General features: G+C 53.3%; 96 protein-coding genes and 2 tRNA genes (2 of these 98 running past the window's edge). 43 read left to right on the top strand and 55 right to left on the bottom strand.

Translation table 11 applies throughout. The annotated features are described in order from the left end of the window. Positions 1 to 543: the 3' portion of an HlyD family secretion protein gene (locus E1N14_RS06165; RefSeq protein ID WP_025009476.1), read on the top strand. The gene continues 522 nt to the left of window position 1, outside the view; the window shows 543 of its 1,065 coding nt (coding positions 523-1,065); its start codon lies off the left edge, out of view; it ends in the stop codon at positions 541 to 543. After that, positions 533 to 1,528 (top strand): DUF2955 domain-containing protein, encoded by a 996-nt coding sequence (locus E1N14_RS06160; RefSeq protein WP_062794003.1) that lies wholly within the window; start codon positions 533 to 535, stop codon positions 1,526 to 1,528. Before E1N14_RS06165 ends, E1N14_RS06160 begins: the two co-directional genes overlap by 11 nt. Positions 1,529 to 1,616: 88 nt before the next feature. On the opposite strand, the gene E1N14_RS06155 is transcribed toward E1N14_RS06160, so the two are convergent. The 6 genes from E1N14_RS06155 to E1N14_RS06130 all read right to left on the bottom strand — a co-directional run bounded on the left by E1N14_RS06155 (position 1,617) and on the right by E1N14_RS06130 (position 6,009). Then, positions 1,617 to 2,807 carry a multidrug effflux MFS transporter gene (locus E1N14_RS06155; RefSeq protein ID WP_025009477.1) on the bottom strand — a complete coding sequence of 397 codons (1,191 nt, stop codon included), beginning with the start codon at positions 2,805 to 2,807 and terminating at the stop codon, positions 1,617 to 1,619. Between the two features lie 219 nt (positions 2,808 to 3,026). Then, the gene (locus tag E1N14_RS06150; RefSeq protein ID WP_025009478.1) at positions 3,027 to 3,518 is read right to left on the bottom strand and encodes a P-loop nucleotide/nucleoside kinase family protein; all 492 of its coding nucleotides are present in this window, start codon (positions 3,516 to 3,518) and stop codon (positions 3,027 to 3,029) included. Then, positions 3,515 to 4,057 carry a dihydrofolate reductase family protein gene (locus E1N14_RS06145; RefSeq protein WP_025009479.1) on the bottom strand — a complete coding sequence of 181 codons (543 nt, stop codon included), beginning with the start codon at positions 4,055 to 4,057 and terminating at the stop codon, positions 3,515 to 3,517. Before E1N14_RS06145 ends, E1N14_RS06150 begins: the two co-directional genes overlap by 4 nt. 323 nt (positions 4,058 to 4,380) lie before the next feature. Continuing rightward, positions 4,381 to 4,716 (bottom strand): thioredoxin family protein, encoded by a 336-nt coding sequence (locus tag E1N14_RS06140; RefSeq protein WP_062793986.1) that lies wholly within the window; start codon positions 4,714 to 4,716, stop codon positions 4,381 to 4,383. A gap of 164 nt (positions 4,717 to 4,880) precedes the next feature. Continuing rightward, positions 4,881 to 5,456, bottom strand: a complete 576-nt coding sequence (locus E1N14_RS06135) for a YceI family protein (RefSeq protein ID WP_025009480.1) — start codon at positions 5,454 to 5,456, stop codon at positions 4,881 to 4,883. A 4-nt stretch (positions 5,457 to 5,460) separates the two neighbouring features. Next, the gene (locus E1N14_RS06130) at positions 5,461 to 6,009 is read right to left on the bottom strand and encodes a cytochrome b (protein WP_025009481.1); all 549 of its coding nucleotides are present in this window, start codon (positions 6,007 to 6,009) and stop codon (positions 5,461 to 5,463) included. Between the two features lie 376 nt (positions 6,010 to 6,385). Between E1N14_RS06130 and E1N14_RS06125 the strand changes: the two genes are divergently transcribed. From E1N14_RS06125 to E1N14_RS22145, 3 genes are all read left to right on the top strand, one after another. Beyond that, a tRNA-Phe gene (locus E1N14_RS06125) sits at positions 6,386 to 6,461 on the top strand. Between the two features lie 7 nt (positions 6,462 to 6,468). Continuing rightward, positions 6,469 to 6,544, top strand: a tRNA-Thr gene (locus E1N14_RS06120). A gap of 259 nt (positions 6,545 to 6,803) precedes the next feature. Beyond that, positions 6,804 to 6,929: a hypothetical protein gene (locus E1N14_RS22145; RefSeq protein WP_255265334.1), complete on the top strand. Its 126-nt coding sequence runs from the start codon at positions 6,804 to 6,806 to the stop codon at positions 6,927 to 6,929. 61 nt (positions 6,930 to 6,990) lie between these two features. On the opposite strand, the gene E1N14_RS06115 is transcribed toward E1N14_RS22145, so the two are convergent. From E1N14_RS06115 to E1N14_RS06090, 6 genes are all read right to left on the bottom strand, one after another. Continuing rightward, positions 6,991 to 8,307, bottom strand: a complete 1,317-nt coding sequence (locus tag E1N14_RS06115; RefSeq protein ID WP_025009482.1) for a sugar MFS transporter — start codon at positions 8,305 to 8,307, stop codon at positions 6,991 to 6,993. A 218-nt stretch (positions 8,308 to 8,525) separates the two neighbouring features. After that, positions 8,526 to 9,671 (bottom strand): transmembrane glucosamine N-acetyltransferase NagX, encoded by a 1,146-nt coding sequence (nagX, locus tag E1N14_RS06110; RefSeq protein ID WP_062793987.1) that lies wholly within the window; start codon positions 9,669 to 9,671, stop codon positions 8,526 to 8,528. A 91-nt stretch (positions 9,672 to 9,762) separates the two neighbouring features. Continuing rightward, positions 9,763 to 10,908, bottom strand: a complete 1,146-nt coding sequence (nagA, locus tag E1N14_RS06105; RefSeq protein WP_025009483.1) for an N-acetylglucosamine-6-phosphate deacetylase — start codon at positions 10,906 to 10,908, stop codon at positions 9,763 to 9,765. 49 nt (positions 10,909 to 10,957) lie between these two features. Then, the gene (gene nagB-II / locus E1N14_RS06100; RefSeq protein WP_025009484.1) at positions 10,958 to 11,956 is read right to left on the bottom strand and encodes a glucosamine-6-phosphate deaminase NagB-II; all 999 of its coding nucleotides are present in this window, start codon (positions 11,954 to 11,956) and stop codon (positions 10,958 to 10,960) included. Then, entirely contained in the window at positions 11,953 to 12,906 is a 954-nt protein-coding gene (nagK, locus tag E1N14_RS06095) for an N-acetylglucosamine kinase (protein ID WP_062793988.1), read from the bottom strand. Before nagK ends, nagB-II begins: the two co-directional genes overlap by 4 nt. Positions 12,907 to 13,322: 416 nt before the next feature. Continuing rightward, positions 13,323 to 16,025 (bottom strand): family 20 glycosylhydrolase, encoded by a 2,703-nt coding sequence (locus tag E1N14_RS06090; protein ID WP_062793989.1) that lies wholly within the window; start codon positions 16,023 to 16,025, stop codon positions 13,323 to 13,325. 624 nt (positions 16,026 to 16,649) lie between these two features. Here E1N14_RS06090 and E1N14_RS06085 point away from each other — a divergent pair. Both E1N14_RS06085 and E1N14_RS06080 read left to right on the top strand, forming a co-directional pair. After that, complete coding sequence (locus E1N14_RS06085; protein ID WP_025009486.1) at positions 16,650 to 17,336, top strand: SapC family protein; 687 nt, start codon at positions 16,650 to 16,652, stop codon at positions 17,334 to 17,336. A gap of 232 nt (positions 17,337 to 17,568) precedes the next feature. Next, positions 17,569 to 18,762 carry an ISL3 family transposase gene (locus E1N14_RS06080; RefSeq protein WP_208155363.1) on the top strand — a complete coding sequence of 398 codons (1,194 nt, stop codon included), beginning with the start codon at positions 17,569 to 17,571 and terminating at the stop codon, positions 18,760 to 18,762. Between the two features lie 877 nt (positions 18,763 to 19,639). Here E1N14_RS06080 and E1N14_RS06075 read toward each other — a convergent pair. Then, a complete protein-coding gene (locus tag E1N14_RS06075; protein WP_062794006.1) occupies positions 19,640 to 22,273 on the bottom strand; it encodes a TonB-dependent receptor in 2,634 nt (877 codons plus the stop codon). 483 nt (positions 22,274 to 22,756) lie between these two features. Between E1N14_RS06075 and E1N14_RS06070 the strand changes: the two genes are divergently transcribed. Then, positions 22,757 to 23,773 carry a LacI family DNA-binding transcriptional regulator gene (locus tag E1N14_RS06070; protein ID WP_025011427.1) on the top strand — a complete coding sequence of 339 codons (1,017 nt, stop codon included), beginning with the start codon at positions 22,757 to 22,759 and terminating at the stop codon, positions 23,771 to 23,773. A 63-nt stretch (positions 23,774 to 23,836) separates the two neighbouring features. Here the strand turns inward: E1N14_RS06070 and E1N14_RS06065 are convergent, their stop codons facing one another. The 13 genes from E1N14_RS06065 to E1N14_RS06005 all read right to left on the bottom strand — a co-directional run bounded on the left by E1N14_RS06065 (position 23,837) and on the right by E1N14_RS06005 (position 46,389). Beyond that, complete coding sequence (locus E1N14_RS06065; protein WP_062794007.1) at positions 23,837 to 25,126, bottom strand: NAD(P)/FAD-dependent oxidoreductase; 1,290 nt, start codon at positions 25,124 to 25,126, stop codon at positions 23,837 to 23,839. A gap of 137 nt (positions 25,127 to 25,263) precedes the next feature. Beyond that, positions 25,264 to 26,622 carry an MATE family efflux transporter gene (locus E1N14_RS06060; protein ID WP_062794005.1) on the bottom strand — a complete coding sequence of 453 codons (1,359 nt, stop codon included), beginning with the start codon at positions 26,620 to 26,622 and terminating at the stop codon, positions 25,264 to 25,266. 176 nt (positions 26,623 to 26,798) lie between these two features. Continuing rightward, positions 26,799 to 27,932 carry a CobW family GTP-binding protein gene (locus tag E1N14_RS06055; protein WP_062794004.1) on the bottom strand — a complete coding sequence of 378 codons (1,134 nt, stop codon included), beginning with the start codon at positions 27,930 to 27,932 and terminating at the stop codon, positions 26,799 to 26,801. 396 nt (positions 27,933 to 28,328) lie between these two features. After that, positions 28,329 to 28,676: a hypothetical protein gene (locus tag E1N14_RS06050; protein ID WP_051547119.1), complete on the bottom strand. Its 348-nt coding sequence runs from the start codon at positions 28,674 to 28,676 to the stop codon at positions 28,329 to 28,331. 87 nt (positions 28,677 to 28,763) lie between these two features. Further along, complete coding sequence (locus E1N14_RS06045; RefSeq protein WP_062793828.1) at positions 28,764 to 30,032, bottom strand: DEAD/DEAH box helicase; 1,269 nt, start codon at positions 30,030 to 30,032, stop codon at positions 28,764 to 28,766. 53 nt (positions 30,033 to 30,085) lie between these two features. After that, a complete protein-coding gene (locus E1N14_RS06040; RefSeq protein WP_062793827.1) occupies positions 30,086 to 33,139 on the bottom strand; it encodes an EAL domain-containing protein in 3,054 nt (1,017 codons plus the stop codon). 73 nt (positions 33,140 to 33,212) lie between these two features. Next, entirely contained in the window at positions 33,213 to 34,865 is a 1,653-nt protein-coding gene (locus tag E1N14_RS06035; protein WP_243887652.1) for a glycogen synthase, read from the bottom strand. Continuing rightward, complete coding sequence (glgC, locus tag E1N14_RS06030; RefSeq protein WP_025011424.1) at positions 34,865 to 36,133, bottom strand: glucose-1-phosphate adenylyltransferase; 1,269 nt, start codon at positions 36,131 to 36,133, stop codon at positions 34,865 to 34,867. Before glgC ends, E1N14_RS06035 begins: the two co-directional genes overlap by 1 nt. Positions 36,134 to 36,166: 33 nt before the next feature. Further along, positions 36,167 to 38,707, bottom strand: coding sequence for a glycogen/starch/alpha-glucan phosphorylase (locus E1N14_RS06025; RefSeq protein ID WP_025011423.1), 2,541 nt, complete (start codon positions 38,705 to 38,707; stop codon positions 36,167 to 36,169). Continuing rightward, the gene (gene glgX / locus E1N14_RS06020) at positions 38,700 to 41,027 is read right to left on the bottom strand and encodes a glycogen debranching protein GlgX (RefSeq protein ID WP_062793826.1); all 2,328 of its coding nucleotides are present in this window, start codon (positions 41,025 to 41,027) and stop codon (positions 38,700 to 38,702) included. Before glgX ends, E1N14_RS06025 begins: the two co-directional genes overlap by 8 nt. Further along, the gene (gene glgB / locus E1N14_RS06015; RefSeq protein ID WP_062793829.1) at positions 41,027 to 43,246 is read right to left on the bottom strand and encodes a 1,4-alpha-glucan branching protein GlgB; all 2,220 of its coding nucleotides are present in this window, start codon (positions 43,244 to 43,246) and stop codon (positions 41,027 to 41,029) included. Before glgB ends, glgX begins: the two co-directional genes overlap by 1 nt. A 25-nt stretch (positions 43,247 to 43,271) precedes the next feature. Then, positions 43,272 to 45,536, bottom strand: coding sequence for a 4-alpha-glucanotransferase (gene malQ, locus E1N14_RS06010; protein WP_062793825.1), 2,265 nt, complete (start codon positions 45,534 to 45,536; stop codon positions 43,272 to 43,274). A 340-nt stretch (positions 45,537 to 45,876) separates the two neighbouring features. Then, complete coding sequence (locus E1N14_RS06005; RefSeq protein WP_025011422.1) at positions 45,877 to 46,389, bottom strand: MarR family winged helix-turn-helix transcriptional regulator; 513 nt, start codon at positions 46,387 to 46,389, stop codon at positions 45,877 to 45,879. A 271-nt stretch (positions 46,390 to 46,660) separates the two neighbouring features. Between E1N14_RS06005 and E1N14_RS06000 the strand changes: the two genes are divergently transcribed. From E1N14_RS06000 to E1N14_RS05965, 8 genes are all read left to right on the top strand, one after another. Beyond that, positions 46,661 to 47,848 carry a KamA family radical SAM protein gene (locus E1N14_RS06000; protein WP_025011421.1) on the top strand — a complete coding sequence of 396 codons (1,188 nt, stop codon included), beginning with the start codon at positions 46,661 to 46,663 and terminating at the stop codon, positions 47,846 to 47,848. A 3-nt stretch (positions 47,849 to 47,851) separates the two neighbouring features. Continuing rightward, on the top strand, positions 47,852 to 49,306 hold the full coding sequence (locus E1N14_RS05995; RefSeq protein ID WP_025011420.1) for a sodium:solute symporter family protein: 1,455 nt from the start codon (positions 47,852 to 47,854) through the stop codon (positions 49,304 to 49,306). Continuing rightward, the gene (gene ablB / locus E1N14_RS05990) at positions 49,303 to 50,133 is read left to right on the top strand and encodes a putative beta-lysine N-acetyltransferase (protein ID WP_025011419.1); all 831 of its coding nucleotides are present in this window, start codon (positions 49,303 to 49,305) and stop codon (positions 50,131 to 50,133) included. Before E1N14_RS05995 ends, ablB begins: the two co-directional genes overlap by 4 nt. Positions 50,134 to 50,492: 359 nt before the next feature. Then, positions 50,493 to 51,641, top strand: a complete 1,149-nt coding sequence (gene yiaY / locus E1N14_RS05985; RefSeq protein WP_025011418.1) for an L-threonine dehydrogenase — start codon at positions 50,493 to 50,495, stop codon at positions 51,639 to 51,641. Between the two features lie 326 nt (positions 51,642 to 51,967). Further along, complete coding sequence (locus E1N14_RS05980; RefSeq protein ID WP_025011417.1) at positions 51,968 to 52,333, top strand: hypothetical protein; 366 nt, start codon at positions 51,968 to 51,970, stop codon at positions 52,331 to 52,333. Positions 52,334 to 52,768: 435 nt separating this feature from the next. Beyond that, positions 52,769 to 54,070 carry an NAD(P)/FAD-dependent oxidoreductase gene (locus E1N14_RS05975; protein WP_025011416.1) on the top strand — a complete coding sequence of 434 codons (1,302 nt, stop codon included), beginning with the start codon at positions 52,769 to 52,771 and terminating at the stop codon, positions 54,068 to 54,070. 100 nt (positions 54,071 to 54,170) lie between these two features. Further along, positions 54,171 to 54,407, top strand: coding sequence for a hypothetical protein (locus E1N14_RS05970; RefSeq protein ID WP_025011415.1), 237 nt, complete (start codon positions 54,171 to 54,173; stop codon positions 54,405 to 54,407). Further along, positions 54,404 to 54,655: a hypothetical protein gene (locus E1N14_RS05965; RefSeq protein ID WP_025011414.1), complete on the top strand. Its 252-nt coding sequence runs from the start codon at positions 54,404 to 54,406 to the stop codon at positions 54,653 to 54,655. The genes E1N14_RS05970 and E1N14_RS05965 overlap by 4 nt, the downstream gene beginning before the upstream one ends. Here the strand turns inward: E1N14_RS05965 and E1N14_RS05960 are convergent. From E1N14_RS05960 to E1N14_RS05950, 3 genes are read right to left on the bottom strand one after another with little or no spacing between them, the layout of a single operon-like run. After that, positions 54,652 to 55,170 carry a YgjV family protein gene (locus E1N14_RS05960; RefSeq protein WP_025011413.1) on the bottom strand — a complete coding sequence of 173 codons (519 nt, stop codon included), beginning with the start codon at positions 55,168 to 55,170 and terminating at the stop codon, positions 54,652 to 54,654. The genes E1N14_RS05965 and E1N14_RS05960 overlap by 4 nt on opposite strands. Before the next feature lie 60 nt (positions 55,171 to 55,230). Further along, positions 55,231 to 55,821 (bottom strand): Crp/Fnr family transcriptional regulator, encoded by a 591-nt coding sequence (locus tag E1N14_RS05955; RefSeq protein ID WP_107110975.1) that lies wholly within the window; start codon positions 55,819 to 55,821, stop codon positions 55,231 to 55,233. Between the two features lie 12 nt (positions 55,822 to 55,833). Then, positions 55,834 to 56,496, bottom strand: a complete 663-nt coding sequence (locus E1N14_RS05950; RefSeq protein WP_025011411.1) for a hypothetical protein — start codon at positions 56,494 to 56,496, stop codon at positions 55,834 to 55,836. A gap of 236 nt (positions 56,497 to 56,732) precedes the next feature. Here E1N14_RS05950 and E1N14_RS05945 point away from each other — a divergent pair, with 236 nt between their 5' ends. The 6 genes from E1N14_RS05945 to E1N14_RS05920 all read left to right on the top strand — a co-directional run bounded on the left by E1N14_RS05945 (position 56,733) and on the right by E1N14_RS05920 (position 60,900). After that, positions 56,733 to 57,293, top strand: coding sequence for a YbhB/YbcL family Raf kinase inhibitor-like protein (locus E1N14_RS05945; protein ID WP_025011410.1), 561 nt, complete (start codon positions 56,733 to 56,735; stop codon positions 57,291 to 57,293). Further along, positions 57,290 to 58,438: an L-dopachrome tautomerase-related protein gene (locus tag E1N14_RS05940; RefSeq protein WP_025011409.1), complete on the top strand. Its 1,149-nt coding sequence runs from the start codon at positions 57,290 to 57,292 to the stop codon at positions 58,436 to 58,438. Before E1N14_RS05945 ends, E1N14_RS05940 begins: the two co-directional genes overlap by 4 nt. 16 nt (positions 58,439 to 58,454) lie before the next feature. Next, positions 58,455 to 58,904 (top strand): VOC family protein, encoded by a 450-nt coding sequence (locus tag E1N14_RS05935; RefSeq protein WP_044733952.1) that lies wholly within the window; start codon positions 58,455 to 58,457, stop codon positions 58,902 to 58,904. A gap of 34 nt (positions 58,905 to 58,938) precedes the next feature. After that, entirely contained in the window at positions 58,939 to 59,829 is an 891-nt protein-coding gene (locus E1N14_RS05930; protein WP_025011408.1) for a glycine betaine ABC transporter substrate-binding protein, read from the top strand. Then, complete coding sequence (locus E1N14_RS05925) at positions 59,819 to 60,298, top strand: Atu1372/SO_1960 family protein (protein WP_051547107.1); 480 nt, start codon at positions 59,819 to 59,821, stop codon at positions 60,296 to 60,298. Before E1N14_RS05930 ends, E1N14_RS05925 begins: the two co-directional genes overlap by 11 nt. Positions 60,299 to 60,411: 113 nt before the next feature. Next, positions 60,412 to 60,900, top strand: a complete 489-nt coding sequence (locus tag E1N14_RS05920) for an SHOCT domain-containing protein (RefSeq protein WP_082052665.1) — start codon at positions 60,412 to 60,414, stop codon at positions 60,898 to 60,900. A 123-nt stretch (positions 60,901 to 61,023) separates the two neighbouring features. Here the strand turns inward: E1N14_RS05920 and E1N14_RS05915 are convergent, their stop codons facing one another. The 3 genes from E1N14_RS05915 to E1N14_RS05905 all read right to left on the bottom strand — a co-directional run bounded on the left by E1N14_RS05915 (position 61,024) and on the right by E1N14_RS05905 (position 64,624). Further along, the gene (locus tag E1N14_RS05915; RefSeq protein ID WP_062793824.1) at positions 61,024 to 61,563 is read right to left on the bottom strand and encodes a MarR family winged helix-turn-helix transcriptional regulator; all 540 of its coding nucleotides are present in this window, start codon (positions 61,561 to 61,563) and stop codon (positions 61,024 to 61,026) included. A gap of 145 nt (positions 61,564 to 61,708) precedes the next feature. Next, positions 61,709 to 62,281, bottom strand: a complete 573-nt coding sequence (locus tag E1N14_RS05910) for a PhnA domain-containing protein (RefSeq protein WP_025011406.1) — start codon at positions 62,279 to 62,281, stop codon at positions 61,709 to 61,711. A gap of 99 nt (positions 62,282 to 62,380) precedes the next feature. Further along, complete coding sequence (locus tag E1N14_RS05905; protein WP_081782971.1) at positions 62,381 to 64,624, bottom strand: TonB-dependent receptor domain-containing protein; 2,244 nt, start codon at positions 64,622 to 64,624, stop codon at positions 62,381 to 62,383. 180 nt (positions 64,625 to 64,804) lie between these two features. Here E1N14_RS05905 and E1N14_RS05900 point away from each other — a divergent pair, with 180 nt between their 5' ends. Continuing rightward, positions 64,805 to 65,479, top strand: coding sequence for a DUF2461 domain-containing protein (locus E1N14_RS05900; RefSeq protein WP_025011404.1), 675 nt, complete (start codon positions 64,805 to 64,807; stop codon positions 65,477 to 65,479). A 61-nt stretch (positions 65,480 to 65,540) separates the two neighbouring features. On the opposite strand, the gene E1N14_RS05895 is transcribed toward E1N14_RS05900, so the two are convergent. After that, positions 65,541 to 66,113: a TetR/AcrR family transcriptional regulator gene (locus tag E1N14_RS05895; RefSeq protein ID WP_025011403.1), complete on the bottom strand. Its 573-nt coding sequence runs from the start codon at positions 66,111 to 66,113 to the stop codon at positions 65,541 to 65,543. A 186-nt stretch (positions 66,114 to 66,299) separates the two neighbouring features. On the opposite strand from E1N14_RS05895, the gene E1N14_RS05890 reads away from it, so the two are divergent. The 9 genes from E1N14_RS05890 to E1N14_RS05850 all read left to right on the top strand — a co-directional run bounded on the left by E1N14_RS05890 (position 66,300) and on the right by E1N14_RS05850 (position 75,767). Then, positions 66,300 to 66,920, top strand: a complete 621-nt coding sequence (locus E1N14_RS05890; protein ID WP_025011402.1) for a glutathione S-transferase family protein — start codon at positions 66,300 to 66,302, stop codon at positions 66,918 to 66,920. Between the two features lie 27 nt (positions 66,921 to 66,947). Beyond that, positions 66,948 to 67,619 (top strand): glutathione S-transferase family protein, encoded by a 672-nt coding sequence (locus E1N14_RS05885; protein WP_025011401.1) that lies wholly within the window; start codon positions 66,948 to 66,950, stop codon positions 67,617 to 67,619. Positions 67,620 to 67,775: 156 nt separating this feature from the next. Next, entirely contained in the window at positions 67,776 to 69,092 is a 1,317-nt protein-coding gene (locus E1N14_RS05880; protein WP_247601056.1) for an RsmB/NOP family class I SAM-dependent RNA methyltransferase, read from the top strand. A gap of 163 nt (positions 69,093 to 69,255) precedes the next feature. After that, a complete protein-coding gene (locus E1N14_RS05875) occupies positions 69,256 to 69,417 on the top strand; it encodes a hypothetical protein (protein ID WP_037437387.1) in 162 nt (53 codons plus the stop codon). A gap of 1,594 nt (positions 69,418 to 71,011) precedes the next feature. Continuing rightward, positions 71,012 to 71,893 (top strand): WYL domain-containing protein, encoded by an 882-nt coding sequence (locus E1N14_RS05870; protein WP_025012156.1) that lies wholly within the window; start codon positions 71,012 to 71,014, stop codon positions 71,891 to 71,893. Between the two features lie 174 nt (positions 71,894 to 72,067). Next, a complete protein-coding gene (locus tag E1N14_RS05865; RefSeq protein ID WP_208155362.1) occupies positions 72,068 to 73,045 on the top strand; it encodes a transposase in 978 nt (325 codons plus the stop codon). Positions 73,046 to 73,461: 416 nt separating this feature from the next. Next, positions 73,462 to 73,998, top strand: coding sequence for a hypothetical protein (locus tag E1N14_RS05860; protein ID WP_208155361.1), 537 nt, complete (start codon positions 73,462 to 73,464; stop codon positions 73,996 to 73,998). A 21-nt stretch (positions 73,999 to 74,019) separates the two neighbouring features. Next, positions 74,020 to 74,997, top strand: a complete 978-nt coding sequence (locus E1N14_RS05855; RefSeq protein ID WP_025012169.1) for a hypothetical protein — start codon at positions 74,020 to 74,022, stop codon at positions 74,995 to 74,997. 272 nt (positions 74,998 to 75,269) lie between these two features. After that, positions 75,270 to 75,767, top strand: a complete 498-nt coding sequence (locus E1N14_RS05850; RefSeq protein WP_168429415.1) for a hypothetical protein — start codon at positions 75,270 to 75,272, stop codon at positions 75,765 to 75,767. Positions 75,768 to 76,031: 264 nt separating this feature from the next. Here the strand turns inward: E1N14_RS05850 and glnB are convergent, their stop codons facing one another. After that, positions 76,032 to 76,370 (bottom strand): nitrogen regulatory protein P-II, encoded by a 339-nt coding sequence (glnB, locus tag E1N14_RS05845; RefSeq protein ID WP_025009956.1) that lies wholly within the window; start codon positions 76,368 to 76,370, stop codon positions 76,032 to 76,034. A gap of 348 nt (positions 76,371 to 76,718) precedes the next feature. On the opposite strand from glnB, the gene E1N14_RS05840 reads away from it, so the two are divergent. Further along, a complete protein-coding gene (locus E1N14_RS05840; protein WP_025009955.1) occupies positions 76,719 to 77,249 on the top strand; it encodes a GspH/FimT family pseudopilin in 531 nt (176 codons plus the stop codon). A 94-nt stretch (positions 77,250 to 77,343) separates the two neighbouring features. Further along, complete coding sequence (locus E1N14_RS05835) at positions 77,344 to 77,850, top strand: GspH/FimT family pseudopilin (RefSeq protein ID WP_025009954.1); 507 nt, start codon at positions 77,344 to 77,346, stop codon at positions 77,848 to 77,850. Between the two features lie 180 nt (positions 77,851 to 78,030). Here E1N14_RS05835 and E1N14_RS05830 read toward each other — a convergent pair whose 3' ends face one another. Continuing rightward, positions 78,031 to 79,386: an NCS2 family permease gene (locus E1N14_RS05830; protein WP_025009953.1), complete on the bottom strand. Its 1,356-nt coding sequence runs from the start codon at positions 79,384 to 79,386 to the stop codon at positions 78,031 to 78,033. A 352-nt stretch (positions 79,387 to 79,738) separates the two neighbouring features. On the opposite strand from E1N14_RS05830, the gene E1N14_RS05825 reads away from it, so the two are divergent. The 4 genes from E1N14_RS05825 (at position 79,739) to torD (ending at position 84,293) form a co-directional block, all read left to right on the top strand. Beyond that, positions 79,739 to 79,891, top strand: coding sequence for a nitrate reductase (locus tag E1N14_RS05825; protein ID WP_025009952.1), 153 nt, complete (start codon positions 79,739 to 79,741; stop codon positions 79,889 to 79,891). Positions 79,892 to 79,911: 20 nt separating this feature from the next. After that, positions 79,912 to 81,090 (top strand): pentaheme c-type cytochrome TorC, encoded by a 1,179-nt coding sequence (gene torC, locus E1N14_RS05820; protein WP_025009951.1) that lies wholly within the window; start codon positions 79,912 to 79,914, stop codon positions 81,088 to 81,090. 12 nt (positions 81,091 to 81,102) lie between these two features. Then, positions 81,103 to 83,592, top strand: coding sequence for a trimethylamine-N-oxide reductase TorA (gene torA, locus E1N14_RS05815; RefSeq protein ID WP_062793368.1), 2,490 nt, complete (start codon positions 81,103 to 81,105; stop codon positions 83,590 to 83,592). A gap of 71 nt (positions 83,593 to 83,663) precedes the next feature. Beyond that, a complete protein-coding gene (gene torD / locus E1N14_RS05810) occupies positions 83,664 to 84,293 on the top strand; it encodes a molecular chaperone TorD (RefSeq protein ID WP_025009950.1) in 630 nt (209 codons plus the stop codon). A gap of 223 nt (positions 84,294 to 84,516) precedes the next feature. Here torD and torS read toward each other — a convergent pair whose 3' ends face one another. Beyond that, positions 84,517 to 87,387 carry a TMAO reductase system sensor histidine kinase/response regulator TorS gene (gene torS / locus E1N14_RS05805; RefSeq protein WP_062793367.1) on the bottom strand — a complete coding sequence of 957 codons (2,871 nt, stop codon included), beginning with the start codon at positions 87,385 to 87,387 and terminating at the stop codon, positions 84,517 to 84,519. Between the two features lie 184 nt (positions 87,388 to 87,571). Here torS and torT point away from each other — a divergent pair, with 184 nt between their 5' ends. Then, complete coding sequence (torT, locus tag E1N14_RS05800; protein ID WP_062793370.1) at positions 87,572 to 88,597, top strand: TMAO reductase system periplasmic protein TorT; 1,026 nt, start codon at positions 87,572 to 87,574, stop codon at positions 88,595 to 88,597. Here the strand turns inward: torT and torR are convergent. Continuing rightward, positions 88,587 to 89,297 (bottom strand): two-component system response regulator TorR, encoded by a 711-nt coding sequence (torR, locus tag E1N14_RS05795; protein ID WP_025009949.1) that lies wholly within the window; start codon positions 89,295 to 89,297, stop codon positions 88,587 to 88,589. The two genes, torT and torR, sit on opposite strands and share 11 nt — an antisense overlap. Positions 89,298 to 89,444: 147 nt before the next feature. Here torR and E1N14_RS05790 point away from each other — a divergent pair, with 147 nt between their 5' ends. Further along, positions 89,445 to 89,813, top strand: coding sequence for a PilZ domain-containing protein (locus tag E1N14_RS05790; protein ID WP_025009948.1), 369 nt, complete (start codon positions 89,445 to 89,447; stop codon positions 89,811 to 89,813). Positions 89,814 to 89,915: 102 nt separating this feature from the next. Here E1N14_RS05790 and radA read toward each other — a convergent pair whose 3' ends face one another. After that, positions 89,916 to 91,280: a DNA repair protein RadA gene (radA, locus tag E1N14_RS05785; protein ID WP_062793366.1), complete on the bottom strand. Its 1,365-nt coding sequence runs from the start codon at positions 91,278 to 91,280 to the stop codon at positions 89,916 to 89,918. Positions 91,281 to 91,447: 167 nt separating this feature from the next. Here radA and E1N14_RS05780 point away from each other — a divergent pair, with 167 nt between their 5' ends. Then, positions 91,448 to 93,862 carry a PilZ domain-containing protein gene (locus E1N14_RS05780; RefSeq protein WP_062793365.1) on the top strand — a complete coding sequence of 805 codons (2,415 nt, stop codon included), beginning with the start codon at positions 91,448 to 91,450 and terminating at the stop codon, positions 93,860 to 93,862. On the opposite strand, the gene E1N14_RS05775 is transcribed toward E1N14_RS05780, so the two are convergent. Together E1N14_RS05775 and serB are read right to left on the bottom strand one after the other, a co-directional pair. Further along, the gene (locus E1N14_RS05775) at positions 93,829 to 94,749 is read right to left on the bottom strand and encodes an alpha/beta fold hydrolase (protein WP_037436698.1); all 921 of its coding nucleotides are present in this window, start codon (positions 94,747 to 94,749) and stop codon (positions 93,829 to 93,831) included. The genes E1N14_RS05780 and E1N14_RS05775 overlap by 34 nt on opposite strands. Positions 94,750 to 94,840: 91 nt before the next feature. After that, entirely contained in the window at positions 94,841 to 95,818 is a 978-nt protein-coding gene (gene serB / locus E1N14_RS05770; RefSeq protein WP_025009946.1) for a phosphoserine phosphatase SerB, read from the bottom strand. An 81-nt stretch (positions 95,819 to 95,899) separates the two neighbouring features. Here serB and E1N14_RS05765 point away from each other — a divergent pair, with 81 nt between their 5' ends. Next, the gene (locus tag E1N14_RS05765) at positions 95,900 to 96,967 is read left to right on the top strand and encodes a YtjB family periplasmic protein (RefSeq protein WP_081782894.1); all 1,068 of its coding nucleotides are present in this window, start codon (positions 95,900 to 95,902) and stop codon (positions 96,965 to 96,967) included. Between the two features lie 108 nt (positions 96,968 to 97,075). On the opposite strand, the gene deoD is transcribed toward E1N14_RS05765, so the two are convergent. From deoD to pnp, 11 genes are all read right to left on the bottom strand, one after another. Next, entirely contained in the window at positions 97,076 to 97,786 is a 711-nt protein-coding gene (gene deoD / locus E1N14_RS05760; protein WP_025009945.1) for a purine-nucleoside phosphorylase, read from the bottom strand. A 76-nt stretch (positions 97,787 to 97,862) separates the two neighbouring features. Continuing rightward, positions 97,863 to 99,080 (bottom strand): phosphopentomutase, encoded by a 1,218-nt coding sequence (locus tag E1N14_RS05755; RefSeq protein WP_025009944.1) that lies wholly within the window; start codon positions 99,078 to 99,080, stop codon positions 97,863 to 97,865. Between the two features lies 1 nt (position 99,081). Beyond that, positions 99,082 to 100,422 carry a thymidine phosphorylase gene (gene deoA / locus E1N14_RS05750; RefSeq protein ID WP_025009943.1) on the bottom strand — a complete coding sequence of 447 codons (1,341 nt, stop codon included), beginning with the start codon at positions 100,420 to 100,422 and terminating at the stop codon, positions 99,082 to 99,084. Between the two features lie 144 nt (positions 100,423 to 100,566). Continuing rightward, entirely contained in the window at positions 100,567 to 101,340 is a 774-nt protein-coding gene (gene deoC, locus E1N14_RS05745; protein WP_025009942.1) for a deoxyribose-phosphate aldolase, read from the bottom strand. Positions 101,341 to 101,731: 391 nt separating this feature from the next. After that, positions 101,732 to 102,583 carry a nucleoside-specific channel-forming Tsx family protein gene (locus E1N14_RS05740; protein WP_025009941.1) on the bottom strand — a complete coding sequence of 284 codons (852 nt, stop codon included), beginning with the start codon at positions 102,581 to 102,583 and terminating at the stop codon, positions 101,732 to 101,734. 293 nt (positions 102,584 to 102,876) lie between these two features. After that, on the bottom strand, positions 102,877 to 104,172 hold the full coding sequence (locus tag E1N14_RS05735; RefSeq protein ID WP_025009940.1) for a NupC/NupG family nucleoside CNT transporter: 1,296 nt from the start codon (positions 104,170 to 104,172) through the stop codon (positions 102,877 to 102,879). Between the two features lie 176 nt (positions 104,173 to 104,348). After that, complete coding sequence (locus E1N14_RS05730) at positions 104,349 to 105,146, bottom strand: TatD family hydrolase (protein ID WP_025009939.1); 798 nt, start codon at positions 105,144 to 105,146, stop codon at positions 104,349 to 104,351. Continuing rightward, on the bottom strand, positions 105,139 to 105,315 hold the full coding sequence (locus E1N14_RS05725; RefSeq protein WP_162173422.1) for a hypothetical protein: 177 nt from the start codon (positions 105,313 to 105,315) through the stop codon (positions 105,139 to 105,141). The genes E1N14_RS05730 and E1N14_RS05725 overlap by 8 nt, the downstream gene beginning before the upstream one ends. Positions 105,316 to 105,374: 59 nt before the next feature. Continuing rightward, positions 105,375 to 106,958, bottom strand: coding sequence for a peptide chain release factor 3 (prfC, locus tag E1N14_RS05720; RefSeq protein WP_025009938.1), 1,584 nt, complete (start codon positions 106,956 to 106,958; stop codon positions 105,375 to 105,377). Positions 106,959 to 107,057: 99 nt separating this feature from the next. After that, on the bottom strand, positions 107,058 to 107,957 hold the full coding sequence (gene nlpI / locus E1N14_RS05715) for a lipoprotein NlpI (RefSeq protein WP_028780654.1): 900 nt from the start codon (positions 107,955 to 107,957) through the stop codon (positions 107,058 to 107,060). Between the two features lie 153 nt (positions 107,958 to 108,110). After that, a complete protein-coding gene (gene pnp / locus E1N14_RS05710; RefSeq protein WP_025009937.1) occupies positions 108,111 to 110,213 on the bottom strand; it encodes a polyribonucleotide nucleotidyltransferase in 2,103 nt (700 codons plus the stop codon). A 200-nt stretch (positions 110,214 to 110,413) separates the two neighbouring features. Between pnp and E1N14_RS05705 the strand changes: the two genes are divergently transcribed. Beyond that, positions 110,414 to 112,468: an EAL domain-containing protein gene (locus E1N14_RS05705; protein WP_044733930.1), complete on the top strand. Its 2,055-nt coding sequence runs from the start codon at positions 110,414 to 110,416 to the stop codon at positions 112,466 to 112,468. A 195-nt stretch (positions 112,469 to 112,663) separates the two neighbouring features. On the opposite strand, the gene rpsO is transcribed toward E1N14_RS05705, so the two are convergent. From rpsO to infB, 4 genes are all read right to left on the bottom strand, one after another. Further along, positions 112,664 to 112,933, bottom strand: coding sequence for a 30S ribosomal protein S15 (gene rpsO / locus E1N14_RS05700; RefSeq protein ID WP_025009936.1), 270 nt, complete (start codon positions 112,931 to 112,933; stop codon positions 112,664 to 112,666). 100 nt (positions 112,934 to 113,033) lie between these two features. Beyond that, the gene (gene truB / locus E1N14_RS05695) at positions 113,034 to 113,981 is read right to left on the bottom strand and encodes a tRNA pseudouridine(55) synthase TruB (protein WP_025009935.1); all 948 of its coding nucleotides are present in this window, start codon (positions 113,979 to 113,981) and stop codon (positions 113,034 to 113,036) included. Next, positions 113,981 to 114,394: a 30S ribosome-binding factor RbfA gene (gene rbfA, locus E1N14_RS05690; RefSeq protein ID WP_025009934.1), complete on the bottom strand. Its 414-nt coding sequence runs from the start codon at positions 114,392 to 114,394 to the stop codon at positions 113,981 to 113,983. Before rbfA ends, truB begins: the two co-directional genes overlap by 1 nt. A 57-nt stretch (positions 114,395 to 114,451) precedes the next feature. Beyond that, on the bottom strand, positions 114,452 to 115,343 hold the final stretch of the coding sequence (gene infB, locus E1N14_RS05685; RefSeq protein ID WP_025887923.1) for a translation initiation factor IF-2. The gene runs 1,766 nt beyond the window's last position; only the last 892 of its 2,658 coding nucleotides appear in the window; its start codon lies beyond the right edge, outside the window; the stop codon is at positions 114,452 to 114,454.

Raw genomic sequence — 115,343 nt, 5'->3', positions numbered from 1 at the left:
GAAGGGCAAGACAACCCGCAGATCCTCGCCGCAATAGCCAGCCTGGAAAAAGCAGAGTTAGACTTACAACGCACTAAAGTTATTGCCCCTTCCAAAGGTATTGTGACCAACCTACAGCTCACTGTTGGGCAAAAAGCCAGTGTAGGCTCTCCGCTACTTACTTTTATCGACCCAAGAGGTGTCTGGGTATCGGCGCTGGTAAGAGAAAATTCTCTGGAGCATATCCGTGTCAATCAAAAAGTAAAAATTGTCATGGACGCTTTACCGGGTCGAGTGCTCGAAGGAAGAGTCGAAAGCATAGGCTGGGGCACGGGAGGGAGTAATGAAACGGATCAGGCTACCGGCTTTTTAGTCGCAAACAATAACTCCCTAAACGCGCAACGGTATCCGGTTAACATTATCTTTGAGAACGGTAATGTGCCCGGTAATGTTCGTTATGGTTCTAAAGCAACGGTTGCATTCTTAACCGAGCAAAGTAGCTTTGGTGATTGGTTGGCGTCCATCTGGATGAACATTCTGAGCGTTTTGACTTATGTTTCATAGTGCAGCAAATTCAGTCATCAGGCTGGTTTTCACGCCAGTGCTGCTCCTGTTCTATCTCATATATTCAGGCGCCGCCATACCTGTTATCGCCCCTGTATTTGTAGTGATATTTTTTACCCTGATGCCATCCAGGCCACAGCTTAAGGTGCTATTAAAGCTACTGGTAGTACTCCTGTTTATCAGTTTTGGCATAGTAACACTGGGAAATCTGTTGATAGGTACGCCCACTGGATTTTTACTGTTTACTTGGTCACTGATGTTTCTGAGCTATTACCGTGGTCATCAAGATCCCAAAGATATTATTGCCAATTTAACTTTAGTTATCGTCATTTTCATGGTGGTAATGAAGCAACAGATGTCCATACCATTAAGCGCCTTACCATTGACATTGTTCGAAAGCTTTATCATTGCGGTGTTGGCAACCTACCTTGGTTTTTGGCTATTTCCTGGTGACGAGACAAATATCCCGCCCGATGAAGCCAGCATTGAAGGTGCTGATAAAAACATGGGGAAAATCGTCTTTAAAGCAACCGCTACAAGCATTGTGCTTTATGCATTAATCTGGGCTGGCAGCTCACAAGCCTTGTTGATAGCCATAACTTTTGGCAGCATGATAAAATCGCCTATTACCAAAGACAGCCACACGTTTGGCTACCATAGACTTATCACAACTTCTGTCGGCATACTATTTACCATACCATGCATGCTGTTAACCTCTGTAAATGCACCAACTTTCGTGATCATAGGGGTAACTATTTTTTCTGGATTACAATTAGCCTGTTTCGCAATACGCCGTAAAACCCACCTGACTATCTACCAGTTACTGTTTACCAACTTTATCGTATTGACTTATCAAATAGTCAATAATCCAAGTGTATTATCGCTCTCTTCTCAAATGGTTAGACTGGCATCCATTGTTGCCGCAATCTCAATTGGGGTTCTGACCATAAACTTACTCAAGAGTGAGCCGAAAAACACCCATTAACCACAATAGCCTCCTCAAATAAGTGCCCTATCAGCAGCGAAGGCCACACCTGAACAAGCTCAAGTGTGGCCTGCAAGCTTATAAGAAGCTATTTACTCTGCCGCCGCCCCAGCAGGATAAAGCCCGCAGCCAACAGGGAAGAGATAAAGATATACACGGCTATGGTGGCCGAGGTCCCGGGCGGGATCAGCTTTATCAGCACACTGACCATAAGGCTTAAGTACAGGCTTTCCAGCGCATAATAGAGCGCCGTTGCCAAACCCGCCGAAGCGGAGAAGGCGTGCAGAGCACCGTTGGCCGAGACTGCACAAGTCAAGGCAATATTGACTCCAATCAGGTACATGGGAAGCATAAAGCCCAGCAGGGTAACGCCAAAGAGCCACTCGCACAGATAGAGGATAAGCCCACTGACAAATAGCCCCGCCAGCCCTCGAAACACTGTGCCGCTGATTCCCCAACGCCTAACCAAAGGCTTGACGAACCTGGTGGTCAGTATCATCACAATCGCCACCGAGCCGAACCAGAGGCTGAACTCGACTTTACTCAGGCTCAAGGTATCCATCAGCACCGAGGGCGAGGTGGAAAAGTAGGCGAAGAAGGTTCCCATTGCCGTTGCATAAGCCAAGGTATAACCGATAAAAGTCTTGGATCCCAGGATGGTGAACAAGCTATTGAAACGAAACGGCTGGGTTTTGGCCGGCCGGGTTTCTGGCCATTTAAACACTGTGTGCACGGCAACCACGGCAGCAAATATTCCCAGGAAGTAAAATATGCCCTGCCAATGCCACTGCTTTTCTATCAAGGCGCCCAGAAACGGAGCCACTGCCGGTACACAAGCCAACACTGAACCCATGATGGCATAAACGACTACGCCTTCTTCCCTTTCGGCAAATACATCTCTGACCGTGGCAAACGCCGCAACCAATAGTGCAGACGCGCTCAGCGACTGTAACAATCTCAGTCCCAGGAAGTAATCGAAGTTCGGACTTAAGGGAATAGCCAGGCTGGACAATGAGTACAAGACAGCGCCAATAACGACTATCGGCCTTCTGCCAAACTTGTCCGAGAGGGGGCCAAACAGCAATTGCCCAAGGCCTAGGAGTGCCATATACATGGTCAGCGTCAGCTGAACCTGCTCCCTTCCTACCTTGAAACTTGTGCCGATGTCATTCACTGCCGGAAGGTATAAGTCCATCCCCAGTGAAGCAAGCAGATCGAAAGGTACCAGAAGTACCAAAGAGTATAAGAATGAGTAATTCCAGATATTGTTTCTATTCATTTTTGCGTCCAATTATTGCTAAGAATCTATTCAAGCGATAATTGGACTGCCTTCACTGCTCTCTTCATAATCTAACCTCTATTTTGCGGCGCCTTCGCGCCCGCATGACTATAGCGCCATGTTTGAACTCTGCCAAAGAGCAGCAAACAGGCTGGCGCATATTGGCACAAATAATCTTGGTCCGCCACAGCCAAATAGCGAACGCCATGTCAGCTGTTTTCAGGCCGGGCGTACCTCTATCGATAGCGCTTCCTCGGCCGTTGGCGCCTCAAAATAGGCACTAACCTGCCGAAAGACGGTTTCATTGTCGAAGGCTGCCCGCTCCGGGCATTGAACTCTTCTGAGTGCCAGACGCTCGAGACACAACTCATCATCTGCCTCTAAATAGACCAGCAGATGCTGCGCTCCGGCCGCCTCGGCCAGGGCCTTGAACCCATGACGCTGCACTGCGGTATTGGCCGGGAAGTCCAGCACCACATCGACACCGCAACCGAGTAAGGCCTGAATATGTGCGCTCATAACAAGTTTGAGCCGGGCCGAAAACTTGAGATAGTCGCCAAAGTTTTGGATCTCTTGCGGGAAAAGAGCGGCAAGCCACTGATCTTCACTGATACAGACGGCGCGCCGCTCTGAAGCCAACTCTTGCGATAGAGTCGACTTGCCCGCGCCCATCTTGCCGCAGAAAAAGATTAAGGTACCCACTTGATTCATGCCTGTGTCTCCCTTTGAAACTGATAACGATTCTTTACCAATTGCCCCAGCAGCAGCTGTGATGACACCAGCTTCAAGTTCACAGAACCAGGCAAGGTATCAAATAGCCGGATCCCGCCTCCCAGCAACACAGGCACTGTGGTAATGGTCAGCTCATCGACCAGAGCGGCGGCAATAAAGGAGCGAATAAGAGCGCCGCCATCGAGATAGATGTTGTGGTACCCCTTTGCATGCAAGGCGCTGAGCATTTCAGTTGCCGAGCCGCAAATTAACTCGGCTTTGCCGGCAAAACCCTCCGGTAATTGCTTGAGACTATTGCTGGCAACAAATACAGGTTTATCGTAGGGCCAGGCATCGAAGGCGGCCACCACTTCAAAAGTGTTGCGCCCCATTAGCAGAGCATCGACCGAAGCCATAAACTCGGCAAATCCCAGATCGCTGCCCTCCGGGTTATCTATTGCCGCCAACCAATCAAGCTCACCATTGGGTCCGGCAATAAAACCATCCAGACTCTGGGCCATATACACCCTATTTTTCATCTAACTACTCCTTTAGGGAAGGTGCGAACAAGTCCCATGTGTGCTCTGCGTCGGCTTACTGGCCTGGATGCAAGGCGTGGTTCGCCGCAAATGGCTTAGTCCTTTACAAGAAGCACAACACAGCAGACAGGCCTGTAAGCCACGCCCTTTGGGGCTTTCACAGCAACCGGCTCTCTGCGTTATCCGACTTTGACAGGCCCCGGCATGCCTTCAGTCAGATGCCTTGAACGCCAATTGCTGTGCAAGCCAGAGTGCCACGAGGACTTATTCACACCTTCCTTAGCTCCGAACTCAATAACAGAAAGCCCTGTCGATTATTTTCCCTAAGACTCAAAACTGAGCCGATAGGGCCTGTCGATTGCCTCTCGCAGATCCGCCAGAGAAAATACTCGCTGCAACTCGGCAAACTTTTCGCCGTCAAAATAGACCTGCACCACGGGCAGACTGAAGATACTCATCTGGGCGGATAGCTGCTGGCCAGGGCCCTGACAATCGATATAGGCCGCCTGCAATAGTGGATACTCGTCGGTCAACATGGCGCTTATTCTGGGCTTCAACGCCTGACACACGCCGCAATGCTCGCCGCCGAACAGCAGTAATACCGCGGGTTGGCTTTCGAGCAGTTGTTTAAGCTGCTCAAGGGTTTCGATATTCAACATGGTGTCAGCTCACAACGATGCGGCGGCCCAAGTACCCGGGCTCTATTGTTTGTATTGGCGCTCATTGTGCCATATCGGCGCTGACTTTCGGTGACTTTCGCTGTCAGTTTACAGGCCAAAAAGAAAAAGGCGCCGACGGCGCCTTCTGTAAAAACTATTGTGGGTTACTGCTTAACCCCTTCAACAACCAGGTCGAGTTTGACGTGAGTGGAAGCCGGGCCCAGATCGGTAGTAATCTTGTAATCCTTGAGGGCAAACTCGGTAGAGCCGATAAACCCGGCGCGATACCCGCCCCAAGGGTCCTGCCCTTCACCGATAGCCTTGGCATCTATGGTCAGCGGCTTGGTGACCCCATTGAGGGTAAAGTCACCGGTGATCGCCAATTCGCCATTCCCTTTGTCCTCCACCTTGGTGGACTTGAAGCTGGCCTTGGGATACTTGCCGGCATTGATGAAGTCGGCTGAACGTAGGTGCTTGTCCCGCTCGGCATGGTTTGAATCCAGGCTTTGGGTGTTGATGGTCACATTCACCTTGGCATCAGCCGGGTTGGCCTTGTCAAAACTGAAGCTGCCTTCAAATTCGTTAAAACGCCCGACCACAAAGCTGTAGCCAAGATGGTTGACTCTAAAGTTGATAGAGGCATGGGCGCCCTGGGTATCAATCACATAGTCGGCGGCATTCACGGCGCAAGGCAATAACAGGGCGCTGCCAAGCAAACCGGCAAACAGGGTCTTTTTCATTTTGCTATCCTCTCTTGAGTTTAATCATCCTGACGAGTGTCTGATCTTTATCGATAAAATGATGTTTCAGCGCCGCCAAGGCATGCAGCACCATCAGGGCTATCAAGCTATAGGCGGCGTATTTATGTATCGCCCCGGCGATATCGGCCTGATTGTTAAACAGCTCACCGACACCCGGCAGCTCAAACCAGTCAAATACCGCGATACCCCGGCCATCAGCGGTGGAGATCAATATGCCGCTCAACATAATCAGCAGCAGCAACAGGTAGAGTCCCCAATGCGTCAAACGGGCCGCCTTCTGCAGTAAAGGCTTGTCCGGTATCGCCTGTGGCGACGGGCTCAGCAGTTTCCACAACAATCTGACCAGGGTAAGCGCCAACAACAAAATGCCGATACTCTTGTGCAGATGCGGCCCCTTCTGATACCAGGCACTGTAATAGGTCAAATCAACCATCCAGTAGCCGAGCCCAAACAGGCCTATCACGGCAATGGCCGATAACCAGTGGCTCAAAATGCTGACAAGGCCGTAGCCCTGACGAGTGTTGGCAAGCATTTTCTATCCTTAAGCTATGTCTTAAGCACATCATATGGAGGCTAAATGAAAACTAAAATCATTAAATATTGGCCATTTCTTTCGAAATTTTAGAAAGTAGGACAAAAGGTGGGCTTAAAGAGCCACAGTGATGCGGGTAACACGGCAGATTGCGGCGAAGATAGTTTGATGCAATAAGCGGCCTGCTGGCTTTTCAAGCGATATTAGTTTGATTTCAGCTCAAAAAGACCAATTCTGAGCATTAACTGAGCGAACACAGGATTTATGCCGAAAAAGCACTTGCAGGAAAAAATTCAGAACTATATTATACGCGCACTCCGAACGACACGGGCCTCAACTCCCGGTTCGAAGTAGATGACTGACACTCAGTTCAGTTGCCCGAATAGCTCAGTTGGTAGAGCAGCGGATTGAAAATCCGCGTGTCCCTGGTTCGATTCCGGGTTCGGGCACCACAATTTAGCCGGCATAGCTCAGTTGGTAGAGCAACTGACTTGTAATCAGTAGGTCCCGAGTTCGACTCTTGGTGCCGGCACCATGAAACAGCAAAAACGCCACTCACTGAGTGGCGTGTTTGTTTATATCATTCCCGCAGACTTCAGCCATGGTTTGACCCGATTTCTTCGGCAGACCGTCCTTTCCCTCTCCCTTTACGCTAACTCGTGGCTTAACCTAAAGCTGCTTTGCTTAAGCATAAAAAGCCAGAATATAAAAAATACCTCAAGCTGTAACCGGGTTAACCCCAATCCCCATTTCGCGAACTCGATATTGATGGTGGTCAAAGCCTTTCAACTGCGATGAATAAGCCATTCGGGTTTGAGGCAGCCGTCATTGACTTCTTTATGACACAAGAGCTGTTTTGGGTTCGTGACAGAGACATCAGCTATGACGAGATCCCCGAGCCAAAAGGCTCGGGAAATTGAAGCAAACGGCTATTACCGCCCATGAGCAGTTAAGTCACCAAGGAGGGCTAAACTCTCGCTGTTACCAACTGCGCATCTTATGGCCTTTCAGCGCATAGAAGAGGATAAACAGATAACAGGGCAAGCCTATCCAGTAACCCAACTGCACATTGTCACTGAAGTGGGCAATCTTGCCGAATATCAGCGGCAGTATGGCGCCACCTGAAATACCCATGATCAGCAGCGCCGAGCCCTGGGCCGTGTACTTGCCCAGCCCTTCCAGCGCCAGCGGCCACACAGAGGGCCAAACCAGAGCGTGAGCCAAGCCCATCATGGCGACGAAGGTGACTGTATCCGGAATAGTTGGAATACCGCTCCACCCCCACAGCAGCGACGAGATAGCATGGCTCTCGGCCGATGAGAAGATGATGCCAAAGATGCAAGCAATACCCGCCAAGGCCGAGGCGAGCAAAGCCTTTTCCTGGCTGATAAAACGTGGAATACAGCTAACCCCCAAGAGGTAGCCGATAACCATAAACACCATGGTGTAGGAGGTCAGGGATGCGAAATTGTTGACGTCGAGGCTGGCACCATAGAGACCTATGGTATCGCCGGCAATCACTTCAACCCCCACATAGGCAAAGATGGCTATGGCACCTAGGATCACCTGAGGGAAATGCACTATACCGCTCTTGTCGGCGTGCTCTCCCTCTTCTCCCTCGAAGGCGATTTCAGGCAAAGCAGAAAACTTCACCAGTGCGATCAGTACCACAAGCGCCAGCGTCATATAGATATAGGGCATCACCAGACGTGAAGACAGTTCGCTTATTTGGGCTTCTCGCTCGGCCGGGGCCATGGCAGCCAGATGCCCGGCGGTGAACCCTTCCAGATCAGCCAGTACCAAAGCGGTAAAAAGAATAGGCACTATCACACCGGCGCCCTTGTTAATCAGCCCCATGATGGAGATCCGCATGGCGGCGCTCTCCTTCGGACCAATATGCACCACATAGGGGTTGGATGCCGTCTGCAAAATGGTCAGGCCGGTTCCCAGTACAAAAAGCGCCAGCAGAAACATTAAAAAGTTGGCGCTGAAGGCGGCTGGAATAAACAGCACAGAGCCGACTGCCATGATCCCCAGCCCCACCGCCATGCCATTGCGATAGCCGGTGCGACGCAGGATCGACGACATGGGCAGCGCCATCACGGTATAGGCGATGTAGAAGGCAAAGGTGACAAACAGTGCTTGAAACTCATTGAGCTCACAGATGATTTGAAGAAAAGGGATCAATGAACCATTCAACCAGGTCACAAATCCAAAGATAAAAAACAGCGCACCTACGATAGTCATAGGCAGAAAACTGCTTCTTGAGGCTGCGTCAGCCGGGGTAGCAACTGTCATGTTCATAAACCTGCTTCTTATAGTAATTTATTGTTTGGCAACCAAATTTATCGGCGCCCCATCCATCTTGAGTGGTGTTTAACGCTTGAAACCTTGATGCCGCGGCAGCTTTATACACGGCTTTGTTTCAATAAAGTTACGTCATAATAACAAAAAAGACAACGCTGTTATTAATTTTAAACCAGGCAGATGTCGCTTGTTCGCCTCTTCCCTAAGCCTCAAACCCGAATAAACAACTGCCTGCGATACATCCACCAGAGCAGCAACCATTGCACCCCGAGCATGGCCAATACCCCAAGCAGTGGCTGCCAGTTCTCGGGGGCGCTATTGATAAAACCGCCAAACAGACTTTCGCTGCTATAGCGCCACTGAACCAGACTGGAAGCGAGATAGATGATGATGGCGTTGCAACCAATCACCACAAAGGGGAAACCCAACCAACGCAGCCCAAGCACATCGATAACGGCGTAGAACAGCGCCAGCAGCAGCAGGCTCCAGCCGCTGCTCACCAGCACAAAACTGCTGGTCCAGAGATCTTTATTAACCGGGATCAGAGGATTAAGCAGCCAGCCAAGCCCCAAACAAACAAGCCCGGCCAGACACAGCAAACCCACCCTGCCCCAGGCTGAAAAACTTTGCTGCGGCAAAAATCGGCCCACAAACACACCGGCCAAAGCATTGACCACTGCCGGAAGGGTCGATAACAGGCCTTCCGGATCATAAGGCTTATGTTGGTAGCTGATCCCGGGCAGGAAATGACTGTCTACCCAGGCGTTGATGGAACCGGCGGCGCTAAAGTCCCCGGCACTGCCGCCCGGGACCGGCAGCCACAGCTGCACCATGGCGTATCCCAGCAAGATAGCGACTGCAACATAGATCTGGGTTCTGAGCCCTGTGTGCCACACCAGCATGGCGGCAAAAAACCAGGCGAAGGCGATACGCCCCAAGACGCTGGCATAGCGTATCTCATCCAGGGCCGCCGGCATGCCCGTCCCCCAGCCGTGATTGTAGAGCACACCAAAAAACAGCAGTAAAGCCAAACGCTTAACTGCGTGCTTATATTTTGGAAGTCGCTCGGCAAACGCCAACTTGTCCAGACGCTTGGGAGACAAACCCAAGGCAACGCCGGAGAGGAAGATAAACAGCGGGAAGATAAGATCGTAGAAGGTAAAACCATGCCAACTGCTGTGGTGCATCTGGCCATCGAACCAACGCCAGCCACTCCAAGTAGTCAGCAGCAAGAGGGCGGCAAACAGCGCTTCACCGCCGAGGATCCAGAACATGTCAAAGCCCCGTAGCGCATCGAGCGACATCAGCCTGGGCTTGTTGGCGGTCTCAGTTGCCGCCGCTATCTTTTCAGTCATAGGGCTTCCCTGTTGTTATTATCTTTATCCGGGTAAAAGCTGCACTGCTTATGTGAAGACAGTTAATGTGTTCTTGGCGCAACGGCTTATTTCAGCACACTCTTTCTTCGGCGGCGTAAACCAATTGACCGCCGATATAGGTGCTTTGCACCTTGAGTTCATTATCGAGCACCAGAAAATCGGCACGTTTGCCCGCAGCCAAGTGGCCCAGTTGCTCAAGCCCAAGAAATGCCGCCGGATACTCGCTCGCCATCCGCATGGATTCTTCAACACTGAGCCCCAGCAGAGAGACAGCGTTTCGCACCGCGGTATTCATATCCAGCACACATCCGGCCAACTCTCCTGTGATGGCGTTGAGTCTGTCGCCCTGGCGTAGCACCTGCTGACCAAAGAGCTCAAAACTGGCATCTTGATCCAACCCCACGGGTGGCATGGCGTCCGTCACCAAGAGCATCTTGCCTTTGGCCTTGGCGCGGATGGCCACCTTGGCTGCAGCCGGATGCACATGGTGACCATCGACGATAAGGCCACACCAACTGGCCTCGTCCTCTATGGCGGCGCCCACCATACCCGGTGCTCTGGAGCCCAAGGGCGACATGGCGTTGTAGAGGTGAGTAAAACCGCTGGCACCGGCCGCCAGGGCCGAACGCACGGTATCATAGTCGGCATTGGAGTGACCAAGACAAACACGGACACCGGCCTCGACCAAGGCACTGATAACCTCAGGCGCCACATTTTCCGGCGCCAGGGTAACCAAGCGAACCCCCAAGTCCTGACGGCTGAACAATGCCAGCTCGGCATCGGAAATTCGGCGGATATACTGCTGTGGATGCACGCCTTTCTTCGGCACAGACAAGTGCGGCCCCTCAAAATGTATCCCCAACACCCCTGTGCTTTGCCTGGCTATCGCCTCGGCCACCGCATCGGCCGCGCGGTTCATCACTTCGATTCTGTCGCTGATCAGGGTTGGCAAAAAGCCTGTGGTGCCGAACCTGGCGTGGGCCCGGCCTATGGTTGCGATACACTCGAGTGTAGGCTCGCCGTTAAACAGCGCGCCGCCACCGCCATTGACCTGCACATCAATAAACCCGGGTACGACCAGGCCTTGCAGGCGGATAGCATCTGAAGCGGCCGCAGAGCCCAAGGCCTGCAGATGGCCGTTCTCCACGGCAAAGCTCAGATTGTGATGATATTGCCTGCCATCGAACAAGCGCTCGGCGATAAAGGTTTGCGTCATTCTCTGCTCTCCACTGCGTTGTCCCGTTTAGGCACGCCGGCCACTTTAATCAAAGGGTTTGGGTGACTTTCTTAAGCCCGGCCGGTTGATCCGGATCTATGCCTCTGGCTATGGCCACAGCGGCCACATCGATATAAAAACGCTGCAGCAATGCCAGAGGCGCGACTCTGGGATGAACCTCATTGGCGGTTTGCTTGAGGTGAACCAACTCAGCGCCGCGGCGCCCGACTTCGGCTATCTGCTCAAGATGGCTGGCATAGGATTCATCGGCCACACAGACATCGACTATTTTGAGGTGGTTCTCCACCAGGGTCACAGGGCCGTGGAGAAATTCGGCGCTGGAGAAGGCCTCGGCATGGATAGAACAGACCTCCTTGAGTTTGAGCGCTATCTCTTTACTGATGGCATAACCCAGTCCTCGTCCCAGCACTACCAGATTGTTGCTGTGTTGCAAAGATTCGGCAGTCAGTTGAGGTTCTGCATCCACAGCCGCCTGCAGCGCCTGGGGCAATTCATCTATGGCGCGGGCCAGCTCAGGGCTCTGGGTCCAGGCAGCGGCCAGTTGCAGCAGCGCCGACAGGGTAGCCAAATAGCTCTTGGTGGCGGCCACCGCCTGCTCCTCTCCGGCGCGAAGCGGCAATACAAGATCGACTATGTCCTTAATGGGGGCGGTTTCATCATTGACCAGCGCCACGCAAAAGGCACCGGCTTCGCGGGCCATCTTGGCCTGGGCCAGAATATCCGGGCTGCGTCCCGACTGAGAGATAACTATCACCAGGCCACCGGCCAACTGCAAGCGCTTGCCATAGACACTGGCCACCGAAGGCGCGGCGGCAAAGGTAGGCACACCGGCCTCTATTTCAAACAGATACTTGGCAAATACCCCGGCGTGATCAGAAGAACCGCGCCCCACAATCATCACAAACTTGGGAGCAAACTCGCGCAGCCGCTGCCCCAGTTCTCGGGCTAACTGGTCATTGGCCTGCAACTGGTTGGCAATCTTCTCGGGAGCACTGCGAGCCTCGCGCTCCATTATGGTATGGGTCATGGTTTCACCTTTGCTAAGTCGTATGCGCCGGCATCGGCCGGACGGGCTGAAAATTGCGAGTCTTGATGTTGGTGCATGGCAAAGTGCACGGCACCGATTTCCGGGGGCGCCAACACGGGGGCGATTCGTTCGACCACATCGTCGGCCAGCCAAGGCCTGAGCGGCTCGGCCAGGCCACCTATCATGGCAAATCGCGGCGGATTGAGTTCAAACAGGCGCCGTGCCAACTGGCTGATATAGTCGGCACCTTCGCTGACAATAGCGGTAGCGGTATCATCGCCCTCGGCCGCACAGGACAGCACTATTCTCGCCAGGGCGGCATAACAACTGGAGGAGCGACCGGCGAGGTTTTCCACTATCCCCAGGGCATCGGTCACCCCGAAATGGGCCAGCAATTTGGCGCCAAGGGCTGTTTGCGGCGCAAAACCATCGAGCGACAACAACACCTGCTCCGCGGCTTTCAAGCCCATCCAGGCACCGCTGCCCTTATCGCCCAGAGCAAAACCATGACCACCGAGAGACAATTGCCGTTCACCCACATGGGCATAACCACAGGAGCCTGTACCTGTGATGATCACGGCACCATCTTCCCCCTGGTGGGCGCCAATGCAGGCGGTATGCAGATCTGTGGTCAGATACATGGCGGCAAAGGGATGCCGCCAATCGAGGATCTCCTGATAAAGCCTGGGAATATTGACACCTGCAAGCCCGAGACCGGCCACCATATTGGCGCAATCGGCTTGCCGCAGACCGGCATCGGCCAGGGCCAAACCTGTAGCACTGATGATGGAATCGAAAGTTTGGCTCAGACCGTGCAAAGGATTGGCCCGACCGGCAACTCCGGTTCCCAGCACACCCTTTTGCCGGCAGTAGACGGTTGCCCGGCACTTACTGCCGCCGCCGTCTATCCCTATATACACTTGTGCATCCGGTGTCGGGTTTTCCCCCATGGCAGACCTCTTTCTGTTTCTTTTATGGTCACGGCGCAATCTGGCGCGGCGGAACACTGACAAATCGCTGCAGTAAGGCGCCTTTCAGGATTAACCCGGTGACATTCCACTGAGCGGACTCAAGTTAAAGCTATCGTTAACCACGTGGTTAAACTAATGTTACATTACAAATGACAGCGTTGTCATTTATTTTTAATCAGCAGAGATAAATCGACTCACGGCTGGAACTCAGGTTTAATTAATATATTGAAAATTAACCAATAAATACTCAGCAAGCCACTATCTTTGAGCGACTCAGACTTCCTTAACCACTCTTAAACGCCACTCAAGTATTAAAACCAGGCATTAAAATAAGTCAGGCAGCGTGGACTGGCTTTATCTGTTAACGCCAGCCCACATCAGTACCTGCTTAAAGACTAATTCAGTGGCTGAACCCGGCTATAGCGGCGGCCATCGGGCGAGACACTGCGAAGCTCAAGCGGCGCTGCAATTGCCACAGGGCCGCGATACTCCTGCCATTCAGCTCCTGGTCGGCGATATTGGATCTTGAGCCCGGGAAAGATGATATTGGCCTCAAGCTTGCCATCCTTGATTCTGCCGCCCGGCAGCGGCAAACGGTAATGCACTCCGGCCTTATCCAGCTTGGCCAGCTCCTTATGCCCCAGGATGTTGGCCAGTCGATGCCAATCCTCTGCCTGCGCCTTTCGCTGCTCGGCAACGAAGTAACCGGAATCCTGGCTGTAACTTGCCCCCTGATGCCGGTAAGCCAGTTCCCAGTCCGGCTTATGCCAGGCCTTTTCCGCCAAAACCAAGAGGCGAGGGAAAATCATATAGGCTGCGGTCGTGTCGCTGCGAATCGTCTCGCTCCAGAGTTGCCCCTGCAGGCCAATAAAGCCCCTGCCCGGCGCCATTGGGCCGCTGAGACGCTTTCCTTGTGGGCTGAGTTGCTCTGTGTCATCGGCAATAAAAGGCCTGGCCTCAATATCGCCCCACTGCTCGGCATTGGCCGGCAGGTTATCCGGCATAAAGCTGTGCAACTTGCGACTGTTGCTGCTGCGGCTGGCCCAGTAATAGCCGGGCTCTTTCGGATCGGCCGCCGGCGGCATATCGAAATAGAGTACTTCCGGGTTGGACAGCACAGTATCCCAGCCGAGATTGGCCTGGGCATGCGCCCGTTTGAAGCCGCCGTGGGCGACTATGTCCCAGATATTACTTTGCACCGGGCTCGGCATATTGGCCGGGTTGACGTGACTCATGCCATCGCTCCAACCGGCCGCCTCTATGCCGCGCTCGGCCAGCATCTGCGATACCCGCTCAATAAAGTAGGCGCCGAGGGCAGATTTGTCGGCCACCCGCTGCGAATTGGCCGCAATAAAGCGTTCACAGGCCGGCGAGTCGAGCCAGGCACCGGCGGTCTCATCGGCACCTATGTGGTAGCGCTTAAGCGGTACTCCGGCGGCCTGATGCAGCTTGGCAATTTCATCTATCACCTTGGCGACAAAGGTGTAACTGGACTCCATACAGACATTGAGCGTGTTGTCGTTGTAATACTGAATAGAGCTGTAAACAGTGGCATCCTCGGGATCCGCCAGCAGGTATTGGCTGGCGGCCTGACTGTCGCCCTGAGCCAATAGCTTGCGGCTGCGTGCCTGCATCGATTTGATGGCGGCGCGGGAGTGCCCCGGCATATCCATCGACGGGATCACCTGGATCTGTCTTGCGGCGGCAAACTTGAGAATGTCTATATAGTCCTGGGTCGTGTAGTACCCGTTGACCTGAGTCTCAGGATTGGGGCCACTGCCCAGTTGCGGCAGCAAACAGCGGTTTTCATCGAGATCGTGGCAGCGTTTGCTGCCAATCTCGGTCAGCTCCGGCAGACCGGGGATCTGCAGGCGCCAGCCTTCATCGTCGGCCATGTGCAGATGCAATACGTTGAGCTTATAGGCCGCCATCTGCTCCAGCAGGCTCAACACAAACGCCTTGGAATGGAAGTTGCGGCCAACATCCAGATGCATGCCGCGAAACGGGTATCTGGGGCCATCTTGAATGCGCAGCTGTGGCAGTGCTATTGATTGGGTCTCATCGGCAGGCAACTGCAGCAAGGCGGCAAGACTCGCCAAGCCATAGGAATAACCCGCGGCGTCTGCGGCGGCCAGGTTAATTCCGCCGGCCTCAATCTCGAGTCGATAGTGCTCGCTTTGCCCTCCCTCAAGTGGCAGTAAGTTAAGCGCCAATCCTTGTTCGCTCTGGCTGACACCCAACCTTTGTAGGCGCAAGAGCGCCGCCTCAAGTGATTGCAGCTCGACTCCGTTAGCTATGTGGCTCGGGTTAAGCTTAATCCCGGCATTGAGGGTGACAGGGGTTTGTTCAAGCCAAGTCACTGAATCCGGCTTAGGAATAAGGCTTGCCACCGCAAGGCCGGCATCATCGGGAGTATCGGCATTTTGGCCGAAGACGACACTGGCGGTATCCCAGGGCAGCCTATCCTGTGAGCTGCGGCGATATTGTTTCTCGGCATCCGTGTAAGGCTGCACATAGGGAAGCAACTCAAGCCCGGTATCCGGGTCTTGCTTAACTTCAGTGCTGGCGATGACCTCCGGCTTGAGCCCCTCAACTACCATGTAATAGTTGGGCATGGCATCAATTTCCGACAGCTGCCACAGCTCACCGCGAAAATTGATGATTTCGCTGACACCCTTTTTGAAACCGCCGAAAGCGGCTGTTGGCGTCAGACGATGCAGATCGCCCTGAATATGCTCTATATGAAACTCAGGCGAGGCAACCGAGAGTACCGGACGCATCTGGCTAAAATAGATGGCCCAGTCAGAAGCGCTGAGATCTTCGCTCGGAGTCAGGCGGATTTGCGCCTGGAAACAGCGGCCTTCGGCACGGCTCGGGTCGCAGTTGTCATCCGGCACATTGGACAGCACGGCATATTTCAACTGCAAACTCTGGGCAAAGCTATGCAGCTTATTCTGAGTCAGATCTTCGTTCGAGGCTTTTGACGAAGAACCGGCTTGGCTCTGCCCTGGTTCAGTCCCGGTTGCCGGCGGCTTGTCAGAACAAGCCGTCAGCCCCAAGCTCAAGGCAATGGCTAACGCCGCGATAGTTAACTTCATTCCGTTACTCTCCTGTCCTTATTATTGTTTTCACCATGATGCCATATTCCCTATCGACTCAAGCAGTGGCTGTCACCTTAACAAGCTATGTTGAGTGACAACCGGGATAAAAAAATGGCCAGGTACTGAAATCAGCACCCAGCCCACTCTAGTTTCCGGGGAGAGACTACAGTATTGAAAACACAGTTGCGCAGCCGCCCGACAGATACTCAACTGTGGAAGGCATGTAAAGGAGACCTCATCCTCGACATGCAGACCTTACAAGACAACATGGCCATAGACACAATAGTCACACAAGCAATGACAACGCTGTCATTTATAAACATACACAAGTACAAACCTTATTTCTACATTTTTTTGACAATTTTTATTTTCCCAAGCCCTCTTGAAAACAGCGCTTGCGAACATATTTTTAACAATGACATCCAGTTTGACCACTGTTAACATCCGCAGCATGCTTGGGGTCACAAGCCAATAAGTCTCAAGCTGAACTTTTTACTGGTTTGCGGTACTAATACAACCGAAGAAGCGGTTCTGGCGCCGATATTTCAGTGACGATTTATTTTCCGGTGCGTCAGTTGATTGGCTGACGGAACCTCAAATAACAACAAGGATAAAAAGACAATGACAGCACAATACGTCCCGCTCAACAACGGCGCACATAAGGCTCTGAAAGTCACTCCAGGCATAGATTTCAGCGAATTTGAGAAGCACCATATGTTGCCCTTGCTGGTGCAGGAATTTTTGCCTGCCGCCACCAGCTTCCCGATCATTTTCGCCAAGAACAGCCAAAGTGGAGAATTCCAGCCGGTTGCCATCACCTCTCTGAAACCTGAGAGCAACTGCTTTATCAAGGACAACACCTGGACCCGACGTTACCTGCCAATGCAGTGCCGGATGCAACCTTTTGCCGCCGGTGACTCCAGCCAGGAAAATGTACTTATCGGTATCGATGTCAACAGCAAGCATGTCAGCGAAGACAAGGGCGAAGCCCTGTTTACCGAAACCGGTGAGCAGACCGAGTTCCTGAAAAACCGCATCGAATTTATCGGCAACCTGATTGAGTACCGTGAAATCACCAAGCAGTTCGTCAAGACCCTGACCAGCCATGAATTACTGCAACCCAAGACTCTGACAGTAACCAACAAACAGGGTGAAAAGAGCAATATAGATGGCCTCTATATCGTCGATGAGCAAAAGCTCAACGCCCTGAGCGATGAGGTTAAACTGGAATTTGCCAAGCGCGGCGTCTACTCACCGGTTTATGCTCACCTGTGCTCGCTGAACCAAATCGACTTGCTGCTGGATTAATCCCAGTACAGAGATCAGAAGGCTGCCTTAGCAGCCTTTTTATTGGCTCACTGTCTTACCTGTGCAAGGGGCCGCACTAGAGTACAATTCTTCCAAAACAGAGTCATTTGAAGCTACAGATATACACATATATTTGGTTCATCGCAGATTAGCGTGGACTGGAAATGAAAACGGTTGGAGAGTTATTGTTTAGTCGCCAAACAAAAACAATGACCAACCCCAACCGTTCTCAATGTCGAATATTACCTTCCCCATTGCGCTCTGGGAAGGCTTTGAAGCCGTCCATACCGAGCAAAATCAACAAACCCTCATCATCCACCTAAAGCCGATTGATAACGGCCACTGTGCTTGCGGCAAACCGGCTAAGGCTGTTCACGACGCTTCACTTCGCAGCGTATCGGAACGGACTATACTGGCGTTCCAGGTTCAGTTACGGCTACCCGTCCGCCGTATTCTTTGCCCTGATTGCGGTATCGTTCGGGAGCATATCAGCTGGTTAAAGCCCTATGCTCGCCAGAACACACTGCTCATTGAGCATGTCGAGGCGCTACTCAAGCTCTTGCCGATTAAACATATTTCGCAACTCCTTGGCCTGCACTGGCATACCATCAAGACTATCGACAAACGTCGGCTGGCAAGGGAGGTCACAGAGCCTGATTGGAGTCGTGTCAAACGCCTGGTCATGGACGAGTTTGCCCTGTTCAAAGGCCATCGTTACGCCACCGTGGTGGCCGATGCGGATACTCATCAAGTCCTTTGGATAGGTGAAGGCCGCAGTAGAGAAGCTATCCGGCCGTTTTTCGTTAAGTTGGGTCAGTACTGCCAACAGATTGAAGCCGTTGCTATGGATATGAATACTGCCTTTGACCTGGAGGTACAGATGCACTGTCCCCAAGCCAAAGTGGTCTACGACTTGTTTCATGTTGTTGCCAAGTATGGCCGTGAAGTCATCGACCGAGTCAGGGTTGACCAGGCTAATCAACTCAAGCATGACAAACCGGCCCGCAAACGGGTGAAACGGGGGCGCTGGGTCTTACTCAAAAACAGAGATAATTTGACAGACAAACAGGCGGGGTATCTCAACGAGCTGTTGGAGTCGAACAAAAGCTTAATGACGGTTTACCTGCTCAGGGAGCAACTCAAGGAGATGTGGTACTGCACAGATGAAGCCGAAGCCACGGCTCAATGGAACCTCTGGTGGCAACAAGTCAGAGAGAGCGGTATCAGGCCACTACTCCAATTTGGCCAGCGTCTTAAAAACTATCTTCATGGCATAGTTGCTTCAGCGGTTCATCCGTTGCACACCTGCCGACTAGAGGGGATGAACAACAAAATCAAACTGCTGAAGCGAATGGGCTATGGCTACCGGGATACCGAATACTTCTTTCTGAAAGTCAGAGAGGCGTTCCCCGGAGATCCGCGATGAACCATATATTTCTGGCACAGGTGGAACTGTGACAGTCGAAAACAGGGACGTATTCACGCCGTGTCACAGGATCGCCTGTGCGAGAGCACACCGCAGGTGATGGGCTACATCATGGTAGGAAGTCCGGCAAGCGCTAATGGGCGATTTTAAGTTGAAAGCCAAGCCGCTGTGCCAGCGGCCTAACGTCGTGGAGTTTCACCCCACACCCGAGGAAAGGGGGCTGTATCGACTCGCCCCCTTTCCAACCCCCCAGCGACCCGCGACGCAGCGGAAAACCCCTTGTGCTTATGATGCCAATTCGCTATCGCGCCAGACGCTCATCCCTGATTCGACTGGCGCTGCTTCGGCATCCATGCCTCGCTACGCGATTGTCATCAACGCCCTGCGGCCGCTTCGAGCGGGAATCGGTGCATTCTGTGAGAATGGAGTAGCTTGAAATATCTGGAGAGTTTACAGACATACGCCTATTTTCCAGGCACAGGCGGAGCTGTGACCGTCGAAAACAGGGACGTTTTCGTCGAGGCTACAGGGACGTATTCACGCCGTGTCACAGTATCGCCTGTGCATAAGCCTGCGGCAGGCAATGAGAAACATCCATCGCCGGAGACCCAACCAATGCTATTTGGCTATTTTGAGCTGAAAGCTATGCTAGCCGCTGTACCAGCGGCCTAACATCGTGGAGCTGGTGCAATTCTGCAAGAATTACGTTACTTGAAGTTTCTGAAATGTCAGCAAACATACACTTAATTCCCTGGCACTGGCGAAACTGTGACTTGCCGAGGAAGATTTTTATAAAGATACAGGGAAAGCGCTCAGGGAGCTGATGCAAAAAGCCGCCCCTGGGGTCGGCTTTGGTATCGAAGATAAAGACCTGTACTTAGAAGCGCAGGGCTACACCTACTTTATATCTGGCTTCGCCTTCAAAGCTCCACACTGGGTAATCGGCCTTGAACTCGCTGATCACATCCTCTGCACTAATTGGGGAAACACCCGTCTGTATGCTGTCTTCTTCAGTGATGTTGACCGCTTCAAAGGTGATATCCAAATAGTCGGTTACCGAGTAGCTGGCACTGAGGTCCAAGGTCCCGTAAGACTCGTGCTGACGGTTACCGTAGAAGCCAGGCAGCTCGCGCATCATATACTCGGAGCGCCAGTTATAGGCCAGACGAGCGCTAAAGTCGTCCATCTCATAGTAACCTACCAGGTTGACGGTATGCTTGGATGAGTCAGAGAACACGCCCACACGATCAGGATAGTTTTCTGCCGGAGAGGATGCATCGGCAAAGGTGTAGTTCACTGAGTAACCCAAACCATTGTCAAAGGAGTCCTGCAGTTGCAGCTCGATACCATCTATGCTGCCGCCGTCGGCATTGTACTTCTCGCTCACAGTCCAGCAGTCATAGATACCTACGCCACAAGAACTTTCACCTTCGGTTACCAGGTTGGGATCTTCAATACCTATCTGCTGATTCAGCTTCTGTTTGGTGGTGATAAAGGAGCTGACATCCTTGATAAAGTAAGTGGCGGCAAACAGGCCCGAATCACTGAAGTACCACTCCAGACTCAAGTCGGCCTGGGTCGCCTTGAATGGTTCCAGCGCCACACTGCCACGCACCAGCTTTTCATTAAAAGGTGTACCGTCGTTGTAACCCGGCAGGGTCGAGGTAGCAAACAGCTCGGCGTAGTTGGGGCGGGAGATCACCTGAGCGGCTGAGGCGCGCAGTATCACATCCTCGCTCAAGTCGAAGGCGATGTTAACACTCGGCAGTACATCGTTATAGCTGGACTTGTCTGTGCTCAGATCATCGGCGAACTGGCCCTGATCGTTAAGCGCGTAATAGTCAGACTCAATGTCGGTAGAGATGTAACGGAAACCGAAGTTACCGCGGAATCCTTCCCCGGCAAAAGTAGCCATGGCGTACAGAGCCAGGTTCTCTTCCTGGATGGTACCGTAACCAGACTTGTCGACGGTAAAGCCATCGATGGCGGCATAGGCATCGGCAATCATGGCATCAAATATCGGCTCAGGCAGAGTGAAACCGGCGCCGGATGACATGGTGCCATTGTAGTAGGCAGAAGCGTCCTTGGTCAGTACCTTGGCGTCATTGACTATCGCCGCATCTGTCATCTGGGTGACTTCATGATCGGCATAGCTCACACCTGTCTTGATGGCACTGATAACGCCCCAGGCTACCGGGAAGTTGAAGTCCAACTGAGCGAAGGTTTCTTCATCTGTGTTGGGCTGCTTCTTCAGCGCCCAGCCGGCAGTGGCCAATGGGTCGTTAAAGTCACCGGCCTCAAAATACTTGTTGGCGATGTCGATGTTGATCTTGTCGCCGGTGGCGTCATAGATACCGGCAAAGTCAGCCGGGACACCGATTGAGTTGCCATAGTTGGCAGTCAAGTCGGTACCGCCCTCTGCTTCGGTGCGGCCTATGCGACCTTCAACGGTGAAGTTATCCGCTTCATAGTTGAAGTTGAAATCCACTGTATCCGAGCTCATGCTCGCCTTACGGGCCCAGGTTTGTGCCCAGGCAAAACCGCCCTGATCGCTGTGATTTATCTTGGTACAAACGCCGGCGGCATTGACCTGTTCACAGGTGTAGTCGCCTCGCTGAGTGGGAAACAGGAAGATGGAGGTGTTGGCGTTGTTGGCGTCCAGCTCCAGATTCATGTAGTTGAGCCCCAATTCCAGTCTGTCGGTGGGACGATACTGCAACACCAGATTGATTGCGGTGCGCTCACGATCCTGTTGGAAGGTGGTTGGCACTATCTCACCCCAGCCAAGCAGGGTTTCGATGCCATTGCGCTGGTAGTCCGTCTGGCTCCAGGAACCTGCCAGCAATACACCGAAGTTTTCATCTTCGTTTTTCCAGCTGTAGAGACCGGAGGCTTCAGGATCTATCTCTTCCGAGACGCTACCATAGTCCCCTTTGGCGCTCAGGAAAACCGAGTTGGCATCCAAATCCAGCGGTTTGCGGGTGTTGATGATGACAGTGCCGCCTATGCCCCCTTCGGCAATATCGGCCTGGGAAGATTTGTAGACTTCAATCGAGCCCACCATCTCTGGCGGCAGCAAGGTGTAGTTGAAACTGCGGTCGATGGCCTGCTGATCGAACCAACCGGTAGAAGCTACCGAGTGGCCATTAAGCTGGGTACTGGTCAGCTGCGCCGAGGCGCCGCGAATAGAGACCTGTTGCCCCTGACCGAACTGGCGGTTAACGGCAACCCCTGGAATACGTCCCAGAGACTCCCCCACATCACTGTCGGGGAATTTACCTATATCTTCTGAAGTTACCGCATCGACCACGGCATCTGAAAAACGCTTGGTATTGACCGAAGCCTTCATCGAGGCACGCATGCCGCGGACTTCAATTTTTTCAATATTGGCAGTTTCGTTGCTGTTGTTATCTGCTGCCTCGGCAGCCAGCGCGCCAACAGATACCGCTCCCCCAAGGAGGATAGCGATATTTGCAGCGAGGGCAGTTTTCTTAAAGGTAGATGTTCGCATCTCGTTTCCCTTCCATCACTTTATTATCTTTTTTGTTGCCATAACCATTCCCTTCAAGAGAATGACAACGCTGTCATGTCTGGGGATAAACATTACACAATAATTAACAGTCTTGCCACAACAAAATAACGCCAGAGTGAATAAAAACTGTCATATTGCTGTGTTAATGGGAGAAAACAGATTTTTATTCTGGTTAAAAACTGTCCAGGCAGAAGTTTGTGTAACCAAGGGCGTTAACAATAGCGGGAAACGAATTTATATAATGACCTAATCACTAAGGAAGTCGGATAACGCCGAAAGCTAATTGCTGTGCAAGCCACTCTCTATAAAAGAGAAGGCCATGAGGACTTATTCGCACCTTCCCTAAATTCTGCGTTGCCAAACTGGCTAAAAGTCAGCAGTATAAGATGCTCGACAAGCGGCCATGCCGCTTCCGGCCCCCGCTGGCTGTGAGTATTCGCCTGACATCTCGGACTAAGTTGAATGAAAGTAACCATCAATGACGTGGCTAAATATGCCGGCGTTTCCATCAAGACAGTATCCCGGGTCACCAATAATGAGCCTTCGGTTAAACAGGCCACTATCGACAAGGTCAATGCTGCAATCAAGGCGTTGAATTACCAACCGAATTTAGCTGCCCGCAACCTGGCTGCCACCAGTTCTTATGTTATAGGCTTCGTCTATGACAACCCCAATGCCTACTACATTATCGATATGCAGAACGGTATTCTCTCCGCTTGTCGGGACAAGGGCTATGAGCTGCTGATCCACCCCTGTGATGCCAAGGCCGATGGTATTTGTGAACAACTGACCACTATGGTGAAACATGCCCGCCTGGCCGGACTGGTACTGACGCCGCCGCTGTCGGAAGACCCCAAGGTACTCTCCGCCCTGGATGCCATAGGCGCCAACTATGTTCGCATCATGGCAGGTGACAGAGTAAAGGCCGATACCGGGCTGGCGGTATTGGTTAACGACAGATCCGGCGCCGTGGCCATTACCCAACATCTTATCGATCTCGGGCATCGGCAGATCGCCTTTCTCAGCGGCGACTATCATCACCAATCCACCAAGGAGCGTCTCGAAGGTTATCGTCAGGCCTTGAGGGATAACGACCTGGACGAGTCTCCCGAGCTGATTGTCGAGGGTGAATACTCGTTTGAATCCGGAGTTGAAGGTGCCAAGAAGCTGCTCAAAGGGGCTAACCGGCCCAGCGCCATAGTGGCCTGTAACGACGAAATCGCCGCCGGAGCCCTGTTTGCCGCCAGGCTGGAAGGGGTGGATATTCCCACCGAGCTCTCGATTGTCGGCTTTGAGGACAGTCCCTTCTCACGCCAAACCTGGCCCAAGTTGACCACAGTGCATCAGCCCAACGGCAAGATTGCCCAGATAGCTACCGAGCTGTTGATCGCCAATCGCCGTGAGCAGAGCGCTCGCGCCGAAATCTTTACCCCAGAGCCGGTTATCAGAGACTCGAGCGCCAGGGTGCAAGCAAGCTGAAATTCCAGCCACTAAAAAGGCGCTCTACAGAGCGCCTTTGCGATAAGATTCAAAATCACTTTATCAGTGCAGCTTGAGTTTGGGCCTGTGCCATTTCAGCAGCCGCTGTGCCAGACGATACACCAATGCCGAAAACCAACCGTACAAACTCGCCAGATGGCGTTGATACAGAGACATGTACATCATCCGCGCCACGTAACCCTCAATAAACAGGGAGCCGGATCTCAGGTTGCCCATCAGATTGCCCACCGCCGAGAAACGACTCAGTGACACCAATGAACCATAGTCGCGGTAGACAAAAGGATTTTCTGCCTTGCCCTTCAAGCGGTTGAGAATATTTTTATACAGGGTTTCCGCCATCTGCGATGCGGCTTGGGCCCGGGGAGGCACAGGCTTGCCGTTGTCCTGCACCAAAAAGGCGCAGTCGCCCAAGGCGTAGATATCCTTGTGGCCCTTGACCCGCATACAGGCATCGACCTCGATAAGGTTACGGTTATTGACCGGCAACTTATCAAACTGCTGCAGTACATCCGGCCCCTTGACGCCCGCGGCCCACACCTTAAGCCCGGCAGGGATCAGCACATCTTCCTGGGTAATAAAGCCTTGCTTGGTCACCTCTTTGACCTGCACTCCTATGTGCAAGCGTACCCCGATATGATCCAGTACAGACTGGGCTCTGGAGCTCACCTTGTCCGGCAGAGCCGGCAATATCTTGGGCGCCGCCTCAATCAGGTGAATTTCCAGATGATGCTTGTCGACATTGAGGTAACCGTATTCTTTGACCGAGTCCAGCACATGATGCAACTCGGCGGCCAGCTCAACCCCGGTCGCGCCGGCGCCCACTATGCCGATACTGAGCTTTTTGCTGGTTTCATCCAGCAGTAACAGGTTGTCCAGCAACTTGTGGTGAAATTGATTGGCGCTGTCGAGACTGTCGAGGAAGATACAGTGCTCTTTGGCACCCGGGGTGTTAAAGCTGTTGGCCACCCCGCCGATGGCAATCACCAGATAGTCATAGGGCAACTCACGCTCGGCGATAATCTGCTCGCCGTCATCATTACTGACTCCGGCCAGGGTGATGGTCTTGGCCTCGGGATCGCATTGCAGCATTTCACCGCGCAGGAAGCGATAGCCATTTTTCAGGCCATGGTCGCGATACAGCAAGCCTTCTACCGATTGATCTATCACCCCAACGGCCACTTCGTGCAGTTTGGGCTTCCAGATATGTACCGGACTCTTGTCTATCAGGGTTATTTCAGCCTCTTCCTTCAGGCCCAATTTGCGTCCCAGCTTGGAAGCCAGCGCCAATCCTCCGGCGCCGCCGCCCACAATTAAAATCCGCTTACCGGTCACAAATTCCCCCAAGAGTATGAACTAATGCAAGATAGTCTTTTATAACATGATCCTGCTCAAAAATAACCTGAGTTCTAAATTAATATTTCTTTATATATCACTGATGCAGGTGAATATTTGCCATCATTTCCTGTCGCTCAAGGCTGGTGTAATGCCACCTTGGTGCGCTTCAAACTGTAGAACATCCACAGACACAATAGGCTGCTGCAGGATGCCAAGGAGATCCACACGCCCGGCACGCCAAAGGCCCAGGCAAACACCCAGAGGAACAGGCCTATCAGCAACAACTTGCTGCCCGTGAGTATCGAGGCCTCGGCCGGACGATTGATGGCCTGGAAGAAACTGGCTCCCACCAAAATCAAGCCTTCCATCGGCAAGCCCCAGAAATAGAGATACATGCCCTCAATGGCAACCGGGGCCAGGGTCGGGTTGTCACCGGCAAACAGATACACCATCCATTCCGGGCGGCTGTAGATAAGCACCAAGCCCAGCAAGGCGCAGATTAAGGTGACGGAAAATGCCATTTTGGCGGTCTGCTTGACCCTGTCATATCGGCCGGCACCGGCATTGAAGCTGAGAATGGGTTGTGTGCCGAGGGCTATGCCTTCAAACACAAAATAAAACAGGGCTTCGGTATAACTCACCACGCCATAGGCGGCCACATGCAGCGATGTGCCTGTCCAGAGCAGCGCCATGTTATGCATGGTCAATACAATCGACAGGTAGAGATTCATCAGGAAACTGGGCATCCCCAGCTTGACGATTTCCCAAACCAGCTCCAGGCTCAGTTTCATCTGTTGCCAGTCGATATTGAGCCGAGTGCGCTTGCCAAAGAAATGTTGCAGACACAGGCCGCCGGTAACCGCCTGGGACAACATGGTAGCAATGGCGGCACCGGCAAGGCCGAATGGAAAGACCACAATAAACAGCCAATCCAGCAGGGTGTTAAGCACGCCTCCAAACACCAGGATCCAGGTGACGAAACTGGGGCGACCGTCGTTACGCAAAAGCGCCGAGAAGGCCATGGAGATGATGGGGAAAATGCCCAAGGCAAAGTACCAGAACAGGTATTGGTAGGCGCCTTCATAGACCTCACCTTCGGCTTTCAGCCAGCGCAGAATGTCGTCGGTCAGCATGGTTCCGGCAAGCGACACCACCAATGCACTCAACAGACAAAGACTGAAGGTATTGCCGAGAATTTTTCTGGCCCTGGCAACATCACCGCGGCCAAGATTGATGGAGATAAGCGCGGCGCCGCCCATGCCCAAAAGCGCACCGAGCGCATAGAGAATGGCGCCCACAGGGTAAGCCAGCATAATACCCGCCAGACCCGTTTCCCCCAGGTAGTGGCCGATAAACATCCCGTCTATGGTGACGTAAATTCCGGTCACCAACATGGACATCACAGTGGGGACTGTGTAACGCCAAAAGAGTTTACTGACAGGTTGCTGCAGTAAGGCGAGATCCTGCTCAGTCTGTGGGCTGTTTGGGGTCATGACGCTTTCTCAACATCAAAGGTGTTAAACCATAAGTTCGATATCAGAGGCCATATTAGGAGGCGCCAGCTCGGCCTCCATTCAAATTGGCACTCCGAAATCAATCACCTCGGAAAAAGTGGATGGCGGATTGTACCCGAGTTATCAGCCTGGATGCCACAGCCTTGAATAGGGCGTTATTCGGCGACTTTCATGGCGAGCAGTTGCTGCTCCAAAGATTCAGGCTGCAAAGGGGCGCGACTGATGATCTCCAGCCTGGAGTCCATGGCATCATCGAGCTCTTCAACGCTCAATTCACCGTCGAGCATATTGAGCGCCGCTATGCCGTCTTTGGTGATCATCACAGCTTTTAGTCGCACCACATCGAGTGCCTTGGCCCAGCGATAGAGGCGCTCGAGATCGAACAGCCAATCCGGAGTAAAGATCCAGCCATAGCTGTAACAGCCCTCGCCTTTATTACTTTTGAACACTATGCCGCGAGCGTCCCACTCGGGTGCTTCCGGGCTCTGCGGCTCGGCATCAAGTGGCTTGATGGCAAACACACCGGCATTTTGCCGCAGCAGCCCGGCGCCTAAGGGAGTGGCTTTAGTGTTCAAATTGGCCTTTGCCGGCCGAGCCAGCGCCCGCAACAATTCATCATTGAGCTTCTGCTCTTTGGACCAGTAAAACAGCTCCCCTTGCAGTTGCTGAGCGGCAATAAAGGCGGCTATTTGTTCCCTCAAGTGTGCAGCTAGCCGCTTACTCTCCTGATCACTTTCCGGCTCATTACCTTTTGCACTTTGCGGCTCCCCCCCAGGCAGAACCATTGGCTCTTGCTGTTGCCAAAGGTCCTGCTTGCCGGCCAGCAGGATATCGGCTATCTGCAGCTGGGAGAGAAAATTCTCATGTTCGGTATAGCGCTTGTCACTGAGTTTGCGCGGGTCAAACAGACAGATGCTGGCCTTGATGCTGAGCACTTCGGCAAACTGTTTCGAGCTTAGGGTTTTCAAAATCTCTTTGGGATGACCAAGGCCGGTGGGCTCTATCAGCAATCTGTCGGGTTTGGCCCGGGCCAGCAGCTGAGTCACCGCCACTTGAGTCGGCACCCCGGCGGCGCAGCACAAACAGCCGCCGGGCACTTCTCGTATGACAACGCCGGAGTCACTCTGGCCCATCAGGCCGGCATCTATTCCAATTTCACCGAACTCATTGACCAATACCGCCCAGGTCTCGCCAGCTGGCTTATTGGCCAGCAGCGCCTTAATAAAGGTGGTTTTGCCTGAGCCGAGAAAGCCGGTGATCAGATTGGTGGCGACGGGTTTGAGGATCATCTGTGACTCCATTCTTTACAGCATTGAGGCAGCAGAGTGTAACCCAAGCAGGGAAAGAGTTAGCTCGAAATTGTAAACAGATGCAAAATGGGCGCTATTCGCGCCCATTTCTGTATACCTGACCGCTGCTAAGGAAGGTGCGAACAAGTCCCATGCGTGCTCTGCGTCGGCTTACGGGCCTGGATGCAAGGCGTGGTTCGCAGTAAATGGCCTTAGTCCTTTGCAAGAAGCACAACACAGCAGGCAGGTCTGTAAGCCACGCCCTTCGGGGCTTACACAGCAACCGGCTCTCTGCGTTATCCGACTTTGACAGGCCCCAGCATGCCTTCAGTCAGATGCCTTGAACGCCAATTGCTGTGTAAGCCAGAGTGCCGCGAGGACTTATTCGCACCTTCCCTAAGGCTTTAGTTCGTGATCCACTATCGGTGTCAGCCCCTTGGCACGGTTTTTCATGGCATCCTCCATGTCAAAGCCGCCGGCACGCCAGCCTTTGGCCTCAACCGGGGTGAAGTTTTGCTTGCTCCATGCCTTGGCATCTTGGAGTTTAAAGCCCTGTGCCTGCCAGGCGCCTGCGCTTGAGGCATCAAATCCGGCAACATGCCACTGCTGGGCGCTTCGGGAGTCAAAGCCGGCCTCTTTCCAGGAGGCTATCTCGGTTGAACTCATACCGGACCAGTCTTTGGGAATGGAACTGCAAGCCACAAGCATACTCAACCACAGCAAGATCACTAATTTTCGCAACATACTCATCTCCTTTAACGCTCGAGTTAACGGGTTGCGCTGCTGACGGCATACCGAGGCAACGCATTGAGTATAGCAGGGCAGATTGCATTATCTGCGTCTTGGGCCTTTGGGAAGCGGACCCTTGCGGCCGGGTTTATGGCCTCTGTGAGTCTTGGCAGGTCGGGGCTTCTCTATAGACTGTAAATAGCGCTCCGGCAACGGCGCGCCCTTCTCGTAACCTGGCAGTACTTCTCTTGGCAGCTTGTAACCGAGCAGCGCTTCTATTTCAGCCAGTTTTTGCTCTTCGGCCGGGCTCACCAAAGAGATGGCTTCGCCGCTGCGCCCTGCTCTGCCGGTACGGCCGATGCGATGAATATAGTCATCAGCCTGCGATGGCAGCTCGAGATTGATAACCCTTGGCAAGGCCGGAATATCCAGGCCTCGGGCCGCGACATCGGTTGCCACCAATACCCTAATCTCTCCATCGATGAACTGCGCCAGAGCGCGGCTGCGGGCGCCCTGAGTCTTGTCGCCGTGAAAACAGGCGCTCTTGATGCCGTCGAGTTTTAACTCTTGCTGCAACTGCTCGGCACTCTCCTTGGTACTGACAAAGGCCAACACCTGTTGCCAGTTGTTGCAACCAATAAGCTCGGCAAGCAACTCGGCTTTACGGCGATAGTCCACCGGATACACCTTTTGCTGGATCTGCGCCTGAGTGCGGCTCTCTTTATCCACTTCAAACCATTCTGGCTTATCGAGCAGCTTGTGCCCGAGGCGCTTGACCGCCTCGGGGAAGGTCGCCGAAAACAGCATGGTCTGATGCCCATCTGGCAGATAGCGCCCCAGGCGCTCAATATCCGGCAAAAACCCCAGGTCCAACATGCGGTCGGCCTCATCCAGCACCAGGGCCTTAACCTTATCCAGCTTGAGATGATCTTGGCTCAGGTGATCGAACAGCCGCCCCGGCGTCGCCACCAGCACCTCAATACCGGCCGCTATCGCCTTGCGTTGAGGGTTGAAGTTGGCGCCGCCGAAAATGGCCAAAATGCGAAATGGAGTATGGGCGGCGTATTTACCCAACTGAGTCGCCACTTGCTGCGCCAGCTCGCGGGTTGGTGTCAGGATAAGCACTCTGGGAGCGGCGCCATACTCAGGCTCAGCGAGCCCCTGTTGCTGCCACTCATCAATCAAGGCGGCCAACAGCGGCAAGCCAAAGGCCGCGGTTTTACCTGTGCCTGTCTGGGCCGAAGCCATAATATCCCGTCCGGCCAATGCCGCCGGCAATACCTGCTGCTGCACCGCCGTCAACTCACGATAGCCGCACTGGGCAACGGCTTCGAGCAGCGCTCCCGGCAGCTGGGTTTCAGAAAACTGCATCTTCAACACCTGAAACATAAAAAGGTCGGCGAGTATACCGCAAACACAAGTTATCAGCTGGCATTTCCACCACCTATGACCTGATGCTTGCCAAGATATTTTTGCTCAAAGCCTTCGATATCCAACGCCTGGGAGTAGAGATAACCCTGAGCATAGTCGCAGCCTATGCGGGTCAAGATCTCGGCCTGACCGGCTGTCTCCACCCCTTCGGCTATCACCTTCATCCCCAACTTGTGTGCCATGACTATGATGGCTTCACAGAGGGTCAAGTCGCTCTCATCTGTTTCCAAATTACGGGTAAAAGATTGATCTATCTTGAGATAGTCAATATCAAACCGCTTCAGATAAGCCAGGGAGGAATAGCCGGTGCCAAAGTCATCCAGAGACACCTGAATGCCGGCATCCCTATAGGCCAACAGCTTTTCGGTCACTCCCATATTGGCATCCAGTAACAGGCCTTCGGTTATCTCTATACAGATCCCCGAGCCAGAGACACCCAGACTTGTCAGCAACTCCAGCCACTCGGCAAAGCGGTTGCCTTCGTCGCGAAACTGGATTGGCGACTTGTTGATACTGATCTGCACCTCGCTCCCATAAGCCTCGCGCCAGGCGGCACTCTGACGCGCCGCCTGCTCAAACACCCAGTTACCGATTTCAAAGATAAGCCCTGTGTCTTCTGCCACCGGAATAAACTCAGCCGGCGAGACACTGCCGCGCTCACTGTGATTCCAGCGCAGCAAGGCTTCGGCCTTGAACACCTTACCGCTGCCCAGCTCGACTATGGGTTGGAACCTGAGCTCGAATTCGCGCCGCTCCAATGCCTGACGCAAATCCTGAATAAGTCGCATCCTATATCTGGCGTATTCCTGCATAGAAGCAGTGAAATAGTTGAAACGGTTGCGGCCCTGATCTTTGGCGGCATACATAGCCTGATCCGCATGTTTAAGCAACAACTCCACTGTCTGGCCATCATCGGGATACAGGGTAATGCCGATACTGGCGCTGATAAAGGCGGTTTCATCGCCCAACTTGAAGGGCTCGGCCAGACTGCTGAGAATATGGTTGGCAACCCGCTCGACCCCGTTATGATCCTGCACATCCGAGAGCAGCAAGGTGAACTCATCGCCGCCGAGTCTGGCCACCACGTCGGACTCACGCACACAGGCCTGCAGCCGCTCCGAGGTTTCCACCAGCAGTAAGTCACCCATGTCATGGCCGAGGGTATCATTGACCTCTTTGAAGAAATCCAGATCCAGAAACAGCAGCGCAAAACCATGGCCATGGCGCTTGGCCTTACGGATTTCATTGCCAAGATGCTCGGTGAACATGCGCCGGTTCGGCAAACCTGTCAGGGCATCATAGTTGGCCTGACGCCAGATAAGACGTTCATTCTGCTTCTTGTCGGTGATATCGGAAAACAACGCCACCCTTCTCAGTGGGGTATCATCCGTGCTGTGAATGGTATTGATGCTGAGCCAAATCATTATCTTGCGGCCATCACTGCAGCGCAGCCACATCTCTCCCTGCCAGCGCCCCTTGTGGCTGAGAGCATGATTCAGCTCACGGTAAAACCTCTCATCATGGTCGTCGCACTTGAGCATATCTATGTTACTGCCCAGCACATCTTGTGGCTGATACCCAGTGATGGCGCTGAACGCCGAATTGACCGTCATTATGGTGCCGACATCATCCAGCACGCTCATCGCCTCGCTGGAATTTTCATAGACGGAAGCCGCCAGCTTGAGTGAGGCTTCCAGCTGTTTTTGCTCGGTAATATCCACATGCACGCCGCAAACCCTGAGCGGCCTGCCCTTCTCGTCACGACTGACCACCTTGCCGGTATCCTGCACCCAGCGCAGTTCGCCGTCCGGACGGATCAGCCGGTACTGCACCTTGTGTTGCTCGGTTTTGCCCGCCAGATGCTCATCCAAGGAGCGCAGTACCCAGGCCCTGTCCTTGGGATGAATACCATCAAGCCACAGGCGTTTGTTGTCGTTGAGATTGTTAAGGGAGCAGCCGAGAATTTCGGCACTGCGTTTGTTGCGCACTACGGTATCCTTGACTGGGTCCCAGTCCCAGAAGCCGAGTTGACCGCTTTGCAGCACCAGCTCCAACTGATCGCGACTGGCGGCAATCGCCTGCTCGGCCAACTTGGCCGAGGTAATATCGATATAGCCGGCTATCACCAACTGTACCTGCTGATGATGGCGCTGACAGGCCACTGTCATATGGGTATAGACATACTGCCCCTGCTTGGAGACGAAGCGTTTTTCCATCTCATACTCGTCGATTTCACCATCCAGCATCCGCCTGAATTGCGCCATATCGGCGGGCAGATCATCCGGGTGGGTCAGCTCAGACCAGGTCAGCTGCGACAACTCCTGCTCTGTGTAACCTAACATCCGGCACATGTGGGGGTTTATCTTGAGCCAGCGTTGATCCGGCGAGGTGATGGAAATCCCTATGTTGCCCACATGGAACTGGGAGCGAAACAGAAAGTCATCCTGCAGCCGAATGCGGTTGTCGCGCTCAAATTCCAGCCGCCGCGACAGCAAGCGCCCCAGCAACACATTGGTGAGTGGGAACAAGGTCAGCACAGGCAAACTGATACTGGCAAGCACCCCTTTGGCGGTTTCCCAGGGCAGCAGTAACATCCAGGCCAGCATCACCAGATGTACCAACAGGGAAAAGCCGGCCAGCTCCGGGTAGCCTATATCGGCGAGGGATTGCTTGCGCCGTTTGCGCCACAACAGGCCTATCAAGCCGCTGGAGAAGATCACTCCAACACCAACCCAAACAGCACCGCCACCGAGATAGATGCGAAAAGCGGCGGTAATCACGCAGGCGATTATGGTCGGCAGGCCGCCGAAAAACAGGCCTGAGATACTTAAAAGTACAGAGCGACTATCGAAGAAGATCCCCGGCTCGTAGCTCCAGGGGGTAAGCATCACCGCAATACAGATGCCACCGATAATGACGCCAATCAACAAACGCCACAGCAGGAAGTACTCCCGCTGCTGCTGTCTGGGAATAGCATCATAAATAAACACCAATGCCAGCAAAAATGCGGCATTTTGTGCCAAAGGAAGGAAAATGCTCTGCTCCATCTGCCCCCAAGCCTGTGAATAACAAAGAAGAAATCTACAGGTCTAGTGTAGCAGAGCACCTTCGGAAACCTGACTAATTTATGGCGCTTTCCACTAGGCGCCGCTCATCCTTGCTGCAACTTTCCACCTGGTAGAGTTGGGTCAGATAAAGCCTTGCGCTGTCTTGCCATGAAAAGCGACTGGCGGAGGCACTTTTTCTAAGGGCATTCCAGTTGGCTGTGGAATAGAGCTCCAAGGCCCGGGACAGGGCGTCGAGCAGCGCCTTGGCCTGTTCATCCAGCCCGGCCCCCGAGAATACCAAGCCATTGTCACCGTCGCTGATGGTATCGGCCAGCCCGCCTGTGGCATGCACCAAGCAGGGTTGGCCTGCTCTCAAAGCCAGCATCTGGCTGATACCGCAAGGCTCGAAGGAGCTTGGCATCACAAACAGATCGCCGCATTGATAGAGGGCATCGGCCAGCTCCTGATGATAACCATTGATAAAGCGAAAATTGCTGTTGCTCGCGGCGATGCGGCCAAAGAGTGCCGCTATCTGCTCATCGCCGCTGCCAAGCAGCCAAAAACAGGCGCTGTCGCTAAACTGCGCCAGCCTTAGCAGCAGCTCTTCCAGCAATGTCTTGCCCTGCCAGGGATGACACAACAAGAGTAACTTCTGTTCAGTGAGCCTGCCAACCGAGGTCAGCAGCATTCCCGGTGAGTCAGATATCTGCCCCAAGCGGATTTGAGCAATCATATCTGCCGGCGTCACTGCTTCGCTGCGCCCGAGTTTACTCAATAATGCCTCTGTGGCTATCTTGGACAGTTGCAACTTGAGTTGCTGCCGCTTGCCGGCCGCGAGCGGTAGTCCTTTTTGATAGTCACAGCCGTTGAGAATTCCGAACACCTGGCCAAGCTTGGCTTTGGCCTGCAGGTCAGCCTCCAATCCCTCGCCGCCAAAGAAGCCCAGTTCAGGCTGTGACGGACGCAGCACTTCCTTGGCGTAAGTCGCCGAGACCAGATGGATAACATCGCAGAACTGAATCGCCGCCCGCAGCGGATTGATGCACCCGGGGTAGCGGGTATCCAGCGCCAGTTGCAGTTTGGAGTTTACCCCTTCGGCCAACAGCCAGGGATACCAAGCTGCCAGGGAAGATGCCTCGCCGGCAAGCGGCCGCACACCCTGCATCGCCAGGTTGTGAATACTGAGGACACAGGGCACTTTTGATAGGCCGCGATAGGCGGGATCCAGTGCTCTTAACATGGCAAAACCGCCGCAGTGCCAGTCGTGCAGGTGAAACCTGTCCGGCAGCGGCAATAATCCCTGTTTCAGCGCCGCCGCCACTGCAGCGCCGAAGAGGGCAAACTTGCCTGCATCTGTGGCAAAGGGGCGCTCAGGGCCATCCAGGCTGTAGACTTCACGCTTAACGCCGCAAAAACCTTCATGAGCCAGAAGATAGATCCACAACCCCTGGGAGTCAGGCTGAACCGCCGGATTGGCGATACGAAATAGCCGCGCCCGGGTGGTGCCTGCGCCGAAAGCAAATTCAAACTCGCACAGAAAATCGGCCCCCTGCTCCTTGGCCAAAAAGCCATAGTCCGGCATTATGATATGCGCCGCCACGCCTTGGCTTTGCAGCGCCGGAGGCAACTCGGCCAGCACATCGGCCATACCGCCGACTTTGGCACCGGCCAGGGCGGCGTTTTCCGCTGCCAACATCAACACCTGCAGTTTTACTTTCGCCGCCATTATTCGTACCCCACAGGCAGTCCCAACATGTCGCGGGTCACCAGCACTACACCGTTTTCCGAGACCCGAAAACCCTTGGCCCTGTCGTGGTCATGGTTGAAGCCTATCTCCATCCCCTCGGGGATAATGCAGCCCCGGTCGATAATAGCCTTGCGAATGCGGCAATGACGCAACACCACCACATCGGGCAGGATCACTGAGTCTTCCACCTCTGAGTAAGAACAAACCCTGACCTCATTGAAGAGAACACAGTGGCGCACAGTGGCACCTGAGATAATGCAACCGCTGGAAACCACAGAGTCCAGCGCCATACCGCGCCTGTCATCATCGTCAAATACAAACTTGGCCGGCGGCAGTTGTTCCTGATAGGTCCAGATGGGCCATTTGGCATCATAGAGATTGAGTGCCGGCGTCGGCGACAGCAGTTCCATATTGGCTTGCCAGAAAGAATCCAGAGTTCCCACATCGCGCCAGTAGGCCTGCTCGTTGGGAAAGGCGCTGCGAAACGGATAGGCATAGACCCGGTGCTTTTCTATGATGGCCGGGATAATGTCCTTACCGAAATCCCGGTTGGAATCGGCGTTCTGGGCATCTTTTTTCAGCTGTTCAAACAGAAACTCTGTGTTGAACACATAGTTGCCCATGGATGCCAGGCAGGATTCGGGGTTATCCGGCAAGGGCTTGGGTTCGACAGGTTTCTCTTCAAACCCCAGAATACGGTTGCTGCTGTCCACCTCCATCACCCCAAAGGCGTTGGCCGCTTCGGCCACCGGCACCTCCATACAGGAAACCGTCATATCGGCGCCGGACTCGGCATGAGCGGCCAGCAGACCGGCGTAATCCATGCGGTAGATATGATCGCCCGAAAGCACCATCACATAGCGCGGCAGCTCGTGACGTATGATGTCTATGTTCTGAAACACAGCATCGGCCGTGCCCTGATACCAGTTGTCCGAATAACGTTGGGACGCCGGCAATATCTCCACCGACTCCCCCAACTCCTTTTTGAAATGCCCCCAGCCGCGGGTCACGTGGCGGATAAGCGAATGGGACTTGTACTGGGTCACCACCCCTACCCGGCGGATCCCCGAGTTGATGCAGTTGGACAGCGGAAAGTCGATGATCCTGAACTTGCCGCCAAAATAGAGCGCCGGCTTGGCCCGCCAATCGGTCAGCTCATGGAGGCGGGAACCCCGGCCTCCGGCCAGGATCAGGGCATAGGTTTCACGGGTAAGGTTACTGATATAACGCGGACTCGGATTCGGCATAAAAGCGTGCTCCCAATTAACAGAAAAAGGCGCTCACTGCGCGCCCCAGATATGGTCGCGATAACCGGCTATGGTGACATCGCTGGAGAAGCGGCCACTGACCGCGGTGTTGCGAATACTCATGGCGGTCCAGCGCTGAGGATCCTGATAAGCCTTGGCGGCTTGCAGCTGAGCCAGACGGTAGGTTTCAAAGTCGGCCGCCAGCATCCAGGGATCTTGGGGCGACTCAATGGCGGCTATGATAGGGTCGAATATCCCCGGTTCCTGCAGATTAAAGTGACCACTTTTGAGCAGCGCCATTACGCCGCAGAGCGCCGCCGAGGACGCTATATATTGCGCCGGGCAGTAGTGCGCCTTGAGCTCCTCCACCGCCAGGGCATTGAGGCCAAACAGAAAGAAGTTGTCTTCACCTACCTCTTCGAGCATCTCGATATTGGCACCATCCAGAGTGCCTATGGTCAGGGCGCCATTCATCATGAACTTCATATTGCCTGTGCCCGAGGCTTCCTTGCCGGCGGTGGATATCTGCTCTGACAAATCCGTACCCGGGCAGATCACCTCCATGGCGCTGACGTTATAGTCGGGCAAGAAGGCAAACCTTAACCAGGGACTGACTCTGGGATCCTCATTAACCATATGAGCCACATTGTTGGCCAGTTTGATCACCAGTTTCGCCATGGCATAACCTGGCGCCGCCTTGCCGCCAATCAAGACGCAGCGTGGCTGCATCCCCTGGGTATCGCCACTGACAATCCGCTGATAGAGATGGATCACATGCATGATATTCAGCAATTGCCGCTTGTATTCGTGGATCCTCTTAACCTGCACATCAAACATCATGGAGGGGTCGAAGTTCACCTGGCAGCGCTGCGCCACCAGCTCGGCCAGTGCCTGTTTATTGGCCTGCTTCACCTCGCGCCAGGCGGCAATAAATGGCTTGTCCGAGGTAAAGGCGTTGAGGGCAGTCAGGCATCTTAGGTCGCTCAGCCAATCCTGCCCCAGGCGGCTGCTGATGAGCTCGGCCAAACGGGGGTTACAGTGAGCCAGCCAGCGCCTGGGAGTCACGCCATTGGTACGGTTGTTGAACTTATGCGGCCAGAGCTCGTAAAAGTCCCGAAACAGCCCTGTGGTCAACAGCCTTGAGTGCAGCGCCGCCACGCCATTGACCGAAAAGCTGGCCACTATTGCCAGATAAGCCATACGGATATGGGGCTCATCCCCCTCTTCTATGATAGACATCTGCCGCAGACGTGACACATCGCCGGGCCAGTGATGCGCCACCAACTCCAGGTATCTGGCGTTGATTTCATAGATGATCTCCAGAATACGTGGCAGCATCTGGGCGAACATGCGCACCGGCCAGCGCTCCAGCGCCTCCGGCAACAAGGTATGGTTGGTGTAGGCCATGCAGTGGCTGACTATGTCCCAGGCGGCTTGCCACTCCAGCTGGTATTCATCGATAAGCAGGCGCATCAACTCGGGAACCGCAATCGCCGGATGGGTATCATTGAGCTGCAGCACATGAAACTTGGCAAACTCACTGAAGTCCCGGCCTTTGTTGGCAACCCAGGTCGTCAACAGATCCTGCAAACTGGCAGAGGACAGGAAATACTGCTGCCGCAGCCGCAACTCTTTGCCGTTTTCACTGCTGTCATTGGGGTACAACACCATGGTGATCTGCTCGGCCAGATTCTTGGCCGCCACGGCTTCGGTGTAATCACCCTGGTTGAACTCGGCAAGGTCAAACTCATCCGTGGCCTCGGCCTTCCAAAGCCTCAGGGTGTTGACCCGGCCGTTGCGATAACCCGGCACCGGCATATCATAGGCAACCGCCAGTACATCCTGGGTATCCATCCAGGCCCTGTGCCGGCGGCCATCGCGGTCGACATGGCTCTGCACATGACCGAAGAAAGGCACTGTCACATTGTGCTGTGAGGCCCGCACTTCCCAGGGATTGCCATCCCTGAGCCAGCGGTCCGGCTGCTCCTGCTGGTAACCATCGACTATCTGCTGGGCAAACATGCCGTACTCATAACGAATGCCATAGCCAGTGACAGCCAGCCCGAGACTGGCGCAGCTGTCCATAAAGCAAGCCGCCAGCCGCCCGAGACCGCCGTTCCCCAGACCGGCGTCATGCTCTTGCTGTTGCAAGGTTTCAAGTGCTACCGCATAGCCTTGCAGCATCTCCCTGCACTCGTCGGTCAGCTCCAGATTGAGCAAGGCGTTGCCCAGGCTTCGGCCCATCAAAAACTCCAGCGACAGATAAGCCACCTGTTTGCGCTGGTACAAAGCGTCCTGGCTGCGACTGGCGCACCAATCGTCCAACAGCTGCTCTTTGACACTCAGGGCCAACGCCTGATAGAGCTCCTGTGGCCTGCGCTCATTGCGGTTAAGATCGTATCTCAGCTGTCTGGCAAAGGCCGCCGGCAGTGAATCACAGGGCTCGCAGTCTTGGTGCGCCAAATGGCCTGGGGCTTGTTGACTAGCGGGCGCTATTGGCGATGCGGCTTTTGATGCTGTTGTCGATTGGCTCTTACTGCGGCTCTTGACTCTATTCCTTGAAGTATCAGTCATGGCTGGCTCCTTTGGCTGAGGACGACAGATAACGGCCACCTGCAGCCAGCAGCTGAAAACTGCAGGCGGCAACGGCGAAAGATGAAGCTGTGGGATAGCAGGATTGCAGTTCATCCCGTCCGGCTTCGCTGGAAAGCAGCAGCTGCCACTGCTCACCGGCTCCGGGCGGCGGAGCTGGCAAACAAAAATGGCTGTTGCTGTCACCGGCATGCAGCAGGATCAGCAGGGCTTCAGTCTGAAGTTTGTTTTCTCCTTGAGGGCTCATATCTAACTGACGGCTCTTGCTCAGCTGACGGCTCTTTTTCAGCTGAAGGCTCTCTGCCCGCTGAAGGCTCTTATTGAGCTGACGGCTCTGCATCAACTGCAAGCTGCGGCACTGGACTTCGCCCCAATGGCCGGGTGTCATGGCCTCGCCGGAGGCGGCAAACCAAGCCAGGGCTCTGGGAGCCTGGAGGGCATCGGTGTGAACATAGTCATCGCTGTCATAAAAACCGCAATCCCGGCGGATATGGATAAGCCGGCGAACAAAGGCACCAAGCGCAGTATCTTCCCTGTGCCAATCGAGCCAGCCCAATGGGTTGTCCTGACAATAGGCGTTGTTGTTGCCGCTCTGGGAGTTGCCGAACTCATCGCCGGCCAGCAACATGGGCGTGCCCTGGGAGAACAGTAAACTCGCCAGCAGATTGCGGCTCTGGCGCGCCCTCAAGGCCAGTATGGCGGCATCTTTGCTCTCGCCTTCCACGCCATGGTTGGCACTGAAGTTTTCATGGTGACCATCGCGGTTGTTTTCGCCGTTGGCCTGATTGTGCCGCTCGCGATAGCTCACCAGGTCCCTCAGGGTGAAACCATCATGGCTGCAGATAAAGTTGATTGAACTTTGTGGGCCGCGCCCCGAGTGTTCAAACAGATCGCCGGAGCCGGAAAGGCGCCTGGCAAGCTCGGGCAAGAGCCCGGCATCACCGCGCCAGAAACGCCGCAGGGTATCGCGATATCTGTCGTTCCATTCGGCAAAGCGATTGGGGAACTGCCCCAACTGATAACCGCCCGGGCCTATGTCCCAGGGCTCGGCTATCAGCACACATTGCTGCAGTTCAGGGTCTTGCAGCAAGGCATCGAACAATCCGGCGCGATTGCTGAACCCCCGCATCTCACGGCCAAGGCTGGTGGCCAGATCGAAACGAAAGCCATCCACCCCCATGATATCGACCCAGTAACGCAGCGAGTCCATCAGCAGCTGTACGACTCTTGGGTGACTGATATCCAGGCAGTTGCCACAGCCAGAGTCATTGATATAAAAACGCTTATCTGCCGGATGCAAACGGTAGTAGCTGAGATTGTCCAAGCCGCGAAAACTGACGGTCGGCCCCTGGCGGTTACCCTCGGCGCTGTGGTTGAAGACCACATCCAGCACGAGTTTGATACCGGCATCATGCAGGGAAGAGACCATCTGCTTGAATTCGCCAATGGCATCGTCAGAGGCCGAATATGCCCCATGAGGAGCAAAGAAACCTATGCTGTTATAACCCCAGTAGTTACCGCGACCGCTCTCCAGCAGAAAAGGCTCAGACAGAAAGGCGTGCACCGGCAGCAGTTCGACACAGGTGATCCCGAGCGACTTGAGATAAGCTATCGCCACCGGGTGGCCCAAACCGGCAAAGGTGCCGCGAAGCTCAGGCGGGATCCCGGCCATGGCGGCGGTGAAGCCCTTGAGGTGCATCTCGTAGATCACTTCATTACGCCACTGGCCGCCCGGCAAGCGCTTACCGGTAAAGCGGGTATCGGCTACCACTTGGCATTTGGGCATGGCCCAGGCGTTGTCACATGGATCGGCCCATAAGTCATCACCTATTCCGGCACTGCCGGACTCCCGCTCTGGGGTCCCTGGTACTGGGGATTCAGCATCCCCCGGATGGCAAACAGCGGCCAATGGCCGGCCCTGCTCATCGACTCTGGCATAGCCAAGTTGCCAGGGCCCATACTGCCAGCGACCACAAAAGGCTCTGGCGTAAGGGTCCAGCAGCAGCTTGGCCGGATTGAATCTGTGCCCTTCCTTAGGCTGATAAGGGCCATGCACCCGATAGCCATAGCAAAGCCCTTCACCGGCCCCCAGCAGCAAACCATGGAACACCTGTTGCGAGGACGGCATAAGCTCGAAACGGCCAGACTCCCGCCATTGGCCATTTTTGTATTCAAACAGGCACAGCTCTACCCGGGTTGCATGAGCCGAAAACAGCGCAAAATTCACCCCTTCCGGCTCGCCATTGGCTTCATGTACCAGAGTCGAGCCCAGAGGCCAGGGTTTGCCTGCAAGCATCTGCATCAGCCACGCTCCAAGGCGAAATAGACGCTCGCCAGGGGCGGCACCCGGATCAGCGCGCTGTATGGCATGCCCTGCCAGGGGATCTCCTCGGCTTCCATACCGCCGGCGTTGCCTTGATTACTGCCGCCGTAGAATGCGCTGTCGCTGTTGAGCAGCTCACGGTAACGTCCGGGCTCTGGCAATCCCAGTCGATAGCCTTCCCTGACACAAGGGGTAAAGTTACAGATAACCAGCACCATGTTGCCGTCAGAATCGATACGCGCAAACGCCAGCAGGCTGTGCTGACTGTCGTTACAGTCGAGCCAGCGAAACCCTTGCGGCTCGCCGTCACACTGCCACAATGACGACTGCCGGCGATAACAGAGGTTAAGGTCCCGCACCCAATCGCTGAGCCCCTGATGAGACGGATACTGCAGCAGGTGCCAGTCGAGGCTGAAGTCATGTTGCCATTCGCGTCGCTGGCCAAACTCGCCGCCCATAAACAGCAGCTTTTTCCCCGGGTGAGCCCACATAAAACCGTAAAACGCCCGCAGCGTGGCATACTTCTGCCAGTCATCGCCGGGGATCTTCTCCAACAAGGCGCGCTTGCCATGCACCACTTCATCGTGACTCAGCGACAAAATAAACTGCTCGGTATAGGCATAGATGAGGGAAAAAGTCAGTTGCCCGTGGTGATAGCTGCGATGTACCGGCTCCTTGGTGAGATAATCCAAGGTGTCGTGCATCCAGCCCATATTCCATTTGAAGCCGAACCCCAGGCCGCCGGCAGCGACATCCCGGCTAACACCATCCCAGGCGGTGGACTCTTCGGCAATCATGATGATCCCAGGGTACTCATGGTAGAGACGCGTATTTAGCTGCTGCAAAAAGGCTATCGCTTCCAAATTCTCACGGCCGCCATATTCGTTGGCCTGCCACTGGCCCTCTTCGCGGCTGTAATCCAGATAGAGCATGGAGGACACGGCATCGAGGCGCAGGCCATCGAAGTGAAACTCCTCCAGCCAATAGCAGGCATTACTGAGCAGAAAACTCTGCACCTCTTTGCGGCCATAGTTGTAGATCAAGGTGTCCCAGTCGGGATGACGGCCACGGCGGGGATCTTCATGTTCATACAAGCAAGTGCCATCAAAATGCGCCAGGCCGTGGGGGTCGGAAGGAAAGTGCGCCGCCACCCAGTCGAGCAGCACACCAATACCCGCCCTGTGGCAGGCATCCACCAGCAGTTTAAGCCCCTCGGGATCGCCAAACCTGTGACTGGGAGCATACAGCCCCACGGGTTGATAGCCCCAGGAACCGTCGAAGGGGTATTCACTCAGCGGCATAAATTCCACATGGGTAAAGCCGTGAGATTGCAGGTAAGGCACCAAGAGTTCGGCCACCTCTGCGTAGCTGAGAAAACCGCCTTCGCCGTTACGCCGCCAGGACCCCAGATGCAGCTCATAGATACTGACCGCCTGTCGGTGCCAGGCGCTTTGCGCCCTGGCGGCCATCCAATCACTGTCCTGCCATTGCCAATCACTGTCCGCCATCGGCACTATCGAGGCGTTGTGGGGCGCACCTTGCATCTGTCTGGCGCAGGGGTCGGCCTTTTCCAGCCAGCTGCCATCCTGGGTTTGCAGCAAAAATTTATAGTGCTCACCGCCCTGGACTTGCGGCAAAAACAGCTCCCAAAGACCTGAGGCCGGGTGGCGGCGCATACTGTGGCGACGTCTGTCCCAATGATTAAAATCCCCCAGCAAAGACACACTTTTGGCATTGGGAGCCCAAACACAAAAACGCACACCTTTTACGCCCTGGCACTCGAGCCAATTGGCACCGAGCAACTGCCAGCCCTTCAGCAGACTGCCTTCATTGAAGAGAAAACATGCCTGTTCATCGAGCGAAGCATCAAAGCGGTAAGGGTCGTCCAGCACCAGCTCGGCCTGGGGATAGCTGATGCGGAGCCTATAGTCGAAGGGTTTGACCCTGCGCCCCATAAAGCCACTGAACAGGGGCTCGGCGCCAACGACAGGGGTAAGCTCGGCCACCTTACGGCCGGTTTTCGCGTCCAGCACCTCGACGACGGCGGCGCCGGGCAACACGGCGCGCAGTAACAAGCGGCTGCGGCCATTTTGCTCGACCAGATGCATTCCGAGCCAGGCGAAGGGATCGCCATGGCGCCCTTCGGCCAAAGCGCAGGCGGCGGCAAAGTCCAGTTCCGGGACCAGCCTTTCCTGCATTGGCTCACTAAAGTGCGGCGCGGGTTCATTGGCGACGATTTGCTGTTTCATCTGCATCTCCTGTTGATTGAGCTCGCAGCCGCTCCGGCTCAGCGCTGCCACTTTGCTCGCGCACCCGGCGGATATCCCTGAGCAGGGTTTGCAGCAGCTCGGAATCATTGAGCCTTTCCACGGCCAACGAATAACGTCGGCGCCAGTTGGGATACTCAGCGCTGGTGCCCGGGATATTGACTGCCACCTTATCGCCGAGCAGATCTGTCAGCGGCAGGCTGAAAAGCGCACTGCGCCCCGAGGCGACCGTGACGGCGAGGTTATGGATCAAGTTGTGGGTATAGGTGACAGAGTCCGGCGCAAGTGCAGCTTTTATTTTGTTATCAAAGGGATAAAAGCGCGATAGCCAAACTTCAAGAGCCTGAATATCCCTGCGGCGGTCATCGCTTTCCCTTGCGTATTGTTCAGCACCCTGCAGGCCAAGTTCCCGCCTGAGCCTGAGATCTTCTTCTTCCAGCCAGGCTTTGAGCGGCGCTACATCATGGTTGCTCAGCATCATGATGGCGTTTGGCTTGTAGTCATTTGGCGGCCGAAATCCACCAAACTCAGGGAAATCCTGCTGCTCACGGCAAAAATAGAACAGCTCATTGGAGTACAGCCCGCCAAGCTTAAGTGGCGCTACGATTTGGGGTGGCACCAGCCCAAGGTCTTCGCCAATCACCAGGCAACGGGCACGCTGGCTCTCCAGCAATAAAATCGCCAGCAGGGTATCGAAGGGGTAATAGACATAGGCGCCTTCAGGCTCGCCAGACTCAGTTTCGGCTGCAGTTTCAATCTCGTTTTCGGCCTCGGCCGGCCACCACCAGAGACGAAACAGCGACATCACGTGATCTATCCGAATGGCACCACAGTGGCGCATGTTGGTGCGAAGCAACTCAATAAAGTGACTAAAATCCGCCTGCTTGAGACCGACGGGATCCAGAGGCGTCAGCCCCCAGTTCTGCCCCTGGGGCGCAAAGGCATCCGGCGGCGCCCCTATGCTGGCACCTTGGCAAAACTGACTCTGATGCTGACTCACCTCAGTGCCGCTGCCAACTGTGCCGACAGCCAGATCCCGGATAAGGCCGATACTCATGCCGGCTTCTATGGCGCGGGATTGGCACAATGCCAACTGCTCTTCGGCAACAAACTGCAGATAGAGATAAAAGCCGGCATCTGTGGGCCAATCCCCTGTGGCGAAACTTGCCTGCTCCCGGGCATAGTGCTGCAGCGCCAGTCCCTCCCGGCGCACAAAGCCTTCGTAGCCCAGGCGCCTGGGAGCATCCTTGGGCAAAGCGTTGAAACGCAGCCACATTGCTTTGAGGCGGGCACACTTATCACGGCTGACAGCGGCATAGTCCAGCCAGGGGCTGAAGGCCGTTTGCTCGGCAAAAGATTCAGCATCACAGATTGGTGCAGTCCCTTCGGCGCAGAGCGGCGGCGAGATATACAAGGGGTGCAGGCGGCGTCTGTCTATTGGGCTGTAGGGACTTGGGGAGGCATCCTCGGTGAGCGCCAGCGCATGCAGGGGATTGAGCAGGATAAAGTCCAGCCCCTTGGGGGCCAGTTGGGTTATCAGCTTCAGTAAGGCTCCAAAGTCGCCCATTGCCTCAGGGCCGGGGGTATCCTCCTGCCAGAGCGAAAACAGCTGCACGCTGACGCCCCAGGGCCTGCGATGAGGCTCGGTTTGCCGCGCCGTGTTTTTTTGCAGTACGCCTTGGAAGGACTGCCTTGGCGCCACCATCAAGGTGCCCGCAGCAAGCAGCCTATCATCGCCCTCACGCTCGATGATAGATAAAGACACCCTGTGGTAGCCAAGTCCGGGGGCGATGCCACAGTTGCCGGAAACCTCGTCCAGTTTAAGCTCGAGCTCAAGATAGCAGCGCTCACCGATACGATAATCGCCGCGCACCGGGCAGTCTGCCGCTGAAAAGCTGACAACAAACTCCTCACCCAGTTCACTCGTCAGCGTCAGCTGCAGCGCCTTGGATGGCAAAGACTGCGCCTCGAGTCTGAACCTCAGACCGAGGCTGTCGAGATAGCACCACTGAAATGAAGGCAACAGCTGCTGCCAGGGTTCGGCATCGAGCTGATAGACCCGCCGCTCAATCCAAAGCTCGCTCGCCTCTTCGGGTATAGGGCCACACATGGCGCTGAGGATCTGTTTGCGTGTGCCGGCCGATGTAGGGCAAAAACGCCCATAGCTGTCGCTGAAGCCGTCCCCTATCCCTTGCAGATACAGCAACTTCTCCAGTCCCATCTCAGCACTCCACGCCAATCACCTTAAGTTCCCTGTGAGCAGATAGCATGCCAGGGCAAAATAACAGCAATAAGACAGAGGTGTGTCAGCCAAGTGACAAGTATTTAATATTTTAATTCAGTAGCTTGTGAAAATTCGCCCTGATGTTGGGCGAGCGTCTAGCAAAAGGCACCAAAGGTAAATGAGTTGCACCAATGACTCAAGACTGTGCAATCTTTCACCAATTGAGTGCAAGACATCGCCGACAAAAGCCGGGATTGGCAACCAGGGATTGAAAACGGGGTTCTGACAGAAATCAATCTTGGGGCCGCTGACGGCGACCCGCTTGAAAGAGGAAAACTCAGCTCTTGGTTTGCTTTGGGGTCACAGCTTCCGGCTCATCGCTCGGCTGAATTTGTCCCACCAGCAGCATGGGGGCGGCATCCAGCTCTTCGGCATCCATCATAGTGGCAATCCGCTCCACGGCCGACAAGAGCTGGCTCTGCTCCCAGGCCTCCAGCGCCTGATAGCGCTTAATAAAGTGCTCCTGCAGCGGTTTGGGCGCCTGTGCCAGCAAGGCAGCACCGGACTCACTCAGCAATAGGTGTACCTTGCGCTTATCGGTTTGGCTGCGCTGACGTATAACCAAGCCCTTGGCTTCAAGACGGTCGATGATAGTGGTGACTGTGGCAGGACTCAGATTGATCTCGGTCGCCACCTGTTTGGCGAGCGGCGATCCCATGGAAGCGATTTTCTGCATCACCATAAGCTGCGGTCCGGTGAGGCCCGAATGCTTACTGAGCTGCCTGGAATGCAGGTCGATGGCGCGGATCACTTTGCGCAGCGAGATTAATAACTGCTCATACTTTTCCATGAATACTTCCCACTCACACTGGTTCGAAAAGGGCTACTGAAATCACCAATAGCCGAAAGGCGCCAGCTTATCAGAAAAGCTCTGCAAACTCATAGCCCATCGACTCAATAGCTGAGTTTTCAAAAATATCACCGCCGACAAATGCAACTTCAGATCAACAAATTGCTCATCTTTTGTTGATACAAAAACCTCATAGTGCAATCATTAGATAACTAACGATTAGAGCTCAAATTAATTGTTGAGTGTTAATTATCAGAAAAGGACTATCCCCATGTCGGCCACCAGCCTGAAGTACAAGAGCGAAGAAAATCCTATTCCACTGAAAGTCATCACAGAGAAGCGGCCATTTTCCAGCCATCAGGCACTGATGCAGTTTGATGTTGCCAATCACTCCTGGCGGGAAACCTTGTCACTGAGCTTTAAGAATGACAAACAACTATCCCAGGTATTCAACAATATTCGCACGGTCGATGACCAAGTTTATGAAGTGATTGCCGCCAGGATCACCCCCTATATAGCCCAGCTGATGGACAAAGATGATCCCAACTGCCCGATTCGGTTGCAGTATGTTCCTGAGCAGGATGAGTTGGAGGTCGCCCCCCATGAAATGGGCGATCAATTGGCGGAAGATGACATGATGCCAGAAGGCACCTCGATAGTGCACAGGTATCCCAATCGGGTGTTGTTCCTGGTGCATAACATCTGTGGCTCCTATTGCCGTCACTGCACCCGCAAACGCATGGTGTCCGATCCGCTCAACGTGATCTCCATGGACAGGATCCGTCGCTCGGTGGAGTATCTGCGCCAACATACAGAGGTGCAGGACGTGCTTCTGTCGGGCGGCGATCCTTTGCTGCTCACAGATGACAAGCTGGATGAAATTCTGTCGATGATCCGAGAGGCCAGACCGGATCTGAAAATACTGCGTATCGGCAGCCGTTTATTGGCGCAGCTTCCTACCCGGGTCACGCCCGAGTTGTGCCGGGTACTGAAGCGTAACCGAGTCACACTGATCAACACCCAAGTGAACCACCCCAGAGAAATCACCCCCTTATTCAGCAAACATATCGCCATGCTCAGGGAAACCGGCATCATGCTCGGCAACCAGAGCGTACTGATCAAAGGCGTCAACGACAGCATAGACACCATGCAGGAGCTGGTGATGGAGTTGGTATCTATAGGCATACGTCCCTATTACGTCTATGCCATGGATCCGGCGCCGGGCAACAGCAAGTTTCAGGTCAGTTATCAGCGAATGCTGCAAATCTATCATGGCATCCGCGGCTGGGTATCCGGCCCGGCAATTCCCACCTTTATCGTCGATGGCGTCGGCGGTCTGGGTAAAATGCCGGTGCAGCCGGAATATGTCAGCAGGCAAACAGGCCCGGAAGGCGAGCGCCTGATAGCCACCAACTTTGAAGGGCGCAGCGCCGACGTATCATTCCTGCTACAGGAGTAATCCATGCACCCTTTGGATTATGGGATTTTCCTGGCGTACCTCGTAGGTTTACTGGGGTTTGGTTACTTCCACTTCAAACGCCACAGTGACGGCGATGACTACTATCTCGGTGGCCGCAATATCAAAGCCAGGCACGTAGGCTTTTCCATTGCCGCCACGGATGTGGGCGGCGGATTTTCCATAGGTCTTGCCGGTCTCGGCTTCAGTATGGGGCTGGCGGGCAGTTGGCTGCTGTTTACCGGTTTGCTGGGGGCCTGGTTATCTGCTGTGTTTGTTATTCCCAGGGTCAAACGTCTGGAGCAGGGCGAGCGCTTTTATACCTATCCGGATCTGCTCAAGCACAGATTCGGGGCCAGAGTCGCCATGTTGGCCGCCTTGATCTCCTGTATCGGGTATCTGGGGTTTACCGGTGCGCAGATCCTCGCCGGTGCCAAACTGGCGGCCGCGACCCTGCTGCCCAAGGGCTTCGATGCCTTGCCGCCGCTGCAGTTGGCACTCTGGGTGATAGGCGGAACCACCATCCTTTACACTGTATTTGGGGGTCTCAAAGCGGTTATCTATACCGACAGCGTCCAGTGGCTCATTTTATTGCTGGGCTTGATTGGCTTTACCCTGCCCTACGCCCTGGTCGAGGTCGGTGGCTGGCAGGGGCTGAGCCGCAACTTGCCGCCATCCCATATGTCACTGACCGCCATAGATCCCATCACGGCCATCAATTGGCTACTCACCATCACACCTGTGTGGCTAATTGCCATGACTCTCTATCAGCGAATGTTTGCCTGTAAAGATAGCGCCACCGCTAAGCGCGCCTGGTATCTGGCCGGGGTGCTTGAATATCCCCTGATGGCGATATCCGGCGTTTTACTGGGGATGTGCGCCAGAGTCATGTTGCCACATATGGACAGTGAAATGGCGGTGCCGGCGATGATCCGCGATCTCTTGCCAATGGGCTTTACCGGGCTGATTATCGCGGCATATTTTTCCGCGATCATGTCCACCGCAGACAGTTGCCTGATGGCAGCATCCGGCAACCTGACCCAAGATCTGCTCGGGCTGGATCCCAGAGGGAACAACACCCTGAGACTGTCGATGATTGCCACTCTATTGCTGGGGCTGGTAGCCATCTATCTCGCCAGTCAGGCCAGGCAGGTATTGGATGCCATTCTCTATGCTTATGCCTTTATGGTTTCCGGGCTGTTTGTCCCGACTCTGGCGGCGCTGTTTTGGCCCAGAGTCAGCTCCACGGCGGCACTTTGCGCCATGCTGGGAGGTGGCCTCACGGCGCTGGCGCTACTGACAGAGCTGCTCAAGCTGCCGGATGGCTTGGCTAAACTCGGTCTGGATCCCAGTATCTATGGCATTTTGGTCTCCGCCGGTCTATTGGTGCTGGTCAACATCATTCACCAACCAGCTCCCAAGCCCCGGCTCACCTCGCATCAGGACAGTTCACACTCATGACCCAAGCTCAATTTGATCAACAACTCAACTTACTCGGCGCCCACATCCAGCATGGCCCAGCCAATGATCGCATCTATCTGATCTCCCTTGGTAATGCCTCCCCCGGTCCTTTATTGGATGCGCTGAATGCGATGGCGCTGCGACATGGCTACGGCAAGATCATCGCCAAGCTACCTGAGCACAAGGCCGGTCTGTTTTTGGCTTATGGTTTCAGCGAAGAGGCCAGGATCCCAGGATTTTATCAAGGCCAGGACGCCGTATTTCTCGCCCGCTACCAGGACAAAACCAGGCAGTTTCGCACCATGCCGGAGTTGGATACCCTGCTGGAGCGCGCCAGGGCGGATATCAAGCCTGAATTCCATTCAGCGGCCGAGGTCAGTCGCTGCCGCGAAGAGGATCTGCCGCAGATGGCCAGGCTCTATAGCGAGGTGTTTCCCAGCTACCCCTTCCCCATTGAAGATCCGGAATTTTTACGGCAGAACATGGCCAGTGATGTCGACTACTTTGGGATCCGCCGGCAAGGGCAACTGATAGCCCTGGCTTCTGCCGAAAAGGATCCCAAGAGTCTCAGTGCAGAGATGACAGACTTTGCCACTCTGCCACAGGCCCGCGGACAAGGCTGCGCCAGAGCCTTGCTGGCACATATGGAACAAGCAATATTCCACCATGGCTACCGAACCGCCTATACCATAGCCAGAGCCGTTTCCGTTGGTATGAACCGCACCTTTGCCGCGGCAGATTACCGCTATGGCGGTCGTCTGCATCTCAATACCCAAATAGGCGGTCAGATAGAGAGCATGAACCTCTGGCACAAATCAATCGCTTAAATTTTGTTCAACCCAAAATGTAAACCTGACTTCCCAATATCCCGATATTACTGGCAAGCATAAGGTGCAATTCCCCGCCCCATCCGCGAGAATTCCATGCTTTCGGCTAATGGCCCTACAAGTATTAAGGGGTAATATGGTGGCCGTGGGAGCCGCTGCCATCATGGAAAGAAAGGCGTTATCTGCATCTGTGTCATAAAAACAGCTTTTATGTCACTTAGTTTCAACTTTCTCTTAATTTTCCTTCTTTTCGGCGCAGTTCTTGGCGCTGTCTCACACTTTTTGGTCGGATGAGTTGGTAATTTGACATCAAGAGAGAGATACAGATTTCATTTTCAACAGCATATATAGGTGAACTTATGGCTGCTAAATTCTTTATCCCTTCAGTAAACGTCCTGGGTCAGGGCGCTGTAGACGATGCTATCGGTGATATCCAAACTCTGGGATTCAAACGGGCATTGATAGTGACAGACAAACCTCTGGTCAGCATAGGTCTGGTGGGACAGATCGCCGAAAAGCTGGGTCAGGCAGGCATTACCGCCACTGTATTCGATGGCGTTCAACCCAACCCAACCGTTGGCAATGTGGAAGCCGGTCTTGAGTTGTTGCGCGCCAACGACTGTGACTTCGTGATCTCCCTGGGCGGCGGTTCACCACACGATTGCGCCAAGGGTATTGCCCTGGTTGCAGCCAATGGTGGCTCCATCAAAGATTACGAAGGCCTGGATCAGTCCACCAAGCCCCAATTGCCGCTAGTGGCTATCAACACAACCGCCGGTACCGCCAGTGAAATGACCCGCTTCTGCATCATCACAGATGAAAGCCGTCATATAAAGATGGCCATTGTCGACAAGCACACAACCCCCATCATCTCGGTCAACGACCCTGAGCTGATGCTGAAAAAACCTGCCAGCCTGACAGCGGCAACCGGTATGGATGCTCTGACTCACGCGGTAGAAGCCTATGTTTCCATCGCCGCCAACCCTATCACTGATGCCTGCGCCATCAAGGCTATTGAGCTTATTCATGCCAACCTGATCAATGCGGTAGAGCATGGTGACAATATCCAGGCCCGTGAACAGATGGCATACGCCCAGTTCCTCGCCGGTATGGCATTCAACAACGCCAGCCTGGGTTACGTACATGCCATGGCGCACCAATTGGGTGGTTTCTACGATCTGCCCCATGGCGTTTGTAACGCACTCTTGCTGCCTTATGTGCAGGAATACAATGCTCAGGTCGCGGCTCCAAGACTGAAAGATGTTGCCAAAGCCATGGGTGTTGATGTCAGTGCCATGAGCGATGAACAGGGTGCTGCGGCAGCTATCAAGGCGATTAAAGAATTGGCTGCGGCAGTAAAAATCCCTGAAAACCTGACAAAAATTGGAGTAAAAGCCGAAGATATTCCTGTGCTTGCAGAGAATGCTCTGAAAGACGCCTGCGGCTTTACCAACCCCAAACAGGCGACTCACGAGGAAATTTGCCAAATTTTCACTAACGCACTTTGATACATGTGTAATATAATTTCACAGTCTGCTTTTTCCCTGCAATGAGAAAGCTGTACAAGAGGCCCGCTCACCGAGCGGGCCTCTTCTCTTTCAGTTACCACTCTCTTCAAGCTTCCAAGCCCATCAGCTCAGCATTTCAACGGTTATTCGGCAACAGCTAAATTTTGAGATCTGTCCCCGGTTTATTTCTGTCGAATACAGGCTAAATGAGATTAAGAGCAACAAGCAATAAGGAGTACACCCCGCGTTTGTAACCCTTGTCACAGTGGCCGATTGTTAGTTCAGCCCCTATGATAAATTCAGGAATCAACCAGGCAGGATACCTTATGACAGCCATTACCCAGATAATCAATTACACAGTTCGTTGCCCCCATTATCAGGATCAGAGCGCCGAAGCGACATGGCGCAATCACATCGAAATCAATCACTCGGCAGAAATCGCCCTCGACCGACTCAGTAAGTGGCATGCTCACTCTGGTAACAGGGTATTTTGTTTTCAGAACATAGTGGTGCGTAAGGCTGAAAAGGAGGAGGCTTACTTCGCCATGATCAGCGAGAGATTAAAACCCAGCGGCCATGCCCTGGTCACGCTCAAAGTTTTTATGGACAAGTGCACCAAAGACACCTCTGTCGAAGAGATAGTGGAGCACATATATCAAGACTGTCAGGCTCGCCTGGAAAGCCTTGGTTGAATCGCCCTGGAGCCGATTAACCCTGAGTCAATCAAGCTTCCATAGGCAATGCTCTCAATTGGCCGTATCCTTGTCATCTCCTGGTAAAGATACGGCCAAACAAGCGCCAGTTCACAGATTTACTACGGACAACGGCGATAGATCACAGTTATTCAATTCATTCCGGCACAAATCCGATAGATAATATCATTTCTGAGAAAATCATTTCCTTATTTTTCAAAAGCTAATAAAAGAAAACTCAAACTTACCCCAAATATAATCCATTTTTAGGCCAATTGTTGGCAAACCCTGCCACTGCTAGACTTTCCACCGCGGGCCAAAGTCTAAAGATCTCAATCATTCAGGCCTTGCGGGGTTGATGCAAATCAGGGCGACCGAGTTCGCCTGCCGGAATAACAGAATTTGTTTTTAAATCTGCAACAGGAAAGCCATTAAATGCACGAGTTAGCCAATATCGTCATCGTCGGCGGCGGCGCCGGTGGTATGGAGATCGCCACCAAACTGGGCCATAAACTGGGCCGCAAAGCCAAGGCCAGAGTCACGCTTATCGATGTCGCCGACAGTCATGTCTGGAAACCCCTGCTCCATGAGGTCGCCACAGGCGCATTGGATGTCGGGGTTGATGCCATCAGTTACCGCAGTCACGCAGCCGCTCACGGCTATCACTTTCAGCAAGGCGCCATGACGGACATAGACCGCAAGGCCAAGCAAGTGATACTGGCGCCCATTTGTGATGACAAAGGTGAAGAGCTGTTGCCATCACGGCGCATCGACTATGACTATCTGGTGGTTGCCATCGGCAGTATCGCCAACGACTTCAATATTCCCGGGGTGCGGGAACACTGCGTCTTCCTCGACAACACAGAGCAGGCCATGGCCATCCGCCAGCGCTTGTTGAACAAGTTTATGCGTTATGCCAGCCATCAACAGTTGGATGAGAAGATCAAAATCGCCGTCGTCGGCGCCGGTGCCACCGGGGTGGAGATGTCGGCCGAAATGCATCACGCAGTGGATCAGCTCAAGGGCTTTGGCTACAAGATAGATACCAGTCTGTTGGAAGTCACCCTGATTGAGGCCGACAAACGAATACTACCCAAGGTGGAAAAGGAAGAGATCTCAGCCGCAGTCGCCAGAGAGCTGAGCACTCTGGGAGTCCGGGTGATGACCAATACCCGTATCACCCAGGTGACGGCCAAGGCGTTGACAACCAGTGAAGGCGAAGAGATCCCGAGCGACATGGTGATCTGGTCCACCGGGGTCAAGGCGCCTGAGTTTCTCCACGGCATTGGCGGACTGGAAAGCAATCATATCCATCAGCTGCTGGTCAAACCCAATGCCCAAACCACGCTGGATGAGCGTATCTTTGCCATTGGGGACTGTGCCGCTTGTCCGCAACCGGACGGCAGCTGGGTGCCGCCAAGGGGCCAGGCCGCCAGGCAGATGGCCTTGATGACAGCGGATAACATCATAGCCATGCTCAGCGGCAAGACTCCCTCGAAAGAGTACCTTTACAAGGATCTCGGTTCACTGGTGAACCTGTCTCGCTTCCACACGGTCGGCAACCTGATGTCTTTCATTGGCGGAGGCGTCATGGTCGAAGGCAAGATAGCCAGATTTGTTTATACCTCTCTCTATCGCCGCCATTTGATAGAGCTGCACGGTGTGGTCAAGGGCACCCTGCTGATGTTTGCCAAGGGGATAACCCGGATAATCCATCCCCATCTCAAGCTGCATTGATAAAGGGGGGGCCAGGCGCCCCTCTTTTATTTGCCACGCCGGCAAGGCTATAATCGCTGCAGACTTATTTACCCGTAACAGACGAATTCAGATACTGCCTATGACAGCTCAATCCGCCGACTTTTCCAATATCAACCAAAGCAGCGCCCAGTCCTTCAAGGCGCAGAAAAATCTGATCAAACAACTGCTGGCCGGTAAAAAAGTGCCCTGCCCTAAATGCCAACAAGCCTTGAGTGCCACCCTGCCACCGGCAAAATCCACCTCAGAGCTTGCCAGCATCCGCTGCCCTAAGGGCTGCACTGATATTGAGCTGGAAACCGAACTGCCGGGCAAGTGAGTAAGCCCAATAAAAAAGGACCGCAACAGACGGTGGAAATCATCTGCTGCGGCTGCAAGGCAAAACTGTTCAAATATCGAAAGGGCGGCAAAGGCGCCTTGGTTAAATGTTTTGTCGAACGGATCCTGACAGATCATACGCAAACGCCCTGTACCTGCCCCGGCTGCGGCCAGGTCTTCGCCCGTCAGGCACTGATCCGCGGCGTGCCTGCATTCAAGATTATCGGTGGCAAGGTGCGCATGAATTAGCCCCCTTGTACGGGCGCCGAGCCTTTGCGGCGCAGATAGAAACGGTAGTATCCCAACAGATTGCTGCCGATAAACACAGACTCCATCAATACCGCCATCGGTGAACCCAACAGGATGTTATTCAGCAGCCAGCAACCACTGCCGATGAACATCAGCTCCCTTAATCGTTTGTCATCACGGCAAAAGGCCGCCCTGGTCTGCAACAAACTGCCGGCCAGACTCAAAAGGTCGAGCCATTGATTGAAACTCAGGGCCACGGCCGTGACCGAAGCGGCCATAAACAGCCACATCAGACGTCTGTCAACGGTGAAGATACTGACAAAGAATCTGACACTGGCAACCAACATTAAAATGGCCGGGCTCCAGTGGTTGAGCAAGATAAAATGCGCCGCGATCAGCAGGCCCGACACCACCAGACAAGCGAGCACGGCGCGCCTGTGCCTGAACTGGAATGACAAAAGATCGCTAAACAGCGCCAGAGTGACCAACAGCTGTGAAATAACAAAAATGGACAACACAGTATCCCGGAAGATTGAAACCGGCCGCTATTGTGCTGTGCCATTGAGGCGATGGCATTAACTTAGGTTAAGACGCCGGCGAATGCGGCTGAGACTCTCAGGGGTGATGCCGATATAGTTGGCCAACTGCACCTGGCTCAGGGCGCTTATCCAGTGTGGCCAATGATTTTTTAACCATAGGTAGCGCTGCTCTGGCGACTTGAGCAATAGAAAAGCTTCTTTCTGCTCCTTGTAGCGCAGCTGGGCACGCAGCAATGAAAGCTCGGCGCGCTGAAACCCGCCAAGCTCAAACAGGCTCAGGGGCACAACCACCAGAGTGCTGTTTTCCAGTGCCTCAAGTTGATAACGGGCAGGCTCAGCACTGAGAAAACTGCTGTAAAGCAGGCAAAATTCGCCAGGGAAATAGAACTCTTTGCAGCGCTGCTGACCATCACTCAGATAGTGGCAGGCCCGCAGCAGACCATTGAGCAATAAAAAGCCCGACTGCTGTTTGCCACCTTGTGCCAGCAGCACCTCACCTGCCTGACAACTTTTCAGCTGAGCCTTATCCAGGAGTGGCGCCAAAGCACTGGGTTCAAGCCCCAACTCGAGGAAAAAGTCTGTCAGCGCCCGGAAAGCGGCCTGATGAGACATAGATTCATGGCTCATTCAGTCGGGCGCCTATTGGGAAGAAGACGGCAGAATCGAGTTGATCGTCACAAAGAAAGTGCGTTCCATATACTCGCCCGGCGCTTCGGCCATGGATTGCTCCTGGGTGCGGGTCTTCAGCGCCAGAGTCACGCTGTAAGGCGGGTCGAACGGCTCTTTGGGGGTAATGGCTTCAATCTCAATCCGGTCGCCGAGAAACTGGCTGGCCAGATGCGCAATGGCGCCGGTTTGATAGTCGAATCTGAACATGCCCAGGTACCAGAACACACCTGAGCCCTGGGTTGTCACCGCGAACGGAACAACAAACTGCATGGATTCGGCATTGCCGGGCAAGTTTAAGGGGGTCAACTTGCGGTAATCGAGCAACACCTCCCCACGAACCACTTCATCCTGATATTCGCCAAACGCCAGATGCTGCTCTTCCTTAAAGCCGGTAAGAGTGACTGACTTGTTGCTGTCCGGCAAACGGATCCTGAACTGTTCACGGGTATCCAGACTGAACAGCCGCTTCATCACCCCTTTGGCCCCGCCATCGAATTCAGCCAGTGGACGCACCATATCGTTTTCCCTGACATAGAGGTCATCCTCGGTGAAGTTGAACCTGTAGATCCCAAGAGCGATCACCGCCAGAAACACCAGCCCCAACACTACAGCCACACGAATAAACAGCTTCATAATCCATCCCGTTAACACACAAACCCGGCCATACCGGCACACAGACTTACCTTAACCCCAAAGCCTAATGGCCGCAGCCGGGATCTGAATTCCTGTCAGCCCGGGTTCAGTCAAAACCGCCTTTTTCAAAAAATTTTTGAAACTAAAGCCAACGGCTGCCTGCTTATCCCAGGAAAGCTTTTCTCTATGATAACGCCAATCAACCAAATTCACGTTAATTTAAAGGATATTACACCATGAAATACGGTATCGGATACCTTTTGGGGCTTGGTGCTCTGGCATTACAACCCTTGGCCCATGGCGCAGATTTACAACTGAAAAGCTCATTAACGGCCAATCGAGTCATACCGGCAGACTACTACTGGAACCAATTCGGTTGCAACGGTGCCAACCTGGCGCCCAGGCTGGACTGGCAAAATGCGCCGGCAGGAACCAAGAGTTTTGCCATCACCTTTTACGATCAAGATGCTCCCACAGGTTCAGGCTTCTGGCACAGGGTGGTATATGACATTCCCGCCAATGTCCACAGCCTGCCGGGCGGCAAAGATGGCGGCCCCTTACCGGAAGGCGCCATTGAGTCAAACACAGATCTGGGAAAACCCGGTTTCTTCGGCCCTTGCCCACCCGAGGGGCGTCAGCACAGATACAAGTGGACAGTCCATGCGCTGGATGTGGCCAAACTGCCGGTAAAACCCGACTATTCAGCGGCGCTGACCGGCTTCTTCCTCTGGCAACACACTCTGGCCAAGAGTGAACTCGTGCTGCTGGCCGGCCCAAGAAAGGAGTCAACCCAATGAAACTCCTGACTCTGTCTACCCTGCTGGCCGGCGCACTGGTCTCCTTTGGTATCTCAGCCGCCGCGGCATCCGCTTCGCAGTTTTCTGATAGTCAAGTTCAGGTCTACCGCACTACAGAGCAGGCTGTCGGTGGTATCAGCTTCACGCCAAGCGGGCGTATGTTGGTGAGTTTTCACCCCTTTTACGAGCCTGAGACCAAGGTGGCGGAAATCCTCGCCGATGGCAGCAGCAAACCATTTCCAAACCGCGACTGGCAAGGCTGTGTCCGCGCCGACGGCAGCCAGAAAGATCCCGATACCTGCCTCAACTGGGTTCTTGGTCTGCGTACCGATGCCAACGGCATTGTCTGGTTGCTTGACTCGGGCCAGGCCAGCCCCAGAGTCACCCCTAAACTGGTGGCCTGGAACAGCAATACCGACAAGCTGGAGCGGATTATCCACTTGCCATCACCTGTATCCCTGCCGGAGTCGCAGCACAATGACTTACTGATATCCCCCAAACATCAGTTGATTGTTATCGCCGATGAAGGCATTGCCACCGGGCCTGTGGGCGACAAGGCTGCTCTGGTGGTGGTAGATCTCAAAACAGGCCAGAGCCGCCGGGTACTGCAGGGCCACCCGAGCGTGATGCCTGACACCAAGCGCCCGATAGTGATAGATGCCGGCACAGCCGGGCAGAAATCGATTCCCGTTTATGTGGGCGTCGATGGTATTGCCATGGATAAAGATGAAGAGTGGCTCTACTTTGCCCCGCTCAACAAGGGGCAACTGTACCGGATCCCCATGTTGGCGTTGGCCAATCCTTCCCTGCCGGCAAGCGTGCTGGCCAATCAGGTGCAGTTTTGGGCCCACAAACCCAATAACGGCGGCCTGAGCATAGATGTCGACGGCAATCTCTATCTCACCGAAGTCGGCGAGCGCCGTATCGGCATTATTCCGGCAAGCAGTCGTGAGTATCGCCCCTTTGCCGCAGATCCGAGAATGATCTGGCCAGACGGTGTCAGCCTGGGTGCCGATGGCTTCCTCTACAGCGCCGCCGCACAGCTGCCGCGGTCTGCGCCACTGAACGATGGCAAGGCCGAAAACCAACCCCCTTACTACATCTTCCGCTTCAAACCTTTGAGCGCCGGTGTAGCAGGAAACTGAAACCAAGGAGTCCATCATGAATATTCAGGGATTGGATCACTACACGCTGCGCAGTAGTAAGCTGCAGCAGACCCGTGATTTCTACTGCCGGGTTGTCGGCTTGAGCGAGGGCTACCGCCCGGCGTTCGCCTTTCCGGGCCATTGGTTGTATGCCGCAGACAAACCTGTGCTGCATCTGGTGGCCGCCGAGCAAAACCCGGCACTCGAGGCCTACCTAGGACAAAGGCGCAGCACCAATGGCTCCGGCGTCGTGGATCATCTGGCCTTTCGCGGCGCAGACCTAAGTGCCATGCAGCACAAACTGCTTGAACTTGAGCTGCATTTTCGCGAGCGGCAGGTCCCTGAAATTCTTGAACATCAACTGTTTCTGGAAGACCCCAACGGCATTACCGTCGAGATGATTTTTCCCTTCTCACCGGACAATAAGGTCCTGGGAGAAGCCATGCCCAAGCTGAGATTTCGCTGATCCTAACGGCAATACCTTTGACAGGAGAAACCCCATGCCAAACCCGATACCAAACCAAGCAGTCACTTCAGCATCACGGGAAACGCCGCTGCGGCTGGGAGTCACCAATCTCAGCTTTCACCGGGCCACTGCCGCCATTGTTGTCCATGTGCTGGATATCATGGGTAAATCGGTGCAATTGAGTTTTGCCGATCATCAGGCCAACTTCGACGCCCTGGGCCGGGGCGAGCTTGATCTGCTCTGCTCCGCCTGGTTACCCCACAGCCACGGCATCTATCTGGATAAGGTCAGGCAAAATCTAGAGGTGCGGGAACTGGGGCTGCATTATGAACCCTATGCCCTCTGGGGCGTGCCAGAATATGTGCCGCAAGAGCAAGTGGATTCGGTAACGGATCTACTGCGCCCAGACGTGTTGGAGAAAATGCGCCGCCACATTCAAGGCATTGGCCCGGGTGCCGGCATCAGCCGTTTCTCAAAACAGATGATGCAGGACTATGGTCTGCAACAGGCCGGCTATGAGTTCCATACCGGCACTGAGCAGCAATGTTTCGACGCCTTTGAGGATGCACTGCAACACAAGGCCTGGGCCGTGGTGCCCCTGTGGCAACCCCAGTTTTTGCATCATAAATACAAGATACGGGAACTCAAGGATCCCAAAGGCCTGCTGGGTGGCAAAGATCGCGCCGTACTCTTGCTGGCAGAAAATGCCGCCGGTCACTTTACTCAGGCTCAGCTGCGGGTGCTGGATAATATTCGGATGCTCAATAGGGACATTGCCGAGCTGGACTATGCCATCAACCGCGAAGGCCTTAGTGCAGAAGAAGCTGCCGGACGTTGGCTGAGTGCTCATCCGGTTATCCTGTCCCAATGGCTGTCTCCCCTTTGGCGTCGTCAAACCTGTGAGGAATCGAATCATGATGCATGACACACCTGAGCAGCGGCTCAACGCCCTGGGAATGAGTCTGCCCCGGGTCGCTTCGGCGCTCGGCAACTACGAGCCTGTAGTGATCAGCGGCCATCAACTACTGACCTCAGGCCAGTTTCCCTTTGAAGATGGCAAGATAAAGTATCAGGGTCGGCTAGGGGTAGATCTGGAATTGTCGGATGGCTATGCCGCCTGTCAGTTGGCGGCGCTCAACGCCATAGCCCAATTGCAACAGGCGTTGGGAAACCTCTCACGGATAAAACAGATTATCCGCCTCGAGGGAGTGCTCAATGTGGCCGACGGCTTTTTCGACCACCCCAGAGCCTTGGATGGCGCCTCGGATCTTCTGCTGGCGGTATTCGGTGAAGCCGGACGCCACACCCGGATGATCTGGAGTAACCCTGTAATGCCACTGAACAGCTTATGTTTGGTCTATCTGGTGGCGGATCTGCACCCATCACCAAAATAATACAGCTCTTACGCTCAGATATTCCTCTCCTGACATAGTTCATGCTAATGTCAGGAACTCTTTACTTTCTTAGTAACTGACCTTCCCTAACAGATTGTCATAAATGGTGTTTTATGAAACGACTTGCATGCCTAGTAACCTGCTTGATTTTGATAAATGGATGCTCTTCAGCATCCAGTATTCAAAGAGCTGACAAGAGCCGCTCAAGTTTTGAGAACGCTGCTTATGAAGGGGAAGAAACTGTGCTACGCAGCGATATTCCAGACTCCAACGCATACCGTATATTTCACCAAGGAGCGACAGGTTTTGTATCGGTACAATCAGTAAGAGCTAGTGCGGAAAGCAGAGCTATAGCCTTTTGCAATAACAAAAATCGTCGTTTCGAGTTACTTCGGGAACGAATATCAACGGGAATGCATATAGCAGGAAACTTCCCTCGTGCCGAATTAGTATTTGCCTGTCTTGAGAATGACGAAAACAACGCATTGGGTACGCAAATGAATAAATTTGACGAACTTCGAGAGTTAAAGTCCCTATTTGATGAAGGTGTTTTAACAGAAACCGAATACGAACAAGAGAAAGCCAAGATACTTGCCCACTGACTAGTCAATCGCACAGAGTGTTTCTATATACTCTGAGCTATGTTGACTATCAGATGGCCAACTATCCGTCAGCTAAAACTAGCCAATAACAACAGGTAAGGGTCAATTCTGTAGCAACCTAAATCAGGACTCAAGTTCACCCAGCCAGCCCTTAAGCAGCGCAGCCAGTTTTTGCCTGTCTTTGACCGAGATCCCTTTAAGCAACTGCTGCTGAGCCGCCATATGGGCCGGCAGTGCGGCCTCTACCTTGGCCTTGCCTTCGGCAGTAAGCTGTACATTCACCGCCCGACGGTCTTCGGTGCAGTGGCTGCGGCAGATGAGCCCTTTCTGCTCCAGCTTATCCAAACGGCTGGTCATGGCGCCTGAGGTCAGCATCATGCTCTGGTGCAATTGCCCTGGGGTCAGAGTGTAAGGCTCACCGCTGCGACGCAAGGTTGCCAGTACATCAAACTCCCCCTGACGCAGACCGAACTCGCCATGGCAGCGAAGGATTTCGGTTTCTATATGCTTATGTATTCTGGCCAGGCGACCAAAGACTTCCATCGGTTGCAGATCATCAGTAACACCGGCGGCCAGCCACTGACTGACTATGGTATCTACGCCATCCTTGATATCTTTGGCTTGTGGCTTGTCGGTTTGTGTTTTTAGCTCTTCCTGCGACATAATTATCTCGATAACAAGATTCTTAACAAGGAATCATATTCCAGCGTGCGACAAATCCCAAGCCCTGAAATGAAAAACGCCGCAGAAATCGATTTCTGCGGCGTTTTTTAACTGCATTAATCAGCGAAGAAGCGAACAGCTCCGCTTAAGATTTCTTCACATAGCAGCTCAGGATAACGATGCGGGTACCATTGACCCGGCCTTCGATATGCTCAGGGTTGTTGGTCAGAGCTATGTTACGCACGGCGGTGCCACGCTTGGCCACAAAGCTGGTGCCCTTCACGTTGAGATCTTTAATAATCACTACGGTATCACCGGCGGCCAACTGAGTGCCATTGCTGTCCAGTGTCGGCGCCGAATCATCGCTGTCGGCCGCCAGAGACTCGGCATCGCCCCAGGCTTTAAGATCGTCTTCCAGATAAAGCATATCTAGCAGATCCTGAGCCCAACCTTCGCCACTGAGGCGCTTGAGCATGCGGTAAGCCATTACCTGTACGGCAGGAACCTGACTCCACATACTGTCGTTCAGGCAACGCCAGTGGTTAACATCCATGGTGTCCGGAGCGGCAATCTGACCTTCACAGGTAGCGCAGATCATGATGTCACCGTCGGTGCGATCACCCGAGTGAGGCAGATCGTAGACAGACAGAGCGCCTTCGGCTCCACAGAGTTCACATTTCCCGCCACAGCGGCTTTGCAGTTCAGTTTCTGAAGTCATTACTAATATTCTTCGGTCAGGCAAAACGCACATTATGCCGCAAAATCAGAGCTTGATCAGGTTTGCAGCTCACAAAAGCACAAAATAACTGGGGTTTTATCAGAACTGGTACGCCAGACTGAGGCGAATATCCCGTCCCTGAGCCGCAATGCCATCGGCCAGATGCGGACTGTAATACTGATTGGTCAAGTTACGCAGCGCCAGCCTCAGCTCAAGCCCCTGCAACATATCTTCCGGCTGGAAGCCAAGATACAAGTCTTGCAGAAAATAGGCCTGGCTCGGTCTATCGCTGACAAACAGGCCCTCTTCCGGCACCTTCTGCTGCGCATCATACCAACTGCCACGCCAGGAGAGCGACAGCTCGGGAGTCAGGTAATACCCCAGGTGCAGACGCATATTGAGCGGAGGAATGTCTGCCAGGTTTTCATCCCTGCCACTGCTGTCACGCAGGCTGCCGCTGTGCTTGCCTCGGGTATAGGAAGCCGTATAGTCGGCAAACCAATCGTGCCAACGGTATTGAGCCTCGAAGTCGCCACCGTAGATATGGTAGCCGTCGAGATTCACATAGCCGCTCTCAAATGGCTGACTCTTGTCGACCCAGAGCCCTTTGCGCTGAGCGATATCCTGTTTTCCCTGATTCCAATACAGAGTCAGTTGGGTCGAGAGCCTGTCATCGCCGGCGAAGACCCCATCAAAGGCGCTGCTCAGCCCAAGCTTATAGGCGTGCAGCCGCTCGACATCTATCCCGCGACTGGTCGCCTGAGCACTACTGGCCTTGGCATATTGCACCGCATAAATCTCATCCACCACAGGTGCCTGCAGGCTGTAGGCATAGTCCAGGGTCAGGAAACTGACATCACCGAGACGGTATTCCAGCCCAAGTCTTGGCGACCAACCGCTGTGGCGGGTAGAGGAAAAGTCATGGCCGACACTGGGGTCGTTGTAATCCGGCGCCAGATTGCCATGGCCTATGCTGTAAATACTGTCGAACCGCAGCGATGGTTTTAGAATGAGGTTATCCGTCAGGGCAATGCTGTCGCTGATATAAAAGGCGTAGGTATCCTGGCGACCTCCAGGCTGGTAGTAAGGCGTGTACAGGCCGAAGTTTTTCTCCGCCTTGTTCTGATAACTCTTGTTGAATACCAGTGAGCGGCGATCGAGCGAGCGGTACTGCAGCCCCACAGTCAGCAAGTGGTCACCCAACTGGCTGGTGTTGTTGATATCGATAAAGTCCCTGTCGTATTCGAGCCAGGACTCGTGGCCAAAGTTACCTACAGAAACAAACATCTTATCGAAGGCTATCTGGGGCCTTACCCAGTGTCTGTCGTTACTGCTGCTGGACAGCGCCAATTGCAGATCCCACAGCGGACTGGCCGGTGTATAACGGTAGTTGAGTGAAACTGTGCTGTCTTTGTAACTGTTGAGGGCGGTATTGGCGTATTCTGCCGCCTCAAAAGAGCCGTACTTTTTGATATTGAACTCAGATACAGTGGGCATTTCGCCGCGGCGGTTGGCCCAGGGTTTACGGCCTTCATCATCGTAGGAGGTATAGCTCAAAGACAACTTGTGCGCCCCCAGCTCATAATCCAGCTTGGCCAGGAGGTTGTTTTGCCGATAGCCAGAGAAACGAAACACCTGGCCGTTGCCCAGCTCAAGATCGCCGGCATCTTTATAGCTGTAGTTAACAAGTGCCGACAGCCCTGAGTTCAAGCGGCCATAAAGCGTACCTGTGTAAGTCTCCAAGCCGTTGTTATCGGCATAGCTGGCCTTGACTCTGGCGCCCAAGTTTTTGCCGTAATTCAGAAAATCATCGGCACTCTTGGTCACCACATACATGGAGCCACCGAAACCACCATTGCCGGAGCGGGGATCGTGGGCGCCCTTGATCACCTCAATTCGCTTGACCATATCCGGGTCGATAAAGAAAGAGCCGTAGCGATACTGTTCAAACCCGACCGGGGCGTTGTCGACATAGACATTGAGATCTTCTGTCTCACCAAAGCCCCAAACATTGATTTTCTCACCGCCGCTACGGGGGCCGCCATCAAGAGTGATGCCGGGCACAGTGTCCAGCACTTCGGCAAAGTTTCCCGCCTGTTGCTCCTCTATGTCCTCCAATGTCACCAAGGCTTCGCCCGGACGGGTCAGCGTCAGTTCCCGACGAAAAGGCTGGCCACGCACCTCTATGATCTCTATCGCTTCCACCTTAGGCTCACCCAGCACACTGGTACCACTCTTGGGCGGCTGAGAAGTGGCGGCCAGCAAGGGCCAGGGCGCCAAGGCACACAGCAGTAATGGCAGCTTGCCGCTCGGCGCCATTCGCCGGGATTGTTCGCTTGTCATCTATCATCTCCCCTTAAAAATAAGGCGGCATTATAAGAATCAAGCTGAGAAATGAGAATTATTCTCACCGATATTTACACAGGATCCAATTTGGTTATCTTTGTTTTAAAAATGTAAAACCACTTGACTCACAACAGGCTTTCACCTGAGATATCGCCGTGAAGAAAATGGAGAACAAAAATGAGCTTCAGCGAACAAGGTTTTGCCTTTCTGACCCGGCTGGAAAACAACAACGACAGAGCCTGGTTCAAGCAACATCAGGATGAGTATGAAACCCTGCTCAGGGGGCCGGCACTGACATTTATTGAACAGATGCAGCAGCCTATTCAGGCCTTGTCTCCCAGATTGACGGCGGTCGCCAAGAAGGTCGGAGGCAGTTTGATGCGGCCACAACGGGACACTCGCTTTGGTCACGACAAGTCGCCCTACAAGCTCAATGTCGGGATCCAGTTTCGCCATTTTCAGGGTAAGGATGTTCACGCTCCCGGGTTGTATCTGCATCTGGCCAACGATGGCTGCTTTATCGCTGCCGGGATCTGGCGCCCCGAATCCAAGGTGCTAGGCGCCATCAGGCAATGTATCGACGACAACCCACGCGCCTACAGTAAGGCGTTGGAGGAATTACAGCGCCATGGGTTTACGATGGACGGTGACAGCCTGGTGCGGCCACCCAAGGGGTTCGATAAAAGCCACCCATTGATAAACGAGTTGAAACGCAAAGACTTTGTGGCGCTTAAGATGCTGACAAAAGAGCAGGTTTGTCGCAGCGATTTTGTCGACTTCTGTGTCAGTGAGTTCCAACACACCCAGGCGTTGATGCGCTATCTGTGCTTTGCCCTGGACTTGGATTATTGATGTCTGTTCCTGGATTATTGATTGCCGTACCCGGGCTTAAACCGCCCAGGTAGAATCTGGCTCAACTTCCAAGCTGAGCGCGCATCACGCTCAGCGCCTGCTGCAACTCCTGATGCAAACCGGCCTTGCCGAGCACCCTAATTCCCTGCAGTTGCAGCAGTAACCAGGCCGCGAGCGCCTCGGTATTGTCGCTGTTAAGCTCGCCGCACTCTCTGGCGTGGGTCAGCGCCTTGGCAAACGCCTCCTTGATGGAGTCAAACAAGTGCCGACTCTCTTGCTGTACGACAGCATCCTCCAGGCTCATCTCCAGCAGCGCATTTTGCAGGAAACAGCCGTATTTTTGCTCTCGCTGCAGGGCCACAAACTGCTCAAGATAATCAATTACCTGCTGTAACCCTGCGCCTTCGGCGCGCAGGCTGTCGAGCGCTGGCAAAGAGTTTTGCTGCAGATACAGACGCAGCGCCTCCCGGTACAGGTTCAGCTTGTCGCCATAGGTGTTATAGAGACTGAATCTGTTGATCCCCAGATGCTCGACCAGATCCGCCACTGAAGTGGCGGCATAACCCTTTTGCCAAAAGAGCTCCATTGCCAATTTCAGCTTATCTTCCCGGTCAAAATTGCAACTTCTTGCCATACTGCTCCCAAGCGTTTCCAGCGAATGACGTGCTGTATATTTAGCCAAATTAATTCTTGACTGATCGTTCTGATATCCCCTAAAGTCTAACCTAAACGATCGTTCCGAAAAAGATTTGAATAGATTTTCCTGACAGCCAAGCCAGGAAAAATAACTAAACGGCCCAAGACAAATGGAGAAAGATAGATGAAGCTGTATGAACTCGGACCTACCCCAAGTGCCCGCAGAGTCAGTATTTTCATGGCGGAGAAAGGCATAGATATCGAGCGGGTAAACGTCGATCTTCGCGGCGGAGAAAATCTCTCGGCCGAATTCAAGGCCAAGAGTCTCAATGGCCGCATTCCGCTGCTGGAGCTGGATGATGGCAGTTATCTGTGCGAGTCTGTGGCCATCTGTCGTTATCTCGACGAGTTGTTCCCTACCGAGCTCAAGCTCTTTGGTAGCACGCCGCTGGAGCGAGCAAAGGTGGAGATGTGGCAGCGCATCGTTGAACTGCAGGGGTTGTTACCTGCCTTTCAGGCATTTCGCAATATCAGCGGCATCTACAGCGACCGGGAAACCTGCATTCAAGCCTGGGGCGAAGAATCCCGCAAGCGCCTGGAATCTTTCCTGCCTTTGCTGGCGCAGCGCCTGAGTGAATCCCCTTATCTGGCCGGCGAAAACTACTCCATTGCCGATATCACCGCCTATATCTTATTGGGATTCATCAAAAATCTGCAGATTTCACTGCAGCCTTTCCCTGTGCTGCAGAGCTGGTATGAGCAAACCGGACAACGCCCGGCAATGAGCCAGCCAAAACAAGGATAAAAGCAAGGATAAATCAAGGAGACACACATGATTGAACTCTATACCGCCGCAACCCCCAACGGCTTTAAAATCAGTATTGCTCTGGAAGAGATGGGCTTACCCTACCGGGTACACCATCTGGATCTCAGTGCCAATGAACAGAAACAACCCGAGTTTTTAGCCATCAATCCCAACGGCCGGATCCCGGCCATCATAGACAGGGATAACGATGATTTCGTGGTGTTTGAATCCGGTGCCATCCTGCTTTACTTGGCTGAAAAAACGGGGAAATTCTTACCTGTTGATGCCAAAAAGCGCTCCAAGGTCATCCAATGGCTGATGTTCCAGATGGGCGGCGTAGGCCCCATGATGGGACAAGCCAATGTGTTCTATCGCTATTTTCCGGAGAAGATCCCGGCCGCGATAGAACGTTATCAAAAAGAGGGCCGGCGCCTGTTTGAGGTGATGGATAATCAGTTGGCCAAACATGCCTATCTGGCCGGTGATGAGTACAGCATAGCCGATATGGCCACCTGGCCCTGGGTGCGGATTTACGACTGGAGCGGCATAGATATTCAAGGTCTGCCTCATCTGCAACGTTGGCTCGATACGCTGGCTCTGCGCCCGGCCTGTCAAAAAGGCATAGTCACCCCAGAGTCCAGGGACCAGTTAAGCGATGAAGACAGGGCCAAACAGATAGCGCAAATGGTTACCCGTTAAGTCTGAGCAGTGCGGTAAGCATTAGTAAACAGTAGCAACCATTAGTAAACATTAGCAAACATTAGTAAACATTAGCAAACACGGTGCCGGGGACAGGCCGCGGCACTTCTGTTAATATTGGCGCCATTGCTATCCCCACTTGATGCAGAGAAACCTTTGACCGCGCAAAGCCCTTCACTGACTCCGGCCCAAAAACGTGCCGCCAGTTATGCTAACACCATCAACACACTGTTTACTGAAATCCTCGACAGTCGCCAGAGTGCCGATCGGGTGCTGGCGAACTATTTCCGCAGCAACAAGAAACACGGCTCCAAAGACAGAAGAGTCATTCGGGAGACCCTATTTGCCCTGTTTCGTTGGTGGGGTTGGTTGCAACAGCTTGAGAATGGCGATGAGCAAAGCCTGTGGTTCCAACGCCTGGCATTGGCGGCGGCGATAGAAGCCCACCCTTGGACGGACATTATCAGTGCCTGGCAGCAACAAGCCGGCAAGTCATTCGCCCTGCCTGAGCAGGCTCTGGCCCCCAAAGCCGCCGCCGCATTGGTATTCAAGGTCTCTGGCCGACATGTCTTGGCAAGAGAACTGGCACCGGACTGGTTCTGGCATGCCGTGGCGCCGCTGCCAGAGGCCCGGGAAGAGCTGCTGATAGACGCGCTTTGCAGCCGCCCGCCCATCTGGGCCAGGGTGCAGAATATGCCGCTGTCCGAGGCCCTGGCCGAGCTCAGAAGTGCCGGAGTCGATGCCAGCGCCGCTCCCGTCTTCAATGACGCCATCAGCCTTGGCAGCAAGAGTATCAACCTCAATGAAATCAGACTCTATAAAGAAGGGTTTATTGAGGTGCAGGATCTGGCCTCCCAGGTCATAGGCCAGGTTTGCGCGCCAAGGGCCGACGAAAACTGGTGGGACGCCTGCTCCGGCGCCGGTGGCAAGAGCCTGCAACTCAGCTCGCTGATGCAACAAGATGGCGCCGCCAAAGGCGTTTGGGGCACTATTACCGCCTCGGATATCCGCCCGGCTGCGCTCAATGAACTGGAAAAACGCGCCAAACGCGCCGGTTTCAACATCAAGGTTGCGCCTTGGCGCAGTGATGCCCTGCCGGTTGCCAGAGAAGCCTTCGACGGCGTGCTGGTCGATGCCCCCTGCAGCTGCACCGGCACCTGGCGCCGAAATCCGGACATGCGCTGGCTGGATGACAGCCAGGCCATCAGCGATAAACCCGCGCTGCAGCTCGACATACTCAGCCGCGCCTGCGATGCGGTCAAGCCAGGTGGCACTTTGGTTTACGCCACCTGCTCACTGGCGGACAGCGAAAACCGCCAGGTGGTCGATGCCTTCCTGGCCAAGCGGCCCGAGTTTACTCTGGAAACGCTCAGCCACCCATTCAATGGTGAACAGAAGCAGTATTTGACGATTTGGCCCTTTGAAGCCAATGCCGATGGGATGTTTGTTGTTCGTTTTCGTAAACAAGCCTAGCAAGAGTCAGGTTAATGCTCGAAGGGAGTCGAGACAGGGAATCGGGGACAGACATGCAATAATTTTTACCTTGAGACGCTAAATTTCTCACTTTAGCTTGACCGGCGCTTTAGGTAAAAAGGAGCGGTGCAACCTATATGCACTGTGTTATTGGAAATGGATCATGTCAAACCACTATGATTTCGACGACAACGATGCTCCATGGGGAGATCATGTCAGAGGTAAGCAAAAGAACAAACGGGTAAAACAGCGCCGCCGGGACAGCAAGAGACGTTATCCGGACGAATATATGGAGCCTGAGTTCCTCAGAGATAAATGGAAATAATCTTGGCTTAATCTCAAGAAAACCAATCAAAAACAAAGGGGCTGAAGGTGCGAATAAGGAAAGTGCGAATAAGCCCCATTTGTGTTCTGCGTCGACTCACAGAGTCTGGATGCAAGGCGTATGTACTAACTCAGATGTACTAGCTCAGACTTGAGTATATCTTGGCCTCGGCATAGGCCCTTCCTTTTTATGCCTGCATTGGCAGGTAATGAGAAACATCCATCGCCAGAGGCCCAACCAATGTTATTTGGCTATTTTGAGCTGAAAGCAATGCTAGCCGCTGTGCCAGCGGCGTAAAGTCGTGGAGCTTCGCCCCACACCCGAGGAAAGGGGGCTGTATCGACTCGCCCCCTTTCCAAACCCCCAGCGACCCGCGACGCAGCGGACAACCCCTTGTGCTTATGATGCCAATTCGCTATCGCGCCAGACGCTCATCCCTGATTCGACTGGCGCTGCTTCGGCATCCATGCCTCGCTACGCGATTGTCATCAACGCCCTGCGGCCGCTTCGAGCGGGGGTCGGTGCAATTCTGCCAATCATAGCGTTACTTGAAATTGCTTATATATCCACAGACATACACCTAATTATCAGGCACAGGCGGAACTGTGACCTTCCGAGGCATGGATGCCGAGGCTGAGCTTACAGGGACGTACTCGCAGCGAGTCACAGGAGCGCCTGTGCATAAGCCTGCGGCAGGCAATTCGAGACGTCCGTCGCTGGAAGCCCAATCAATGCTATTTGGCTATTTTGGGCTGAAAGCCATACTAGCCGCTGTGCCAGCGGCTTTCGGCGACACCGAGGGGGAAGTCGGTGTATCCCGCCAACTTTGAGCATTGTCAGTCATGATAGCGATGTGTTTTTCACGATAAATCATTAGGACAATAAACGCCTTAGACGACTAGATATCAATGACAGCCATTTAAGCAAAGAGAGCCTACGAATAGCAGGCTCTGTAACAAAAGATTCAATATAAATCTTTAAGCGGGCATTGAACGCCAGTGCGCTCCCACATCTTCCCAACGTCCGTACCTGAAACGTCGATACGAACAAACATGAACAGTTTTTGATTTCATGATAAAGATTCTCTTTTACGTTAGAGAGGGATCTCAACTATTGTGAAAAGAGCTTCAAAACGGTACGATGCGGTTGCGTTAATCGGAATCGTTGTTCGTAAGCTGAGCGCGAGACCTCTCAGTGTAGGGCTCTAGATCCATTGTTAGCGCAATGGTCTACTCTTCACGTAATACGGCTTCTATTGTTAGCGCAATAGAAGCCGTTTTTATTTTTCCTTACGAACTCCTTTGAACGGATTGCCGTCCTGTTTTACATCCATAAATCGCCCAGTCTTGGTATCTCTTTTCACCCACTGTTCTGTCACAGGGTTGAATGTTTGAGATCTTCCTTTAACGGCTCCGTTGCGGTGCCCATCCCCAGAAGGAGGATTTGTAGCCATAATTTCACCTCGTATACCATATCTAGTGCCTGAGACCATCCCAAGCACAACAAATAGTGCCACATCTTTTTGATGTGGTCAACGCGTCTTTTTTGCATTAAGCTATAAGATATCTGCTAGCCCTCTGAACAAGGGGAACATATGAATACACAAACTATAAAGCCTGCCAAAAGCCAAAGATTAGCTTTCATCGAATTCCGTCTGTACTACCTTGGATCGGTATCCAGACAAGACGTGACTGAACGATTCGATTGTAGCGATGCTGTTGCTACCAGAGACTTATCTGACTACCAAAATTTACGTGAACAAAACTGCACTTACGACAAGAGTACAAAGAAATACGACAAAACGAATGGCATATTTGATTTCTTATTTGATCTTCCAATAAACAAAGTTCTTCTAGAACTCATTGAAGGTGGACAGACATTATTAGAAGCTCAGAAAACAGGGATAATTAGTGGGTGCACTCCTATTTCACTGGTTTCACCTAATAAGGAAATTGTCTCTGAAATATCTAGATCAATATACAAAGGTAAAGTTCTAAAAATAAAATACAAATCTCTAAATAGTGGTGGCGGCTATAGGGAAATTATACCTCACAGTATATTCAGCGATGGTCTAAAATGGTATGTAAGGGCGTATGACAGAAAGAGAGAGCTATTTATAAACTTAAATATAACACGAATTACAGAAGCAACTGAGACATCTTTAGAAATAGAAAATAATGAAATTATTCAGTCAGATAAAAAATGGAACTCTACTGTGCCATTAGTATTAGCCCCTCATCCAAATGTCAAACACAAAGAAGCTATTGAAGCTGATTACAATATGGACAATGGGGAGAAGATAGTTTATGTAAAAACATCTATGGTTGAATTTTTTCTCAGAAAATGGAATATAGACTGTTCGCCTGCTGGAAATTTATTGAAAGGTGACGAATACCAATTGTGGCTTAAAAACAATCAAGCATTGTTAGGAATATGCGATTTTAAAATAGCTCCAGGATTTAAAAATCATGACTAGATTAAACTAATAATTAAAACGCATTTTTTCCCTCATTAAATACAGTTCAAAGAGTTTAGAGTCACAAAGCTTAGAACATGCACCACAAGGAAACAAAAATGGACACCCCGCGTTAATGGCGCGGTAGTTAGCCCCCGACTATGCTTTGTTTAAGCATTTAACAAGGAGGTTATTATGCCGCGCCCTCGCCGAACTCAAATCAGCCTTGAAGATACGCCTTACTACCACTGTTGCAGCCGCGTGGTACGGCGAGCCTTTCTGTGTGGTGATGATGCCTACTCGGGTAAGAATTATGACCACCGCCGTGGTTGGGTGGAATCGTTATTGTTTGAACTGGAGGCCGTTTTTGCCATTGATGTAGCGGCATTCGCCATCATGAGTAATCATCTGCATCTGGTGTTGCATATCGATATAGAGACAGCAAACCGATGGACAGACAGAGAAGTGCTTGAGCAATGGCATAAGCTGTTTAAAGGTGACGAGTTAACCCGCAAATTCACCCAGGGAGAGCTGATTGAAGCGCATGAAGTGCCCAGGCTGAGGCATACTATCGCGATTTTTCGCAGCAGGTTATGTGACATCAGTTGGTTCATGCGTTGTCTCAACGAACCGATAGCGCGTCAAGCCAATCAGGAAGATAACTGTACCGGCCGATTCTGGGAAGGAAGATTTAAGTCGCAAGCCTTACTGGATGAAGCCGCGGTGTTAACCTGCATGGCTTACGTTGACCTCAATCCCATCAGAGCCAAGATGGCCGATACGCCTGAGCAGTCGGCGCATACCAGCATTCGACTACGTATTCAGGCAGCATTGAAATGCGAACAACCCACCAAGCTACTGCCCTTTATTGGCAATGAATGCGATAACCAGCGCAGCGGTATTGCGTTTGGGCTCAAGGATTATCTTGAATTAGTGGATGATACTGGGCGTTGTATTCGCGATGATAAGCGTGGCGCGATAAGTGAAAAGAGTACCAAGCTGCTGACGCGGTTGAATATCCCTCATGAGAACTGGCTCAAGCTTACCACTGAATTTGGAAGACTATTTCGTGGGCCAGTAGGCACCTTGCAAGAGCTCAGCTGTTACTGCGAACACTTGGAGAAGCGACGACGGCATTTTGCAACCAGCTGTCAGTACTTTCAAACGGCCTAAACCCTACGCTATTTATCTCAACCACAGTTGTTGAAATCCCCTGAACCATGGGTAGGGTTAGCACGGCTCGAATCTCGCATTTTTGCGTGAAATATTTTCGATTTCATCAAACCTCTACAATTCATGGATATTTTTCTACCTCCGGGTGCTCAAATCCCCTACTGGTGCTTGAACGCAGACTGAAAGAAGATTAAGTTATTGTTTTACAGTGGGTGGCTTGATTTTTAAGCATGAAATATGTTCGATTTCATCAAACCTCTGCAACTCACGGATATCTTTCTACCTCCGGGTGCTCAAATCCACTACTGGTGCTTGAACGCAGACAGAAAGAAGATTAAGTTATTGTTTTACAGTGGGTGGCTTGATTTTTATATGTGGATTTGAATCTGCCAACAAGTTAAGGAGATGTAGTGTAAATGAGTGATGATTTATATGAGGTTATATATTTCGACCAACATTTGATTCTTAAAAAAAGCTTATATGAACAAGTGCCTCATAGTGGATTAAATGTGGCTTTTAGTTCTAATGAAGGTGTTATTCTTAGACCTCATATATATTTTCGCCCTATCAATATGACTGATACTTTTAATGAATATAAGTTCTCTGAATTAATATTTGAATGTTACGAAGGAATGGCCAATGTTGTTTCTCAATTAGTTGAAGAGAACGATGAGGAAGTCCACGTAATTACGCGTTATTTTATGAGGCACGACGATGAGAATGGTCGTTTATTGGGGGATAAATTCATATACAAAACGGAATATTACACTTTTGAATATCAAATTGAAAACTCTCTAGTACCTATCAAAAGTGCCTGTACTCCTTTGAATCCATTAGGTTTATCCTGTGAAGGTACGCTGGAGTGTTGGGTAGCAGAGATCACCTTGGATAAGAAAATATGGACACCCAACGTTAATGGCGCGGTAGTTAGCCTCCGACTATGCTTTGTTTAAGCATTTAACAAGGAGGTTATTATGCCGCGCCCTCGCCGAACTCAAATCAGCCTTGAAGATACGCCTTACTACCACTGTTGCAGCCGCGTGGTACGGCGAGCCTTTCTGTGTGGTGATGATGCCTACTCGGGTAAGAATTATGACCACCGCCGTGGTTGGGTGGAATCGTTATTGTTTGAACTGGAGGCCGTTTTTGCCATTGATGTAGCGGCATTCGCCATCATGAGTAATCATCTGCATCTGGTGTTGCATATCGATATAGAGACAGCAAACCGATGGACAGACAGAGAAGTGCTTGAGCAATGGCATAAGCTGTTTAAAGGTGACGAGTTAACCCGCAAATTCACCCAGGGTGAGCTGATTGAAGCGTATGAAGTCCCCAGGCTGAAGAATACTATCGCGATTTATCGCAGCAGGTTATGTGACATCAGCTGGTTTATGCGTTGTCTCAATGAACCGATAGCGCGTCAAGCCAATCAGGAAGATAACTGTACCGGCCGATTCTGGGAAGGAAGATTTAAGTCGCAAGCCTTACTGGATGAAGCCGCGGTGTTAACCTGCATGGCTTACGTTGACCTCAATCCCATCAGAGCCAAGATGGCCGATACGCCTGAGCAGTCGGCGCATACCAGCATTCGACTACGTATTCAGGCAGCATTGAAATGCGAACAACCCACCAAGCTACTGCCCTTTATTGGCAATGAATGCGATAACCAGCGCAGCGGTATTGCGTTTGGGCTCAAGGATTATCTTGAATTAGTGGATGATACTGGGCGTTGTATTCGCGATGATAAGCGTGGCGCGATAAGTGAAAAGAGTACCAAGCTGCTGACGCGGTTGAATATCCCTCATGAGAACTGGCTCAAGCTTACCACTGAATTTGGAAGACTATTTCGTGGGCCAGTAGGCACCTTGCAAGAGCTCAGCTGTTACTGCGAACACTTGGAGAAGCGACGACGGCATTTTGCAACCAGCTGTCAGTACTTTCAAACGGCCTAAACCCTACGCTATTTATCTCAACCACAGTTGTTGAAATCCCCTGAAGCATGGGTAGGGCTAGCACGGCTCAAATCTCGCATTTTTGCGTGAAATCGGTTCGATTTCATCAAACCTCTGCAACTCACGGATATCTTTCTACCTCCGGGTGCTCAAATCCACTACTGGTGCTTGAACGCAGACAGAAAGAAGATTAAGTTATTGTTTTACAGTGGGTGGCTTGATTTTTATATGTGGATTTGAATCTGCCAACAAGTTAAGGAGATGTAGTGTAAATGAGTGATGATTTATATGAGGTTATATATTTCGACCAACATTTGATTCTTAAAAAAAGCTTATATGAACAAGTGCCTCATAGTGGATTAAATGTGGCTTTTAGTTCTAATGAAGGTGTTATTCTTAGACCTCATATATATTTTCGCCCTATCAATATGACTGATACTTTTAATGAATATAAGTTCTCTGAATTAATATTTGAATGTTACGAAGGAATGGCCAATGTTGTTTCTCAATTAGTTGAAGAGAACGATGAGGAAGTCCACGTAATTACGCATTATTTTATGAGGCACGACGATGAGAATGGTCGTTTATTGGGGGATAAATTCATATACAAAACGGAATATTACACTTTTGAATATCAAATTGAAAACTCTCTAGTACCTATCAAAAGTGCCTGTACTCCTTTGAATCCATTAGGTTTATCCTGTGAAGGTACGCTGGAGTGTTGGGTAGCAGAGATCACCTTGGATAAATATTTTTCTTTACTACGATAATCGTGGTTTTACACATAAAAAACTGCTAAAACGGACGCAGGAACATTCGGTGGTTTTGGTTCTGAGTGTGATTGGCTTGTAGTGGCCAATTAACTTGACCACTACACTGTCAGTACAAGTCTGAGCTAGTACAGGTAATATTCGACATCGACAACGGTTGGGGTGGGTCATTGTGTTTATTTGGCGACTAAACAATAACTCTCCAACCGTTTTCATTTCCAGTCCACGCTAATCTGTGATGAACCTAATTTTTTACGTTCGTTTTTATACCGCTTCTTCGTTTTCTTCACCGGTACGGATACGAATAATACGTTCGATATCGGTCACAAAGATCTTGCCGTCGCCGATTTTACCGGTACGGGCGGTTTCAACAATCACATCCAGTGCCTGTTCCAGCAGATCATCCTGAATAACCAGCTCTATCTTCACCTTGGGCAGAAAGTCGACCATATACTCGGCACCACGGTACAACTCCGTATGTCCCTTCTGGCGGCCAAAACCTTTGACTTCCAGAACCGTCATACCGGTTATTCCTATCTCAGCCAACGCCTCACGGACATCGTCCAGTTTAAACGGCTTGATTATGGCTTCCACTTTCTTCATCAGGCACTCCTTTAGGGCTTGGAATTCTTCTGCGACTCATGACCATTTCCTCGGCAATTTGACCGGAGAAATAGCTCGCGATTTTGCTTGTTCGCATACAATCGCAATAGCTTATCACGACATACTGCGGGCAAGAAGTGATTGTCCGCTCAGATGAAAAAACCAGGCCTATTCCTTGGTAGTAGCCATGATCAACACGGTGTACTTATTCATCCCTTAGGTAAGCAAGTGCAATATTTAGTGCAAACTCATCTAAAAGGAAACCAGAGCCGAGCCACTGCCTGGACTAAACTAAGACAACACTCAGGTTCGCCGGATGCGGGCCGTCCAACACTCAAGGATGAGATTATGCGTCATTTACAGCTTGGTTTTTCGCTGCTGGAGGTCATGGTCGCCATGGCTCTGCTGGCGGTATTGGCCTCAGTCGGAGCCCCCTCACTCAAGTCGCTCTACGAAGGTTATCGCGCTCAAACCGGTATCAAACAAGTACAACAACTGCTGCAATTTGCTCGCAATCAGGCCATTAGTTATGGTGTCAGAGTCAGTGTCTGCGCTCTCAAGGATGGCCACTGTGAAGCCGATGCCTGGCAACAAGGAGTAACGGTTTTCAGCGATCACAACGGTAATCTGGCCCTGGATGATGACGACAAGCTGCTGTTTCAAAGCGGCGCTTTTGATAGCCAAGACATACTCAGGTACAACCGGGATGCAATACGCTTTCTGCCGGACGGATTGGCAACAGGAACCAATGGTACCTTCAAATATTGCCCGGGTCAGGCCAACAGTCCCCATTCCGAGGCCTTGGTCATCAATCAGGCGGGGCGAATTCGTCACTCTCAGGATGAAAATATCAATTGCCAGGATGGTGATGGCGGCTGAATTGACGACCACTGCACAGGATTTGCAAAGACAGCTGTAATTAACAACTCATTCACTTATACTTAAGCCTATCTATTCGTGTGAAGAGTTGACTATGGCTGTACCACATTTTTCCAGTTCCAGAATCCGCGGCTTTACTCTGGTCGAACTCATGGTCACCATTGCTGTAGCCGCCATACTGCTGTCTGTGGGGGTTCCCTCTCTCACTTCCTTGTATGAAGGCTACCGTAGTCAGTCGGAAATAAGCCGGATTGAGCAAGCCCTGTCCTTCGCCCGCAACCAAGCCATCAGCTACGGCATGACAGTAGAAGTTTGTGGCTATCAGAGTGCTGTCGGCTGCGCCGCCAATTTCAACAATGGCCTCAAGGTCTATACCACTGCCAGCGGCAGTGAAAAAGTGCTGCGGGTAGTGGAAGGCATCGACAGTAAGGACGCCATCAAAGGCAGCAATGTGGGTTTTCGTCCCGATGGCCTCAGCAACACCACAGGTGAAGTGACCTTTATCTATTGCCCGGCAAAACAGGCCAGCGGCTCAAGAAGTGTGACGGTTTCCAGCTCAGGGATGATCAAATACGGCGCCGACGGGCTTGCCTGTAGCTAGCAGGCAGTATCGGCCAGGTCATCGAGGATGCCTTAGCCATTATCCTCAAAGTATGCCCCAGGAGTGCAAGACTCTGCGCTCACAACAAAGACCCCAGCCTAGGCTGGGGTCTTTGTTTAAGTCGATTGGGCTTACTCTAGCGGGGTATAGTTTCCGCCACCAGCCATAAGGGGCTAAGGGTTAAATGGCCCAGCCGCCCATATAGAACACCACCAGGCCTATGGTGATAACCAACACACCCGGCTTGAGCTTGCGCCACTCACCGCTGCAGATACGGCCGATAACCAGGGTCGCAAACCCCAGCATAATGCCTGTGACTATGTTGCAGGAGAGTATGATGAATACCGCGCAGGTCAGTCCCGCCATGGCATCCACCTTATCATCGAAGTCCAACTTGGTGACATTGGACAACATCAGCAGTCCCACATACATGAGCGCAGGCGCCGTGGCGTAGGCAGGCACCAAATAAGACAGGGGGGCCAGGAAGATCATCAGCAGGAACAGTACACCCACCACAGTGGCGGTCAGGCCTGTTTTTCCGCCTGCGGCAGTACCGGCGGCCGATTCAATGTAAACGGCGGCAGGCGCGCCGCCCACCAGACCGGCGAAGATAGAGCTGACAGAATCCGAGGTCAGCGCCTTACCGCCCCCTATGATGTTGTCATTCTTGTCCAGCAAATTGGCTTGTCCGGCCACGGCTCTTATGGTACCTGTGGCATCAAAGATAGCTGTCATCACCAGCGCCAGCACTATCGGCAGCACCACAGGGTTAAGGGCACCCATGATATCCAGCTGGCCAATCAAAGAGCCTTCTGCGCCCAAGTCGGGTACCGCAAACACGCCTTTGAACTCCACATTGGGGTCAAACAGCAAACCAAACACTGACAGAGCGATGATCACCAACAGAATGCCGCCCGGCACCCGGCGCCGCTCGAGTCCGATAGTGGCAGCCAACCCCACGACAGTGGCGATCACCGGCAGGCTGTGGATATCGCCCAGCTTGACCGGTAAACCGGCATCATTGGCCACAATCAGTTGCACACTGTTAGTGGCAATCAGCAGCAGAAACAGGCCGATACCTATCCCTGTACCATGGGCAATCCCCTTGGGCAGGTTAGCAAGCACCCACTGGCGAATGCCGGTAACGCTCACCAGGGTAAAGACGATACCCATAAGGAAAATCGCTCCCAGGGTGACAGGCAGGCTCATGCCCTGCCCCATCACCAGACTGAAGGCGGTAAACGCAGTCAGTGAGATAGCGCAGCCTATTGCCATCGGCAGATTGGCCCACAGGCCCATCAGCAGTGAGCCGAAGGCGGCAATCAGACAGGTGGCAATAAACACAGAGCCGGGATCAAACCCGGCCTTTCCCAGCATGGAGGGGACAACGATAACTGAGTAAACCATGGCAAGAAACGTGGTCAAACCGGCGATCACTTCCTGGCGGACAGTGCTGCCACGAGCGCTGATATTGAAGAAGCGTTCCAGCCATGATGATGTAGTAGGTACAGCGGTATTTGTCTTTGAAGACATCATAATTATTCTACCTTTTTGATCTCTTTGTTCGGGTCAGATGACGCCGGCTACGGCAGGTGAGAGCCCCGCTGGGCGGGTGAGAGATCCACAATAAAACGTGACCTGCAGGTGGTGGGCACCAAGGAATATCGTCAACCGATGTCCAACGCAGCCTTTGTTGGTCGCGGATAATACTGCAAATTGGCGCGCCCGGCTAAAAAGATTTCGGGATCTGTGGCTCATCCTGAATATGCAGTTGTTCATAACTTTTCATATTTACTCAAATCCCATTCATTGGCAGCGCAATCGCCATTCACATCCTTTCCCTATAGTGGCCCCATCAAGCAAACCCTGCTGCGTTGGAGCAATCACTATGTCTGAGTCCACATCAAGCAAAAAACAGGAACTTATGGCCCACGGCCTGATTATTTTCATGCTGTTTCCGGCCCTGACCATCACAGGTATCAGCCTCTATGGCCTGATCATCTGGATCATGCTGGCCCTCGGCGGCGTCGCCAGTCACTGATACAAGAGAGGATTGAATAGATGAAACGGTTAATAGCAATCTGGCGTACTCTCAACCGCCCAACCAAGTACCTGAGCCTGGGCGCCATCAGCCTGTCGGCCTTTATCATGGGCATTATTTTCTGGGGCGGCTTCAATACGGCGCTGGAAGCCACCAACACTGAGGCCTTCTGTATCAGCTGTCATTCGATGGAGAGCAATCCCTATCAAGAACTGCAGCAAACTGTGCATTGGTCAAATCACTCCGGCGTGCGGGCAACCTGCCCTGATTGCCACGTGCCCCACGACTGGAGCCGCAAGATAGCCCGTAAGATGGAAGCATCTCACGATGTCTGGGGCTGGCTGTTCCAAACGGTCAACACTCCGGAAAAATTTGAAGCCAAGCGTCTGGAAATGGCCAGCCGTGAGTGGAAACGTTTTGCCCGTGACAACTCCCAGGCCTGTAAAAACTGCCATGACTACAAGTCAATGAAATGGGACGAGATGTCAGCCCTGGCGCAAAAACAGATGAAACAAGCGGCAGAGAAAGATCAGTCCTGTATCGATTGCCACAAGGGCATAGCTCACAAGCTGCCCGATATGGGCACAGCCAGAGCCCCTGAACTGATTGCCGAAGTGGGTTCAGGTGAGACCTCACTGCAACAGGGCGGCAAATATTTCAGCGCCTTGACCAAGCCTCTGTATCTGGATGACAAGAGCGCGGAAGAAGCCGGTACTCTGAACGTGGCCACCGAAATCAAGGTGCTGGAGCTCAAGGGCAAACGGGTCAAAATCGCCATCGATGGCTGGCGTAAGAAGATAGGTGCCGGCCGGGTGATCTACATGGATTTCGGTATCAATATCCTCTCGGCTCAGTTGACCAAGGCCGCTGCCGAAACCGACGGGGTGATCAAGACCTTTGAAGAGAAAGAAGATCCCATGACTGGCCTCAAGTGGCAGCGTGTGGAAGCCGAGATCTGGACCGACAGCGATTATCTGCTGACCGAACTTGCACCGCTCTGGGGTTATGCCCGCAGCACTTATGCCTCTAGCTGCAGTGTCTGCCACACCCAGCCCGATGAGCATCACTTCGATGCCAACACCTGGCCGGGCATGTTCCAGGGGATGTTGGCCTTCGTCAACATGGATCAGGACACCCAGGCACTGGTGCAGAAATACCTGCAACAACATTCTTCCACCTTCAGCAAAGAAGAGCACTAAGAGGTTGGCGTTATGAACAGAAGAGACTTTTTAAAAGGCCTGGCCTCCACTTCCGTTGTGGTTGCCGGAAGCAGTTCGGTACTCGCTCCCCTGTCGGCGCTGGCCAAGGGGATGGATGACGGTGACGCCTGGCTGACCACAGGCTCCCACTTCGGCGCATTTCGTATCAAGCGCCGCAACGGGGTTATCGCCGACGTCAAACCACTGGAATACGACAAGTATCCCACCGACATGATCCGCGGCATCCGTGGCCTGGTCTATAACCCATCGCGGATCCGTTATCCCATGGTGCGGCTCGACTTCCTGCTCAAGGGACACAAGAGCAATACCCATGAACGCGGCGACTTCCGTTTCGTTCGTGTCACCTGGGACAAGGCGTTGACTCTGTTCAAAGAGTCGCTGGATATCATTCAAACCCAGTACGGGCCATCTGGCCTGCACGCCGGACAAACCGGTTGGCGTGCCACCGGACAGCTGCACTCAAGCACCAGCCATATGCAGCGCGCCATCGCCATGCACGGCAACTTCGTCAAGAAAGTGGGCGACTACTCCACTGGCGCCGGGCAAACGATTATGCCTTATGTGCTGGGCTCTACCGAAGTGTACGCTCAGGGCACCTCCTGGCCGCTGATCCTCAAGCACAGCGATACCATAGTGCTCTGGTCCAACGATCCTTACAAAAACCTGCAGGTGGGCTGGAACGCCGAAACCCACGAGTCCTTCGCCTATCTGGCGCAGCTCAAGGAAAAGGTCAAAGCCGGTAAGATCCGGGTGATCAGCATAGATCCGGTCGAAACCAAGACCCAAGCCTATCTGGGTTGTGAGCAGCTGTATGTCAACCCACAAACAGACGTGGCCTTGATGTTGGGTATCGCCCATGAGATGTACACAGCCAAGCTGCACGATGCCAAGTTTATCGAAGGCTATAGCCTGGGCTTTGAAGAGTTCCTGCCCTACCTCCTGGGTGACAAAGACGGCATCGCCAAGACTCCGGAATGGGCCGAAGCCATCTGTGGCGTCAAGGCTGAAGTCATCCGCGATCTGGCCCGCACCCTGACCAAGGGCCGTACCCAGATCATGATGGGCTGGTGTATTCAGCGTCAGCAACACGGAGAGCAGCCTTACTGGATGGCGGCGGTACTGGCCACCATGATAGGCCAGATAGGCCTGCCTGGCGGTGGTATCAGCTATGGCCACCACTATTCAGGTATTGGGGTACCCGCCACAGGTGCCGCAGCACCGGGCGCCTTCCCGCGCAACCTGGACGAAGGCCAAAAGCCACTGTTCGACAACAACGACTTCAAGGGCGCCAGCAGCACTATTCCGGTCGCCCGCTGGATAGATGCCATTCTGGAACCCGGCAAGACTATTGATGCCAACGGCAGCAAGGTTACCTATCCGGATATCCGCATGATGGTGTTCTCGGGCAACAACCCCTGGAACCACCATCAGGACAGAAACCGTATGAAGCAGGCATTCCGCAAGCTGGAATGCGTGGTCTCCATAGATGTGAACTGGACCGCCACCTGCCGCTTCTCAGATATAGTCCTGCCCGCCTGTACCACCATGGAGCGTAACGATATCGATGTCTACGGTGCCTACGCCGGCCGCGGTATTCTGGCGATGCACAAGATGGTTGAGCCACTGTTTGAAAGTCTGTCAGACTTTGAGATATTCACCCGCTTTGCCAAAATACTCGGCAAGGAGAAGGAATACACCCGCGGGCTAACAGAAATGGAATGGCTGGAAAAACTCTACAACGAGTGTAAGGCCGCCAACCAAGGCAAGTTTGCCATGCCGGACTTCAACAAGTTCTGGAAGCAGGGTTATGTGCACTTCGGTGAAGGGCAAAACTGGGTCAGACATGCCGACTTCCGCGAGGATCCTGAGATCAACCCCTTGGGTACTCCTTCCGGCCTGATTGAAATCTTCAGCCGTAAGATTGCCCAGTTCGGTTATGATGACTGCCCTGGCCACCCAGTGTGGATGGAAAAATCCGAGCGCAGCCATGGCGGTCCAGGCAGCGATAAGTACCCGGTTTGGCTGCAGTCCTGCCACCCGGACAAGCGCCTGCACTCACAGATGTGTGAGTCCAAGGAATATCGCGAAACCTATACGGTGCAAGGGCGTGAGCCGGTTTACATTAACCCTGAAGATGCCAGGGCTCGCGGTATCAAAGACGGCGATCTGGTGCGGGTGTTCAACGGCCGCGGCCAACTGCTGGCCGGAGCCGTCGTCTCGGGCCGTTTCCCCAAAGGGGTTATCCGGATCCATGAAGGCGCCTGGTATGGCCCGGTAGGTAAGGATGGCAGCATTGAAGGCGGCGCCGAAATCGGTGCCCTGTGCAGCTATGGTGACCCCAATACCCTGACTCAGGATATAGGTACCTCCAAGCTGGCGCAGGCCTGCTCGGCCTACACTTGCCAGGTGGAATTTGAAAAGTTCACCGGCAAGGCGCCCAAGGTATCCTCCTTCGATGGGCCGATTGAGATAAAAATCTAAGGGAAGGTGCGAACAAGTCCCACGAGGACTTATTCGCACCATCACTAATCGCAGATAACTGAGGTAAGCCAATGGAACAGTTAAATCAAGGCAGAGCCATGCTGTACAACTTCCTCTCGGGCCTGTTCGCCCGCGAGTTGAATGCCGAGCGCCTGAGTCAACTGACGGCGCCGGAAAGCAAGGCCTTTTGGCAACAGCTGAGCAGCGATCCCTCCCTCAAGCAAGAAGCCAAGCTGATGGAGCAAAAACTGCAATCCATTGCCTGGATGCAGGACAGAGACAAGGCGCTGCTGGAGCTGGCGGCAGACTTCTGTGGGCTGTTTCTGGTGGGCAGTAAACAGAGTGCTTCGCCCTATGCCAGCCTCTATCTGCAAGCGAATGAAGATGTCACCCTGTTCGGTGAGCAGCATCAACAGATGCTGGCCTTTTTGCAGCGAAGTCAGCTGCAGCTGAGCGGTGACTTCCCCGAGCCCGCCGACCACCTGGCGGTGATTCTGGCCTATCAGGCTCATCTGTGTCTGAACGCCTCGGCATCAACGCAGCAAGAGTTTCTGCAAGAGTGCCTGCTCAGTTGGCTGGAGCCATTTTGTCAGCGGGTGACCGAATGCGATCGCGGCGGTTTTTATGCCGCGCTCGCGCGCCTGACCCTGGCCTTTGTTCAAAGCGATGCCGAGTGGCTGAAAGGCGCCGCAGCGCACTGAGTGAGGCGATTTAGACAAGAGCTAACAAGCGCTTGCCTGAATCAAACGTAACACAGCCCCCCCTAATCAAAGAGGCAAAGGGTCAAAGGGTTAAAGGGTCAAAGGGTCAAAGGTTCAAAGGGCGCCAACTCGAGTATCGAGCGGTGCCCTTTCTATATCTTCAGCAGCCGGTAAATGCTGCGCTTCCTGTCTTCAGTGCTTAAACCCCAGGTAAGAAAGCGTCTTAGTCTGATTGCTGCTCAAGCCAGTTATCGAGCGCCTGCAATGATGCCGCTACGCAATCTGTCAGCTCGGTAAGTTCCTCGTCGCGCAAAGGTTTGCCAGTCTTGATGGCCTGCTCCAGTGCGGCGCAGCGCAAGTGCAGTGCTTCAAGCCCCATGTTGCCACTGCTGCCCTTAAGTGCGTGCAGCTTGGCAGCCATGATATCCCGTTGCCCATCTGCCGCCTGTAAAGCTTGCAGCTGCGCATCACAGCTGTCCACAAACTGCTGCCGCATCTCCAGCAAAGTGTCCTTGCCGAGCACCTGCAGGTCCTGCTCAAGTTGCTCCTGCGCCAGCCATTGGGTGTTGTCCGTATTGCGGGATTTAAGGCCCAGCGCTTGGGCATCCTCTTCCTTATCGCGCTCATCACTCTGATTCGAGCCGGAGACAACCCCTAGCCAGTTGGCCAGTGCCTGTAATCCCAAGGGCTTGCCCAGCACTATATCAAAGCCCATGGCCTGGTAATCGGCCATATCCTGAGTCTGCAACTGGGCGGTAAAGGCGGCAATCGGCACCTTGGGGCCCAGCTGTTGCCTGAGCTCGGGTAACAGCTCACTGCCGGAGCCGTCACTCAGTTGTAAATCCAGCATCACGGCATCGAATGGGCCTGACGTGTTATCAAGCAACACACTCCGTGCCTCTGCCAAACTGACACACAAGAGTGACTCATGCCCAAGATGCGCCAAAAAGCCCTGAGCCACCAAGGCATTAACCCTGTTATCTTCCACCAGCAGCACCCGCTTGGCGATTTCACTCTGTGGCAGGCTACTCGATTGTTGCTCCCCCTGCTCACAGGGCTGAAGCGGCACACTGAAACTGAAACGGCTGCCCTGCCCCGGCGTGCTGATAACTTCTATGGCGGGAGCATCCCCGCTCTCACAGCCATTCATCAGCTGCACCAGGTCGCGACTGATACTCAGCCCAAGTCCGGTTCCTCTGGCACTGGCATGGGTTGCCTCAGTGGCATAGGGAGTAAACAGATGCGCCATGGCCTCGGGGCGGATGCCGATACCTGTGTCGGTCACGCTGAAGCACAGGCGCGCATCTTGAATACTGACCTCCAAGGTCACACTACCCTTGGTGGTAAACTTGATGGCATTGCCCAGAAGGTTAAACAGCACCTGTCTGAGCTTGGGCCCATCGAGCCAGACCCATTCGGGCAATTCCGGCTTTAACAGCCTGAGCTCGAGCCCGGCAAGATTGGCACCGGCCAACATGATGGCGGTCACTTCGTTGAGCAGCGCCGGCAACTCCACGGCCCTTGGCTCATTGAGCAGCCTGCCCTGCTCCAGACGTGAAAAATCGAGAATGTCATTGAGCACGGTTTGCAGTTGAGTACCACTGTACTGGGACAGCGCCAACATCTGCCGCGCCTTGGCGGGTAACTCCGCCTGCCCCAGCAGACTCAGAGTGCCGAGCAAGCCGTTAAGGGGCGTGCGTATTTCGTGGCTCATGGTAGCCAAAAACAGCGACTTGGCCTGACTGGCCTCTTCCAGTTGGGCGTTGGTCTGGGCGAGCTCGCGGGTTCGCTCGGCCACCTTCAGCTCCAGCGCCAGCTTATGCTCGGTCAACTCGGCCGCGGTGCGCTGCAGATCCTGCTGCAACTTTTGATTGTGGGCCGTTTTCTGTTTGAAGGCTTCCAGCGCCGAGGCCATGGCGGTAAGTTCATCATCGCCGTAAGAGCGTATGCTGACGTTGGTATCACCAAGACTCAGGCGACTCAGCGCCTGGGTGGCATCGCTCAAGCGCCGGGCGATACCCTTATAGATAACCTGCCAACTGACAAACAGGATCAGCAGCAACATCAAGGCGCCCGTCCCCCAGAGCCCGGCACTGGCCCAATTGAGCTGCCCCAGATAGTCGCGTCGGGCCAAATTCAGCTGTTGCTGTTGGCCCTCGAGCGCAGCATCCACGGTTTGCTCCATCGACTTGAGGTTGTCCGAAATCACCAGTTGCCTTTGCTCCAGTTGCTGCTGCAACTGCCATATTGCTTCGGCCAATTGTTGGCCGGCAATGACCTGATCAAGACGGGCAAATTCGGCCTCGAGCGCCTCGGCCCGGCCGGGGTCCCGAACCAAATCGGCCACGGGAATGCGCTTGAGCAATCCCGGGGACAGGGCATCATCGGTCAACGGTGAATGGTTAATGGCACCGACCAAGTCTTGCGGCGCATCGGCCGCTGCAAATATCTGCCCGAGCAAGGCTATCTTGTGGGTCAGTTTCAGGGCGCGGTTGAGCTGCTCGGCGCTGCTGAGATCCAGCTCTATAATGTCATCCACTGCCGCCGCCCCCGGGATCTGGCTCAGCTTGGCAATAATGACTGAGTCCAGCACCGCCAGCTCGGAGCGCAGCAGATTATCGGCCTGCTTGGAGGCCTGTACCAGTAAAAGCCCTTTCTGTTTCAGCGCTTGGGTACGCTCAAGTCGCTCCCCCGTCTGTTCGCCGAGTAAGGTCAGCTCGGCGATAATGGTGGCCGCCGCCTGTTTCAGATTGGCCGAATCCGGCACCGCCAACTGCTCCAGGGTCGCAATCGCCGCCAACATGCGATTGCTTTCAAGAGACAGGCGACGCCCCAAATATTGACGCTGCTTTTCATCGGCAACTGTGCCCAGGCGCTGGGCATTCTCCGCCAGCGAGGTGGCCGATTGCGATAGCTGCCGCGCGGCTTCTGATGCGGGCAAGGCCTTCTCGTAAAGAAAACTGTCGGCGCCCTTGACCCAGTAAAGGCTCAAGTTTCCCAGAGTCACCAGTAATAACAGCAGCAGCGCCAGCAAACAGAACGCCAGCATCAGACGGCCGGTCAGGCTGCTCAGCCATGAAGATAAAGGTCTCACTTGTTATCCTTGTTGATACCGGTCCGCATAGGCATTGACCCACTCAAACATTCAGCAGGAATGCTATGGTAGAATACTGGCATCATATATCAGGACCTTCCCCATGAGCCAATTTGCCGCCAAGTTCGAGTCTTTGTTGCCGACAACCAAAAGACCTCTGCTGCTGTGGTTATTGGCTCTGCTGATGTTTACCCCTGCCGTGCTGGCCAATGAAACCTGGGAGCTTGAGCAGCGCAGTCCTTACAACGAAGCAATCCAGCAGGCCAGCCCTCTGACCCACACTCCGCTCACCAAGGCCAACAAGCCCTGGAAGCTGTGCGCTTTGGTGCCGCATCTTAAAGACGCCTATTGGATAGGGATTGATTATGGTTTGGCCAAACAGAGCCAAGCCTTGGGCCTTGGGCTGGAACTCCATGAAGCCGGCGGCTATGGCAACAACCAGACCCAGTTGGCGCAACTCAAATCCTGCCTCGATGGCGATGCCGATGCGATTTTGCTTGGCGCCGTCAGCCCACACCTGCTCGAGGGCCAGACGCTGGAGCTGACCAAGCCGGTGTTGGCGCTGGTGAACCAACTGGCAGACAACCGGGTACGAACCCATATAGGAGTCAATTGGTATCAGATGGGTTATCTGACCGGTGAGTTTCTCTCATCTACCCCGCACAAACGCCTGGCGATGCTGGCGGGCCCCGAAGGCCGTGGCGGAACCGACCTGGTGGAAAAAGGCGTCAAACAAGCACTGCAAGACAGCCAGGTGGAGATAGTGGCCGTGATGCATGCCGACAACAACCGTAATCTCTACCGGGATCAGCTCAATCTGTTGCTCAATCAAAGTGAGCAGCCACTGCCGCAAGCCTTGCTCGGCAGTGCCGTCGCCATTGAAGCCGCCATGGGCACTCTCAGGCAGAGAAACCTGACCAACAAAATGGCGCTGGTGAGCAGCTATCTATCGCCGGATGTACTGCGTGCCCTCAAGCGCAACAAGGTTGCTTATGCCAATGATGACAGAGTGGTACTACAGGGGCGGCTGGCGGTCGATCTCGCCGTCAGGCTGTTGCAGGGGGAAAAGGCGTTTGGTGATATAGGTCCGGCAATTTTGCAGTTGCGCCCGGATAACCTCAAAAGCATGCAACTGGATGACAGTTTGGCACCGGCAGACTTCTACCCCATATACAGGGTGGAAGCCAAGGGCTCAGAACTCAGTCGCTGACATCGGCGGCAAACAGATAGCCCTCGCCGTGCACAGTGACAAACAGCTCAGGGCTCAGTTTGCTGCGCAGGCGCCGAATAATCACATCTATGGTGCGGTCGTTGACATCCTGATCCCTGTGGCTGGTTTGCTGCATCAAGCGCTCTCTCGAGAGTACCTGCTGCGGATGCAGGGCAAAGGCCACCAAGAGTTCAAACTCCGCCTTGGTCAACTTGATAGCCTGCCCATCCAGGCTCAAACGGCGACTGTTGAGCTGCAGATGATAGCCCTCGAAATAGAGATTATCGTCCGAGCGCGACAATTGTTCGGCCGTTTGCTGCTGGGCCTTTTTCACCAGAGAGATGCGCCAGAGCAGGTTTTTGACCCTGACCCTGAGCTCGCGAAACTCAAACGGCTTGGTGACATAATCATCGGCGCCCATCTCCAGGCCCACTATCTTATCTATCGCCTCATCCCGGCCGGTTACTAGAATAATGCCCACATCTGAGCGGCTGCGCAGCTCACGGGTCAGCATCAGACCATCGTCCCCCGGCATATTGATATCCAGCATCACCAGATCCACATGCTGTTGCTGCAGTTGCTGCCACATCTGCTCACCGTCGGCGGCTTCCATCACCTGGTAACCATCTTTTTCAAAATAGCCTTTCAAACGAGTCCGAATGATAGCCTCATCGTCCACTATCAATATGCGGTATGCCATGCTTGTATTCCAACCGGCTGGGGTAGACGCCATTATTCACAATTTTTCATATTTTGTCTGTAGCGGATAGATATTTGACCTGAGTTCGGTGCCAAGCGCTTCTTATGTGGCTACAATAAGGACAGACCAAGAATTAAAGGACTGAATATGGACGAAAAGCGCAAGTTTTCACGGATCCTGTTTACCATAGATGCCCAGTTGAGCTGCGGTGACAAGATATGGGGCACCCACTTGCTGGATCTCTGTCTCAACGGCGCCATGGTAGAAGAACCTGCCGATTTCGCTCCCGAAGGCGTGCTGGAGCTGAGTTTTCGCCTGCCTCAGTCCGAGGTGCAACTCTGTATGGAGGCCGAAGTTGTGCATCGCCGCAACGGCCTTCTGGGTCTCAAGTGTGCCCTCATCGATGTCGAGAGCATCAGTCACTTAAGAAGGCTGCTGGAGTTGAATCTTGGCGATGCCTCACTGCTGCACCGGGAGTTGGAGCAGTTTATCGCCGAACATGAACAGAGCCGCTGAGGCGGCTCCTGCTTCGCAGTTTACAGGGCCGCAATAACCCTGTTTGCCGGGCTATGACTCACATAGCACTCACATAGCGCTCATATAGCGCTCATATAGCAATCATAAAGCCCCGAGCGCCTCGCTGAGTTTGCTTACCCCTATCACCTGCATCCCCTGAGGCGGTTTTTTCGGCATATTGGCCTTGGGCACTATTGCCCGAGTAAAACCGTGCTTGGCAGCCTCCACCAAACGCTCCTGGCCATTGGGCACGGGACGTATCTCGCCGGAAAGGCCCACTTCGCCGAACACCACCAGATCCCTGGGCAGAATATCACCGCGGAAACTGGAAACCATGGCCAGCAGCAGAGTCAAATCGGCGCTGGTTTCTGTCACCTTGACACCGCCGACCACGTTGACAAACACGTCCTGATCCGACATCTGTAAGCCGCCATGACGATGCATTACCGCCAGCAACATAGCCAAACGGTTGGCATCCATTCCCACGGCGACCCGCCGCGGATGCGACAGTGCCGAGCTGTCTACCAACACCTGCAGTTCCACCAGCAGCGGCCGGGTACCTTCCCAAACCACCATCACCAACGAGCCGGAGGCGGCTTCATCGGCGCGTGACAGGAATATCGCCGACGGATTGGCCACTTCCTTGAGCCCCCGCTCCGTCATGGCGAACACCCCCAGTTCATTGATGGCGCCAAAGCGGTTCTTGTGCGAGCGCAGGGTGCGGTAGCGGCTATCGCTGTCCCCTTCAAACATCACAGAGCAATCTATGCAGTGCTCCAACACCTTGGGGCCGGCCAGAGAGCCGTCTTTGGTAACATGGCCGACCATGATGATGGCGATACCGTTTTGCTTGGCAAAACGGGTCAGAAAGGCGGCCGACTCACGAACCTGGGCCACACTGCCGGGGGAAGACTGCACATCGCTGATATGCATCACCTGAATCGAGTCTATTACTATGACCTTGGGCTTCTCCCGCAGTGCCACAGTGCAGATGGTCTCGACACTGGTTTCGGACAACATCTTCAAGCGTCCTGTGGGCAGGCCCAAACGATGGGCACGCATCGCCACTTGCTGCAAAGATTCCTCGCCGGTCACATAGAGAGCCGGCATGGTCTCGGCCAACTGACACAAAGTCTGCAGCAGCAAGGTACTCTTGCCTGCGCCCGGATGCCCGCCAATCAGGATGGCACTGCCGGCGACTATGCCGCCACCGAGCACTCGGTCAAATTCGATAAAGCTGCTGGGGATCCTTGGCACTTCGTTGAGATCTATCTGATCCAGCGTCTGGATCTCACTGGCACTGGCACCGGCATAACCGCTGAACTGACCGCCCCGGGATGGCGTGGCCGCCCCCAGTCTGACTTCAGTAATGGTATTCCATTCATGACAGGCACTGCACTGCCCCTGCCAGCGGGGAAAGTCCTGGCCACATTCGTTGCACACGTATGCTGTTTTATTCTTCGCCATCTGGGTTCAAACTTGTGTAAAATCTGTAATAGTTAATTAAAATAATTGCACTTTCAAAGTGATACTTTCAGCGTGATAATCCCGAATTGGGTTCAAGCTTCCCAAAGCCGGGCCGACATAAGACTAACAGTCAGCACAAGAATAAGCACCCTTTAAAGAGCGAGTCCATGAGCCCAGATCACCACAGCGCCCTGATTGAACAACTCAAGCCCCTGATGATGGAGCCGGACTTCAGTGAGATCTTCTTGCAGCTCACCGCCGAAGAGTCCAACTCGACCCGCTTTCTGTTAAAGATGGAAATCCAGCGCCTGGCTTCCCCCTGCCTGAGGATCATTGACCTCAGAGACAAGTCGGAACTGCCCTGCCAGGAGTATCGCTTCGCCGACCAACGCCACTTCCTCGATGACCCGGCCAAAGAGGCCTTTGATGCCGCACTGGCACTGTACCGCAACCAGTACACCATGGGAGTGTACGAGCAGGTGATGGAGGCTCATCGCCAGCGTCGCCAAAAGCTGCAGCAAACGCCCCGCAATCAGGAAGGACAGGGGAATCCCTATCTGGTACCCGGGATTGTGCTGGGGCGCTACTTCAACCGCAGTGAAGAGCGGATGAACTACAGCATCAAGATAGCGGTCTCCCAACCCGGCAGAGAGGAGGTGCGCGGCAATACCGCGGATCTCTCCGTCGGTGGCGCCAGAGTGCGCCTGCCCGCCAGACACAACTTCGATCTCAACCGGCCGCTGCGGGTCAAGCTGCTGGATCTCAGCGATGAATACTATTACCGGGATCTGCAACTCGGGGTCGACTACCAGATAGTCGATGCCCAGACAGAGCAGGACACCTGCTGGATGCGGCTCAAGCGCATCGGCGGCAGCGAACAGTTGGCCGAAATGCTCGCCAGCCTCATTCGCGGCTATAAGTTCCGCTATAAGGTGGATGTCAACGATGTGCTGGTAACCGCCACGGGGATGGGGTTCGAGCGCCATTACCTGGCTCATCTGCCGCACCTGCCGCTGTTTATCGAACAGGACAGCCAAGGCAAGCCTGCTATTGGTGCTCTGCTGCTTAGCCGGGACAATCAGGCACTGCTGCACGATTTCCTCGATGAAGCCGATATCAACCAATTGCCGGGACTGCTGAGCAAGCAGAGACTGACGGCCATGCTCGCCGAGCCGGACAACGCCGACCACAGATTACTGTTCAGCTTTACCTATAATGCCCGTGGTCAACTCTACTTCTACTCTGCCAGCCTCAGCGAACTGAAAAAAAGCCGCCTGCAACCTCTGTTTCTCGGCTTTGGTGCCACCAAGGGCAGTTGGAAGGTTATCCAGGTGAGCCTGGATGCCATAGACCACCAGGGTTCCTACAAGGCCTCCATGCTCCCGGGCGATGACAGCAACTACTCGGCACTGACTGAACAGCAGCTGAGTAAATACAGCCACATATTACAGTTGATGGATGTGACCGACGAACAGGCCGCCGAAGAGTATCGTCGCTGGCCATTCAAGATGGACGCCAATGAGCTCAAGCGTTTCGGCCAAGCCAAAATCACCAGCAACAGTATCCGATTGGTGTCCATGTATTTCAGCGAGCGGCGCCAGGAAGCCAGATTCTCCTTCAAGACCCTGGTCAACATCAGTCAGGGTAAACAGCAATACACAGGGATCACCCATGATATTTCCAGTCGTGGCCTGCAGCTGAACCTGGATGAGAACGCGACTCTCAACCCCAAGGAGCCGCTGCTGCTGAGCTTTCCCAAACTGCAGGAGCTGGCGCCCAAGGCAAAACTTCAGGCGCTGCCCTATCGATTGGTGCGCAGCCGTAAAAACGGTGTCACCCTGCATCTGGCGGCAGTTATGGGCCACACGCCTCATCCGGGCGTGGAGTTTTTACATCGCCTGATAGAGCAAAACCGCGAGAAATTGCAGCAACTGACAGAGGATAACTCTGAGGTCAAAGAACTGGCCGAAGCGATGAAAAACCTCTTGATGCGCAAACTGCATTCAGTGCCTTTCCTTGTGGAAAAAACCGTCAAGTCTTTCCGCTTGTCGGCGCTGGGGGTCGGCGTAGAGCCGGATGCCGTCAGCGACTTGTTCGCCAACAGCAGCGCTGAGCAGTTGCAGTTCAATCTCGAACCTTTACTGCAAGACGGCCGGCTGAAGCGCGACTTTATCGGCCCGATACGGGCGATGAAGCCGCAGATGACCATGGACAGCTTCGAAGTCTTTGTGCAGTTGGTGCGCCAATCCAGCGGCCAGTTGCGGCTACGTTGCACTGCCCGCCATGAACTGGCGGAGCGTCAGGCTCAAGTGGATTTTATCCGTCAGGCGCAGTCGCTCGGCAGCTTTATGGCCTTGAAAGTCTATCGCGGCGCCGCCGGTAAACCGGATCTGGGCTATATCCGCCGCGAGCTGGAATATATAGGTGTCCATGCCAAGCACAAGGCCAAGAAGCTCGAAGAGATGCTGTGGCGGGTAGTGGGCGTTGGCGAGTTTTTGGAGATCACCAGCGAGGTCTTGCTGCGCTACCCGGAATTAAATCCAGAAGCTCAGTCACTGACGCTGAAAAGCTCAAAACCCTGATACCAGGCGAGCACCTTGTTGAAATGATCGTTTGGTGCATCCACATGGGTCAGCATATCCGCATGACCATAGTCGTGGCGATTGCCGTTTTCCCGTGACAGTAAGGTAAAGCAGCTATTTTGCAAGCCGCATTCGGCCATCATATCCAGCACATCTTCCGGGTTGCCGAGCACAGTGTCATTCTGTCCGGCGATAAACCAACTCTTGGGCCAAGTGGCTTTGGCGGCAGCCCGGCCATAGTCGAAACCATCGTCATGATCTATCCAATCACCGCGTACCCAATCTATGCTCTGCTGTAGCGAAGCCCGGCTCTCGTTATCCATGCCCATGCGCCACTTGTCGGCCGCGAGATAGCCGTGACCGGCGGCAATGCCGGGAGCCAGGCGGTTCCAAACGAGATCCACCATCAGCCACTTTTTCAATGACCTGACTCTGATGGTGCGCTTGCTGCCAAAGGTAAGCAGTGATGCCACCGAGGCTTGCAGTTCAGGAAATCGGGCCAAGGCGCTGGCCATCAGCACCCCGCCCCAGGAATGGGCACACCAATGCAGTTTGTCCAGGGATTCGGCCTCAAGCAGATACTGTTGCACCTGGGGCAGTTGTTCACGGATGACCTCGCCTTGTCCAAGCTCAAACCCTCGCGCCAACTTAGGCGTGCTGAGACCGCGACCTGCACTGTCCATTACATAGACGGTAAAGCCCGCCTGGGCCAGAAACGGTGCCAGACCTCGACCTCTGCTGCTGTAAAACACCCGGCCGTTGGACATGGCGCCATGCAACATCAAAATCGGGATCTGATGCCGAAAACCGGCGGCGGGAGAAATTTTCCGAAGATGCAGTTCGCCATCTCGATAAGGCAGAAAGATTGATTGCTGTACAGTTTCCATGGAGTGTGTCGTCACCGGGTTCTATAGCAAAAGCTAATAAATCCCGGTCACAAAAACAAGAGCAATCACTCTAATTCTAACTGTTAACGCTTCAGCGCCCTTGCAGCAAGAAAGGTAATACCTGCAGGCCCAGCTTATTGATCCTGGCCGCAGCCGCCGCAGCCAGCTTAGGTTTGGCATGATAGGCAATACCAAAATCGGCCGCCTGCACCATGGGGATATCGTTGGCGCCATCGCCTATGGCCAGCCTTTGCCCGGCAGCTATCTGCCACTGCTCGGCGCATTTTTTCACCACATCAGCCTTGAAGGCGGCATCCACTACCTGGCCGCTAACCTCGCCGAGCAACTTGCCATCGCTTATTACCAGTTCATTGGCAAAAGCGGCATCCAACCCAAGCAACTGCTGCAGATGGCCAACAAAGGGGGTAAAACCACCTGAGGCCACCACAGTGCGCCAGCCATAGGACTTGAGCTCGGCTATCATGCTCTCAAGCCCGGGGCTCAAGGGCAAGCGGGCACAGAGGTCATCAATAATACTTTGATTCGCGCCCTTGAGCTTGGCCACCCTCTGGCGCAGGCTCTGTTCGAAGTCCAGCTCCCCCTGCATCGCCCGCTCGGTCACTTGTGCCACCTCGGCGCCCACGCCGGCAGCGGCCGCCAATTCATCGATACACTCAATGGTAATGGCGGTCGAGTCCATATCCATCACCAACAGGCCTGGAGTCGAAAGCTGCGGTAAACTCGTTGTCGCCGCAATGGACAGGTAGTCCAGCTCGCAAATTGACTCAAGACGATTCTGCATGGATTGACAGATACCCGCCTCGAGCAGCAACTCGAGCCCATACAAGGATTGCTCGCGCTGCAAAATCGCCACCGCCCTCGGTGCCAACTCGGGAAGCAAATCGGCAACAGCAGCAGCGGCTTTTTCACTGAAGATCAGCCGTAATCGCTCACCCTGAGCATGGTGCCCTTCCTTGAATGCCGGCCAAGTATGCTGCTGCAGACTCAAGACATAGACACCATCCTGACGTTGACTGGCCAACAGGGGAAAAGGTAAGACTGACTCCATGGTCACTGCTCTCCGGCTATCGGGCATACCCATAATCCATTATGATTAGGGAAACACCGAATTTGATTAAGGGACAAAGTATTGTTGTTCAAGGGCCTTAAAAAAAGCCAGAAGATCAGCAGACTGCTGCAGATCGCCATAGCCGTCACTCTGCTGGTCGGCCTGGTCCAGCTGTGGCAGACAAGCCTACTACAAGGGCAGCGGCTTCTGAAGACCCAAACCCAAAAGATGGCCAGATTATTGGTGCAACAAACAGCCTATGGTGCCGCACCGGCGTTGCAACTGCAAAATGATGAGCAGTTGCAGTGGCTGGCCAGCGCCCTGGTGGAAGATCCCAAGGTGATGGCGGCGACTATCTACAGCGAGAATGGCCAGCGGCTATCCTTTGCCCAGGATGTCAGCCCAGAGTTACTGGAGCCGGACTCCCCGGAGCTGGATGATCTGCTGGCGCCCTATCCCCCTTATGTCGAGCCGGTGATCCAGCAAGGTAAAAACCTGGGCTTCGTCGAAGTCAGGCTGGATCCCAAGCTGTTTTTCAATGAGATCAAAGAAGCCCACGAGCTGAATATGGAGCAGCAGCAACTGATGCTGATAGTCGCGGGCTTTATCGGCCTGTTGCTGTCGCGGGCCTTGTCGTTCAAACGCGCCGACTTTGACCGCCGCCGCACCCGGGTCAAGCGCAGGCGTAAAAAGCTTAAACAGCAGGGAAAAGCAACCGCCAAGGAAGCCGCGGATACTGAACCTACTGTCACCGAAAGCCAAGATTCAGCCCCGGATACCGGCGAATCCCAGACCGAGCTTGACGCTGAATTCAACACCAATACGCCTCTCAAACAGGCAGAAAAGCCCGCCAAAGCCATGGCCAGAAAGGCTGCCAGGCCAAAGCACTCGGAGGTAAACACTGAGCCTGGGATTGACAATAAAACAGGGGAAAAGGTCCAAACAGAAACAGGCGCTGAAACTTCAGCGCTCCCAATTGACCCAAGTAACCAAAGAGACCAAAGTAACCAAAGCGAAGCCAAGCAAGCCAACGATAGCCTGATCCCGGATCCTGTCGATGCGGACGATCCCCGCGGTAAACGTCCCTGGCCGGGAGTTGTCCCCAAACGGGAGCCACAAACTGCAGAAGCAAACAAAAAGAACGAGTAGCCCAAGAGCCAGCTTCAGCTGCAGAGCCGCGCTCCAGGAATAAGTGAAAAGGCTTAAAAACAATAAGGGCTCCCGAGGGAGCCCTTATGATGTCAGTTGGTTACCGGATTACAGGGTAATCGCTGCATCCAGCGTCATGACGATCATATCGTTGAAAGTGGTTTGACGCTCATCAGAGCTGGTCTTCTCACCGGTACGGATATGGTCGGAAACAGTTACCACGCAAAGAGCGCGGGCACCGAATTCATGGGCAACACCGTAGAGACCGGCAGCTTCCATTTCCACACCCAATACTCCCATCTTTTCCATCACGTCGAACATTTCAGGATCCGGAGTGTAGAAGAGATCGGCAGAGAACACGTTACCTACACGAATTTTGGTACCGTGAGTCTTGGCTGAGTCGACTACGGCGCTCATCAGCTCATAGTTGGCGATGGCAGCAAAGTCCTGACCTTTGAAACGCAGACGGTTCACCTGAGAATCGGTGCAGGCGCCCATGCCGATGATCACATCGCGCACTTTAACGTCTGTACTGATTGCACCACAGGTGCCTACGCGGATCAGGTTCTTGACACCATAGTCCTTGATAAGCTCAGTGGCATAAATGGAGCAGGAAGGGATACCCATGCCTGAACCCATCACAGAGATACGCTTGCCTTTGTAGGTACCTGTGAAACCGAGCATGTTACGTACGTCGGTAACCTGTTCTACGTTTTCCAGGAAGGTTTCGGCAATGTACTTGGCCCGCAATGGATCGCCAGGGAAAAGTACGGTTTCAGCGAATGCGCCGTCAACTGCATTGATATGTGGTGTTGCCATCGAAATAACCCCGTTAGTTTTATAAAGACTCAAGTCTGTTTATTAAAGACGGCTCCGGCGAGGGAGCCATATCTTGTCAGCGAATAAATGATTCGCCGTATTCCATTGGTTCCAGCTTGAAGTAGCTGGCAATGGATTGGCCGATATCGGCAAAGCTCTTGCGACGCCCCAATGAGCCGGCACTCAAACCTGCGCCATAGGCCAGAACCGGCACATGTTCGCGGGTATGATCTGTGCCTTCCCAAGTAGGGTCGCAACCATGGTCTGCAGTCAGGATAAGCAAGTCATCCTTATTCAGCAGTGCCAGGATTTCAGGCAATCTTGCATCGAAGTATTCCAATCCCCGGGCATAACCTGCCACATCACGACGGTGGCCATAGTGGGAATCGAAATCCACGAAGTTGGTGAAGACTATGGTGTTGTCACCGGCAGCCTTGACCTGCTCCAGTGTAGCATCGAATAGAGCCTCCAGGCCCGAGGCCTTAACCTTGCTGGTGATACCGCAATGGGCATAAATATCGGAAATTTTACCGACACTGACCACTTGGCCGCCGGCGGCTTTCAGCTTATCCAGCACAGTTTTCGCCGGCGGCTCTACCGCGTAGTCACGGCGATTGCCGGTGCGGGCAAAATCGGCGGCGCCGCTGCCAACAAAAGGTCGCGCTATGACTCGGCCGATATTATATGGCTCAAGCTCTTCACGGGCGATTTCACACAAACGGTAGAGGTTTTCCAGGCCGAAGCTTTCTTCATGGCAGGCAATCTGGAACACGGAGTCGGCCGAGGTATAGAAGATAGGCAGGCCGGAACGCATATGCTCTTCACCCAATTCTTCCAGAATCGCAGTACCGGATGCGTGACAATTGCCAAGGAAACCGCTGAGGCCAGCGCGCGCCAGGATCTTATCGGTCAATTCTTTGGGGAAAGAGTTTTGCTTGTCGCTGAAATAGCCCCAATCAAACAGCACGGGAACGCCGGCCATTTCCCAGTGACCACTGGGGGTATCCTTGCCTGAGCTCAGCTCTTCAGCATGGCCATAAGCGCCTATCAGCTCGACATCGGCGTCAAACCCAGGGGCAAACTGACCTGTGCTTTCCATGGCGGCATGTGCCAGCCCCAGACGGCTAAGGTTGGGTAACTTCAGCGGCCCTTCACGGCCATCATTGGCACGCCCTTCGGCACACTCTTTGGCGATATGACCAAAGGTATCTGAACCCAGGTCACCAAACTTGGCCGCATCACCGGCTGCGCCGACGCCGAAGGAATCCAGCATTAAAATAATGGTACGTTTCATACTACTTCTCCTGGAGATCGGCGGCGCGGATGGCGCGATAGATCTCCGGTGTTTTCTCAGGGGCGCTGTCGCCAATGACTATGGCTCTGCGCACCGCGGCAGCGGCTTCTTCGAAGGCGCTTTCTGACTGGGCATGCACCATTGCCAGCGGTTTGTCGGCATTGATTTCATGTCCCAGGGCACAAACCTGTGTCAGGCCGACGCTGTAATCCAGGGCATCACCAGGCTTACGACGACCACCACCCAGAGTGACCACAGCCAAGCCGAGTTCACGGGTATCCATGCTGTAAGCAAAGCCGGAACGCTCGGCATATACAGGACGAATAATCTTGGCTTGGGGCAAGTATTTTTCAGGATGTTCGACAAAATCGACCGGGCCGCCCAGTCCGGAAACCATACGGGCGAAGATCTCGGCGGCCTTGCCATTATCCAGCACGGCGTTGAGCTTACTGCGGGCCTCGGCCTCATTGGCGGCAAGGCCACCGAGCAGCAACATCTCACTACAAAGTCCCATGGTGACTTCGTAGAGGCGCGGATTACGATATTTGCCGGTAAGGAAGTTCACCGCCTCGAGCACTTCGACCGCGTTCCCGGCGCAGGAGGCCAACACCTGGTTCATATCGGTCAGCAGAGCCGTGGTCTTGGTACCTGCACCATTGGCAACCGCAACAATAGAACGAGCCAGTTCCTCGGATGCCTGATAAGTAGGCATAAAGGCGCCGCTGCCCACTTTGACGTCCATCGCCAGCGCATCCAGGCTACAAGCCAGTTTCTTCGACAGAATAGAGGCGGTGATAAGCGGGATGGATTCGACAGTGGCCGTGTTGTCACGAATGGAATAGAAACGCTTGTCGGCAGGAACCAGATCGCCGGTTTGACCGATAATGGCCACACCGACCTCTTTAACCACCTTACGGAATAGTTCGCTGTCAGGCTCAGTCTGATAGCCGGGGATGGCGTCAAACTTATCCAGAGTGCCACCTGTGTGGCCCAGACCACGACCTGAAATCATGGGAACATAACCGCCGCAGGCTGCCGCCATGGGGCCAAGCATCAGGCTGATAACATCGCCCACTCCGCCTGTGCTGTGTTTGTCTATGACAGGGCCGTCGAGCTGCAGGCTATCCCAATTGAGCACAGTGCCGGAATCACGCATAGCCGTAGTCAGTGCGATGCGCTCATCCATGCTCATGTCGTTAAAATACACCGCCATCCCGAATGCAGCTATCTGACCTTCAGACACGCTGTTATCGGTAATGCCTTTGACAAAGAACTGGATCTCCTCCTTGGAAAGCGCCATTTTTTCGCGTTTTTTACGAATTATCTCTTGTGCCAGAAACATAATACTGCCTCCTTTCTACTGCAACCTTGTCTATAAAAGCCGTTACAGTATTGGGGTTGGACGTCAAAATATGTAGTAACTTTATTACAGATACTAGCCAAGTTTTGACGTCACCAAATAGACTTGGATCACAATCAGCGGGGATTAGTAACCTTGAGTCGGTGCTGGAGCGTCAGCCAATTCCAGCGTGTGCAGCAGACTGGCCAGCAGGCTGGATGCACCGAAACGGAAAGTACGGGGTGAAACCCAGTCATTGCCCAGAATACGCTCGGCTGTACCGAGGAATTCAGCGGCTTGGGCGGCATCACGTACACCACCGGCAGGCTTGAAGCCTACTGCGGGGTTCTTTTCACTGATAACGGTCAGCATGATTTCAGCCGCTTCAAGAGTGGCATTGACAGGTACCTTACCGGTAGAGGTCTTGATAAAGTCAGCGCCGGCATCGATAGACAACTCGGAAGCCTTGCGAATAAGCGCCGGGTCTTTCAGTTCACCGGATTCGATGATCACTTTCAAAAGCACCTCGTCACCACAGGCTTCTTTACAGGCTTTGACCAGCTCAAAACCAACAGTTTCGTTGCCTTCCATCAGTGCACGATAAGGGAATACCACATCCACTTCGTCGGCACCGTAAGCGACTGCTGCACGGGTTTCCAGCACGGCGATAGCGATGTCATCATTGCCGTGAGGGAAGTTGGTGACTGTGGCAATACGGATATCATCGGCGCCCATGGCATCCAAAGTCTTGCGCGCGATAGGAATAAAGCGTGGATAGATACAGATAGCAGCAGTATGACCGGCCGGAGTGTTGGCCTTATGACACAGTTCGATCACCTTCTGATCGGTATCATCATCATTCAGGGTAGTCAGATCCATCAGTTGGATGGCGCGCTGTGCTGCTTGTTTTAAATCGCTCATAATTGCTCTCCGAGACATAAAATCAAAGGATTAAAAATCTGTCTTGGCAGCGCCAGAGGGGCTTTTTGTGGTTATTGTTATGGCCGGGCCTTCGGGCGACGCCTGCATTTGACTGCAAATCATCTTTGTAGGGTATTCAACCTTGATAACGAGTATCACGACTTGAATCCTTGAAGACCGGGAAGGGGGAACTCGAGTTCCTTGCCTTGCCGCGAAAAATCCCTTTTAACGCGAGAAATCTGTCAACCTTTACATAAACAAGCTGAACCAGCTTCCGGCTAATATTGCGGGTTCATTGAACCCAACTCACTATAGCTCAGGCTTAGGTAAAGATTAAGTCAGAGCAAAATAAAAACGGGGGTCACCCTAGAGGATAACCCCCCATCTACCATTAGAACTTGTAGGTAGCGCTCAGGTAGTGAGACCAACCTGTAGATTCCAGAGCCAGGGCACCGGCACCGTCTTCAAGCAGGTATACGTCTTTAAAGCCTTTCAGGCCATAGCCCAGAGCGTAACGATCTGAGTGCCAGTACAGGCCGAAGAACACGTTACCACCGTTTGTTGTGGTTGGTACGAAAGCAGTCTTGTCTTCGTCAGCACCGAACTGGTAGTCGATGTAACCCTGGAACGACAGGAAGCTCTTGTTGTCGAAGAAGTAGAAAGGCTTGAACCAGTTCATGGAGAACTGATAACCGTTCCATTCTTTGTTATTCAGGTCATAGTATGCATACAGGTTCATGCCGGTTTTACCCAACCATGGCACCATCACATCAGCACCCACACCCCAGAAAGAGCTGTTAACACCAGTGCCGTCACCATCGTTAACCAGACCGTCCCAGTTGAACAGAGTAGAGAAGTAAACTTCTTGAACTGGGCCGAAAGACAGGTCTTTATTGAATACTGCATCCATGGAGATACGTGGTGCAAACTTCATGAACAGCTTACTTTTACCTGAACCTGGGTTTTTGTCACCGTTATTGGTGTACTGGTTACCCAGATTAAACACATCAACGTAACCGTACAGATCGAAAATACCTGAACGACCACCGAATTCCATTTCCAGGTAGTTGTGCTGATCACCTGAAGCTGGGTTTTCAGGCTTCTCACCGATAGAGTACATCAGGTTGAACTGCATCCATTTGTAGTCACTGGCGTGCAGGTCAGAACGATCAGCGGCGTAGGCATTGCCTGACATGGCAGCGACCGCTGTAGCGGCTAAAGCTAAAGTTTTAACGTTTTTCATCATCAACCCCATTCATCTTTGGTTCTCGCTACCCTCTTGGAGCAGCATTCTTTTAATTGGCGCCCGCATTCTACCTTCTCCATCCAAAACTACAAGAAAGACAAAATAAAATACGAACACTAAATTTTATATTTGAACAAAAGTACCCATTTCACTCACTAGTCAGAAATATCTGCACTCTTGTTCTGCTCATGTTGCCTACCTAAGTGGGCACAGGAGCCAAGCAAAGCTAATTTGGAAATCGATTGGGTTAACAAGAGGCCTGCGAATTCAGGCCTCTGTTCACTACCGTCTTACAGTGCCAGGAACAAACCGGCCAGAGTCGCACTCATCAGGTTAGCCAGAGAACCGGCAACCACAGCGCGCAGACCCAGTTTAGCCAGATCGTGACGACGATTTGGTGCCATGGCACCCAAGCCGCCCAGCAGAATTGCGATGGAAGACAGGTTAGCGAAGCCACACAGAGCGAAAGAGATAATCGCCTGAGTACGGACTGTCATTGGCGCCTGAGTTTCAGCCACACACATAGGCAACTCTTTAGTGACCTCAGCGGCAACGGCAGTACAGCTCATAGCTGCATCATGGATGTAGGGTGCGAAGTTCATGTAAGCCACAAACTCGTTGACCACTATCTTCTGACCGATGAAAGAACCGGCAACCATGGCTTCATTCCAAGGCACACCGATGAGGTAAGCCAGAGGCATAAAGATATAGCCAAGGATCAGTTCCAAAGTCAGGTTTTCCATGCCGAACCAACCGCCGATACCACCTATGATGCCGTTGATCATGGCAATCAAACCGATGAAGGCCAGCAGCATAGCACCAACGTTCAGTGCCAGGTGCATACCGGAAGAAGCACCGGCAGCGGCAGCATCAAGTACGTTGGCAGGCTTGTCTGGATCTTCAGGCAGCTCATCCATGTCGTTCTTGGCAGTTTCAGTTTCAGGATGCATCAGCTTGGCCATCAACAGACCCGCAGGTGCCGCCATGAAAGAAGCCGCAACCAGATACTGGATAGGTACACCCATCTGTGCATAACCGGCCAAAACAGAACCTGCGATAGATGCAAGACCACCCACCATAATGGCGAACAGCTCAGATTGAGTCATGGTTGGAATAAAGGGACGAACCACCAGAGGCGCTTCGGTCTGACCCACGAAGATGTTGGCTGTGGCAGACATGGACTCGGTACGGCTGGTGCCCAGGGCCTTCTGCAGCGCCCCACCCAAAATACGAATGATCCACTGCATGATGCCCAGATAGTAGAGCACAGCGATCAGAGAGGAGAAGAACACGATAACCGGCAGCACGTTCACTGCGAAGATAAAGCCAACTTTGAAGTTAGCCAAATCACCAAACAGGAAGCTGATACCATTTTGTGCATAACCGATAACACTGGAAACAGCATCGGATACGTTCTTGAGAACGTCCTTACCGAACGGCACGTACAAGACAAAACCGCCCAATGCAGCCTGAATTGCCAGTGCACCACCGACAGTTCTAAGATTGATTGCCTTCTTGTTGTTGGACAACAAGAAACCAATCGCGAGTAGGGTGACCACCCCTACCAAGCTCATAAGTATATTCATTAACCATCACCCTATTGTTAACGCTTTTTAATTATGTTGTTAACCAACCTTTTTCCGAGCAAGATTATACCCGACCTCCGGGGCAAAATCGTCGTTTTGATCAAATTTTTGAAGTTAATTTTCAAAAGTTTAGTCACATCACAGAATGCGAGTTACACCTGTTTAATTAAAAGAAACTAAAGCTCAAACAGTTGCATCAAGTTCTGTTGGAGGTGTTCTGATATTAGAACATTGGTTTTTTTCTGCAAATCCGCCAATTCGGCTATTATTTGTACCAATGTCAGGGGGGTATTGCGTTTTTCCGGCAGGAAACTCGGCGTCATTGAGGGCGAATCAGTCTCCACCAACAAGGCATCGAGCGGTAATTTGCCAACTGCATCACGCAGCTTTTTTGCATTTTTATTCAGCAACAAGCCGCCAATCCCCAACTTGAAGCCAAGCTCTAAATAAGCGATCGCCGTCTCATAAGAGCCATTAAAGGCATGAACCACTCCGCCCCGCGGCAGTGAATGCTGTTTCAACATGCCCAAGAGTTCATTATGGGTCTTCACCGAATGCAGTATCAGCGGCAGCTTCAACTCCGCCGCCAAGGCCAACTGCCCTTCCAGCACCCTGTATTGCAGGTTCCAGGGGACATGCGCCGGGTTATCTTGCGCCAGCTCAGCCTTGGGTTTGTCCAAACCACACTCGCCGATTCCTACCATCAGAGGGTCATTTACAGAAGTGAGCTCACTTTTGAGCGCTGTCAGCGCCAGGTCACTCTCGGCAATTGATTTAGGGCAATACCAAGGATGTATCCCTAAGGTGAAAGGCAGTTGCAGCTGGTGAGCAATCGCTTTCTGCTTTGACCAATGCCGAGGACTGACACCGGGAATGATAGCACCGCCAATACCGGCGGCTTTCATCGCGGCCATGAGGGCTAGTCTGTCATGATCAAAGTCGCTGAAATCCAGATGAGCGTGAGAATCAAAGATCATGCTGTTCTCCTTCTTTTTGCCTGTCTTTAGCGTCAGCCTCTTGCCCAACTTTTTGCAAAGGAGGATCGCTGAGTCTTGGCATACAGCAGCGCCGATTTTCTTCGGTTAACCCCATGCGATCACAAAAACGGATGTAACTTTGCCAGCACTTTTGAATAAAAAACATCAGAAGATCTCTCAACAACATCCCAATAAAAAAGGTGGAGCAAGCTCCACCTTTATGATTTAGTGTTCCCGGGTCTTGGCAAACTCAATGTCCGGATAGCGCTCCATGGACAAATTGAGGTTAACCATGGTCGGGGCAATATAAGTCAGGTTGTCGCCGCCATCCAGCGCCAGGTTGGTGGAGCATTTGCGCCTGAACTCCTCCAACTTGCGGGCATCGTCACAGTAGACCCAACGCGCGGTTGCCACGTTGATGGCCTCATAGATGGCTTCCACGTTATATTCCGACTTGAGTCTGGCTACTACCACCTCAAACTGCAGCACCCCAACAGCGCCAACGATAAGGTCATTGGTGTCCAGAGGGCGGAAAACCTGTACAGCCCCCTCTTCCGAGAGCTGCACCAAGCCTTTAAGCAGCTGTTTCTGCTTCAATGGATCTTTAAGGCGAATACGGCGGAACATTTCCGGCGCAAAGTTGGGGATCCCGGAGAACTTCAACTCTTCACCTTGGGTAAAAGTATCACCTATCTGAATGGTGCCATGGTTGTGCAGGCCTATGATATCACCGGCATAAGCTTCGGCGGCGCGCTCACGGTCACCGGCCATAAAGGTTACCGCATCGGAAATACTGACGGTTTTCCCTATACGGACATGCTTCATCTTCATGCCTTGGGTGTATTTACCGGAAACGATACGCATAAAGGCGATACGGTCTCTGTGCTTGGGATCCATGTTCGCCTGGATCTTGAAAACGAAACCGGAAAACTTGTCTTCACCGGCTTCGACCAAACGCTCAGTGGTCTGTCTTGGCATTGGCTTGGGGGCCCAGGCGGTCAGGCCATCCAGCATATGGTCAACCCCGAAGTTACCCAGGGCGGTACCGAAGAACACAGGTGTCAGCTCACCACTTAAGAACAGCTCGAGATCAAATTCATTGGAGGCGCCGGTTACCAACTCCATCTCTTCACGCAGCTGCGCGGCCAGATCGCTGCCAACAGCTTGGTCCAACTCAGGGTTATCCAATCCTTTGAGTATCTTCACTTCCTGAATGGTGTGACCGTGACCGGTTTGATACAGGATGGTTTCATCGCGGTGGATATGATAAACGCCTTTGAAAGACTTACCACAGCCTATAGGCCAGCTGACCGGTGCACAGAGAATATCGAGCTCGTTTTCCACTTCATCGAGCAATTCCATCGGATCGCGGATATCCCGGTCGAGCTTGTTCATGAAGGTGACGATAGGGGTATCACGCAGCCGCGTCACTTCCATCAGCTTACGGGTTCTATCCTCAACCCCTTTGGCAGCATCGATAACCATAAGGCAGGAATCCACCGCTGTCAGGGTACGGTAGGTATCCTCAGAGAAGTCTTCGTGGCCTGGGGTATCCAGCAGGTTAACCAGGCAGTCGTTGTAGGGGAACTGCATCACAGAAGTCGTGACCGAGATCCCCCGCTCCTTTTCCATCTCCATCCAGTCAGATTTTGCATGCTGAGACGAGCCACGGCCTTTCACTGTACCGGCAGATTGAATGGCGCGGCCATGGAGCAAGACTTTCTCTGTAATGGTGGTTTTACCCGCATCCGGGTGAGAAATGATGGCGAAGGTGCGGCGCTTGTCCACTTCGACTTTAATACCTGACATGTTCTTCCGTACACTTATGACGCTTGAAAAAGGCGCAAATTATAGCGCCTCACTCAGGCCTTGGCTAGGCAAGGCCTTTGATTGTCAGATAAAGGCAGATCAGTTAGCTGTCTGTTGTACAGGTTGCGGCGTTTGCTCCAGCAATGCCAGTTCCATTCTGGCATATCTGTGCTCGACAAAATCATAGATATTGGTAGCCAGCGCCAGGCGCAGATAATCGGCCGCCTTATCCTTATGGCCTTGCTCGGTCGCCACCTTGGCCAAATAGAAATAGGCTTCACACAAGCGCTCGGCATATTCTTTGGGGTGAGTCAGGCCACTCTTGGCCATGGCAAACACCTGGGACTCATCAACCGCGCCCAGATAATAGTCGACCAGCACAGTCGCCCAGGCATTGTCATCCAGACGGGTGCGGTTGAACTGCAGCCTTGCCAGCGCTTCCTGGGGTGAGAGTTCATACTCGGTCAGATATAGCCACAGCGCCCGGTAACCATCGCTTTCATCCTTGAGGTAAAAGCTTTCCATGTCTTTGGCAGCAAGCTCTTTGCGATCGCCATAGTAGAGGGCAATTCCGCGATTGAGAAAGGCATAATCATATTCAGGCGATAACTCAAGAACCGCATCAAACGCCTCGTAGGCACTTTCAAACTCACCTTCCTGGGTGTAATAGATACCGAGGAAGTTATAGGCATCGGCCAAATCCGGTTGCAATTTCAGCGCCTGATGGAAATCGATACGTCCGAGGATCCTCAAGCCTACGCTGTCGTATATAACGCCGCGATCATAATGAAAACGGGCGCGTTGCTCTGTGGTCAGCTCTGCTCTGGCCAGGATTTCGTTGAGTTTTGCCAGAGTGACTTCCAACTTATAGTCCGGCAAGACAGGGGCAACCAACAATTCACTGTTGGCTTCAGACGCCGGCAGGGAAGCGCATCCCGAAGTCAGCAAACTGGCTCCTGCCAGTACAGAAAACACAGCGGCGCGCAGATTAAAACTCATCCAATCCTTCCTTTGTCATATCCCAATGCAGGCTCAATCATAGCAATACAGCAGTGCCTACGCTATCAAGCCGCAGTGGCAAATCCAAGATAATTTAAGTGGTGGCAATAAAAAAGGAGACCCCAAGGTCTCCTTTTCTCATGCTATGAAAGCTTACTCGGCTGCTTCTGGAGCGGCTTGTTGTGCTTCCTTGATAGACAGACGTACACGGCCCTGACGATCCACTTCCATTACCTTAACGGTAACTTCCTGGTTCAGTTGCAGGTAGTCGGATACATTGGCCACACGCTCTTCAGCGATTTGAGAGATGTGTACCAGGCCATCTTTACCAGGCAATATGTTAACGAAGGCACCGAAGTCAACGATGCGGATAACTTTACCCTTGTAGATGCGACCCACTTCCACTTCAGAGGTGATCTCTTCGATGCGGCGGATAGCTTCCTTGGTGGCATCGGCATTGTTTGAAGCAATCTTCACAGTGCCGTCGTCTTCCAACTCGATAGTGGTACCTGTCTCTTCGGTCAGTGCACGGATAGTTGCACCGCCCTTACCTATCACTTCACGGATCTTCTCAGGGTTGATCTTGATGGTAGTGATACGTGGAGCATGGTCGGAGATATCGTCACGGGCAGAGCCAATGGCCTGATCCATTACATTGAGGATATGCACACGGGCACCATAGGCTTGCTGCAGCGCAATTTCCATGATCTCCTTGGTGATACCTTCAATCTTGATATCCATCTGCAGTGCGGTTACACCATCACGGGTACCGGCCACTTTAAAGTCCATATCACCCAGGTGATCTTCATCGCCCAGAATGTCAGACAGTACAACGAAGTCATCACCTTCTTTCACCAGACCCATGGCGATACCGGCAACAGAAGTCTTGATAGGTACACCGGCATCCATCAGCGCCAGAGAAGTACCACACACAGACGCCATAGAGCTGGAGCCGTTGGATTCAGTGATTTCAGATACTACGCGCACGCTATATGGGAATTCTTCGGCAGAAGGCATTACTGCGTTGATACCACGCCATGCCAGCTTACCGTGACCGATTTCACGACGCTTGGGTGAACCCACCATGCCGGTTTCACCGACAGAGTATGGAGGGAAGTTATAGTGCAGCATGAAGCGGTTGGTACGCTCGCCCATGATGGAGTCAATCTTCTGCGCATCACGCTCGGTACCCAGAGTACAGGTCACCAGAGCCTGAGTTTCACCACGGGTAAACAGGGCGCTACCGTGAGTACGTGGCAGCACGCCGGCCATCACAGACAGGGCACGCACCATATCAGGCTCACGACCATCGATACGAGGCATACCTTTGATGATGCGGCTACGAACCACTTTCTTCTCCAGGCTACCCAGCAGGCCGTCCAGCTCACGCTGATCCAGCTCAGGGTTTTCCTCAAGCAGCTTTTCGATAGCGGCTTTCTTGACTTCAACTACCGCATCGCGGCGCTCATGCTTGGCGATGATCTGGTAAGCGGCGGTAAGACCTTCTTCGGCCAGCGCCTTAACCTTGGCAACCAGCTCTTCGTTGGCAACAGGAGCTGTCCAGTCCCAAGCAGGCTTACCGGCTTCGGCCTTGAGTTCATTGATGGCATTAACCACCACCTGCTGCTGTTCGTGACCGTATACCACGGCGCCCAGCATCACTTCTTCAGGCAGGGCCTTGGCTTCAGACTCCACCATGAGCACGGCGCTCTGAGTACCGGCAACAACCAGATCCAGCTGGCTGTTTTCACGCAGCTCTGCACCAGGATTCAGCACGTACTCGCCATTGATGTAACCGACACGTGCCGCACCCAGAGGACCATTGAATGGAATACCGGAAATAGCCAAAGCAGCAGAGGTACCTATCATGGCCACAATGTCTGGCTCGATCTGTGGATCAACAGAAACCACAGTGATGATCACTTGGACTTCGTTGGTGAAGCCGTCAGGGAACAGTGGACGGATAGGACGGTCAATCAGGCGGGCGATCAGTGTTTCATCTTCGGATGGTCGACCTTCACGCTTGAAGAAACCACCAGGGATCTTACCGGCTGCGTAAGTCTTTTCCTGATAGTTAACAGTCAGCGGGAAGAAGTCACGGCTTGGGTCTGCTTCTTTCTTGCCAACCACAGTCACCAGAACTGTAGTATCGCCCATGCTGGCCAGAACGGCTGCATCGGCTTGGCGTGCAATAACCCCTGTTTCCAGAGTGACTGTGTGTTGACCATACTCAAAACTTTTTACAATAGGATTCACTTGACCCATTCCTTAATTTAATAACCTTGAATTTCGCGCGTAAGTATACTGCAAACATCTTGAATAGATAAAGAGTGCCAGATGATGACAAAGGCGCTTCTTTTTTCTAAAGTGGACTATATCAACCACAAGTTGCTGCATTGCTACCAATTTGGACTAGCCTTGAATATAGAATTCGACTACAAAGCAGGAAGAGGCAGATGAATACTGCCAGGTTCAAATCACTCACCTGGAAGCAAACCAATCTGGTGGTTTTCACTGCGCTATTCTTTGCCGTTGCCATTTTTATCATCGAAATTTTGATAGTGGTGACTACAGAAAGGCAGTCCTTGATCAGCAGCCAGCAGGAGTTGCTCGATTCTGTGGAGCAGCCTGCCGCCAATGCTGTCTGGGCGCTGGATGATAATCTGGCCCGGCAAACCCTTGAAGGGGTGATGAAGGTAGACCATGTCGGTTCGGCCAAGATCACTCTGGACGACAACTCTCTATTCGTGAATCTCGGCAGCAGCCGCCCGGAGCCCTCAGATACTTTCGGGGATATCAGTCTCAAACTGTTTGGCGATCTCAAGCAGATATCAAGGCCACTGCAACGGCCCTTTTATTTTGAAGGTGCGCAAAAAGAGCAACTGATAGGCACGCTCACTATCAATTATGATACCCGAGAGCTGACCCAAAGCCTTATAAGCCAGTTGCAGTTCAGTTTTGCCGCCACCCTGGCCAGGGCGTTGTTTCTGACTCTGGTGCTGTCCATAGTATTCCACCGCTTCTTGACCCAACCCATCGCCCGTATCAGCGAGGCGATAGACAAAATTGACCCGGAATCACCGGATGAAAACATGCTGCCGGTATCGGCCAACCACAAAGATGACGAATTGGGGCTGGTTACCTCCAAGTTCAACCAGATCCTCAAACAGTTCAGCCAGACCCAAAGCAAGCTGCGTAAAATGGCGACCCGGGATCCACTCACCGGCCTGCCCAACCGTACCTTGCTACTGGAAACCATAGCCGTCACCATTCAACGCGCCAGGGTGCACAGACGTAACTTCAGCCTGCTGTTTATCGACCTCGATAGGTTCAAAAACGTCAACGATTCCCTGGGTCATGCGGTGGGTGATCAGTTTCTGGCAAGAATCGCCCGTATTTTGGAACGGGTGGTCGGTGACAAGGGCACAGTGGCCCGTCTAGGCGGCGATGAGTTTGTGATCCTGGCCGATGAAATCCAATCACCGACCCAGGCCGCCGACTTTGTCGACAAGTTGCTGGTCCAGCTCAATACCCCGGTGCAGCTCAACGAACATGCCATTCACCCGGCCGCTTCCATAGGTATCTCCATCTACCCCGAAGATGGTCTGAGCGCCGAAGACCTTATTCGTCATGCCGATATCGCCATGTACAGTGCCAAGGCCGCCGGTTCCAACCAATGGGCTTTCTTCAAGCAACAGATGACAGAGCGAGCGGCGGTGAGACTGCGCACCGAAGCCTCCCTGCACGATGCCATCCGTAACAACGAATTCCTGTTGCACTTTCAGCCTAAGGTCAATATAGAGACCGGCGAGTTGATGGGATGTGAGGCGCTGATCCGCTGGCAAAAAGACGGCCGCCTGATAAGCCCCATGTCGTTTATTCCCGTGGCGGAAGAAACCGGGATCATCATCCCTATCGGCCGCTGGGTCATAGAACAAAGCTGCCGGGTGCTGCGCCGCTGGCAAAAACGCTATAACTTCAGCACTCCTATCGCCGTCAACGTTGCCTCACAGCAGTTTGCTGACGCCAGCCTGGTACCGGATATCAAACAGATGGCGCTGCGCTATCAGATAAAGCCCGAATTGCTGGAAGTGGAGATCACCGAGACCTCGCTGATGAATGATATTGAGCTGGCAATCAGCAAGCTGGAGCAACTTAAATCCGCAGGGTTCGGTATTGCCGTCGATGACTTCGGTACAGGTTACTCATCCCTTTCCTATCTGAGACACTTGCCAATCACCACCATGAAGATTGACCGCTGTTTCGTGACCGACCTGCCCCATGAGAGCGCAATAGCTTCCACTATTTTGATGTTGGGACGGCAACTGGATCTGAAAATTGTCGCCGAAGGCATAGAGAACGAGCAGCAACTTGAGTGGCTGAAGCAAAATCACTGCGCCATAGGTCAAGGCTTCTATTTCAGTCAGCCGCTGTCACTGGAAGAGTTTGAGGCCAAGTACATCATCCCGAATAACGCCAGGATCCTGGAGCTGGATGGCCAACTAAGCTGAGCTTGAGCCGATAAGCTTCGCTGCATTCACTCACTCTGAAAAGCCCGTGCTCAAAGAGAATGACTGGTCAGAATTTTTAAAGACAGGTTAGGACGAAAGCGCACAGAAAAGGGCATGATTTCAATAAGCTTGCCCCAAATTGCAGATACAAAAAAAGGAGGCCTGGGCCTCCTCTTCTTTTGGTACAGTTCGCGATTAGCGACGCAGACCCAGCTTCTGGATCAGAGCGGTATAACGAGCAACGTCGGTACGCTTCAGGTAAGCCAGCAGCTTACGACGAGAGCTAACCATACGCAGCAGACCACGACGTGAGTGGTGATCGTGAGTGTGCTCTTTGAAGTGGTCTTGCAGGTGGTTGATCTGAGCAGTCAACAGTGCAACCTGAACTTCTGTAGAACCAGTGTCGTTTTCGCCACGGCCGAATTCAGCCAGGATTTTCGCTTTCGCTTCAGTACTTAGTGACATGTGTCTCTCCAAAATAGTCTTGATAGTTTCCCCAGCCGATCACTAACTCAGCCAAGGGCGCGACATAATAACCTCAAGGGCCGTAGATCGCAAGTCAAGCTCAGCTTTTTGCCTCAGGCAACACTACCAAACGCTTGGGAGCCAACAAACCATCGTCATTCATCATACCAACACCGATAAAGCGCTTGCTTTCACCCAGGGTGATCCGCACCAGGGTATCGGCTTCCAGCTTGGCGACCCGCACCGGGTTACCGTTGAGCAGATATCCGGCCATGGCATCGGGAACATTGCACTCGGGAAGGTCGGCAACCGCAGTGTCCATGGGAAGCAGCAAAGGATCCAACAGCTCGGAAGGCACCCGCTCTTCGGTCATGGCCTGTTCCAGCAAGGCTTCAAGCTGTGCCAGACTAACCATGCGCTCATAGGGATAACCCGCCACCTGAGTGCGACGCAACATGATCACATGGGCACCGCAGCCAAGCATTTCGCCCAAGTCGTCTACGATAGTGCGAATGTACGTGCCCTTGGAGCAGTGAATATCCAGCGTCAGCTCGTCATTCTCCAAAGAGATGAACTTGAGATCATAGACATGAATAGGCCTGGCTTCGCGAGGCACTTCCTTGCCTTCCCGGGCGTACTTGTACAAGGGCTGCCCCTGATACTTGAGCGCCGAGTACATGGAAGGCACCTGCATGCTATCGCCGCGAAAATGCTCCAGCGCCTCTTCCAGTTGAGTCACGGAAAACTCAACCGGCCGGGTTTGTACCACTTCACCGTCAGAATCGCTGGTATCAGTGCGCTCTCCAAGCTTGGCTGTCACCAGATAGCGTTTATCGGCATCCAACAGATGCTGGGAAAACTTGGTGGCTTCGCCAAGACAGATGGGCAGCATACCTGTCGCCAGAGGATCCAACGCGCCGGTATGGCCGGCCTTGGCGGCGTTGTAGATCCGCTTAACCCTTTGCAGGGCAAAGTTGGAACTCATGCCAGTGTCTTTATCCAACAGGACGATACCATCGACCAAACGGCCTTTGGGACGACGCGCCATCAGTTGTTTTCCTCATCCTTGTCTTGAGACTCGGTGCCAAAGGTCTGCTGTTTGGCCTTGTCCTGATTGATGACCTCGGTCACCAGGTTGGACATTCTCATCCCCTCGACCAGAGACTTGTCATAGACAAATCTCAGCTCAGGCATCACCCTGAGTTTCATTCTGCCGGCAACCAAGGTGCGGGCATAAGGCGCTGCCTTGTTGAGTGCAGCCAGCTTTTCGTCGACCTTGACAGGGTCTTCTTCAAAGAAGGTGACAAACACCTTTGCATAACTCAGATCCCGTGAGACTTCCACGTCATTGACAGTGACCATGCCTACACGAGGATCTTTCATATCACGCTGCAGTACCTGCGCCAGCTCCTGTTGCAGTTGCTGTGCGATACGCCGGGTACGACTAAATTCTTTTGCCATAGTATTCTTCCCCAAAATCAACAAGGGCGGCCTCAGCCGCCCTTTTCGATGTTGTCGTTACAGGGTACGGGCAACCTCGACGGTTTCGAACACCTCAATCTGGTCGCCTACGCGAACATCATTGTAGTTCTTCACGCCGATACCACATTCCATGCCATTGCGAACTTCGCTAACGTCATCTTTAAAGCGACGCAGAGACTCAAGCTCACCTTCATAGATAACCACGTTCTCACGCAGAACCCGGATAGGTGCACTGCGCTTAACGATACCTTCGGTCACCATACAACCGGCGATTGCACCCAGTTTAGGCGACTTGAACACATCGCGCACTTCAGCCAGACCAATGATCTCCTGCTTGAATTCAGGAGAAAGCATACCGCTCATGGCCGACTTGACTTCGTCGATGAGGTCATAGATTACGCTGTAGTAGCGCAAATCCACACTCTCACTTTCGATGGTCTTACGGGCCTGAGCGTCAGCACGGACGTTGAAGCCCACCATGATGGCGTTGGACGCCGCTGCCAGAGTCGCATCTGTCTCGGTCAGTGCACCTACGCCACTGGCTATGATGTTAACTTTCACTTCTTCGGTAGACAGACGGGTCAGCGAGTCGACGATGGCTTCCAAAGAACCCTGTACGTCGGACTTGAGCACGATATTCAGCTCTTTCACTTCGCCTTCGGTCATGTTGGCAAACATGTTTTCCAGCTTGGACTTCTGCTGACGCGCCAGCTTGATGTCGCGGAACTTACCCTGACGATACAGGGCGACTTCACGGGCCTTACGCTCGTCACGAACAACAGTCGCTTCGTCACCGGCAGAAGGCACCCCGGACAGACCCAGGATCTCAACCGGAATCGACGGACCGGCTTCAGTGATGCTCTTACCGTTTTCATCCTTCATGGCACGGATCTTACCGTACTCCAGACCACACAGAACGATATCGCCC

The organism is Shewanella algae (genome assembly GCF_009183365.2).
Lineage (GTDB): Bacteria > Pseudomonadota > Gammaproteobacteria > Enterobacterales > Shewanellaceae > Shewanella > Shewanella algae.
This window is presented reverse-complemented; position numbering and strand designations above follow the sequence as displayed.

Coding starts and splice junctions, on each gene's coding strand:
- E1N14_RS06160 (WP_062794003.1), top strand. CDS start 533: ATGTTTCATAGTGCAGCAAATTCAGTCATCAGGCTGGTTTTCACGCCA.
- E1N14_RS06155 (WP_025009477.1), bottom strand. CDS start 2,807: ATGAATAGAAACAATATCTGGAATTACTCATTCTTATACTCTTTGGTA.
- E1N14_RS06150 (WP_025009478.1), bottom strand. CDS start 3,518: ATGAATCAAGTGGGTACCTTAATCTTTTTCTGCGGCAAGATGGGCGCG.
- E1N14_RS06145 (WP_025009479.1), bottom strand. CDS start 4,057: ATGAAAAATAGGGTGTATATGGCCCAGAGTCTGGATGGTTTTATTGCC.
- E1N14_RS06140 (WP_062793986.1), bottom strand. CDS start 4,716: ATGTTGAATATCGAAACCCTTGAGCAGCTTAAACAACTGCTCGAAAGC.
- E1N14_RS06135 (WP_025009480.1), bottom strand. CDS start 5,456: ATGAAAAAGACCCTGTTTGCCGGTTTGCTTGGCAGCGCCCTGTTATTG.
- E1N14_RS06130 (WP_025009481.1), bottom strand. CDS start 6,009: ATGCTTGCCAACACTCGTCAGGGCTACGGCCTTGTCAGCATTTTGAGC.
- E1N14_RS22145 (WP_255265334.1), top strand. CDS start 6,804: ATGAATAAGCCATTCGGGTTTGAGGCAGCCGTCATTGACTTCTTTATG.
- E1N14_RS06115 (WP_025009482.1), bottom strand. CDS start 8,307: ATGACAGTTGCTACCCCGGCTGACGCAGCCTCAAGAAGCAGTTTTCTG.
- nagX (WP_062793987.1), bottom strand. CDS start 9,671: ATGACTGAAAAGATAGCGGCGGCAACTGAGACCGCCAACAAGCCCAGG.
- nagA (WP_025009483.1), bottom strand. CDS start 10,908: ATGACGCAAACCTTTATCGCCGAGCGCTTGTTCGATGGCAGGCAATAT.
- nagB-II (WP_025009484.1), bottom strand. CDS start 11,956: ATGACCCATACCATAATGGAGCGCGAGGCTCGCAGTGCTCCCGAGAAG.
- nagK (WP_062793988.1), bottom strand. CDS start 12,906: ATGGGGGAAAACCCGACACCGGATGCACAAGTGTATATAGGGATAGAC.
- E1N14_RS06090 (WP_062793989.1), bottom strand. CDS start 16,025: ATGAAGTTAACTATCGCGGCGTTAGCCATTGCCTTGAGCTTGGGGCTG.
- E1N14_RS06085 (WP_025009486.1), top strand. CDS start 16,650: ATGACAGCACAATACGTCCCGCTCAACAACGGCGCACATAAGGCTCTG.
- E1N14_RS06080 (WP_208155363.1), top strand. CDS start 17,569: ATGTCGAATATTACCTTCCCCATTGCGCTCTGGGAAGGCTTTGAAGCC.
- E1N14_RS06075 (WP_062794006.1), bottom strand. CDS start 22,273: ATGCGAACATCTACCTTTAAGAAAACTGCCCTCGCTGCAAATATCGCT.
- E1N14_RS06070 (WP_025011427.1), top strand. CDS start 22,757: ATGAAAGTAACCATCAATGACGTGGCTAAATATGCCGGCGTTTCCATC.
- E1N14_RS06060 (WP_062794005.1), bottom strand. CDS start 26,622: ATGACCCCAAACAGCCCACAGACTGAGCAGGATCTCGCCTTACTGCAG.
- E1N14_RS06055 (WP_062794004.1), bottom strand. CDS start 27,932: ATGATCCTCAAACCCGTCGCCACCAATCTGATCACCGGCTTTCTCGGC.
- E1N14_RS06050 (WP_051547119.1), bottom strand. CDS start 28,676: ATGTTGCGAAAATTAGTGATCTTGCTGTGGTTGAGTATGCTTGTGGCT.
- E1N14_RS06045 (WP_062793828.1), bottom strand. CDS start 30,032: ATGCAGTTTTCTGAAACCCAGCTGCCGGGAGCGCTGCTCGAAGCCGTT.
- E1N14_RS06040 (WP_062793827.1), bottom strand. CDS start 33,139: ATGGAGCAGAGCATTTTCCTTCCTTTGGCACAAAATGCCGCATTTTTG.
- E1N14_RS06035 (WP_243887652.1), bottom strand. CDS start 34,865: ATGGCGGCGAAAGTAAAACTGCAGGTGTTGATGTTGGCAGCGGAAAAC.
- glgC (WP_025011424.1), bottom strand. CDS start 36,133: ATGCCGAATCCGAGTCCGCGTTATATCAGTAACCTTACCCGTGAAACC.
- E1N14_RS06025 (WP_025011423.1), bottom strand. CDS start 38,707: ATGACTGATACTTCAAGGAATAGAGTCAAGAGCCGCAGTAAGAGCCAA.
- glgX (WP_062793826.1), bottom strand. CDS start 41,027: ATGCAGATGCTTGCAGGCAAACCCTGGCCTCTGGGCTCGACTCTGGTA.
- glgB (WP_062793829.1), bottom strand. CDS start 43,246: ATGCAGGAAAGGCTGGTCCCGGAACTGGACTTTGCCGCCGCCTGCGCT.
- malQ (WP_062793825.1), bottom strand. CDS start 45,536: ATGGGACTGGAGAAGTTGCTGTATCTGCAAGGGATAGGGGACGGCTTC.
- E1N14_RS06005 (WP_025011422.1), bottom strand. CDS start 46,389: ATGGAAAAGTATGAGCAGTTATTAATCTCGCTGCGCAAAGTGATCCGC.
- E1N14_RS06000 (WP_025011421.1), top strand. CDS start 46,661: ATGTCGGCCACCAGCCTGAAGTACAAGAGCGAAGAAAATCCTATTCCA.
- E1N14_RS05995 (WP_025011420.1), top strand. CDS start 47,852: ATGCACCCTTTGGATTATGGGATTTTCCTGGCGTACCTCGTAGGTTTA.
- ablB (WP_025011419.1), top strand. CDS start 49,303: ATGACCCAAGCTCAATTTGATCAACAACTCAACTTACTCGGCGCCCAC.
- yiaY (WP_025011418.1), top strand. CDS start 50,493: ATGGCTGCTAAATTCTTTATCCCTTCAGTAAACGTCCTGGGTCAGGGC.
- E1N14_RS05980 (WP_025011417.1), top strand. CDS start 51,968: ATGACAGCCATTACCCAGATAATCAATTACACAGTTCGTTGCCCCCAT.
- E1N14_RS05975 (WP_025011416.1), top strand. CDS start 52,769: ATGCACGAGTTAGCCAATATCGTCATCGTCGGCGGCGGCGCCGGTGGT.
- E1N14_RS05970 (WP_025011415.1), top strand. CDS start 54,171: ATGACAGCTCAATCCGCCGACTTTTCCAATATCAACCAAAGCAGCGCC.
- E1N14_RS05955 (WP_107110975.1), bottom strand. CDS start 55,821: ATGAGCCATGAATCTATGTCTCATCAGGCCGCTTTCCGGGCGCTGACA.
- E1N14_RS05950 (WP_025011411.1), bottom strand. CDS start 56,496: ATGAAGCTGTTTATTCGTGTGGCTGTAGTGTTGGGGCTGGTGTTTCTG.
- E1N14_RS05945 (WP_025011410.1), top strand. CDS start 56,733: ATGAAATACGGTATCGGATACCTTTTGGGGCTTGGTGCTCTGGCATTA.
- E1N14_RS05940 (WP_025011409.1), top strand. CDS start 57,290: ATGAAACTCCTGACTCTGTCTACCCTGCTGGCCGGCGCACTGGTCTCC.
- E1N14_RS05935 (WP_044733952.1), top strand. CDS start 58,455: ATGAATATTCAGGGATTGGATCACTACACGCTGCGCAGTAGTAAGCTG.
- E1N14_RS05930 (WP_025011408.1), top strand. CDS start 58,939: ATGCCAAACCCGATACCAAACCAAGCAGTCACTTCAGCATCACGGGAA.
- E1N14_RS05925 (WP_051547107.1), top strand. CDS start 59,819: ATGATGCATGACACACCTGAGCAGCGGCTCAACGCCCTGGGAATGAGT.
- E1N14_RS05920 (WP_082052665.1), top strand. CDS start 60,412: ATGAAACGACTTGCATGCCTAGTAACCTGCTTGATTTTGATAAATGGA.
- E1N14_RS05915 (WP_062793824.1), bottom strand. CDS start 61,563: ATGTCGCAGGAAGAGCTAAAAACACAAACCGACAAGCCACAAGCCAAA.
- E1N14_RS05910 (WP_025011406.1), bottom strand. CDS start 62,281: ATGACTTCAGAAACTGAACTGCAAAGCCGCTGTGGCGGGAAATGTGAA.
- E1N14_RS05905 (WP_081782971.1), bottom strand. CDS start 64,624: ATGACAAGCGAACAATCCCGGCGAATGGCGCCGAGCGGCAAGCTGCCA.
- E1N14_RS05900 (WP_025011404.1), top strand. CDS start 64,805: ATGAGCTTCAGCGAACAAGGTTTTGCCTTTCTGACCCGGCTGGAAAAC.
- E1N14_RS05895 (WP_025011403.1), bottom strand. CDS start 66,113: ATGGCAAGAAGTTGCAATTTTGACCGGGAAGATAAGCTGAAATTGGCA.
- E1N14_RS05890 (WP_025011402.1), top strand. CDS start 66,300: ATGAAGCTGTATGAACTCGGACCTACCCCAAGTGCCCGCAGAGTCAGT.
- E1N14_RS05885 (WP_025011401.1), top strand. CDS start 66,948: ATGATTGAACTCTATACCGCCGCAACCCCCAACGGCTTTAAAATCAGT.
- E1N14_RS05875 (WP_037437387.1), top strand. CDS start 69,256: ATGTCAAACCACTATGATTTCGACGACAACGATGCTCCATGGGGAGAT.
- E1N14_RS05870 (WP_025012156.1), top strand. CDS start 71,012: ATGAATACACAAACTATAAAGCCTGCCAAAAGCCAAAGATTAGCTTTC.
- E1N14_RS05865 (WP_208155362.1), top strand. CDS start 72,068: ATGCCGCGCCCTCGCCGAACTCAAATCAGCCTTGAAGATACGCCTTAC.
- E1N14_RS05860 (WP_208155361.1), top strand. CDS start 73,462: ATGAGTGATGATTTATATGAGGTTATATATTTCGACCAACATTTGATT.
- E1N14_RS05855 (WP_025012169.1), top strand. CDS start 74,020: ATGCCGCGCCCTCGCCGAACTCAAATCAGCCTTGAAGATACGCCTTAC.
- E1N14_RS05850 (WP_168429415.1), top strand. CDS start 75,270: ATGAGTGATGATTTATATGAGGTTATATATTTCGACCAACATTTGATT.
- glnB (WP_025009956.1), bottom strand. CDS start 76,370: ATGAAGAAAGTGGAAGCCATAATCAAGCCGTTTAAACTGGACGATGTC.
- E1N14_RS05840 (WP_025009955.1), top strand. CDS start 76,719: ATGCGTCATTTACAGCTTGGTTTTTCGCTGCTGGAGGTCATGGTCGCC.
- E1N14_RS05835 (WP_025009954.1), top strand. CDS start 77,344: ATGGCTGTACCACATTTTTCCAGTTCCAGAATCCGCGGCTTTACTCTG.
- E1N14_RS05830 (WP_025009953.1), bottom strand. CDS start 79,386: ATGATGTCTTCAAAGACAAATACCGCTGTACCTACTACATCATCATGG.
- E1N14_RS05825 (WP_025009952.1), top strand. CDS start 79,739: ATGTCTGAGTCCACATCAAGCAAAAAACAGGAACTTATGGCCCACGGC.
- torC (WP_025009951.1), top strand. CDS start 79,912: ATGAAACGGTTAATAGCAATCTGGCGTACTCTCAACCGCCCAACCAAG.
- torA (WP_062793368.1), top strand. CDS start 81,103: ATGAACAGAAGAGACTTTTTAAAAGGCCTGGCCTCCACTTCCGTTGTG.
- torD (WP_025009950.1), top strand. CDS start 83,664: ATGGAACAGTTAAATCAAGGCAGAGCCATGCTGTACAACTTCCTCTCG.
- torT (WP_062793370.1), top strand. CDS start 87,572: ATGTTTACCCCTGCCGTGCTGGCCAATGAAACCTGGGAGCTTGAGCAG.
- torR (WP_025009949.1), bottom strand. CDS start 89,297: ATGGCATACCGCATATTGATAGTGGACGATGAGGCTATCATTCGGACT.
- E1N14_RS05790 (WP_025009948.1), top strand. CDS start 89,445: ATGGACGAAAAGCGCAAGTTTTCACGGATCCTGTTTACCATAGATGCC.
- radA (WP_062793366.1), bottom strand. CDS start 91,280: ATGGCGAAGAATAAAACAGCATACGTGTGCAACGAATGTGGCCAGGAC.
- E1N14_RS05780 (WP_062793365.1), top strand. CDS start 91,448: ATGAGCCCAGATCACCACAGCGCCCTGATTGAACAACTCAAGCCCCTG.
- E1N14_RS05775 (WP_037436698.1), bottom strand. CDS start 94,749: ATGGAAACTGTACAGCAATCAATCTTTCTGCCTTATCGAGATGGCGAA.
- serB (WP_025009946.1), bottom strand. CDS start 95,818: ATGGAGTCAGTCTTACCTTTTCCCCTGTTGGCCAGTCAACGTCAGGAT.
- deoD (WP_025009945.1), bottom strand. CDS start 97,786: ATGGCAACACCACATATCAATGCAGTTGACGGCGCATTCGCTGAAACC.
- E1N14_RS05755 (WP_025009944.1), bottom strand. CDS start 99,080: ATGAAACGTACCATTATTTTAATGCTGGATTCCTTCGGCGTCGGCGCA.
- deoA (WP_025009943.1), bottom strand. CDS start 100,422: ATGTTTCTGGCACAAGAGATAATTCGTAAAAAACGCGAAAAAATGGCG.
- deoC (WP_025009942.1), bottom strand. CDS start 101,340: ATGAGCGATTTAAAACAAGCAGCACAGCGCGCCATCCAACTGATGGAT.
- E1N14_RS05740 (WP_025009941.1), bottom strand. CDS start 102,583: ATGAAAAACGTTAAAACTTTAGCTTTAGCCGCTACAGCGGTCGCTGCC.
- E1N14_RS05735 (WP_025009940.1), bottom strand. CDS start 104,172: ATGAATATACTTATGAGCTTGGTAGGGGTGGTCACCCTACTCGCGATT.
- E1N14_RS05725 (WP_162173422.1), bottom strand. CDS start 105,315: ATGTTTTTTATTCAAAAGTGCTGGCAAAGTTACATCCGTTTTTGTGAT.
- prfC (WP_025009938.1), bottom strand. CDS start 106,958: ATGTCAGGTATTAAAGTCGAAGTGGACAAGCGCCGCACCTTCGCCATC.
- nlpI (WP_028780654.1), bottom strand. CDS start 107,957: ATGAGTTTTAATCTGCGCGCCGCTGTGTTTTCTGTACTGGCAGGAGCC.
- E1N14_RS05705 (WP_044733930.1), top strand. CDS start 110,414: ATGAATACTGCCAGGTTCAAATCACTCACCTGGAAGCAAACCAATCTG.
- rpsO (WP_025009936.1), bottom strand. CDS start 112,933: ATGTCACTAAGTACTGAAGCGAAAGCGAAAATCCTGGCTGAATTCGGC.
- truB (WP_025009935.1), bottom strand. CDS start 113,981: ATGGCGCGTCGTCCCAAAGGCCGTTTGGTCGATGGTATCGTCCTGTTG.
- rbfA (WP_025009934.1), bottom strand. CDS start 114,394: ATGGCAAAAGAATTTAGTCGTACCCGGCGTATCGCACAGCAACTGCAA.